Consider the following 109181-nt stretch of genomic DNA (forward strand, 5'->3'; position numbering starts at 1 on the left):
GAGATGGCGGCCGATTTCGGGCCCCTCGGCGTGCGGGTGAACGCGATCTCGCCCGGCGAGATCGACACCTCCATCCTCTCGCCGGGGACGGAGAAGATGGTGGAGCAGATCCCGCAGCGCCGCCTCGGCACCCCGGACGAGGTCGCCAAGGCGATCTACTTCCTGTGCACCGACGCCTCGTCCTACGTGAACGGCGCCGAGCTGCACATCAACGGCGGACAGCATGTCTGACGCGCCGGGGCGCGCCCGCCTCGCGATCCTGCTCGTCCTCCTCGCCGCCGGCCCGGCCCGCGCCGAGCCGAGCGTGCGCATCCTCGACCTGCCGTTCAAGGTTCGCGAGATGCGCGGGCCGCGCAGCGAGGTCGCCGTCGCGGTGGCGACCTCCGGTCTCCTGCCCATCGCCCGCGCCGGCAAGGAGCCGACCCCCCTCGTCCTCGTCTGGGGCGAGGAGGGCGGCGCCATCCTCACCGTGGAGAACGGCAGCATCGCCGCCAAGCCGGTCGGCCGGGAGGCGGTGGAGGATCTCGTCGCCTCCGAGACCCCGCGCGGCGCCCTGCCCGGCATCCGCCGCGCCCTCGACGGGCCGCTGAGCGCCTTCCTCACCGGCCGCACCCGCGGCCCCGACGGCGCCCCCGCCGCGACGACCCTCACCCTGCGCGAGCGCCAGCCCATGGCGGTGAGCACCGATCCGAAGCCCGTGCCGGTGGCCAGCACCGCCCTCCCGGCCGGGGACGGAGCGGTGTTCGCCCCGCGATCGCCCTGGATCGTCTCGCTTTCCGGGCGCCCAGCCGTGCTCGCCGCGACCCTGACGGGCGCGGAAGCCGGACGCCTCGTCCTCGCCACCCGCCCGGCTGCCAATTCCCCCACCTGGACCCTCGGCGCCCGCACGGAGCCCGGCCCCCGCCCCGCCATCGCGGCGGTCGGCGACTTCTCCGGCAAGGGCATGGGCGTCGCGACCGTCGATGCCACCGGGCGGCTGAAGCTCTGGAGCCTCGCCCCCGACCGGATCGAGCCCGGCCCCGAGGCCGCCGGCTACACCCTCGGCGACGGCGGGGCGGACCTCGCCGACGCGCTTCCCCGCGAGGGCGGAGCGGATCTCGCCGTGCCGGTGGCAGGCGTGCCGGCGCTCGCCATCGTCTCCGCCCGCCAGGGCCTGAGCGAGCGCGCCCGCGTGACGCTCCCCGCCCCGGCCGGCACGGGCGTCGCATTCCTCGGCGAGGGCGCGCTCGCGCGCCTCGTGGTGGGGCTCGGCGACGGGCGGGTGGCGGCCGTCGCCCTCGACGGGGGGCGCCCATGAGCGAGGGCGAATCCCGCACCTTTCCGGCCCGGCCCTTCGTCGGCGCCTCCATCGCGGTGATCCGGGACGGGCGCGTGCTCCTGGCCTCCCGCGCCAACGAGCCGATGCGCGGCGTCTGGACCCTGCCCGGCGGCCTCGTGGAGGCCGGCGAGACCCTGGCCGAGGCGGCGCTGCGCGAACTCACCGAGGAGGTCGGGATCACCGCCGAGGTGGTGGGCGTGCTCTCCCCCACCGAGATCATCGTCCGCGACGAGGCGGGCCGGGCGCGGCACCATTACGTCGTCCATCCCCACGCCGCCCTTTGGTGCGGCGGCGAGCCCGTTCCCGGGCCGGAGGCCCTGGGCGTGCGCTGGGCGAGCCTGCCGGAGATCGCAGGCCTCGAGACCACGCCGGGGCTGATCGGCACCCTGCGCGAGGCCTTCGCGCGGCTCGACGCCGGGGGAATGGCCTGATGCGTCCCGTCCCGTGGCATCGCGTCGCCGTCCTCGCACTGACCGTGGTGCTCGTCGCCCCGCCCGCCGAGGCCCAGCAACGGGCGAAACCGCCCGCGAAGGAGGCGCCCAAGGAGCAGCCCAAGGAACCCGCGAGCCCGGCGGACGCCCCCGCGCCCTACGACCGCGACCTGATGCGGATGGCCGAGGTGATCGGCTCCCTCGCCTTCCTGCGCGGCCTCTGCGCCACCCCCGATGCGGCGGAATGGCCGGCGCGGATGAAGGCGCTGATCGAGGCCGAGGGGATCACCCCCGTCCGGCGGGACAGGCTGGCCGGGGCCTACAACCGGGGGTATCGGAGCTACGCCCTCACCTACCGGGTCTGCACGGCGGCGGCGCACGAGGCCGCAGCCCGCTTCCTCACCGAGGGGGAACGCCTCTCCCATGCGCTGGCCGGGCGGTTCGGAGGGTGATGTGATGCAGGTCTGCCACAGGGTCTGGTGATCCCGAGAAAGGTCCGCATTCGAACGGTCGCGTTAACCGATTCGCAATTACCGGCTAGGCGTCCCGCTATGAGCCGCCTATCATCCATTGTGTCCGCCGGGCTGTCTCAGGCCGGCGCAATGGAAGTGTCGGACCATGCAGACCATCTCGCAAAGCGCCCCCATCGAGGCCGATGTCGAGGAGAAGCGTGCCGCCCTGAGCTATGTCTCGGAGGCGTTCGCCGAAGGTTGCCTGGACGGACTCGACGGGGATTGCATGGCGCAGGCGGCCCTGTTCGCCGCGTTCCAGGAACTCGTTACCACCTACGGTGAGGAAGCCACCGCGCGCTACGCCGAAGGTTTCCCGGACCGCATCCGTGGCGGCGCCTTCACCACGACGCTTCAGCACTGATCGATTCCGGCCCGCCGGTTGAGGCGGGCCGCTTTCCCCCTTACCTCCCGGCTGTACCCGCCGCGTGAGGATCTCCCGAATGCCCATCGCCCTGCTGCCGGACCGCGCCCTCGTCACCGTGACCGGGCCGGATGCCACGAGCCTCCTCCAGGGTGTCCTGACCTGCAATGTCGAGACAGTGGGCGAGGGCGAGGCACGCCTCGGCGCCCTGCTGACCCCGCAGGGCAAGATCCTGTTCGATTTCCTGATCTCGCGTCTGCCGGACGGGTTCCGTCTCGACGTGGCGACGGACAAGGCCGCCGACCTCGCCAAGAGGCTCGGCCTCTACAAGCTGCGCGCGCAGGCCGAGATCGCCGCCGATCCGACCGTGGCCGTGGCCGTCGCCTGGGGCGGAGCAACCACCGCCGCCGAGACCGCCACGGTCGCCGACAGCCGGCATCCCGACCTGGGCCAGCGGCTCTACGCCTCGGAGGGCGCGTTCTCGGCGGATGCATCGGAGGACGATTACCACGCCCACCGGATCAGCCTCGCCGTGCCGGAGGGCGGGCGCGACTACGCCTATGGCGACGCCTTCCCGCACGAGGCGCTGATGGACCAGCTCGGCGGGGTCGATTTCCGAAAGGGCTGCTATGTCGGCCAGGAGGTCGTCTCGCGGATGCAGCACCGGGGCACGGCCCGCACCCGCCTTCTGGCGGCGGAGTTTCCCGAGGGCGCCCCCGCGCCGGGCTCGGAGATCCAGGCCGGGCAGAAGGTGCTGGGGCGGACGGGCAGCGTCGCCGGATCGCGCGGGCTCGCCCTGGTGCGCCTCGACCGGCTGGGCGACGCCCTCGCGGCCGGGGAGATCCTGCGGGCGGACGGCCGGCGCCTCGCCGTGGGGCGGCCCGGCTACGCGACCTTCGCCATGCCGGACGCGGGCGGCGAGGCGGCGGGTTGAGCGTGGACGCGCCGCTGCCCGATGGGTTGATCCTCCACCCGGACGGATGCCCCCGCTGCTGGTGGGCCGGGCAGGACCCGCTCTACGTCGCCTATCACGACACCGAATGGGGCGTGCCGGAATACGAGTCCCGCGCCCTCTACGAGAAGCTGATCCTCGACGGGTTCCAGGCGGGCCTGTCGTGGATCACCATCCTGAAGCGCCGCGAGGGATTCCGCACGGCCTTCGACGGGTTCTCGCCGGAGATCGTCGCCCGCTACACCGACGCGGACATCGCGCGGCTGATGGCGGACACGGGCATCATCCGCAACCGGGCCAAGATCGTCGGCACGATCGCGGGGGCGCGGGCGTGGCTGCGCATCGAGGAGAGCGGGCCCGGCTTCTCGCGCTTCCTCTGGGATTTCTGCGATGGGCGGCCGATCCAGGCCAACCCCCACAGCCGCGCCGACATCGCCACCGAGACGGAGGTCTCCCGGCGCATCGCGAAGGCCCTGAAGGCGGAAGGGTTCTCCTTCTGCGGGCCGGTAATCATCCATGCCTTCATGCAGGCGGTGGGGATGGTGAACGACCACCTCACCGGCTGCCACCGCCACGGGGCCTGTGCCGCCCTCAGTGAGGCATGAGCGCCCCCCGGCCGAAGGAGCCGCCGAGGGCGTGGCAGCGCATGCTCTCCGGGCGGCGCCTCGATCTGCTCGATCCGTCCCCCCTCGACGTCGAGATCGCCGACATCGCCCACGGGCTTGCCCGCGTCGCCCGCTGGAACGGGCAGACGGCGGGGCCGCACGTCTTCTCGGTGGCGCAGCACAGCCTGCTGGTGGAGGGGATCGGGCGCCATCTCGACCCGGCCTGCGGCGCGGCCGAAGGCCTCGAATTCCTGCTGCACGATGCGCCGGAATACGTGGTGGGGGACATCATCTCGCCCCTCAAGGCGGCGATCGGCGATGCCTACCGGGGCGTGGAGAAGCGGCTGCTGGCGGCGGTGCGCCAACGCTTCGGGCTTCCGGCCCCCTCCCCCGTGCTCACGCGTCGGGTGAAGCGGGCGGACCGGATCGCGGCCCATCTCGAAGCGGTGCGGCTCGCGGGCTTTTCCCCCGAGGAAGCCGCCCGCTATTTCGGCCCCGCCCCGGCCCTGCCGGAGGCGGTGCTCACCCTCGCCGACCCCTGGCCGACGGCGGACGCCCAAGCCCGCTTCCTCACCCGCTTTGCGATACTGACGGCGGGCTGACAGGGATCCCAAAGGGCGAGCCCTTTGGCGGGTGCAGGGCAGCGCCCTGCTACGGCGCCTTGCCGAGCTGCGACTTCGCCCGCTCGATGGCGGCCTCGCAGGCCTTGGTGTCGCCCTTGGCCTCGGCGGCGCGGGCTTCGTCCAGGGCGACCTTCGCCTGCTGGGCGGCGTCGGCGCCCTTGCCGGCCTCGGCGGACTTCTCCGGCGGAGCCTGGGGCGACTCGTTCGCCCGCGCGCCCTCCGTGCCGGTGACGCCCTCGCCGCTCCGCTTGGCGGCGGTGCCCTGCCCGCTCGTGTTCGCGGAGATGGCGTCGCGCGTCTCGGCCGTCACCTTGCCCGACAGGGCATCGATCTGCTGTGCGCAGGGAGAGGCCTGAGCGGATGGGGCGACGAAAACGAGGCCACCGGCCGCGATGAGCACGGCAAGGGCGGAGGCGGAACGCAGCATCGTGAATCTGTCCTCGGTCGCTGATCCGGTGCGGAGAGCGCTTGTTGCGCCCAACGCACCGGATCGCGGCCGGGTTCAGGCGCCGGCGGCCTGATCGCGGATCGGCAGCTGCCGGACGCGGCGGCCGGTGGCGGCGAAGACCGCGTTGGCGATGGCCGGCGCCACGGGCGGGACGCCCGGCTCGCCGACGCCGCCGAGCGGACCGTCGTACGTGCCCGTCGGCACGAGGTGGACGCGAACGACCTTCGGGGCGGCGTCGATCCGGATGATCTCGTAGCCGTCGAAGTTGTTCTGCTGGGCACGGCCCTGCTTGAAGGTGATCTCGGAGGTGAGGGCGAGCCCCATCCCCATGACCACCGCGCCCTCCATCTGCGAGCGGATGCGCTCCGGGTTCACCTGCGGGCCGCAATCGACGGCGATGTCGATGGCCTGCACCTTCACCTGGCCCTTCTCATCGACCTCCACCTCGGCCGCGACCGCCGTGTAGGTGACGAAGCTGTAGTGCCCGGCGATGCCCAAGCCCCGGCCCTTCGGCATCTGGCGACCCCAGCCGGCGCCCTTGGCGGCGGCCTCGATCACCCCGCGCAGGCGCCCGGTGTCGATGGGATAGCGGGACGGATCCTCGCCGTAGTTCCACACGTCGCCGATGGCAGTCGGATCGATCTTCTTCGGCGGGCCGATGAGATCAAGCAGGTACTCCTTCGGATCCCGCCCCGCCTCGTGCGCCAGCTCCGAGACGAAGGACTGGATCGCGAAGGCGTGGGGGATGTTCGAGACCGAGCGGAACCAGCCGATCCGCACATGGGCGGCGGCTTCCGGGTTCTCCATCCGCATGTTCGGGATCGAGAACGGGGTGTTGACGAGGCCCATGCCGAGCTCGAACGGCAGCTCGTGCTTCGGGTCCGGCGCGAAGATCGAGCCGATGGTCGGCGCGCAGGAGCGGTGCAGCCACGCCACCGGCATGCCCTTCTCGTCCAGCCCCGCCTCGATCCGCTCGGCCGAGATGGTGTGGTAGTAGCCGTGGTGGATGTCGTCGTCGCGGGTCCAGGCCAGCTTGACCGGGGCGCCGCCGACCTCGCGGCTGCAGAGCGCCGCCTCGACCACGTAATCGGGCTTCGACTTGCGCCCGAACCCGCCGCCGAGCAGCGTCACGTTCACCGTGACCTTGTCGTCGGGCAGGTTGAGGGCCTTCATCAGCCGGTCGTTGGCCGCCTGCGGACCCTGGGTCGAGGCCCAGGCCTCGCAGACGCCGTCCTTCACCCGCGCGATGGCGGCCGGGGGCTCCATCGGCGCCTGGACGAGGTGGGGCACGAAGTACTCGGCCACCACCTTCTTCTTGGCCTTGGCCATGGCGGCGTCGACGTCACCCTGCGTGCGCACGACCTTGCCGGGCTTGCGCGCGGTCTCTTCCAGCTCCTTGCGGAAGACGTCGGTGTCGTAAGTGGCGTTCGGGCCGTCGTCCCAGGTGATCTTCAGGGCCTCGCGGGCCTTGAGCGCCGCCCAGGTGTTCTTGGCCACCACCGCGACGCCGCCGAGCGGCATGAACTCGGAGGGAATCGGGGCGCCGTCGATCTTGAAGATCTTCACGACCCCGGCGACCTTCTTGGCGTCGGAATCGTCGAAGGACTTCACCGTGCCGCCATAGACCGGCGGGCGGGCGATGGCCGCGTAGAGCATGCCGTCGAGCTTGGTGTCGGCGCCGTAGACCGCCTTGCCCGTGGTGATGTCGAAATTGTCGATCAGCCCGATCTTGCCGGTGCCGATGTAGCGGAAGTCCTTGGGGTCCTTCAGCGTGACGGTCGCCGGCACGGGCAGCTTGCCCGCCGCCTCGGCCACCGCGCCGTAGCCCAGCGTCCGGCCGGACTTGGCGTGGGTGAGCGTGTGGTTCTTCGCCGTCACCTCGGAGGCCGGCACGCCCCATTGCTTGGCGGCGGCCTCGACCAGCATCGCGCGCATCGCCGCGCCGGCATGGCGGAAGTGCTGGAAGAAGTGGCGCAGCGAACGCGAGCCGTCCGTGTCCTGGTTGCCGAAGCGGGCCTCGTCGCCATAGGCCTGGACGACCTTCACCTTCGGCCAATCGGCCTCCAGCTCGTCCGCAACGGTGAGCGCGATGGAGGTGCGCACGCCCTGGCCCATCTCGGAGCGATGGTTCGTCACCGTGACGGTACCGTCCGGGGCGATCGCGATGAACACCTTCGGGTCGTCGCGCCAGCCATGCGGCATGCCGTCGGCGCCGTACTTGTGCTCCTTCTGCTCCTGCGTCTGGGTCTCGTCGGCCCGGGCCGGAGCGCGCAGCGACAGGGCGAGCACGAGGGCGCCCGCGCCCCCGAGGATGCCCCGGCGGCTGACATTGGCGAGCGCCGGACGGGTCGCAGCTTCTTTGGCGGCCTGTTCGGCCATCAGCGTGAGATCGTGAATCACAGGCGCTCTCCCTTCGGGGCGGCAGTCTGGCCGGCGGCCTGGTGAATGGCGGCGCGGATGCGCGGATAGGTGCCGCAGCGGCAGATGTTGCCGCTCATGGCGTCGTCGATCTGCGCGTCGGTGGGCTTGGGCGTGTCCTTCAGCAGGGACGCGGCCTGCATGATCTGGCCGCCCTGGCAGTAGCCGCACTGGGCGACGTTCTGGTCGCGCCACGCGACCTGGACCGGGTGGTTGCCGTCCGGCGACAGACCCTCGATCGTGACGATCTCCTTGCCCTCGGCCTCCGAGACCGGGGTGACGCAGGAGCGCACGGCGGTGCCGCCGAGATGGATGGTGCAGGCACCGCACAAGGCCGCGCCGCAGCCGAACTTCGAACCGGTGAGGCCGACCTCGTCCCGCAGGTACCAGAGGAGCGGCATATCGGGGTCGCCGTCGAAGCTGCGGGCAGCCCCGTTCACGGTGAGCTTGATCATGTGAAGTCCTCGCGTGTCGACCGCTCGCGGAGCGGTCCAAGGGAGGGCGGCCGGAGGCACGCCGTCCGGAAGGCGTCATGCAGCGAATGCATTCAATTGGAACGGGTGTAAGGAGGCGGCGGTTCACTCGCAATGCGCGGCTATCGTGCATGTGCGGTGGCACACGTAGCTTGGCCTTTATGTCGTGATGGAAGCTGGAAGGGTGAGTTCCGTGTAGCGGTCCAGGAGCGGCATGAGGTGTTCGAGCTTCAATCTTTATTATTCTACGTCTCTGTGGCACCTCTCTTAGCAAGCTGATTGCTTTTTGAGAGAGGTGCTCGTCAATATATTATCATAGTTTATAATACGAATATTTTGAATATTATAGACGCACGAAACATATCAACCTTCGAATATTTTATCTTCTCCTACTAGGAGATCACGGCCGTTTTTTGGGATAGGAAAGCCATAGCCCTGTCCAGGTTTTTCCCAGCATAAAATACCGCTTTTATGATATGCGCTAGTGTAAATCTCTAATCCTATCTTTTGAAGAGCCAAGTGCAATGCTTGGACTAGGTCTACTCCCGCAGCATAGCTTTTTCGTTCACCTTCTGGCCACTCAATCATATATTCACATATGTTCATACCATCCGCGTTTCTGGGAGCATGGATACCGATGGTTACCTGCTTCGTGCCATCGGGAAGTTCCGCGTGAAGAACTCTCTCCGCAATAAACATGGCAAACCTCAAAAGTTAAGTGGACGAATAGGATGTCCTCTCTCGCAGGCTGTAAGTCTAACATACGCTTGCGCGTAACAGGCGCGCAGCCCTGTGAATTTTCATACTATTAAATCTCGTCGATGCATTTCATCGCATTCATCTGCGTTATCGAAGTCTGGTGAATAAGCTCGTTAAATTTAGCATAGAATATTGAATTTGAACCTTCAGATCGGCTAGCACTTGTCCAGCGTCCTCCGCCTGTTTGTTTGGCTGGTATACGAGGCTGGCTTGGGTTGTATTACTTAAATGATAATGATCTTCACATTTGGACTACGCGATGTTGTAATTTGTTTAGCTCTAGCCGCGTGAATCCGATAGCTAAGTCTAGATCTCGGTTGCTTCGCATGGCCACCTCCGTGGACATGTCGCAATATAGGATTTATATCTGAATTCAAAGGAAAAAATGTCTAAGAGACCTAGGATTTTCGGCTGCTTTCGTAGACGGTGGACGAAGCAAATCCACCCGCGCCTGCTCTACACCGTCACCTGGGTCCCGACCTCGACCACGCGGCCGGTCGGAATCTGGAAGAAGTCCGTCGCGTCGTTGGCGTTCTTCGCGAGGGTAATGAAGATGCGGTCCTGCCACAGCGGCATTCCGGAATGGGCGGCCGGGCGAATCGAGCGGCGGGACAGGAAGAACGACGTCGCCATGATGTCGAACTTGAAGCCCTGGCGGCGCAGCAGGGTCAGGGTCTTCGGGATGTTCGGCGTCTCCATGTAGCCGAACTTCATCACCACCCGGTAGAAATGCGGGCCCACGGGGTCGATGCGCACCTTGTCGGCCTCCCGCGAGCGGGGGGTGTCCACGGTTTCGACGGTGAGCACCACGTTCTTCTCGTGCAGCACCTTGTTGTGCTTGAGGTTGTGCAGGAGGGCCGCCGGGGCGATCTCGGGGTCGCTCGTCAGGAACACGGCGGTGCCGCGCACATGGTGCGGCGGGCTCTTCTCCAGCATGGCGACGAGCTCGGTGAGCGGCACGTCGGTCTTGCGGGTCTTGTTGAACAGGATCGTCACGCCCCGCACCCAGGTCCACATCAGAACGACGAGGGCTCCCGCGAGCAGCAGGGGCACGTAGCCGCCCTCGACCACCTTGATGAGGTTCGAGAGCAGGAACAGGAACTCCACCACGATGAAGGGCAGCATCGCCGCCGCCGCCGCGATGGGCGACCACCCCCACATCCGCCACATCACGAGGTAGGTCATGGAGGCGGTGAGCAGCATCGTGCCCGTGACGGCGATGCCGTAGGCCGAGGCCAGCGACGAGGAGGTCTTGAACAGGATCGCCAGCAGCACGACGCCGACCATCAGCAGCGTGTTGATCTGCGGCAGGTAGATCTGCCCCGCATGGGATTCGGAGGTGTGGCGGATCTCCAGGCGCGGCAGCAGGCCGAGCTGGATCGCCTGCCGCGACAGCGAGAAGGCGCCGGTGATCACCGCCTGGCTCGCCACCACGGTGGCGATGGTGGCGAGGATGACCATGGGGAGCAGGCCCCAGGACGGCACCATCTGGAAGAACGGGTCCGAGGTCTCGGGCTTCTCCAGCACCAGGGCGGCCTGCCCGAGATAGTTGAGGGCGAGCGCCGGGAAGACGAGGCAGACCCAGGCCACCTGGATCGGCTTGCGCCCGAAATGGCCGAGATCGGCGAACAAAGCCTCCGCGCCGGTCACGGCGAGGAACACGGCGCCCAGCGCCACCAGCGCCCCGGAGCCGTGGCCGAGGAGATAGTTCACCGCGTGCCAGGGGTTGGCGGCGCGGAACACCTCCGGGTGGACGAGGATGTGCGGCAGGGCCGCCGCCGCCATGGCGAGGAACCAGACGATGGTCATCGGGCCGAAGAAGGCCGCGACCTTGGCCGTGCCCCGGTTCTGCACGAGGAACAGGGCGACGATGATCGCCACCGTGATCGGCAGGACGTAATCGTCCAGCGTGGGGGTGACGAGCTTCAGCCCCTCCACCGCCGAGAGCACCGAGATGGCCGGGGTGATGACGGCGTCGCCGTAGAACAGCGAGGCGCCCATCAGCCCGAGCATGAAGACGATCCGCGAGCCGCCGAGCGCCTTCCGGGCCAAGGCCATGAGCGAGAGGATGCCGCCCTCGCCGTTGTTGTCCATGCGCAGCAGGATCATGACGTATTTCACGGTCACGATCAGGAACAGCGCCCAGAGGATGAGCGAGACGGTGCCCAGCACCTCCTCCGGCAGCAGGATGTTGTCGGCGCGGGAGGGAGCGAGGGCCTCGCGGAAGGCGTAGAGCGGGCTCGTGCCGATGTCGCCGTAGACGACGCCGACGGAGCCGACGAACAGCGTCCAGAACCCGGCATGGCCGTGGCGGGTCTCGGCCCGTTCGGGCGCATCCAGGGCACCGGACGGCGCGGGGCCGTCCGTGTCCGTGGGCGCTGCGTCAGGCTGGGCGGAGGCGCCCGATACGACGGTTTGGCTCATGTGGGATGTCGGGTGTGTCCGCTCGGCCGGCGGCTCGCATCGCGGCTCTTCGCGGTCCGGATCATGGGGCCATCGGGGCGCGAAGCAACCGCCGGGCTGGCCGGCATTCGGGTTCGTGGCGCCTGACTATCACGCCCTCGGGCGGGCGGGAACCATGTGCGGTTGCGATGGCGACGCAGACTCGCGACGATATCCCCTCCCCCCGCGCGAGGAGGAGGGGGAGGCCGGCTCACTCGGCGGCGCTGCGGGTGCCGCCCTGCGCGCCCTGGCCGAAGCGGCGCTCGATGTAGTCGATGACGATGGTCTCGAAATCCTTGGCGAGCGTCGCGCCGCGCAGCGTCATCGCCTTCTTGCCGTCGATGAAGACCGGGGCGGTCGGGGTCTCGCCCGTGCCCGGCAGCGAGATGCCGATGTCGGCGTGCTTCGATTCGCCCGGCCCGTTCACGATGCAGCCCATCACGGCCACGTTCAGCCCCTCGACGCCCGGATAGGTCTTCTTCCACTCCGGCATGGAGGTGGTGATCCAGTTCTGGATGTCGCGCGCCAGTTCCTGGAACGTGGTCGAGGTGGTGCGCCCGCAGCCGGGGCAGGCCGCGACCAGGGGCACGAAGGTGCGGAAGCCCATGGTCTGCAGCAGTTCCTGCGCGACCTTCACCTCCACCGTGCGGTCGCCGCCGGGCTCGGGGGTCAGCGAGTAGCGGATCGTGTCGCCGATGCCCTCCTGCAGCAGGACGCCGATGGCGGCGGAGGCCGCGACGATGCCCTTCGAGCCCATGCCCGCCTCGGTGAGGCCGAGATGGATGGCGTAATCCGAGCGGCGGGCGACCTCGCGGTAGACCGCGATCAGGTCCTGCACCGCCGAGACCTTGGCCGACAGAATTATTTTGTCTTTAGCCAGCCCGAGTTCCTCGGCGCGCTTGGCCGAGCCCAGCGCGGAGCGGACCATCGCCTCGCGCATGACGGCGCGGGCGTCGATCGGGCGGGCGGCCTTCGCGTTCTCGTCCATCAGGTGGGTAAGGAGTTCGCCGTCGAGCGAGCCCCAGTTGGCGCCGATGCGCACGGTCTTCCCGTACCGGATCGCCTGCTCGATGATGGTCGAGAACTGGGTGTCCTTCTTCTCCTTGAAGCCGACGTTGCCGGGGTTGATCCGGTACTTGGCCAGCGCCTCGGCGCAGGCCGGATGGTCGGACAGGAGCTTGTGGCCGATGTAGTGGAAGTCGCCGACGAGCGGGACGTGGACGCCGATCCGGTCCAGGCGCTCGCGGATCTTCGGCACGGCGGCGGCGGCCTCGTCGCGGTCGACGGTGATGCGCACCAGCTCCGAGCCCGCGCGGGCGAGCTGCGAGACCTGCGCCACGGTGCCGTCGATGTCGGCCGTGTCGGTGTTGGTCATGGACTGCACGACGATCGGCGCGCCGCCGCCCACCGTGACGGCGCCCTCGCCCTCGCCGACCGTGACGCCGACCGTGCGGTGGCGCGGGGCGGGGCCGGCGATCTCCGGGCCGAGACCGGCGAGGGAGCCACCGGTGAAGAGGTTCTCGCTGTCGCTGCCGGCTTCCATGATGTTCGCTTCCTTAGACTTCCACCTGCGCCCCGGGCCCGCCACGGGGGCAGGAGGGCGGCCGAGGGGATCGATTCGGACGATCCGGGGCCGCATGGCGCGAAGACTGATCTATCCAGCGTCTTAGCTGCGAACGGCGCGGCGCGGAATCAAGTCAACCCGGCGCGAGCCCGTTCAGCCTGCCTCATGTCCCATCCCTGCGGCGATGTCGAGCTTGGCGGGGCGATTTGACCGGCCTGTGACTTGCGCGCGACGGACTCACGCGCCCGCGAACAGGTCCCGCGCCGCCTCGACCTCGCTGGCGATGAAGGCCGCCACCGCCCGGATCGGCGCCGCCTGCCGGTGGTCCTCGTGGATGTGCATGTGGAAGGCGCGGGTCAGCGAGACCGCCCCCGGCAGCACCGCCCTCAGCCCCGGATGGGCGGCGGCGATGAAGGCCGGCAGGATGCACAGGCCCGCCCCGGCGAGCGTCGCGTGGACCTGGGCGAGGAGGTTCGTGGAGCGCAGCCGCGCCGAGACCGAAGGCCCGAGGACGCCGAGATAGTTCAGCTCGCGGGTGAACAGCATGTCTTCGATGTAGCCGACGAAGGGATGGGCTTCGAGGTCGGCGGTCGCGCGGATCGGCGGGGCCTGAGCCAGATAGGTCTCGGCGCCGTAGACGAAGAGCCGGTAATCGGTGAGGCGGCGCGCCACCAGCCGCGCCTGCTGCGGCGGCGACAGGCTCACCACGATGTCGGCCTCGCGCTTCGACAGGCTGAAGATCCGGGCGGTGGCCATGATCTCCACCTCCAGCCCCGGATGCCGGCCCGTGAGCCGGTGCATCCGCGGCGCCAGGAAGACGCTGCCGAATCCGTCCGGCGCGCCGATCCGCACCGTGCCGGAGACGGTGTGCGCGGCCTCGGCCGCCGCACTCGCGGAGAGGAAGGCACTCTCCATCCCCTCGGCGGCGGCGAGCAGGTTCTCGCCGGCCTCGGTCAGCGCGTAGCCGAGGTTGCTGCGGTGGAACAGGCGCGCGTCGAGCACGCCTTCGAGGGCGCGGATGCGCCGGCCGACCGTGGTGTGCTCCGTGCCGGTCTGCAGCGCGGCGGCGCTGAGCGTGCCCGTCCGCGCGACGGCGAGGAAGAAGCGCAGGTCGTCCCAGCTTCCCGCGATCTTCCGCGCGACCATGACCCGACCCGCCGCATGACAAACGCCGTGCATCGATGCACGACGGCTGCGAGCCGGTCCAGCTTTATCGTTCAGTCGAGGCTGCTACAGTCCCGGCAAAAGCCGGATTCGGCTGAAATCAGAGGGAGGTGCGTCATGCGCAACGTCGGACATTTCATCGGCGGCCGGATCGTGAACGGCGAAAGCGGCCGCACGGCGGACGTGTTCCACCCCTCGACCGGCGAGGTCCAGGGCAAGGTCGCCCTCGCCAGCAAGGCGGAGATGCGTGCGGCGGTGGAGAACGCCAAGGCGGCCCAGCCGGCCTGGGCGGCGACCAACCCGCAGAAGCGCGCCCGCGTGATGATGCGCTTCCTCGAACTGATGCGCGGCTACAACCAGGAACTGGCCGAGCTGCTGGCCTCCGAGCACGGCAAGACGGTGCCCGACGCCAAGGGCGACATCCAGCGCGGCGTCGAGGTGGTGGAGTTCGCCTGCGGCATCCCGCACCTGCTGAAGGGCGAGTTCACCGAATCGGCCGGCACCGGCATCGACGTCTATTCCCTGCGCCAGCCGCTCGGCGTGGTCGCCGGCATCACGCCGTTCAACTTCCCGGCGATGATCCCCCTGTGGAAGTGCGCCCCGGCCATCGCCTGCGGCAACGCCTTCATCCTGAAGCCCTCCGAGCGCGACCCCGGCGTGCCGCTCCGCATCGCCGAGATCTTCCTGGAGGCCGGCCTGCCGCCGGGCATCCTGAACGTCGTGAACGGCGACAAGGAAGCCGTGGACGCCATCCTCGATGACGAGGACATCGCGGCGGTGGGCTTCGTCGGCTCCTCCTCCATCGCGGAATACATCTACGTCCGCGCCGCGCAGACGGGGAAGCGCGCCCAGTGCTTCGGCGGCGCCAAGAACCACATGATCGTCATGCCCGACGCCAACATGGACCAAGCGGTCGATGCCCTGATCGGGGCAGGCTACGGCTCGGCGGGCGAGCGCTGCATGGCGATCTCGGTGGCCGTGCCGGTGGGCGAGAAGACCGCCGACCGCCTGATGGAGCGGCTGATCCCCCGCGTCGAGGCGCTGAAGATCGGCCCGTCCCACGACGAGGCGGCGGATTACGGCCCCCTCGTCACCCGCGACGCGGTGGAGAAGGTGCGCGGCTACATCGAGACGGGCGTGCGCGAGGGCGCGCAGCTCGCCGTCGACGGGCGCGGCTTCAAGCTCCAGGGCTACGAGAACGGCTTCTACCTCGGCGGCTCGCTGTTCGACCGCGTGACCCCGGACATGACGATCTACAAGGAAGAGATCTTCGGGCCGGTGCTCTCGGTGGTGCGGGCCAAGGATTACGAGGAGGCGCTGGCGCTCCCCTCGACGCACCAGTACGGCAACGGCGTCGCGATCTTCACCCAGGACGGCGATGCCGCCCGCGACTTCACCACCCGCGTGAACACCGGCATGGTCGGCGTGAACGTGCCGATCCCGGTTCCGATCGCCTACCACACCTTCGGCGGCTGGAAGCGCTCCGGCTTCGGCGACCTGAACCAGCACGGGCCGGACTCGATCCGCTTCTACACCAAGACCAAGACCGTGACGCAGCGCTGGCCCTCCGGCATCAAGAGCGGCGCGGAATTCTCGATCCCGACCATGCGGTAAGATCGCATGGCCCTCCCCCGCCACGCGGGGGAGGGGTATCGAGACCGGGGAGGATCACCCATGCAATTCGGCCTCGACGAGGACCAGACCGCGATCCGCGACATGGCCGCCGCCTTCGCGGCCGACCACATCGCCCCCCACGCCCTGGAATGGGACGAGACCAAGACGTTCCCCGTCGCGACCCTGCGCGAGGCGGCCGGGCTCGGCATGGCGGGCATCTATGTCCGCGAGGAATCCGGCGGCACCGGGATGGGGCGGATCGAGGCGGCGCTGATCTTCGAGGCGCTGGCGATAGGCTGCCCGACGGTCGCGGCCTTCCTGTCGATCCACAACATGTGCGCCTGGATGGTGGACGCCTACGGCTCGGACGCGCAGCGGGCGCGCTTCCTCCCCGGCCTCACCACGATGGACACCATCGCGAGCTACTGCCTCACCGAGCCGGGCTCCGGCTCCGACGCGGCGGCGCTGCGCACCCGCGCCGAGCGGGACGGCGACCATTACGTGCTCCACGGCGAGAAGCAGTTCATCTCGGGTGCCGGCGCCGCCGACCTCTACGTCTGCATGGTCCGCACCGGCGAGGCGGGGCCGAAGGGCGTCTCCACCGTGCTGGTCGAGGGCGACACGCCGGGCCTCTCCTTCGGCGCCAACGAGCGCAAGATGGGCTGGAACGCGCAGCCCACCCGCGCCGTACGCTTCGACGGCTGCCGCGTGCCCGTCGCCAACCGACTCGGCGCCGAGGGCGAGGGTTTTCGCATCGCCATGAGCGGGCTCGACGGGGGCCGGATCAACATCGCCGCCTGCTCGCTCGGCGGGGCGCAATCGGCGCTGGACAAGGCGCTCGCCTATATGGGCGACCGCCGAGCCTTCGGCGCGAAGCTCACCGATTTCCAGGCGCTGCAATTCCGGCTCGCCGACATGCAGACGGCCCTGACCGTCTCGCGGACCTTCCTGCACCACGCCGCACGGGCCCTCGACGCGAAATCCCCCGAGGCGACGCAGCTCTGCGCCATGGCCAAGCGCCACGTCACCGACGCCGCCTTCGAGGTCGCCAACCAAGCCCTGCAGCTGCATGGCGGCTACGGCTATCTCGCCGAGTACGGGATCGAGAAGATCGTCCGCGACCTGCGGGTGCACCAGATCCTGGAAGGCACGAACGAGATCATGCGGGTGATCGTCGCCCGCGCCCTGATCGGGGGCCGCTGATGGACGAGGTGATCGTCGAGACCGAGGGCAGCCTGGGGCGCATCCGCCTCAACCGGCCGAAGGCCCTGAACGCCCTGAACCATGAGATGGTCGGGCTGATCGACCGGGCGCTGGACCGGTTCGGTGCCGACGGGGCCGTGACGGCGGTGCTGCTGACCGGCGAGGGCGAGCGCGCCCTCTGCGCGGGGGGCGACCTGCGCTCCCTCTACGAGAACGAGACGGCCGTCGCCGAGGATTTCTGGCGGGACGAGTACCGCCTCGATTCGCGGATCAGCCGCTACGAGAAGCCGTTCGTGGCGGTGATGGACGGCGTCACCATGGGCGGCGGCGTCGGGCTCTCGGGCCATGCCGCGCACCGGATCGTCACCGAGCGCTCCCGCGTCGCCATGCCGGAGACGGGCATCGGCTACCTGCCCGATGTCGGCGGGACATGGCTCCTGCCGCGCGCGCCGGGCGAACTCGGCACCTATCTCGGCCTGACCGGCGCGCAGATCGGCGCCCCGGATGCCATCCTCTGCGGCATGGCCGATGCGTTCGTCCCCTCCGCCGCGCTGCCGGACCTGATCGCGGCGCTGGCCTCCGGCGAGGCGGTCGATGCGGTCCTCGCCCGACATGCGAAGGACCCCGGCCCGGCGCCGCTCGCCGCCCACCGGGCGGTGATCGACCGCTGCTTCGCCTTCGACATGGTGGACGAGATCCTCGCCGCCCTCGACGCGGACGGATCGGATTTCGCGGCCGAGACGAAGGCGGTGCTCCTCACCAAGGCCCCGTCGAGCCTCGTGCTGACGCTGTGCCTGCTGCGGCTGGGCCGGGCGGCGCCCAACCTCGAAGCTTGCCTGGAGCGGGAGTTCCACGCCTCCCTGGCGCTTCTGGACGAGGGCGATTTCCGCGAGGGCATCCGCGCGGCGGTGATCGACAAGGACAAGTCGCCCCGCTGGAACCCGCCGCGCCTCGATGAGGTCGATCCCGCCCGGATCGCCCGATGGCTGGAGACGCGGGCCGCGCCGGTCTTCGCGAAGGACCGGACTGGGCCGGTGTGAGGTCAGCATCCCCTCTCCCTGCTTGCGGGGAGAGGGCTGAGCCCCCCTCGCCGGGGGCGAAGCGAGGCGGCAGCCGGGGGTGAGCCCCCTCACCGCCGCTTCGGCTTCGCCTTCGCTTCCCGCTGACACGACGCGGTGTCAGCGGGCCTCTCCCCGTAGGCGGGGAGAGGGAAAGAACCGAAAGAAGAACGGGAGGACACCAGCATGGCACGCACGATCGGCTTCATCGGGCTCGGCAACATGGGCGGGCCGATGGCGGCCAACCTCGTGAAGGCGGGGCATACCGTGCGCGGCTTCGACCTCGTGCCCGCCTCCCTCGACCTCGCCCGCGAGGCGGGCGTCGCGGTGGCCGGGTCGGTGCTGGAGGCCGCCGAGGGGGCCGAGGTGGTGATCACCATGCTCCCCGCCGGCCGTCACGTCGTCGAGGTCTGGACGCAACTCGCGGACGCCGTCCCCGCCGGCACGCTGCTCATCGATTCCTCCACCGTCGACGTCGAGAGCGCCCGCAAGGCGCACGCCCTGGCGCAGGCGCGGGACTGCCTCTCCGTCGATGCGCCGGTCTCCGGCGGGACGGGCGGGGCCAAGGCCGGCACGCTCACCTTCATGGCTGGCGGCGAGGAAGCCGCCTTCGCCGGGGCCGAGCCCCTGCTGAAGGCCATGGGCAAGAACGTGTTCCATTGCGGGCAGGCCGGCGCCGGGCAGGCGGCCAAGATCTGCAACAACATGATCCTCGGCATCTCGATGATCGGCGTCTGCGAGGCCTTCGCGCTCGGCGAGAAGCTCGGCCTGTCGCACGAGGCGCTCTACGACGTCGCCTCGGTCTCCTCCGGCCAGTGCTGGTCGCTGACGAGCTACTGCCCGGTGCCGGGCCCCGTGCCGGCCTCCCCCGCCAACAACGGCTACAAGCCGGGCTTCGCCGCCGCGCTGATGCTGAAGGATCTACGGCTGGCCCAGGCCGCCGCCCTGGCGGCCGGCGCCGCGACGCCGCTGGGCGCCGAGGCTGCACAGATCTACGGGTTGTTCGACGGCCTCGGCCACGGGGGTGAGGACTTTTCCGCCATCATCCGTATGCTCCGTGGGGACGCAGGAGAGGCGTGATGGACCACGAGACGATTCTCACCGAGACCCGGGGGCGGGTGCTCCTCATCACCCTCAACCGGCCGAAGGCGCTGAACGCGATCAACGCGCAGCTCACCGCCGAGGTGATCGCTGCCGCCTCCGCCGCCGATGCCGATCCGGAGATCGGCTGCATCGTCCTCACCGGCTCGGAGCGGGCCTTCGCGGCCGGCGCCGACATCAAGGAGATGCAGCACCTCTCCTACGCCGAGGTCTACGGGAAGGACCGCTTCTCCGACTGGGACCGCTTCAACGCCGTGCGCACGCCGATCATCGCGGCGGTGGCGGGCTACGCGCTCGGCGGCGGCTGCGAGTTGGCGATGATGTGCGACTTCATCCTCGCCGCCGACACCGCCCAGTTCGGCCAGCCGGAGATCAAGCTCGGCGTGATGCCGGGCATGGGCGGCAGCCAGCGCCTCGCCCGCTACGTCGGCAAGGCCAAGGCGATGGAGATGTGCCTCACCGGCCGGATGATGGACGCCGCCGAGGCCGAGCGCTGCGGCCTCGTCTCGCGGATCGTGCCCGCCGCCGACCTCGTGGAGGAGGCGGTGAAGACCGGGCAGACCATCGCCGGCATGTCGAAGCCCGGTGCGATGATGACCAAGGAGGCGGTGAACCGCGCCTACGAGACCACCCTCACCGAGGGTTTGCGGTTCGAGCGCCGGGTGTTCCACGCCATGTTCGCCACGGACGACCAGAAGGAGGGCATGGCCGCCTTCGTGGAGAAGCGTCCGGCGACGTTTTCGCACCGCTAAGAACACGCTACCCCGCCAAGGGGGAGACGACGTCCCAAGGGGAGGACATCATGCCGAGCTTCCGGGAGGCCCGCGACCTGCTGCTGGCCCATCGCACGGATTACGCCGCCGCCGTCGCGCAGTTCAGGTGGCCGGAGGCGGTGCCGTTCAACTGGGCGCTCGACTGGTTCGATGCCGGGCTCGCCGCCGAGTATCCCGACCGGCCGGGCTTGCGCATCGTGGAGGCCGCGACGGGGGCCGAGCAGTCGCTCACCTTCGCTGAATTGAGCCGCCGCTCGAATCAGGTGGCGAACCACCTCGCCCGCCTCGGCCTGACGCGGGGCGACCACCTGCTCCTGCTGCTCGGCAACGTGCCGGCCCTGTGGGAGACGTTCCTCGCCGCGATGAAGCTCGGCGTGGTGGTGATCCCCGCCACCACCCTGCTCACCGCCGAGGAACTGGCCGACCGGCTGGAGCGCGGCCGGGCCAAGGCCATCGTCGCCGGGCCGGAGCAATTGCCCCGCTTCGCCACGCTCGACACGGCGAACGTCACCCGCATCGTCACCGGGCCGGCGACGGAGGGCTGGCGCGCCTATGACGAGGCGTTCGCGGAATCCGAACGCTTCTCGCCCGACCGGCCGACCGGGGCGGACGACCCGCTGATCCTCTATTTCACCTCCGGCACCACGGCGAAGCCGAAGCTGGTGCGCCACAGCCACCGCTCGTATCCCGTGGGCGCCCTCTCGACCATGTACTGGCTCGGGCTCCAGCCCGGCGACCAGCATTGCAACGTCTCCTCCCCCGGCTGGGCCAAGCACGCGTGGTCGTCGTTCTTCGCCCCCTGGAACGCGGGGGCGACGATCCTCGTGATCAACCAGGCGCCGTTCAACGCGCGCATCCTGCTGGACCAGTTGGAGAAGACCGGGGCCACCACCCTCTGCGCGCCGCCGACCGTCTGGCGCATGGTGATCCAGGAGACGCTCGACGGCCGCGACCTCCGCCTGCGCGAGGTCTGCGCGGCGGGCGAGCCCCTGAACCCGGAGGTGATCGAGCGGGTGAAGGAGGCCTGGGGCCTCACCATCCGCGACGGCTACGGCCAGACCGAGACCACGGCGCTGATGGCCAACACCCCCGGCCAGCCGGTGGTGCCCGGCGCCCTCGGGCGGCCGCTCCCCGGCTACCGGGTGCGGGTGCTCGATGCCGACGACGAGCCGGCGAGCGAGGGGGAGGTCTGCCTGGAACTCGGCGCCCACCGCCCCGCCGGGCTGATGCAGGGCTACGACGACGGGCGCGGGCGCCTGACCGGGGCCGAGGGCGAGGTCTACCGCACGGGCGACGTGGCCTTCGTCGATGGGCAGGGCTGCTACACCTTCGTCGGCCGGGCGGACGACGTGTTCAAATCCTCCGGCTACCGGATCAGCCCGTTCGAACTGGAGAGCGTGCTGATCGAGCACCCCCTCGTCGCCGAGGCGGCGGTGGTGCCGGTGCCCGACCCGCTCCGCTACACGATCCCCAAGGCCTATGTGCTGCTCACCGCCTCGGCCAAGGCCGGGCCGGAGGCGGCGCTCGACATCTTCCGCTTCACGAACGCCAAGCTCGCGAGCTTCAAGCGCCTGCGCGCCCTGGAATTCGTGGACGAGTTGCCGAAGACCATCTCCGGCAAGATCCGCCGGGTGCAGTTGCGCCGGCTCGAACACGACGGCGTCACCGACGACCCGTACCGGGGCACCGCCTTCACGCAAGCGGACTTCCCCGAGCTGAAGGGCGAGGCCGAGAAGAAGCCCGACCAGACGGCCGGGTGAGGGACGCCCTCACGGTTAACCGGCCCCTGCCGCGATCCGAAGCATTTAGCGGATCCGGCGAGGGTCGCATCGACCTTGCCCCACGCCGGCCGGGGCCGGGGGGCCGATGCGTAAAATTGTCGGCATTCGCTTCAGCGCGAAGGAGGCCGGTCGCTGCAATCCTAGGTCTATAGAGACACGGGATTGCACGCGATGCGCGCGGGATTGCTCAAGGCGGTGCGGGGGGCGGCGGTCGCCGCCCTGGCGCTCGCGGGGGTGGCCACGGCGGCCGAGGCGCAGGTGCTGGCGAACCTGCCGACCGAGCCCGGCCTCGTCCCCAAGGCCGAGGCGCGGCCGATCGCGGCCTGGGTGACGTTCTGCGAGGCCTATGCGGACGAATGCGCCGTGGACCGCAACGAGCCGGCGCGGATCGCCCTGACCCCGTCCATCTGGACCAGCATCGTCACCATCAACCGCCGCATCAACAAGGCGGTCGAGCCGATGACCGACATGGAGCACCTGCACGTCGCCGACCACTGGGACCTCGCGGAGGACGGGTACGGCGATTGCGAGGATTACCAATTGCTCAAGCGCCACCTGCTCGCCCTGGCCGGGCTGCCCCGCCGGGCCATGCGGATGACGGTGGTGATCGACGAGAAGGGCGAGGGCCACGCCGTGCTGACCCTGCTGACCGACCGGGGCGATCTGGTGCTCGACAACAAGACCGACACGGTCCTGCCGTGGCACCGCACCGGCTACGTGTTCATCAAGCGCGAGAGCCAGGACGCCGTGGCGTGGGTGTCGCTGGGGGGCGCCACCTCTCCGGCGACCACCGCCAACCGCTGATCAGGCCGCGCGCGGCAGGTCCGTGCGGGCGAGCCCGGCGACGTAGGTCTCGACCCGGCCGATGAAGGCGGCGAGATGGGGCGCGATTCCCCGCAGCGAGGCGAGATCGCGGGAGAGGATGTCGAGCGACAGGGCGCGGTCGCCGGCGGTGGGGGAGCCTTCGAGATAGGCGTTCACCGCGTGCTCCGCGATGCCGAGGGCCCCGGCCCGTCCATCCTCGGCGAGGGCGCGGATGACCTGCTGGATGGCGGGCTGCATGGAGTTGTCCTCGAATCCCAAGGGTCACGGTGCCGTTCCGTGGCCGCATTCTTGCGACGATGGTCGATGGATCACCGCAACCGGCCGTTGCGGAAGACGCCTTTCAAGCCGGCAAAGGGCGGGAAAAGCAAGGGTCCGAGAGGGTTACCGGGTCGTTCGCAGAACCGGTATGCTCTGAGCGCATGCGCTGAGCCGCAGCCCTGCGCGCAAAAACGTGATTCCGCGCGGAACCTCATTCGGACGTTGCGGGTTAATCCACCTTCATTTTTCGGTTGTGTGTGCAACCGCAGCGTGCCAGCCTCCCCTCATCACGCGACGCGGGATGAGCATGGGCGAAGGAGCGTCAGTTCCGGGCTTTCCCTTCGGCGACTGGGCTGCCGGGCGATGGCGCGCCGGCATCCTCCTCCGCCGGGTCCGCCAGGGTGCGAGCCTCGCCATCACCGGGCTCATCCTCACCCTCGGCAGCGCGACGACCCACGCTCATCGCGGCGTGGACCTCCCCGACAGCGCGACGGAGACCGGCGGGGGGCCGACCCGCAGCATCGCCGGCTGGGCGGATTTCTGCCGCCGGATGCCGGACGAATGCCACATCGACCCGACCCAGCCGAAGGTGATTCCCCTGACGCTCTCCGTCTGGCGGGCCCTGCGCAGCGTCAACGCGCGGGTGAACGCCCGCATCAAGCCGATGACGGACCAAGCCCATTGGGGCGTCACCGACCGCTGGGACTTCCCGGATGACGGGTTCGGCGATTGCGAGGATTACCAACTGCTCAAGCGGCGGATGCTGGCCGAGCGCGGCCTGCCCCGCCGGGCGCTGCTGATGACGGTGGTGATCGACGACATCAACGAGGGCCACGCGGTGCTGACGGTCCGCACCGACCGGGGCGACTTCATCCTCGACAACAAGACCGACGAGATCCGCCCGTGGAAGAGCGTGCCCTACGCCTTCATCAAGCGGGCGGGCCAGGAGAGCGCGGCCTGGGTGTCGCTGGAGGAGGATGCCGGCGGGGGACGCGCGGAGGCGCGGGTCGCGACCGCCGAGCCGTAGGGCATCGATCCAGACGAAGGCGTGAGTGCGTCACTGCCCTAGGGGCGATCAGACCCCGACGATCATCGCCGCGAGGTCGAGGGCGACCCGGCCGGAGACGAGGCCCCAGCCGCAGGCGATCATGGTCGCCAGCATCACGAAGGGGAAGGGGCGGCCCTCGATTCGCCGTCCGCGCACGGTGTTGCGCAGGATGATGAAGGGCGCCGAGAAGGCCAGGAGCGGCAGGGCCGCCACCGCCGGGAGGCCGCCCCGCTCCAGCAGGTTGAAGCTCGCCCGCTTCGCGGCGAAGAGTTCGAAGGCGCTGGCGAGCAGCCCCGACAAAGCGAGGCCGATGCACAGGGTGCGCAGGGAATCGACGGCGGCGGGGCTGAGGGTCATGGAGCGCGGTCCCAGAATGGCCCGCGCAATCTGACCCATCGTTTACCGAACGTTAAGCAGAGAGTTTACTTAGCGTTAACCGACGTACGGGCGGTTCAGACGTCCTCGAGGTCGATGTCGAGGATCGCCATGCGGAACACGAAGGAATCGTCGCCGTCCTCCTTGTCGTCCGCGACCACGCCGATCGACTCCTCGCCGATGAACACCTCGGCCGTGTCGCCGGTCTTCATGGCCTGGATGCGGATGTTGGTGTTCGCGAAGGTGCGGCGCATGTAGGCTTGCAGCTTCGCGATCTCGGATTTGGTCACGCTGTCTGTTCTCCGCTGGCGGCGTGGAGCGAGGCGCAGCGATTGCCACGCCCGATGCCCCACCGCAAGCGTGGCCGGACCCCCGCGCCCTAGATGCCCTCGCCCACATGGATGAAGGCGTCGAGGGCGACGAGCTGGTCCATCGCCCGGGCCGGGTCGTCGCAGCCCGCCGTGCCGACGACGCGGGCGGGCACGCCCACCACGGTCGTGTTCGCGGGCACGGGCCGCAGCACCACGGAGCCGGCGGCCACGCGGGCGCAGGCGCCGACCTCGATGTTGCCGAGGATCTTGGCGCCGGCCCCGATCATCACGCCCCGGCGGATCTTCGGATGGCGGTCGCCCCGCTGCTTGCCGGTGCCGCCCAGCGTCACCGCATGCAGGATCGACACGTCGTCCTCGATCACCGCCGTGGAGCCGACCACGAGGCCGGTGGCATGGTCGAGGAACACGCCCCGGCCGATCCGCGCGGCGGGGTGGATGTCGCACTGGAACACCTCCGAGACCCGGCTCTGGAGGTACAGGGCGAGGTCGCGCCGCCCCCGCGTCCACACATGGTGGGCGAGGCGGTGGGCCTGCAGGGCGTGGAAGCCCTTGAAGTACAGCACCGGCTCCAGGGCGCGCAGGGTCGCCGGGTCGCGGTCGATCACCGCCCCGATATCCGCACGGAACGCCGCCCCGATGGAGGGGTCGGTCTGGATCGCCTCGTGGAAGGCATGGGCGATCAACTCCGCCGGCAGGGACGGATGCCCGAGGCGGGCGGCGACGCGATGCGCGACGGCCCCCTCCAGGGTCGGATGGTTGAGGATGGTCGCCACCATCAGGGAGGCGAGCTGCGGCTCGGTGCGCAGCACCTCCTCGGCCTCGTCCCGCACCCGCGACCAGACGGGATCGCAGACGGCGAGGTCCGTCTTGGTGAAGGCTGGACTTGCGCTCATGCTCCGCGCCCGTGCTGGATGGTCTCTCGGTGAATCAGGGTTTCGAAAGGGCGAGCCCTTTCGCGGGTGCAGGGCAGCGCCCTGCCCTGTCCCCCCGCCTACAGCGTGGTGCCCCACCCCGCCCCGATCAAGACCGGGACCGCTTCAGGTCTGGTCCGCGCCGGGCGCCTGTCACCCGGCGCGGACGAGGCCGAACCGGGTCTCGATGGCCGCCGTCAGCCGGTCGAGCATCACCGGCACGGGGATGTCCGAGGTGTCGACCTGGGCGGCGGCCCGCGCGTAGAGCGGCTCGCGGCTCGCGAGAACGGCCCGCAATTCCTGCATCGCCGAGGCGTGGTCCCCGGTGGTCGGCAGGTGCCCCTGCTCGCGCACGCGGTTCATGTGCTCCTCCGGCCGGGCGCGCAGCCAGACCGTGTAGAACGCCTGCAGCAGCAGATCGTAGGTCAGTGGCTCGGCGACGATGCCGCCGCTGGTCGCGAGGATGAGCGGGCCGGGATGCTCGGTGAGCCGCCGCAGGGCGGCCTGTTCCAGGCGGCGATAGCCCTCCTGGCCGTAGATCGCGAAGATCTCCCGCACCGAGAGGGCGTTCTCGCGCTCGATCTCGGCGTTCAGCTCCACGAAGGTCCAGCCGAGCCGGTCGGCGACGAGCTTGCCGAGGGTCGATTTGCCCGCGCCGCGCAGGCCGATCAGCGCCACCCGCGCCGCGCCGGAGGCCTCGTTGCGATTGCCGCCGGACAGGATGTCCTTGGCCGCCGCGATCTGGCTGGGATTCGCGTGGGAGAGGAGATCGCGGATGACGGGCCAGTCGGGGCTGCTGTCGTCCCCGGTGATCAGGTCGTCGAGGCGCACGCCCATGGCGTTGGCGACCCGCCGCAGCAGGATGATGGAGACGTTGCCCTGCCCGCCCTCGAGCTGGGCGATGTAGCGCTCGGACAGGCCCGAGAGCTGGGACAGCACTTTTCGCGACAGGCCCCGCACCGTGCGCGCATGACGCACCCGGCGGCCGAGATCCGCGAGAAAGAGTGTCTCCTGTTCGATCACGCCGGCCATGGCGCCGTTCGCTTTCCTGCCGTTTCGGGACGCCGTTCCGCCCGGACACCCGCGGCAGCCAAGCCTCCCGACAGGGGTGGGCAGGCCCGCCACGGCGCATCCGTGCGAAGACCAGCGTACCCTACCCCGATGAATCTGATATTGACGCCGACGCCTCTCACGGGCGCAAGGGCACCTGTCCGGCGCCGAGCACAGCGTGTTGCGTATGTGTTGCGGAACGTCCCGATGGTCAAGCCTCGCGACCGATGCCGTCTGGGCAACGGTGCGTATCCTTATTGCGATGGCAGGGCCGCCGCTTCCTGCTGTACGGGCGCCGGGGCGGCCGGACGCGGCGCGGCGAACGCCAGGAGCTTCGGCGAGGGGCGGCGGGGCGGCAGCGGCACGGCCACGGCCTCCGCGACGGCGGCCATCGTCGCGGTAGCGGCCTCGGCCGGGGCGGCGGGCGACAGGCGAAGCTCGGTGAGGGCGGCGGGCGTCGCGGCGGCGACCTGCACCGTGCCGGCGAGCGCGTCCGGGCGCCGGGGCGGCAGGGGCACGTCCACCGTCGCGACCACGGCCTGCGGCGCTTCGGTGGTCAGGCTGGCGTACTGCACGGACGCGTCGCCGGCGAGGGCGGCGGGCCGGCGCGGCGGCAGCGGCACCTCCACGGCCTGGACCGGCGCCGGCTCGGCGGCGGCATAGGCCATGGCGACGGAGGCCGGGGCCATCTCGGCGGGCGGGCGGCCGGTGAAGAGGCTCGCCAGGGCGCTGGCGGTGGCGGCGACGGGGGCCACGGTCGAGGCGACGACGGTGGGGATGCCCTGGCGCTTGGCGGCGTAATAATAGCCGCGGTTATAATACTGGTAGGCCTGGTGGATGTTGCCCTGCGCGGTGCGATAGGCCCCCGCGAGGTAGGCCACGCCGTAGCGGAGGTTCGTCTCGGGATCGTAGAGGCCGGACGGGTCGCCCGTGTAGCCCAGGGAGCGCGCCGTGGCGTGCTTGATCTGCATGAGGCCGAGCGCGCTGCCGCCCTTGGCGTTGGGATTGTAGTTGCTCTCGCGCTTGACGACGGCATGCACGAAGCTCGCCGGCACTCCGTTGGCCTTTGCCTGCTGCTCGATCAGCGCGTCGATGTTGTCGCGCGCCGTCTGTGCGATGGCGGCCGCTGGCGCGACCGCGATGGCGGCAGCAAGGAAGAGGCGATGCATTCCGAGACCCGGGTGCTGCTTGTTCTATGGTCAAGCTAGGTCACCGGGAAATGAGGCCGGAAAACGGCCCGGAGCCGGCGGAGTGACGGCGGAAGGGGGACGGGCCGGGCGCTCTCCCGCCTTATCGCCCGGCCGCCCGGCCCTGTGTTCGGCCTGCCACAGGTTTGTGCCCGCCCGCCCCTTATCGGGTGGGGACAACGCGGCCGCACCCCGCCCCGGCGCGGAACCGCGGCCCCGCCGGGACGTTGGCCAGAACATTCCATGAACGGGTAAATGACATGGCCAAGTCGACCACCAAGGACAACGCCCAGGCGGAGAACCCGAAGACCGATCCGAAGGACGTGTCGAACCAGATCAAGGATCCGGACCAGTGGACCACCGGCGGCGAGCCGATGACCGGCGCGCAGGCCTCCTACCTCAAGACCCTCTCGGAGGAGGCCAAGGAGCCGGACGCTTTCGACGATTCGATCGACAAGGCCGAGGCCTCGAAGCGCATCGACTCCCTGCGGCACAAGGCCGGCCACGCCTGAGCGTGGACGATCGCGTTAAGCCGGCGGCAAGTCGCGGTCTGTATGTCTGAGGTCCGCCCCCCGTCCCCGATCGACCGGAGGACGGGGGTGCTGACGGTTTCGGAACGATGAGCGAGCGGACAGGACAGGCGAACCCATCCTCCCTCTACGGCCGCTTCCTGCGCGACGCGAGCGGGGCGACGGCCATCGAGTACGGGATGATCGGCGGCTTGATCTTCGCCGTCATCGCCGGGACCCTGAAGCTGTACGGCGCGAAGCTCGACACCGTGTACATGCAGATCGGCACCACCATCGGGCAGGCGAACTGAGAGTCTCGTCCTCCTGGGCCCTCTGGATACCGGGGGTTGCGAGGATGAAACGGCCGCCCGGCCCGTGCGAGCGCCAGTGTGGCCGCTCCGCTACGGACTCGCCGCTGCCCATGGGGTAGGCACGATACCGGCCAGACCCATGGACATCGTCCGGATGCGTACAACCCCGATCCTTCTGCTCGCCACGCTGGCGATGTCGGGCTGCACGCTGCTGCCCGCGGCGGGGCCGACGGCCACGGCGATCCAGGCCGGCGCCGAGGTGCCCGAGTCCGGGGGCGGCCTGCTCGCCCGCTACGAAATCATCGACATCAACCCCGCCACCATCGAGGCCCTGCGCGGACGGCCCCTCGACAGCCTGCTCGCCTCCTTCGGCGATCACCGCCCCTCCGCCGAACCCCTCATCGGCATCGGCGACATGGTCGCCGTCTCCGTCTGGGAGGCCGGGTCCGGCGGCCTGTTCTCCGGGCCCCTCGTCGCCGACCGCTTCTCCGCCGGCTCGAAATCCGCCCTCATCCCCGAGCAGCCGGTCGGGCGCGACGGCGCCATCTCCGTCCCCTATGCCGGCCGCATCGCCGTCGCCGGCCGCCGCCCGCAGGACGTGCAGGCGCTCATCGAGAACGAACTCGCCGGCAAGGCCATCCAGCCGCAGGTGCTCGTCTCCGTCACCAAGCCGATCTCGCAGACCGTCACCGTGACCGGCGAGGCCGTGGCCGGCGCCCGCCTGCCGCTGACCGGCCACGGCGACCGCCTGCTCGACGTCATCGCCACGGCCGGCGGCGTGCGCTCGCCGGTCTCCGAGACCTTCGTGCGGCTGTCGCGCGGGCCCGTCACGGCGACGGTGCCGCTGACCACGGTGGTGTCGAACCCGAAGGAGAACATCTACCTGCGGCCCAACGACGTGCTGACGCTGGTGCGCGATCCGCAGACCTTCCTGGCGGTGGGGGCGCTGGGCAACTCCACGGAACTGCCGTTCTCGGCGGACGGGATCACCCTGGCGCAGGCCCTGGCCAAGGCGCGGGGCCTGTCGGACTTCCAGGCCGACCCGGCCGGCACGTTCATCTTCCGGTTCGAGCCGGCGGCGATCGTGCGGCGTCTTTCGCCGGGCTCGAAGCTGACGGGCACGCCGCTGGTGCCGGTGGTGTACCGGATCGACATGCGCGACCCCAACAGCCTGTTCACGGCGCAGGCGTTCCGGATGCGCAACCGCGACCTGATCTACGTCTCGAACGCGCCGTTCACCGAGATCCAGAAGGTGCTGGGCGTCTTCTCCAGCGTCACCGGCCCCGTCGCCTCGGCCGCGGCCGTGTACACCTACGCGAAGTAGCCGAGGGATACGGAAAAGAAATCGCGTTCTGGCAAGACCTCGCGTAAGGGCTGCGGCTCGTGGGCCGAAGGCCCCGCCCGCAACCTGCGAAGAGGGTGCTGAGCAGAGCCCGATGAAAGCCGGACGTGTCGTCCCCGCCCGCGGGCTCCTCGCCGCCGCGTTGCTCGTCTCCAGCCTGTGCCTCGCCCGGCCAGCCTGCGCCGACGTGACCGTCGGCGTCGCCGTGCCGCGCTCGGGCCCCTACGTCGCCGTGGGCGAGCAGGTGTTGCGCGGCGTCGAGGCGGCGGCCCGGGAGGCCAACGCCATGGGCGGGCTCGACGGGCAGCCGGTCGTGCTCGACGTGCAGGACGACGCCTGCGATTCGAATTCCGCGACGGCGGTGGCCAACCACTTCATCCGCTCGAACGTGCGGCTCGTGGTGGGCCATGTCTGCTCGAACGCCTCCATCGCCGCCTCGGACCTCTACGCGGCCAACGGCATCGTGATGATCACGGCGGCCTCGGTGGCGGCCAAGCTGACGGACCGGGGCTTGCCGACGATCTTCCGCGTGTGCGGGCGCGACGACGACCAGGCCCGGCTCTCGGCGGCGGTGCTGGCCGAACGGTTCCGCGACCGCAAGATCGCGCTGCTGCAGGACCAGGGCGCCCCCGCGCGGCTGCTGGCCGCCGCGACGAAGGACAACCTGAACCGGATCGGCGTCAACGAGGCGCTGTTCCTGTCCTTCCAGCCCTCCGAGAAGGACGACGAGGCCCTGGCCGACCGGCTGAAGGCGGCGGGGATCGAGGTGGTCTATTACGGGGGCGACGCCGCCGAGATGGGCCGGCTCGTGAAGATCGCCGCCGACCGGGGCTACCGGCCGCAATGGTTCGGCACCTCGGCCATCGCGACGCCGGACTTCGCCAAGGTGGCGGGGCCGGCGAGCAACGGCGTACTGATGACCTTCTACCTCGACCCGAGCCGCCAGCCGGCCGCCGCCGGGGTGGTGAAGGCGTTCAAGGCGCAGGGCATCGACCCCACGGGCTCCACGATCTACGGCTACGCCGCGCTGCAGGCGCTGGTGGCGGCGGGCAACTTCGCCCATTCGACGGAGCCGCGCCCGATCACCCAGGCGCTGCACACCGAGCGGTTCGACCTCGTGCTCGGCACGGTGGGGTTCGATTCCAAGGGCGACGTCACCGCCCAGGGCTACGTCCTGTACGTCTGGAAGGACGGCAGCTTCACCCCCGCCGGCAAATAGGGATCCCAAAGGGCAAGCCCTTTGGCGGGTGCAGGGCGGAGCCCTGCGGTCAGCGAAGCGCCGCCTCGACCTCCGGCCCCCGCCCGAGCCCGCGCAACAGGTCCGCCAGATGCGGCCGCACGGTCAGTTGCAAGGCGTGCAGCCGGCGCACCGCCTCGCTGAGTTCCCCTCCCCGTCCCAGCGCCGCGTCGGCGAAGGCGATCATCCGCGCGTTGGGCCAAGCGGGCTCGCGCAGGGCGTGCAGGCGCGCGACCAGCGCCCCGGCCTCCGTGTCGGGCTCGCCTTGCGCGAACAGCATCAGCAGGGCCGCCGTCGAGCGCGACAGGCCGTAATGGCAATGGACGAGGACATGGGAGGCGTCCCCGAGGTCGCCGCCGAAGGCGAGGATCGCCGCGACGTCCTCCCGCTCCGGGGGCACGAGGGTCGTGCCGTGCTTGTCGGTGCCGGGGCCGAGGCAATCGTGGAAGCGCAGGGTCGTGCGCCGATGCACGCCGTAGCCCTCGAAGGCGACCGGCTCGGGCGTGCCGGGATCGAGGAGCGAGAGCACGTGGCTGATCCCGGTCTCGCCGTGCCCCGACAATTCCTCCAGGCCGCAGACGGTGTGGAGGGTGAGGGCGGGATCAGGGGACGTGGCCATGGGCCCTCTCTTCAGGAAGCGGCGGCCATAGGCGAGCCGTATGGATCAGAACCAGGATCCACACGGTCTCGTCCACGACCTCGTAGACGATGCGGTAGCTGCGATGGGGGTTCACTTCGCGGGTCCCCGCGACCTGCCCCTCGTGCCCGAGCAGGGGAAACTCCGCGAGCCGCGCGACGGCCTCACCGAACAGACGGTCGATCTTCAGGGCGGCGGCCGGATCGCGGGCGGCGAGGTAATCCCAGATCGCCGCGCGGTCCCGCTCGGCCTCCGGGGTCCAGACGATCCTCACGTGCGGTCGGCGATCCGGGCGCGACGGGCGGCGAACTCGGCCTCGACCTCCTCGTGGGAGCGCCCCCGACCCTCCCGCACCGAGGCGCGGGCCACCGCGACCTTGCGTTCGAGGAAGGCGGCGTGCTCGCGCTCCTCACGCTGGCGGCGGACGAAGTCGCGCATCAGCTCGCGCACCACCTGCGACGCCGGGCGATGGCTCGCCTCGGCCTCGGCCATGAAGGCGTCGCGCAGCTCGGCTTCGAGCTTCATGGTGAAGACGGCGGCTTTCGGCATGGCGCCCTCATGCGGTGATGACGAAGTGTATACGCCCCCTGCGACCGCGCAAAGTTCCGGCCGGGGCTGAACCGTCCTGGCCGGTGATCCGTTTCGGGACGGGTGTCGGCCATGCTACCGACCCCGGCCCATTCCCTGCGGCCACTTTCCTGCGGCACGGACGACCAACCCCCGGACGAGATGCCTTCGGACGATACGCACGCCCCAACCCGCCCCGCCTCCCCGGCCCGGCGGGGCCTCCTTTCGGCCGGTCTCGGCGCGGCGCTGACCGCGCCGCTCGCGGCGCCCGCCCTGGCGCAGGCCGCGCCGGAACTGCGCTGGCGATTGTCGTCGGCCTATTCGAAGACCCTCGACATCCTGTTCGGCGCCCCCGAATCCCTGAGCCGGATCGTCGCCGAGGCCAGCGACGGGCGCTTCCAGATCCAGGTCCAGGGGCCGGGCGAGCCGGTGCCCGCCGAGGGGTTGCTCGATGCGGTCGCCGCCGGCACGGTGGAGATGGGGCACGGCCCCGCCTCCCTCGCGGCGGGCAAGGACCCGACCTTCGCGCTGGCCACCGCCATCCCCTTCGGGCTCAACGCCCGCGGTCAGGCGGCGTGGTGGCAGGCGGGCGGCGCGGCTGAGCTGTTCGCCGAGATCTTCGCCAAGGCGGGCCTCGTCGGCCTGCCCGCCGGCAATACCGGCGCGCAGATGGGCGGCTGGTTCCGCAAGGAGATCAAGAGCCTCGCCGACCTTCAGGGCCTGAAGCTGCGCATCGGCGGCCTCGGCGGGCAGGTGCTGACGAAGTTCGGCGTGCAGCCCCAGGCGGTGCCCGGCCCCGACCTCTACGCCGCCCTCGAATCGAAGAAGATCGACGCGGCCGAATGGATCGGCCCCTACGACGACGAGCGCCTCGGCCTGCAGAAGGTCGCCCCCGTCTATCACTATCCCGGCTTCTGGGAGGGTGGGGCGATGCTCCATGTCTGGATCAACGCCGAGAAGTGGAAGAGCCTGCCCAAATCCTATCAGGCGATCCTGCGGGCGGCCTGCGCCCAGGTCGGCGGGGAGGTTCAGGCGAAGTACGATGCGCGCAACCCGCGCGCCCTGCGCCGCCTCGTGGCGGGCGGCGCCCAGCTCCGCCCCTTCCCGCAGGAGGTGATGGAGGCCGCGCTCAAGAACGCCAACGAGGTCTATGCCGACCTCGCCGCCAAGAACCCGGATTTCCGCCGGGTCTACGAAGCCCTGCGGGTGTTCCGGAACGAGGAGTACCTGTGGTTCCAGGTGGCGGAGTACACCTTCGACAACTTCATGATCCGTGCCCGCGCGCGGGGCTGAGGCGTCACGGGTCGGTCACGGGGCGGGCCTAGGCAGTGGGTCATCCGAGCGGAGCGTTAGCATGAGACATCTCCCCGCCCTCACGCTCGCGGCCCTGTGCCTCACGGTGTCGGGTCCGGCGCTGGCGCAGAGCCAGGCCAACCTCAGCGCCCTGCGCGGCCTTGCCGCCGTGGCGCGGCTGCCGCAGAGCCCGGCGGGCCAGGCGGCCCTCGCCGCGAACCTGACGGTGACGGGCGACATCCAGAGCGGAGCCGCGAAGCAGCCGACGCTGCTGCCCCTGCCCGAGCAGCGCCTGCTGGCCCTGAAGGATTGCTTCATCACCGACGGCAACGCGACGCAGCTCGCGGACGGCCTCGGCACGCGGATCGGCGAGGCCTATCAGGCCAAGGCGCGCTACGCCGACCACAAGACCTTCACCAGCGTCTCGCCGGCCCTCGCCAAGCTGATCGGCTACACCAACAACGTCACGAAATCCGATTCGAACGCCGGCAAGTACTTCTTCGCCAACGGGACCCAGGACGGGAAGACGCCCGTCTCTGAGGAGGCGACGGCGATCCTGGCGAACGGGGCCGTGACGGACGTGTTCGGCCGCGCCTATGGCCGCCCCGCCGGCACGCCGGGCTCGGACGCCTTCGGCAACGCCCGCCCGGTGCAGACCCTGCCCGTCCTCACCGCCTACCGGGGCGAGGATTACTTCGGCCACCCCTCGCACAGCCTCGACTGGCTGCGCGGGCCGAACCAGAACCTCACCGACAGCCCGTCCTTCCCGAGCGGGCACACGACCTACGGCACCACGCAGTCCATGCTGCTCGCGATCCTCGTGCCGAGCCGCTACCGGCAGATGGTGGTCCGCGCCGCCGAGTACGGCAACGACCGTATCGTCGTCGGGGCGCATTACGCCATGGACGTGATCGGCGGCCGGGCGACCTCGCTCCACGCCCTGGCGCACCTGCTCGCCAACGATCCCGCCTATGTCGGGCAGATCCGCGTGAACCCGGCCGTGCTCGACCCCGCCAGCGCCGACACGGCCAAGACGGTCTCGCTCGGCGACTACCCGGCGGTGGTGAAGGCCGCCCGCGCCGAACTCGACGCCTTCGTGGCGCAGACCTGCGGCGCCGACATCGCCGCCTGCGCCGCGCAGGACCAGAGCCGGTTCAAGGACGAGGCCGCCAACGCCGCCTTCTACGCCTCGACGCAGACCTACGGCCTGCCGGTGGTCCACCCGGAGACGGCGGGCAAGACGGAGGACGTCGCGGCGCTCGCCCCCGAGGCCGGGCACCTGCTGACGGCCGCCTTCCCGGAGCTGTCGCTCGCGGACGCGAACCGCATCCTCACCGAGACTCAGGGGCCCGGCGGCGGCTTCCTCGACGACGGCTCGGAATTTGGCGTCTATTCCCGGCTGAACCTCTACGAGGCGGCCGGCCAAGCGGCCGCCCTCGTCGCAAGCCGGCGGAACGGCACGGCGCTTTCGCGCTGATCGCCCAAGAAAGCTGGTCGCCCAAGAAAAAAGGCCACCCCCGAAGGAGCGGCCCGAAGTCTAGGGAGGAAACGCCCAAGGAGGGCAGCGAGAGAACGACGCCATCGCGCTCTCGCAATGCAAAACTGAGCGCAGAAACCCCGGATGACAAGGGCTTTTGGCGCAAGATTTTACGCCTGGACTGGCACAAGCCTTGATTCAGGATCGACCGTGCTGAAAATGTCGCAGCGCAATCGCCGATCGCGAATGCTGCCTCCGCACTTCGCGAAAGCGCTGAATCCGGCGGAACGACACGCCTCATCGCCTTGAGACAGCTTAGGATAGTTCACCTTAGCTCCCGCAAACGCTATTTCATGCGTCCAACCCCTGCGACGTCGTGTCGAATCGGTCCTGCGGCCCCGTCGTCTCGCCCTGTTCCGCCTCCCCTTCTCCCCGCGCCGCCCTAGCTCGGTCGAGGCGAATCGTGGTGGGGGTCGGTGTGGCGATACAGGGCGAGCGGGTTCGGGTGCTCAATGATGTGGAGCCGGACGGCGAGGGCCGCTACGTCCTCTACCTGCTGCAACAGGCCAACCGCGCCCGGTTCAACCCGGCCCTCGAACTCGCGATCGAGGAGGCGAACCGGCTGAAGCTGCCGGTGGTCGCCTGTTTCGGCCTGCTCGACGGCAAGAGCGGCTTCCCGGAAGCCAATGCCCGGCACTACGCCTTCCTGCTCCAGGGCCTCGCGGAGGCGAAGGCGGGGCTGGAGAAGCGCGGCATCGCCTTCGTGATGCGCAAGGCCTCCCCCGCGAAGGTCGCCATCGACCTCGCCGACGAGGCGGCGCTCCTCGTCCTCGACCGGGGTTATCTCGCGATCCAGAAGGGGTGGTACGCCGAGATCGCCAAGCATGTCCGCCGCCGCATCGTGCAGGTCGAGGGCGACGTGGTGGTGCCGGTCGAGACCGCCTCGAACAAGCACGAATTCGCCGCCCGGACCCTGCGGCCGAAGCTCAACCAGCTCTGGGACACGTTCATCGAGGACCTGAAGCCCCGCCCCGTGAAGCACAAGGCGGACACGCTCGGCCTCAAGAGCGAGATCGATGTCTCCGACCCGGACTCGGTGCTGGCGGAGATGAGCCTCGACCGGGAGGTCGGGCCGGTGAAACGCTTCGCGGGGGGCGAGGGCGAGGCGCGCAAGCGGCTGAAGGCGTTCCTGAAGGACGGGTTCGAGGGCTACGGCGCCGGGCGCAACAAGCCCGAGGCGGCGGCGGCCTCGCACATGAGCCCCTACCTGCATTTCGGGCAGATCTCCCCCGTCGAGATCGCGCTCGCCATCCGCGAGGCCAAGGGGGGGGACGACGATGACCGAGGCGCGTACCTGGAGGAGCTGATCGTCCGGCGTGAGCTCGCCATGAACCACGTGTTCTACACGAAGGGCTACGACGAGTACGACAAGGCCGTGCCCGACTGGGCGCGCAAGACGCTGGCCGACCACGCCAAGGACGAGCGCCCGCACGCCTACACGGAAAAGCAGCTCGCGGCCGGCGAGACCCACGACCATTACTGGAACGTGGCCATGCGCGAGATGCGCGAGACCGGCTACATGCACAACCAGTTGCGGATGTACTGGGGCAAGAAGATCCTCGAATGGTCCCCCTCGCCCAAGGAGGGCTTCGCCCGCACCCTGCGGCTGAACAACCGCTACTTCCTCGACGGGCGGGACGCGAACTCCTTCACCAACGTCGCCTGGGTCTACGGCCTGCACGACCGCCCCTGGCAGCAGCGCAAGGTGTTCGGCACCGTCCGCTACCAGAGCGAGAACTCGCTGAAGAAGTTCGACGCGAAATCCTATGCGAAGGCCGTGGAGAAGCTCTGCGCGGCGGAGGACTGAACGCCCTCGCGCTCCGTCCCCCGGCCCGCTAAGCCTTCTGCGACGCGGGATACGAAGGACGGCGATGGCGGCGCAGCGGGAGTCGGAGACGGACGAGGCACCGAGAGTCCGGTCCCGCACCGGTCGCTCCATCGCCCGGCTCCGGTCCGCCTCCATGGACGCCTACCCCCTGTGGCGCTCGCGGCTATTGTTCCTCGTGGGAGGCATCTGCGTCGGCCTCGCGGCGGTGGTGATGGCCAAGGGCGCTGACCTCGCGCAGGAGGGGTTCAAGGCGCTCACCGCCCCTTCCCCGCTCATCGCCCTGGTGCTGACGCCGGCCGGCTTCGCCCTGGCGGCGCTCCTCGCCAAGACCGTGTTCCCGAACTCGCAAGGCTCGGGCATCCCCCAGGTCATCGCCGCGCGCCACGCCCGCGACGCCCGGTTCCGCCATGGGCTGATCTCCCTGCGGGTCGGGTTCGGCAAGGTGATGGTGCTGTTCCTCGGCCTGCTCTGCGGCGCCTCGGCGGGGCGCGAGGGGCCGACGGTGCAGGTCGGCGCGGTGATCATGGCCGCCTTCGGCCGGCTGACGCCGGACCGGCTGCCCGGCCTGCTGCTGGCGGGCGGCGCGGCCGGGGTGGCGGCGGCCTTCAACACGCCGCTCGCCGGCATCGTGTTCGGCATCGAGGAGCTGGGCCGGGCCTACGAGGCGCGCTCCTCCGGGCTGATCGTGGCCGGCATCGTCGCCGCCGGCCTGACCTCCCTGTGGCTCATGGGCAATTACACCTATTTCGGCACGACCCCGGCCGTCCTGCCCCTTTCGGCGAGCTGGATCGTCCCGGTGCTCGCCGTGCTCGGCGGGCTGGCGGGCGGGGTGTTCAGCCGCCTCGTGATCCTGTTCGCCCGGGGCCTGCCGGGGCGGGCGGGCCGGTTCGTCAGCCGGCGGCCGATCCTGTTCGCCGCCGCCTGCGGCCTCGCGGTGGCCCTGTGCGGGCTCGCCACGCACGGGGCGGCCCACGGCACGGGCTACGAGGAGGCGCGGAACATCCTGCACGGCGACGCCCCGGCGAGCCTCCTCTACGCGCCGCTGAAATTCCTCGCGACGGTGCTGAGTTCGGTGAGCGGCATCCCCGGCGGGCTGTTCGCGCCCTCGCTGGCGGTCGGGGCGGGGCTCGGGGGGATGCTGCACCCGTTCGTGCCGGATGTGCCGGTGGGCGCGGTCGTGCTGGTCGGGATGGTGGCCTATCTGACGGGGGTGCTGCAGGCGCCGATCACCAGCTTCGTCATCGTCACCGAGATGACCCAGAACCACGCCCTGATGATCCCGCTCATGGTGGCGGCGCTGATCGCGGACGCGGCCTCGAAGGCGGTCTGCCGCACCGGGCTCTATCACACCCTGGCCGAGATCATGCTGGAACGCGCCGACGTGCCGGCCGAGCCCGTCACCCGCACCGCCTGAGAATAAAGGCTCCTTTCGGGGCCCGCGCGACGGAACAGTCGCGCTTGCACGCCGGTTGAGCTTGAGAGCGTGACTCGCCCGGCTGTCCCGCCGGGCCAAGGGAGGTTGCCTGATGACCCTTCTGAAATGGGCCCTGATCTGCTTCGTGATTTCGCTGATCGCGGGTGGCCTCGGCTTCACCGGCATCGCGTCGGGCGCGGGCTCGCTCGCGCGGATCCTGTTCGGCCTGTTCCTGATCGTGGCGATCGTGATCGTGGTCATCGCCTTCGCCGTCGGGCAGGTGGTGTTCTAGCCCCATGCGTGGGCGCGTCTGCCTCGTCACGGGCGCGACGGGCGGCATCGGCTACGAGACGGCCCTCGGGCTCGCGCGCCGCGGCGCGCGGGTCGGCCTCGTCGGGCGTGATGCGAACAAGCTCGCCGGCTGCGCGGACAGGATCCGCGCGGCGGCGCCCGAGGCGCGGGTGGACACCTACCGCGCCGACCTGTCCTCGCAGGCGGAGATCCGCCGCCTCGCGGGCGAGGTGCGCGCGGCCTGCCCGCAGCTCCATGTGCTCGTGAACAACGCGGGCGCCATCTTCGACCGCCGCGAGACGACCGTCGACGGCATCGAGCGCACCTGGGCCCTCGACCATCTCGGCTACGTGCTGCTGACCCTCGAGCTCCTCGACACGATGGCGGCGACGGCGGGGTCCGGCGGCAAGCCCCGGATCGTCAACGTCGCTTCCGCAGCGCATTACCGAGGGCATATCGACTTCGCCGACCTCGGCGGGGTGAAGTCCTTCGGCCCGATGCGGGCCTATTCGCAGGCCAAGCTCGGCAACGTGCTGTTCACCTACGCCCTGGCCCGGCGCCTCGCCGGACGGGGCATCACCGTGAACTGCCTGCATCCGGGCGTGGTCGATACGGGCTTCGCCAAGAACACGGGCGGCCTGTTCGGCATGGCCTGGAACCTCGTCCGCCCCTTCCTCATCAACCCGGAGAAGGGCGCGCGCACCTCGCTGCACGTCGCCACCGCGCCGGACCTCGACGGGGTGACGGGGCGCTACTTCTCCCACGCCAAGCCCAAGACCTCGTCCTCGGAAAGCCGGGACGAGGCGGTGCAGGAGCGGCTCTGGCGGCTGAGCCTCGATCAGGTCGGCCGGGACGCCTGAGGCAAAAGCCTCAGGCGGCGACCGCCCGTGCGGCCTCGGGCTTGGCCTGGATCTCGATGAACACCCGCTTCACGTCCGGGTCGCGGGCCTTCAGCGCCTTGTCGAGCCGCGAGACCGTCGCCTCCACCGCTCCGGCGGTGAGGTCGTCGGCCATGTCGAGGCTGAGATTCACGAGGATGTCGCTCGGCCCGAGATGCTGGGTCAGCACCTCGTTCACATGCATCACCCCCGGCTCGTCGCGCACGATCTCGTCGATGGCCTTCACCAAGGCGGGGTCGGCGGCCTCGCCGATGAGGAGGCCGTGGGTCTCCACCATCAGGAACACCGCCATCCCCACGAGGACGAGGCCGATGCCGATGGAGGCCGCCCCGTCGAGGGCCGGGTTCTCCAGAAAATGCGCCAGCAGCACGCCCGCCAGCGCGATGAGCAGGCCCGCCAGGGCCGCTGTGTCCTCCGCGAGGATGGTGAACAGGCTCGGATCCTTGCTGCGCCGGATCGCGTGGATCGCCGAGTGCTTGCCCTTCTCGGCCCAGAACTGCTTCATCGCCACCGTCCACGAATAGCCCTCCGCCACGATGGAGAAGCCGAGGATGGCGAGGTTCACGGTGAGGCCGGGGATGGTGTAGCCGAAGAGGTGGGCGTCCCTGTCCGGCTCGGGATGCAGCATCCGCTCGACACCCTCGTAGATGGCGAACAGGCCGCCGCCGAGGAAGATCATCAGCGCCACGACGAAGGCGTAGAAATACACCTCGCGCCCGTAGCCGAAGGGGTGGCGGGCGTCGGCGGGCTTCACGGACCGCTTGAGGCCGATGAGGAGGAGGATCTGGTTGAGGGTGTCCACCACCGAGTGGACGCCCTCGGCGATCATCGCCGTCGAGCCGGTGAGGAAGCCGCCCACGAACTTCGCCGCCGCGATGGCGAGGTTGGCCCCCGCCGCGGCGTAGATCGCCCCCGTGCTCTCGTGTGCCACCCGTCGCGCCCTCCCGCGCCCGGTCGGCGCCGGGAGAGAAGGAGCTTGGCCTCGCCGCGGTTCCCATCCAGTGGACGCCCGCCCCCGCGCCGTGCATCGTGCCGGCCTGACTGGGAGGCAGCATGGCGGACACGGCCTACGACCCGAACAACATCTTCGGGAAGATCCTGCGGGGCGAGATGCCCGCGCACAAGGTCTACGAGGACGAGCACACGCTGGCCTTCATGGACGTGATGCCCCAGGGCGAGGGCCACACCCTCGTCATCCCGAAGGCGCCCTCGCGGGGTCTCCTCGATGCCACGCCGGAGACGCTCGCCGCGCTGATGCGCAGCGTCCAGACCGTCGCCCGCGCGGTGAAGGCGGCCTTCGCCGCCGACGGGCTGACGGTCTTCCAGTTCAACGAGGCGGCGGGCGGACAGACGGTGTTCCACCTGCACGTCCACATCATCCCCCGTCGAGAGGGCGTGCCCCTGAAGCGCCACGAGGGCGGCATGGCCGATCCGGCGCTGCTCGCCGCCCATGCGGAGAAGATCCGCGCGGCGCTCGCCGGCTGAGCGCGCCTCCGCCCGTCAGATCGCGGGCGCGGCGGCCTCCATCATCTGCGCGAGGCGGCGGCGGAGGGCGGCGTTCTCCGCCTCCAGTTCGCCGACCCGGCGCAGCAGGGCGGTCATGGTCAGGTCGGGGGCGGTCTCGGGGCTCTCCGCGGCGTTGTCGAAGGTCACGCCGATCCCGTCCTCCCGGCGCCAGCGCAACTGCGCGCGGAAGGTGCGCTCCTTCTGCGGGATGAAGAGATCGAACTTCTCCGGCAGCGTCGCGGTCTCGCTGAGCAGCAGGCGCGCCCCGGTGCTCGACATGTCGCGCACCAGACAATCGATGCTCGACGAACCGTTGTTGAAGTGGATTCGTCCCTTCAAAAACACCCGGAGGCGGGGCTGCCTTCGTTGTTCAATGGACATGCGACGAGTTCCAATATGCGCGAACACGGCCACTGTGCCGAATGCGAGTTAAGGAATATTCGCCATGATCCCCGACCGCGCTACGCGATGAAGCGCCGGTCGACCGTCTGAAACAGGTAGAAGCCGTTGAAGCGCACGGCGGTGTCGGCGGCGCGGCCGTCGAAATCGAGGGGCGGACGACAGCCGTCATCGAGCTTGCCGCCGAAGGTCCAACGGCCGGACCCGATGAAGGGCGGCACCGCGCTCGATTCGGGGACGGCGCAGCACAGGCCCTCCACCTCGGTCAGCCGGAAGAGGTTGTAGTTTCGCATCGGAAACCCTCCGCTAGGCCGCCCTCGGAGGCCGATCTTCGCTGCGTTGCGAAGAATCAGCTTGACCGTGTTCATAATGGCACAATGGGCCACGTTTGTGACGGTCAGGTTTCAGGGATGTTACGCGCCCACTCCTCCAGCCAGATGCGGGCCGATCCGTCGGACGGGGCGCGCCAATCGCCCCGGGGCGAGAGGGCCCCGCCCGCCACCACCTTCGGCCCGTTGGGGATGGCCGAGCGCTTGAACTGGCTGAAGGCGAAGAAGCGCTTCAGGAACACGCCGAGCCAGAGCCGGATCTCCGGCAGGCCGTAGGCGATGCGCTTGTCGGCGGGGAAGTCCGGCGGCCACGCGCCGCGCTCCGCGTCGGCCCAGGCATGGAGGGCGAGGAAGGCGATCTTCGACGGGCGGAACCCGTAGCGCAGAGTGTAGAAGAGGGTGAAGTCCTGCAGGGCGTAGGGGCCGATGGCGGCCTCCGTGCTCTGGGGCGCCTCGTCGGCCTCAGCAGGCACCAATTCCGGCGAGATCTCGGTGTCGAGGACGGCCCGGAGCACCCGGCCTTCCTCGGTGCTGAAGGCGTCCGTCGCAATGACCCAGCGGATCAGGTGCTGGATCAGCGTCTTGGGCACGCCGGCGTTGACGGCGTAGTGGCTCATCTGGTCCCCGACGCCGTAGGTGCACCAGCCGAGCGCCAGTTCCGACAGATCACCCGTGCCGATCACGAGGCCCCCCGCGTGGTTGGCGAGGCGGAACAGGTAATCGGTGCGCAGGCCCGCCTGCACGTTCTCGAAGGTGATGTCGTAGACCTTCTGCCCCGCCGCGTAGGGATGGCCCATGTCGGCGAGCATCCGCTCGGCGGCGGGGCGGATGTCGATCTCGGCGGCCGTGGTGCCGAGCCCCTTCATCAGCGCGTGGGCGTTGGTCTTGGTGCCCGCCGAGGTGGCGAAGCCCGGCATCGTGTAGGCGAGGATGTCCGAGCGCGGATAGCCCAGCCGGTCGAAGGCCTTGGCGGCGACGATCAGGGCATGGGTCGAATCGAGGCCGCCGGAGATGCCGATCACGACCTTCTTGGTGCCGGTGGCCTCTAGCCGCTGCGCGAGGCCGGCGACCTGGATGTTGTAGGCCTCGTAGCAATCCTGCGCGAGGCGGGCCGCCTCGTTCGGTACGAAGGGGAAGCGCTCCACCTTCCGCATCAGGCCGAGATCCCCGTCCGGGGGATCGACCCGGAACGGCACCCGGCGCCAGGGGCCGGGGGGCGCGGCGCGGGCGTCGTCATCGAAGCTGCCCGCCTGCAGGCGCTCCTGCGCGATCCGGTCGAGGTCGATGTCGGCCAGCGTCGCCACCGGCTTCCAGGCGAAGCGCTCGCCCTCGGCGAGGCGCTCGCCGCATTCGTCGATGCTGGTCTGCCCGTCCCAGGCGAGGTCGGTGGTCGATTCGCCGTGGCCGGCGGCGGCGTAGAGGTAGGCGCAGGCCCCGCGCATCGAGGCCGACCGCGACAGCAATTCCCGCGCATCCGCCCGGCCGACGGTGATCGGGCTGCCGGAGGGGTTGGCCAGCACCGTCGCCCCGGCGAGGGCCGCGTCCATGCCCGGCGCCCGGGGCACCCACAGATCCTCGCAGATCTCGATGCCGACCACGAGGCCCGGCACATCCTGCGCCTCGAACAGGAGGTCCGTGCCGAAGGGAATCGCTTGGCCCCCGACCGTGATCGTCTCGCCCGTGATCCCGCTGCCGGAGGCGAAATGGCGCTTCTCGTAGAACTCGCGGTAGTTCGGCAGGAAGGACTTGGGCACGGCGCCGAGGAGCCGCCCGCCCTGGATCGCGAGGGCGCAATTATAAAGACGGTGGCGCCAGCGCAGCGGCGCCCCGACGATCAGCAGCGGCCGCAGGGAGGCCGTGCGCGCGGCAAGGTCTCCGGCCGCCGCCGCGACGGCGTCGAGGAGCGTCTGCTGCAACAGCAGGTCCTCGATGGCATAGGCCGAGAGCGCCAGTTCCGGGAACACGGCCAGGGCCGCGCCCTCCCCATGGCAGGTCTCGGCCAGGGCGAGGATCTGCTGGGCGTTGCGCGCCGGATCCCCCGGATGGCTGCGCCCGGTGCAGGCGGCGACGCGGGCGAAGCCGTGCCGGTACAACGACCGGAAGGCCCTCTGGGACTCGCTTGGGTTCGACACGTACCGGCCCGCCTCCGAAACTCCGCGCATCCTTAATATGGGGCGCCGGTTCGCTCCAGCGAACGCCCGCGCCGAAAGCCCCCGTTAACGCTGACGCTTCTAACTCTAACGAGCCGCCGACGGCCGGTGGCCCTGTATTCAGCGTCTCATTGGAAACCCATGCGCGCATCGGGACGACCCCCGCACTCCCACCGTGACCCTGCCCGCCCGGTGCGGGGCGGTGACCGTTCCGGGCTGTCGCTCGGGGCGCTCGCCCACCGCCTGATGGCGTTGCGCGCCAGCCTCACCCGCCGCCTCGCAGGCAGCGCCGCCGGCCCGTCGCGGGTCGGCTACGGCACGCCCGGCCGCCGGGCCGAGCCGAGCTGGCTGACGCCCCCCACCGCCATGGTCGGCCGCGAGGGTCTTGAGCGCGCCCCGCGCCCCGAATGGGCGGACGAGATGGCCCCGGCCGCCCCGTCCTGGCCGTCGGACGTGTTCGATGACCGGGCGATGCCGCCCCTGCCCCGCGCCGAGAGCCGCATCGACCGTCAGGCCTCCACCCCCGGCGTGCTGGTGCGCCAGCCCCGCCGGCCCGACGCCATCGCGCCGGAGGAGCCCTTCGTCGTCACCTCTTCGGCCGCCCCTTCGCCTGCCCCCTTCGCCGCCCCCGCCGCCCCGGGGCAAGCCTCCTCCGTGCGCTACGTCCGCACGCCCGATTCGGTGCTGCAGGAGCGCCGCCAGCGGGCCCTGGAGGCCGAGCGCGTCGCCCTGGAGCGCGCCCGCGCCGAGGCGCAGGCCGCCGCCCTGGCGGTCGAGGCCGAGCGCCGCGCCCGCGAGGACGCCTCCGCCGCCGAGCCCGCCCGCGCCGAATCCCTCCTGGCCGAGGCCGGTGTGCCGCGCTGGCAGCAGCCCTTCGTCGCCAATCCCGGCGTCCGCTACTTCCGCACCCCGGACCGCCGCCCGGTCGCCGTGGCCCCCGCGCCCGTTCCGGCCCCGGTCGCCCCGCCCGAGCCGCGCGACTGGTCCGACCTGTCCGACTGGTCGCAGGCGCAGCCCTGGTTCGGCGGGGACGAATGGTCCTCCGTCGATGTCTGGGCCTCCCTCGACGCTCCGGCTCCCGCGCTGGAGCCCGCGTCGCCGGCCCCCGAGACCGTGGTCGCCGTGCCCCTCGACATCTCGCTGCTGCGCGCCCTGCCGCCCAAGCCGGCCTACGTCCTCGACCGCCTCGTGCGCTTCGACCAGCCGCCCCGCCCCGCCGACGCGCAGGACAACGGGCGCGAGCCCGAGCCGGCGGCGGCCGAAAAGCCCGGCCTGTCCCTGGTCTTCGGCCCGCATCAGGCCGCCGCGTCCACTCCCGCCCCTGCCCCGGCCCCGCGCAAGCCGGCGATGCCCTGCGCCATGGCGGCGCGGGCCGCGATCCGCGCGGGCTTCCAGCCCGCCCCGGTCGTCCCGGCGGCGCCCGCTCCCGTTGCGGTCTCCATGCCGGCCCCTCTGCCGGCACAAGCCGAGGAGCGGGTGGTGATCCCGCTCGCCCCCCGGCCCGTGCTCCTGCGCGGCCGTGCCGCCCCGGCGCCCGAGCCCACCCCCGAGCCGGAGGTGGTCGAGGTCCAGGCCGCGCCCGTCGAGGAGATCGCGATCCCGGCGCCCGTCGCCGCCGCGCCGGAGGCCGCCCCGGCGAACCTGCCCCTCGTGGCCGCCCGTCCGCGCATGATCGCGGCGCCGCGCCACCTGGAGATCGCCTCCTTCGACAACGCCGATTACGAGCTGCCCTCCCTCGACCTCCTCGCCCTGCCGGCCCCCAATGCCAGCGAGGAAGTCGATGCCGACGTGCTGGAGCAGAACGCCCTCAACTTGCAGCAGACGGTGCAGGATTTCGGCGTGCGCGGTGACATCCTCGCCGTGCGCCCCGGCCCGGTCGTGACCCTGTACGAGTTGGAGCCGGCGCCCGGCACCAAGTCGAGCCGCGTCATCGCCCTCTCGGACGACATCGCCCGCTCCATGTCGGCGGTCTCGGCCCGCGTCGCCGTGGTGCCCGGCCGCAACGTCATCGGCATCGAACTGCCGAACGAGGTGCGCGAGACCGTGTACCTGCGCGAACTCCTCGCCTCCGAGGATTTCGTGGACTCGAAGCACAAGCTCGCCCTGTGCCTCGGTAAGAACATCGGCGGCGAGCCGATCATCGCCGACCTCGCCCGGATGCCTCACCTGCTGGTGGCCGGCACCACCGGCTCGGGCAAGTCGGTCGCCATCAACACCATGATCCTGAGCTTGCTCTACCGGCTGAAGCCGGAGGAGTGCCGCCTCATCATGGTCGACCCCAAGATGCTGGAACTGTCGGTCTACGACGGCATCCCGCACCTGCTCTCCCCCGTCGTCATCGACCCGAAGAAGGCGGTCATCGCCCTTAAGTGGGCCGTGCGCGAGATGGAGGAGCGCTACAAGAAGATGTCGAAGATCGCCGTGCGCAACATCGACGGCTACAACGCGCGGATGAAGGAGGCCCGCGACAGGGGCGAGACCATCACCCGCACGGTGCAGACCGGCGTGAACCGCGAGACCGGCGAGGTGATCTACGAGCAGGAGGAGATGGACCTGTCGGCCCTCCCCTACATCGTCATCGTGGTCGATGAGATGGCCGACCTGATGATGGTGGCGGGCAAGGACATCGAAGGCGCCATCCAGCGCCTCGCGCAGATGGCCCGCGCGGCCGGCATCCACCTGATCATGGCGACGCAGCGTCCGTCGGTCGATGTCATCACCGGCACGATCAAGGCGAACTTCCCGACCCGGATCTCCTTCCAGGTGACGAGCAAGATCGACAGCCGCACGATCCTCGGCGAGATGGGCGCGGAGCAGCTGCTCGGCCAGGGCGACATGCTGTTCATGGCCGGCGGCGGGCGCACGACCCGCGTCCACGGGCCGTTCTGCTCGGACAACGAGGTCGAGAGCGTCGTGGCGCACCTGAAGCGCCAGGGCCGCCCGAGCTACCTCGACGCCGTGACCGCCGACGACACGCCGGAGGACGCCCCGAAGGAGACCGGCCGTCGCGGCAAGGCGGCGGAGAAGGCCGAGCGCGCCGAGGAGCCGGAAGAGGACGCCCCCGTCTTCGACATCAGCGCCTTCGCGGCGGCGACGGGCGGCGATTCGGACGACCTGTACAAGCAGGCGATCGAGGTGGTGCTGCGCGACCAGAAGGCGTCGACCAGCTACATCCAGCGCCGGCTGCAGATCGGCTACAACCGCGCCGCCTCGATCATGGAGCGGATGGAGATCGAGGGGATCGTCGGCCCGGCCAACCATGCCGGCAAGCGCGAGATCCTCGTGAACGGCGGCACCCACGGGGCCGGAATCGCCTACGACGACGACTGAAACCGGTCGTATCTTCGCCACAGGGCGGGGCTCTAAGCGGGCTCCGCCCCCGCAATCCCGCCCGAGCCGGCACCGCACGCGGTGCAAGGAGTCCCTGGATGATCGGCCGCCGCACCCGCCAAGCCGGCACCCTGTTCGCCGCGAGCTTGTGGCTCGCGCCGCTTCCGGCGCAGGCGCAGGTTCAGTCGTTCCTCGACGGCTTGTTCGGCGGCCGCAAGGAGCAGCCGGCGCCCGAGCCCGAGGCGGCGCCCCAGGCCGCCCCCGAGGCCGCGCCCAAGAAGGCGGCGCCCAAGGACCCCGCCAAGGCCGCATCGGCCAAGGACAAGCCCACCGACAAGACCGGCAGCATCAAGCCGGGCGCCCCCAAGGCGGCGGAGCGGGCGGCCGAGAAGCCCGCCCACGCGCCCGACTCCAAGGTCGCGACCGTGGCGACGCCCGCCCCCGTCTCGGCCGAGCCCGCCGACCCGGCGACCGTGCTCGCCCAGGCCAACGCCTATTTCAACGGCATCTCGACGCTGACCGGCTCGTTCATGCAGATCGGCCCGGACGGGCGGCGGATCGGGGGCAAGCTGACGCTCGCCAAGCCCGGCCGCCTGCGCTTCGATTACGATGCCCCCTCCCCCCTGGAAGTGGTGGCGGACGGCACCTCCGTGGCGGTGCGCGACAAGAAGCTCGCCACCCAGGACCTCTACTTCATCGCCCAGACGCCCCTGAAATTCCTGCTGCGCGAGAAGATCGACCTCGCCCGCGACCTGTCGGTGACGGACGTGTCGAACGATCCGGCCGGCGTGCGCATCAGCCTGGAGGACCGGGCGACCTTCGGCGGCACCTCGCGGATCCAATTGCTGTTCGACCCCGAGGTGAAGACCCTGTCGCAATGGCGGATCACCGATCCGCAGGGCTACATCACCACCGTGCAGCTCTCGAACCTGCAGAAGGGCAAGCCGGTCGAGGCCGGGCTGTTCTTCATCAATTACGGCCGGGCCGAGGACAAGGCGGCGCAGCAGGCGATCCAGTCCTCGCAGCGCCAGTAGACCGGACCTCCGTGCGCCTCTCCGTCACCACCTGGAACATCAACTCGGTGCGCCTGCGCATCGACCTCGTCCTGCGCTTCCTCGCCGAGCACAAGCCGGACGTCCTGTGCCTGCAGGAGACCAAGTGCCCGGACGACGCCTTCCCCCTGAAGGCGCTCCGGGGCTCCGGCTACGAGCACGTCGTGTTCGCCGGGCAGAAGGGCTACAACGGCGTCGCCTTCCTCTCGCGCCTGCCGCTCCACACCCGCGACGTGATGGGCTTCTGCGGCAAGCCCGATGCCCGCCACATCTCGGCGGTGCTGGGGCCGGAGGCGGGACAGGCGGCGGGCCTCGTCCTGCACAATTTCTACGTCCCGGCCGGCGGCGACGTGCCCGACCGCGACCTCAACCCGAAATTCGCGCACAAGCTCGACTTCTTGCAGGAGTTGCGCGCCTGGGGCGGCAGGCGTCCCTCCGGCCCGGCGATCCTCGTGGGCGACCTCAACGTCGCGCCCCTCGAACACGATGTGTGGTCGCACAAGCAACTGCTCGACGTGGTGAGCCACACCCCCGGCGAGACCGAGGCGCTGGAGACCCTGCGGGGCGAGGCCGGCTGGATCGACGCGGCGCGCCACCTCACGCCCGAGCCCGAGAAGATCTACACATGGTGGAGCTACCGCTCCCCCGACTGGAACGCCGCCGACAAGGGGCGGCGCCTCGACCATGCCTGGGTCTCCCCCGATCTCGCGGGCACGGTGCGGGCCGTCGACGTACTGCGCGAGGCCCGCGGCTGGGAGCGCCCGTCCGACCACGCCCCCGTGACGTTGACCCTCGAACTCTGAACGGAACTCCGGCGAGTCTCGCGCGCTACCCGCTCACATATTCGTGACGCGAGGTTTACCATGCGCAAGATCCTGATGGCGTTCCTGCTGCCCAAGATCATCGAGGTCATCCGCCGCCGCTACAGCCGGCCGCACGCCACCCGCACCCGGTCGTTCTGAGCGCGACGGGGACCGGCGACACCATGACCAACGATCCGCGCGAAGCCGGTCCCCGGCCGCCCTACCCGGGCGACCAGCAACAGCCCCGGCCGGGGCTCACGTCCAAGATGACGCCCCGGCCCGACCACGGCGAGGAGAGCTATGTCGGCAAGGGCCTGCTGACGGGCCAGGCCGCCCTCATCACCGGCGGCGATTCCGGTATCGGCCGGGCGGTGGCCATCGCCTATGCCCGCGAGGGCGCCGACGTGGCGATCTCCTATCTCGAGTCCGAGCAATCGGATGCCGAGGATACGAAGACCTGGATCGAGAAGGCGGGCCGGCGCTGCCTGCTTCTGCCGGGCGACATCCGCGACGAGGCCCATTGCCGGTCCCTGGTGGCGCGCACCGTGGAGGCGTTCGGTCGCCTCGACGTGCTCGTCAACAACGCCGCCGCGCAGGTGGTGAACGAGGGCTTGGACGACCTGAAGGCCAGCGACATCGAAGGCTCGTTCCGCGCGAACGTCTTCGCCATGTACTACCTCGCCCAGGCGGCGGTGCCGCACATGAAGCCGGGCGGGGCGATCGTGAACTCCACGAGCGAGCAGGCCAAGATCGCCGACCCCACCATGCTGATCTACGCCGCCACCAAGGGCGCCATCGCCAGTCTGACCATCGGCCTGTCGAACCTCCTCGCGCCCAAGGGCATCCGCGTGAACTGCGTCGCGCCGGGGCCGGTCTGGACGCCGATCCAGCCGATCGTGAAGAGCCCCGAGCAACTGGAGAAGCTCGGCACCGACACCCCGCTCGGCCGGGCCGGGCAGCCGGCCGAACTGGCCCCGGCCTATGTGCTCCTCGCCTCCCGCGAGGGCAGCTACATGTCCGGCGCCCTGATCCCCGTCACGGGCGGCGTGCCGATGCTGTGACGCGCGGGGTTCGAAACGGCGACAACTCGCCTTGAAATACGTTCGGACCCGCGATACACCCCCCGCCAGTGCCGCCGTAGCTCAGTTGGTTAGAGCACCAGATTGTGGATCTGGGGGTCCCCCGTTCGAGCCGGGGCGGTGGTACCATCCTTCAAGTCGGCGTCCCGATCCGTTCCGCACGCGGCCCTCGCGGGCGCCGCCCGGCGAGAGGCGGGACGAGACCGACCATGAACATGCCCGTCAAGCCCGTTCGCATCCTGTACGACGAGGATGCCATCGCGCGGCGTAATGCCGAGTTGGCGAAGGACATCCTCGCGACGCAACCTCAGGACCTCCTCGTGGTGGCGGTCCTGAAGGGCAGTTTCATGTTCGCCGCCGACCTGCTGCGGGCGATGCACCGGGTCGGGCTCGCGCCGCAGGTCGAGTTCGTGCACCTGTCGAGCTACCGCACCGGCACCGTCTCCACCGGGCAGGTCGAGATCCTGCGCGACGTGCAGAGCGAGGTGCGCGGCCGCGACGTGCTCCTCGTGGACGATATCCTTGAATCCGGCCGCACGGTGGTCTTCGCCAAGGACCTGCTGATGGCGCGGGGCGCCAAGCGGGTGCTGACGGCGGTGCTGCTGGAGAAGCCCGGCAAGCGCGCGGTCTCCATCGATGCCGAGTTCGTCGGCTTCACCTGCCCCGACGTGTTCGTCGTCGGCTACGGGATGGACGCCGCCCACGCCTACCGGCAGCTGCCCTTCGTCGGTGTGGTAGACTACGGAAACACCGACCCCGATTTGTTCGGCGGAACCTGAGATCGCGACATTTTGGCGTTTTGCTGCGCTGCGAAGCAGCTTTTGCGGGCCCTCTGTCTTGACAGGGAAAGGGTTCCTCCCGCGTTCTAAATGCGGGAACAGCCTACCTCCTTGTCGCAGCGGGACGAATCCGGTTCATCATGGCGCGCATCCTTCTGGTGGATGACGAAGAGACAGTCCGCGGCTTCCTGAAGCGGGGGCTGGAGATCGACGGCCATGCCGTCGTGACCGCCACCGACGGCAGCGACGGGCTCGACCGCCTGAACGAGGCCGGCGGCGCCTTCGACCTGATGCTCACCGACATCCGCATGCCGCTGATGGACGGGATCGCCCTGGCGCTGGCCGCCAAGCGCGACTTCCCGGACCTCACCATCCTGCTGATGACCGGCTTCGCCGACCAGCGCGAGCGTGCGCGGGGTCTCGACGCCATCGTCACCGACGTGCTGACGAAGCCCTTCTCCCTCGCCGACCTGCGCTCCACCGTGCGCCGCGCTCTGGCGGCCTGAGAACCCGGCCTTAACCATTCAGCTTAGTCCCGCCTTCACGCGGGGATGACAACTTGTGCGTGTGAATCGCCGAGGGTCAGGGCATGCGCGGGTACGAGCGCGACGAGGATGCGGAGGGGGAGTGGGACGAGCGCCCGCGCCGTCGGCCGCGCCGCCGCAGGGGCGGCGTCCGGCGGACCTTCACCCTGGTGAAGCTCGCCCTGTTCCTCATGCCCCTCGGCCTGTTCCTGTTCGGCAGCTATTTCGCCGATTGCCGGGCGCGCCCGTCCTTCACGGATTGGGCCTCGATGATCGGCGCCAGCGCCTGCGCACGGCACACCATGATCGGCAACGCCACCACCGCCCAGGACGGCTTCGCGGCGCTGCGGCGGATCATCGACTGACCGGATCGGATCATGGCCGCGCCCCTCTCCTCCGAATCGGACAAGCTCGACGAGGCCCGCTTCCGCGCCCGCATGGCGCGGGTGAGCGAGAGCGGCGCCTATCCCGGCCGCCCTCGCCCGCGGGAGGACGAGGGGGAGGTGGCCACCGGCCGTTTCCGGCTGGGCTGGTTCGGCTGGCTCCTGGTCGACGGCTTCGTGGTGATCGGCACCGTCGCCGCCGTGGTGGCGTGGCCCCCGGTCGATGCCTGCCGCACGCAGGGCAGGACGGTGGGCTTCATGACCGGCGAGACGGTGGAGAAGTGCATCCGCCGGGGCATCGGCGAGCGTTTGAGCAACGCCGACCAGCGCGTGAAGATGCTCCTGCGCGGCTCGGGGCACTGAGGCCCCGCCGGCCCTATCCCTCGAAGGACAGGCAGGCCCGCGTGCCCCTCGCGGCGGGGGCGTAGACCAGGGCGCTGCGCAGGTTCGTCGCCATCGCCTTGACGATGCGCGAGCCGAGGCCGGTGCCGCGCGGCTTGCCCTCGCCGGTCCAGCCGACGCCGTCGTCCTCCACCGCCAGTTCGAGCCGGTCGGCGATGCGCCGCAGGGCGACGCGGATCTCGCCCGGCTCCTCCGGCGGGTAGGCGTACTTGTAGGCGTTGGTGACGAGTTCGGTGACGACGACCCCCACCGAGACCGCCTTGTCGGTGGCGAGCCGCACGGAATCGGCGCTGAGGCGGATCGCATGGTCGCGGCCGGCGGCCTTCATCGCCGCCTGCAACTCCTCCACGAGGCTGCCGAGATAGGCGTCGAGTTCCACCGCCTCCACGTCCTCGGAGGTGTAGAGCCGGCGATGGATGCCCGCGATGGCCGAGATGCGCGCCTGCATCTCCTCCAGGGCGGCCTTGGCGGCGGGGTCGGCGACGGCGGTGGTCTGCATCCGCGCCAGCGCCGCGACCAGGGCCAGCGAATTCGCCACCCGGTGGTTCACCTCGCGCAGGAGCAGTTCGGCCCGGTCGCGGGCGGCCCGCACCTCGGCCTCGGCCCGCTCCTTGTCCCGGCGCATCGCCTCAGCGCCCAGCGCCGTGGCGACCGCCTCCCCGAGCAATTCGCGGAACTGCCCCTGGAGGTCCTTCCACACGTAGTCGGCCGCCCCCGCCTTCAGGGCGGCGACGGCGACGCGGCTGTCCTCCGAGCCGGTGACGTAGACCACGGGGGGCGCGTCCGGCAGGGCGCGGATCTCGGGCAGGAGATCGAGCCCAGTCTGGCCGGGCATGTGATGGTCGAGGGCGACGAGGTCGATGCCCCCCTGGCGCAGGCGGGCGAGGCCCGCCCCCCCGTCGGCGGCGTGCTCCACCGCGTAGCCGCGCGCGGCGAGGCTGCGCTGCACGAGGCGCGCGAGGCCCGCATCGTCGTCGATGTAGAGGATGCGGGTGGCGGGCTGGGCCGGGCCGCCTGGACCTGTCGTCATGGGGTCTCTGGGATCTGCATGACGGAGAAGAACAGGCCGAGCTGGCGGATGGCGTTGGCGAAGCCTTCGTAGTTCACCGGCTTCGTCACGTAGACGTTGGCGCCGAGATCGTAGCAGCGCTGGATCTCGCGGGCGTCGTCGGTGGTGGTCAGCACGATCACGGGCGAGCGCCGCGTGTGCGGGTTGGCCTTCACCTTCTCCAGGATGTCGATGCCGGTCATGTCCGGCAGGTTGAGATCGAGGAGGATCAGCAGGTGGCGCCGCTGGCTCACCTCGCCCGAGCCGTCCGGCCCGAACAGGTAGGTGAGCGCGGAGGTGCCGTCGCGGAACGGCACGATCTCGTTGTTCACCCCCGCCCGGCGGATGTTCCGTTCGATGAGGCGGGCGTGACCCTCGTCGTCCTCGATCATCACGATGCAGACGGGATGCATGTCCGGCTCTCGATTCATTCGGCGGCGATCGACAGGGGCGCCGCCGCCCCGCGCTCCATAGCCGCACCGCGCGGCAGCGTCACCGTGAAGGTGGAGCCCCGGCCCGGCTCGGAGTCGAGATCGATGCGCCCGCCGAGCGCCCGCACCAGCGCCTTGACGTGGGCGAGGCCGATCCCCTCCCCCGGCCTGTCCTGCGGGCCGGAGCGGCGGAACAGCTCGAAGACCCGGTCATGGTCGTTGCGGGCGATGCCCCGGCCGTTGTCGGCCACGGCGAAGCGCACCCGCTCCGTGCCCAGGGCCTCCGCCGTGACGGTGACGCGGCCGGGGCGGGCGGGATCGAGATACTTGAGGGCGTTGTCGAGGAGGTTCCCGAAGATCTGCTCCACGGCGAGCCGGTCCGCCACGATCGACGGCAGGCCGGGGGCGACGCTCACCACCGCGTTCTGCGAGCCGGCCTGATGGTGCGTCGCGTCCGCGAGACGCCGGATCACCGCCGACATGTCGAGGTGCTCCGGTTCGAACCGCCGCCGTCCCTCCCGCGAGAGTTTCAGGATCGCCGCGATCAGCCGCTCCATCCGGGTGACGGCGGCGCCGATGAAGCCCAGCGCCTCCCCGAGATCGGCATCGATCCGCTCCGCCTGCGGGTGGCCGGCGAGGACGGTCTGGAGTTCGGCGCGGGTCTCGGCCAATTCGCTCGTGAAGCCCATGATGTTGACGAGCGGCGCCCGCAGGTCGTGGCTCACGATGTAGGCGTAGCGCTGGATCTCCTCGTTCGATTCGCGCAACTCCGACTCGGCCTCGCGCTGGGCAGTGATGTCGGTGTGGACGCCGACCCATTCGCGGATCGAGCCGTCGCGGTTCAGCACCGGCACGGCGCGGATCGCGTAATGGCGGTAGCTCCCGTCCTTCGCCCGCACCCGGTGCTCGAACACGAAGGTCCTGCGGGCGGCGACGGTCTCGTTCCAGGCGGCGATGCTGGGGGCGGCGTCGTCCGGGTGGACGGCCTCCGCCCAGCCGAAGCCGCTGTACTCCTCCTGCGTCTGGCCGGTGATGGCGGCCCAGCCCGGCTGCGGCCCGACCATCCGGCCCTGCGCGTCGTTGGTCCAGAGCACGCCCCGCACCGCCGCGATGGCCGCGCGGAACCGGGCCTCGCTGGCGGCGAGTTCGCCCTGGATGCGGTGCTGGTCCACGGCGATGGCGAGCATGCCGACGAACAGGATCAGGAAGGTCGCCCCGGCCACGGCGAAGGCCAGCGTCTGGGGCGCGGCGGCGAGGCCGTGCGCGCCCGCGTGGCCGCCGTGATCCCCGGAAAAGGTGGCGGCCGCCATGCCGGTGTAGTGCATGCCCGCGACGGCGAGCCCCATGACAATGGCGGCGATCACCTTCTCGCCCACGCTGTTGTGGCGGAAGGCGAGCCAGAGGGCGACGGTGGAGGCGAGGATCGCGATGGCGACCGAGGCGGCGACGAGCGCCGGATCGTAGGCGACATGGCCGGGCATCCGCATCGCGGCCATGCCGGTGTAGTGCATCAGCGCGATGCCGAGCCCCATCAGCGGCCCGGCGACCAGCACGGTGCGGGGGCCGGCGCCCTTGCGCCCGGCGAAGGCGAAGGCCGCGCCGGTGACGCCCACCGCGATGAGGAAGGACAGGATCGTCAGCCCGAGGTCGTAGGCCGTCGGCATGCCCATCTCGAAGGCGAGCATGCCGATGAAGTGCATCGACCAGATGCCGCCGCCCATCGTGACGGCGGCCCCGGCGATCCAGAGCCCCCGGGAACCCGAGCGGACGGTGCCGTCCGCCACGCCGCGCGCCCGCGCGCCGAGATCGAGGGCCGTGTAGGCGGCGAACATCGCGATCGCCACCGACAGGGCCACGAGGGCAGGATTAAAGCCGGGGGTGGGCATCGAAGTCTCGGACGGCGGCGGTTGGAACTCGCGCGGGCCATTCTCTCACCGCGACACTGTGTCGGGGTATAAGGAACTTTCCAGCGAATTCGCGGCGGAAAGCCGCTTCAACCGTGGGTAAGTGCCGTCCGAGACCTTCTCATGGTTATTACGGGTGGAACACCACCTTCACGCAGCCGTCCTGCTTGTCGCGGAACGCCTTGTAGAGGTCCGGCCCGTCCGCGAGGTCCGTGGAGCGGTGGGTGATGAGCGACCCGGTGTCGATCTTGCCCTCCTGGATCAGCTTCAGCAGCGGTTCGAGGTAGCGCTTCACGTGGGTCTGACCGCTCTTCATGGTCAGGCCCTTCTGGACGATGGAGCCCATGTTGATCGGCACCGGCCCGCCATAGACGCCGGGCACCGAGACGATCCCGCAGGGCCGCACCGACTTGATCGCATCCGCCAGGGCCAGGGGCCGCTCGGTGGTGGTGAGCTTCTCCTGCACCGAGGTGATGAAGCCGGCGAGGCCGTGGCCGCCGCTGGCTTCCATGCCGACACAGTCGATCACCGCATCCGGGCCCTGGCCCTTGGTGATCTCCTTGATGCGCTCGAACACGTCCTCGTTCGCGAAGTCGATGATGTCGGTGGCGCCGGCCTTCCTGGCGAGCGCGATGCGCTCGGGCACCGTCTCGATGACGATGATCCGCTCGGCGCCCATGATCCTGGCCGACTGGATGGCGAAGAAGCCGACCGGACCCGCGCCCCAGATGGCGATGGTCTCGCCGCCCTGGATCTCGCAATGCTCCGCGCCCTGCCAGCCGGTGGGCAGGATGTCCGTGAGGAACAGGGCCGCCTCGTCGTCCATGCCGTCCGGCACCTTCATCGGCGCCACGTCGGCCATCGGCACGCGGACGTATTCGGCCTGGCCGCCGGCATAGCCGCCCGTGAGGTGCGAGTACCCGAACAGGCCGGCGGTGGTGTAGCCGAACTGGGCGGCGGCCATCTGCGCGTTGCGGTTCGACCGCTCGCAGACCGACCAGTTGCCGAGCTTGCATTGGCGGCACTCGCCGCAATTGATGTTGAAGGGCACGACGATGCGGTCGCCCTTGCGGAACTTGGAATGGCCGCTGCCGGTCTCGACCACCTCGCCCATGAACTCGTGGCCGAGGATGTCCCCCGATTCCATCGTGGGCATCAGCCCATCCATCAGGTGGAGGTCCGAGCCGCAGATGGCGCAGGACGAGACCTTGATGATGACGTCGCGCGGATCCTCGATTCTCGGGTCGGGAACGGTGTCGCAGCGGATATCGCCCTTACCGTGCCAGCAGAGTGCCTTCATGGTCGTGGTGTCCTCGCGCCGGGGCCGGCCTGAAACAGGCCGTCTCCTGAACAAGCAGGGGCGGCCACGGCCAAGTTCCGCGAAAAGGCCGGGCAAGGCTCCGCGCTGCGGTGTTGCGTTGGCTAACGATGGGAGGCTTCGCCCAGCCGCGCAAATACCGGTTGTCTCAAGGCGCAAGGCGTCGTCTTCTGTTTGGCGCACGGCGCGAAAAGCCCTGGCGTTATTTAGCCGACATGCGAAGGATCGCGGATGGCCACCCGCCCGCGCGAACGCTACACGACCTTCCTCGTCGCCCTCGGCACGGCGCGTGGATCCGGCGCGCCCGTCTACGCGGTGCGGATGTCCAGCGCCGCCGAGGCGCTGGCCGCCGTGGCGGACAAGACGACGAACGGCGAGGCCCCGGTGATCGTCGGCAGCCTCTCGACCCGCACCGCCAAGGCCCTCGCCCTCAAGCCCGGCGAGACCCGGCGCGTCTGACCGCCCTCAGCCGATGCGCAGGAGCGTGCGCGGCCCGAGCCGCCGCAGCAGGCGGATCAGATCGGGCTTGGCGAGGGCGACGCAGCCCTCCGTCGGCCGGTAGCCCTCGCGGGCGACGTGCATGAAGATCGCCGAGCCCTTCCCCCGGCGGATCGGGCCGCGGTTGTAGTCGATGTCGAGCACCACGTCGTAGAGCCCGTCCTCCCGCCACATCGCCTCGGCGCTGACGCCCGGCGCCGGCAGGCGGATCGGCCTGTTGTAACGGCGGTCCCTGCGGTCGTCGCACCAGCCGTCGTCCTGGCGGATCGGGTGCAGGGGCAGCGCCGTGCGCGGGCGCGTCGCGAGGTGGTCGGGCCGGTAGGCGCCGCCGCGCAGGCGGAACCGGCCCCGCGGCGAGCCGCCGTCGCCCTCGCGCTTGCGCCCAACGATGCCGCAGGCGCCCAGCGCGCAGGGAATCACCGAGGAGCCCACGAGGAGGTGCCCCTTGCGCCGGTCCCCGACAGTGGGGCGTACGCGGATCTCCGCGAGGGTGGTTCTCACCACGAAAACTTGTCTCCGGTTATGCAACTTCGCGAAGAAATCCGAATGCGAATTGCGCGCAAGCCTCTTTCCGGTCACAAAGCTCGTCCTTTGCAAGTCCGCTCCACCCGGATCGGCGATATCTCGGTGTACAAGGATGGCCTCGACAGTCGGCCGGCGCACCATCCTTCATCGGGGGGATTTCGCGGGCTAGTGCTTTTACGCTAGGGCTTCGTGACGATGTCGAATGCCTACCGTCTGCTGATCTGCGACGACGACGAGATCCTGCGCGATACGTTGATTGAGCAGCTCGCCCTGTCCGAGGAATTTCACGTCGTGGGCGAAGCCTGCGGCGCCGACGCCATGCGCCGGGTCGCGGACGAGCGCATCGACCTCGCCGTGATGGATGTCGGGCTGCCCGACATGGACGGGCGAGAGGCCGTGCGCCGGATGCGGCAGGCGGGCTTCCGCAGCCCGGTCATCATGCTGACCGCGCAGGATTCCGAGGCCGACCACGTCGAGGGGCTGGAGGCGGGTGCGAACGACTACGTCACCAAGCCGTTCAAGTTCGGCATCCTCCTGGCGCGGATCCGCGCCCACCTGCGCAGCCACGAGGCGTCCGAGGACGCGGTGTTCCAGATCGGCCCGTACACGTTCCGGCCGAGCGCCAAGCTGCTGATCGGCGAGCGGGGCTCCAAGCTCAAGCTCACCGAGAAGGAGACCGCGATCCTGCGCTTCCTCTACCGGGCCGGGCGCGCCGTGGTGAACCGCGACACGCTGCTCGCCGAGGTGTGGGGCTACAACGCCCACGTCACCACCCACACCCTGGAAACGCACATCTACCGGCTGCGCCAGAAGATCGAGCCGAACCCGGCGGTGGCGGCGATCCTCGTGACCGAGGGCGGTGGTTACAAGCTCCTTCCCTGATTTATTAGGCTTTTTCGTATAGGCCAGTCTGCCGGGGACGCGGGGAGCGGAGCGGCAGGGGCAGGGGCAGCGTGGGGCTCGACGACGACATAGCGATCCTCGCGGCGGCGCCCGTCTTCGGTTTTCTGGACCGGGACGCCCTGCGCCTGCTCAGCTTCGCCGCCGAACGCCGGGAATTGCGCGCGGGCGACCGCCTGTTCGGCCGGGGCGACCCCGCCGATGGCGGCTTCGTGGTGATGTCCGGCACCATCCGCCTGGAGCCCAAGGGGTCCGAGCCCGTCAGGGCGTCCCGCTCGGCGCTGATCGGCCATCTCGCCCTGTTCGTGCGCGGTGAGCGCCCCTGCGACGCCGTCGCGGAAGGCTCCTGCGAACTCGTCCGCATCACCCCCACCCTGATGCGCCGCGTGCTGGAGGAGTTCCCCTCCGCCGCCCAGGCGATCCACGACGCCATGGCCCTCGACCTCGTGACCTTCACGAACGACCTCGACCGCGTCCGCGCCAAGTTCGGGGACGCCTGACCGGCGGGGCGCGGGCGGCACCCCCCTCCCCGTCGACAGCCCTGGCGGGCGCCTGTAAGCACGGTCTCCCATTCTCAAGAAGACCGCTGCACCCATGTCCCACGCCGACCTTGCCCGGACCATCGAGACCGCCTGGGAGGAGCGCGCCGGCATCTCGTCCGCCACCACGGGCGCCGTGCGGGAGGCCGTGGACGAGGCCCTGAACCTCCTCGATTCGGGCCAGGCCCGCGTCGCCGAGAAGTCGGGCAACGAATGGACGGTCAACCAGTGGCTGAAGAAGGCGGTGCTGCTCTCCTTCCGCCTCAACGACATGACGGCGATCCCCGGCGGCCCCGGCGGCGCCCCTTGGTGGGACAAGGTGCCCTCCAAGTTCGAGGGCTGGGACGCCGCGCGCTTCCAGGAGGCCGGCTTCCGCGCGGTGCCCGGCTGCTTCGTGCGCCGGGGCTCCTACGTGGCCCCCAACGCCATCCTGATGCCGAGCTTCGTGAACCTCGGCGCCCATGTCGGCGAAGGCACGATGGTCGACACCTGGGTGACGGTCGGCTCCTGCGCGCAGATCGGCAAGAACGTCCACCTCTCGGGCGGCGTCGGCATCGGCGGCGTGCTGGAGCCGCTGCAGGCCAACCCGGTCATCATCGAGGACGATTGCTTCATCGGCGCCCGCTCCGAGGTGGTGGAGGGCGTGATCGTCGGCCAGGGCTCGGTGCTGTCGATGGGCGTCTATCTCGGCGCCTCGACCAAGATCGTGGACCGCGCCACCGGCGAAGTCACCTACGGCTACGTGCCGCCCTACTCGGTGGTGGTCTCGGGCTCCCTGCCCGGCAAGGCCTTGCCGGACGGCTCCCCCGGCCCGAGCCTCTACTGCGCCGTCATCGTCAAGCGCGTCGATGCGGGCACCCGCGCCAAGACCGCGATCAACGACCTGCTTCGCACCTGAGGAGCCGGCGGGCATGGAGACGGGCGGCACCTTCGACCTGAAGCTCGGCGGCCAGCGCGTCTCCGTGCCCTACGACCTCTACGGACACGGGCCGGGCGCGCTTATTTTGCCGGCTCTCTCGACCATCTCGTCCCGCCGCGAGGCGACCGGGCTGGCGCGTGAACTCGCCTGGGACCATCACTGCCTCGTGCCGGACTGGCCGGGGTTCGGCGCGCAGCCGCGCCCCCGCGTGCCCCTGGAGCCCGCCACCTTCCACGCCTTCCTCGACGCCCTGCTGGCGGCGGCCCCCGGCCCCTACGCGGTCGGCATCGCCGCCGGCCATGCGGCGGGCTACCTCGTGGCGGCGGCGCGGCGGCACAGGAACGCCTTCGCCCGGCTCGTCCTCGTGGCGCCGACCTGGCGCGGCCCGCTGCCGACCGCGATGCCCGACAGGAAGGCGTGGTTCCCCCGCATCCGCGCCGCCGTGGAGGCGCCGCTGATCGGCGAGGCGCTCTACCGCATCAACATCAGCCCGCCGATCATCGGCCGGATGATGCGCGCCCATGTCTACGGCGACCGCGAGGCGGTGACGCCGGAGCTCGTGCGGGCGAAGCACGCCATCACCCGCCAGCGCAACGGCCGCTTCGGCACGGCGGCCTTCGTGACCGGCGGGCTCGATCCCGTCGCGAGCCGGGAGGATTTCCTCGCCCTGTTCGGGCCGGACCTGCCGCCCGTGCTGCTGCTGCGCCCGGACGACGCCCCCCGCCGCTCCGGCGGGGAAATGGACGCCCTCGCGGAGAGCGGTCTCGTCACCGCCCGGCGTGTCCCGGGCGCCCTGAGTGCGCACGAGGAACACCCCGCCGCGATCGCCGCCGCGATTCGTGCCGCCTGAAACCGGGCGGCCTGGACTCGGGGCCGCACCGAAGGCAGGGATGGTCACGCCGCCGCGATCCGTCTGCCTCGTGTGACGTCCACCCGATGCCGATCGCCAAGCGAGGATACGAGATGCGCCGCCTTTCGCTCACGACGGCCCTGTCACTCGCCGCATTCTTCACCGTCACGCCTTCGTTCGCCGCCCCCGACCAGGGGGCGCCACCCGCCGCCGCCCCCTCCCTACAGGCGGACCCGCTGAAGCCCGGCAAGCCGGCCGTGAAGCCATATCTCGCCGAGGGCGCCCTGCCAGATCCCCTGCGGATCCTCCCGCCGCCGCCGGCCCACCTTTCCCCCCTCGACAATGCCGACCATGCGGCCTTCGCCAACACCCGCGCCCTGAAGGGCTCCGCCCGCTGGAACCTCGCCGCCAACGACGTGGCTGAGGGCGCGGCGGCGGTGCTGGAGAACTTCGCCTGTGTGCTCGGCGTGCACATCGACCAGGGGAAGGTGCCCGCCACCCTCAACCTGCTGGAACGGGCACGGCTCGACCTCGCCCACATGACGCGCATCCCGAAGGTGCATTACCGCCGCCTCCGACCCTTCGTCGGCAACGAATCACCGATCTGCGTGCAGCGGACCCAGGCCCTGGCCGACAGCTTCAGCTATCCCTCCGGCCATGCGACGCAGGGCTGGGCCTACGCCCTCATCATGGCCGCCCTGGTGCCGGAGAAATCCACAGCCATCCTCGCCCGGGGCCGGGCCTACGGCGAGAGCCGCGTGGTGTGCGGTGTGCACTGGCTGAGCGACGTCGCGGCGGGGCGCACCAACGGCTCCTCGACCTTCGCCGCGCTGATGGGCGATGCGGGCTTCCGCGCCGACCTCGACAAGGCGCGGGCCGAGATGCGCGCGGCGCTTGCCGCAGGCGGCACCGCGCCGGACGCTGGCCTGTGCACCCGCGAGGCGGAGGCCCTGCGGGAGCCGCCCTTCGAGTTTTGAACTGGAATGACTTCAGATTTGAAGCGTTTTAACTGTGTGATTTACAACACGTTTTCGTCTTGATCGCGGGCGCGTGATCAGGAAAGCCCGGCTTGGACGCCACCCTTCGCGTCCGGCCGGAAGTTCCCATGTTCGTACGCACGCGCCTCCCCGCCCTGCTCCTCGCCGCGACCGCCCTGTCCGCGCCGGCCCTGGCCCAGGAACCGCAGGTCCATCTGGACGAGATCTCGGTCGAAGCGGTGCGCGCGGCGCTCGGCAACGTCGCGACCTCGCAGGACAGCGCGGCCACGAGCGGCGGCGGCGGCGGCCCGTCGGGCGTCACCGGCTACACGGCCCGCGTGTCGCCCACGGCGACCAAGACCAACACGCCCCTGATCGAGACGCCGCAATCGGTTTCCGTGGTGACGCGGGAGCAATTGAACGACCGCAACGTGCAGAACGTGAACGAGGCCCTGGCCTACGTGCCCGGCACCTCGACCAACGTGTTCGGCTTCGATCCGCGCTTCGACGCGATCTACATCCGCGGCTTCTCCACCACCTATGACGGCATCTTCCGCGACGGCCTCCGGCAATCGGCGGTGGGCCTCACCGTCCCCCGCGTCGAGCCCTACGGCACGGAGGCGCTGACGATCCTGCGCGGCCCAGCCTCCGGCCTCTACGGCCTCGGCTCGCCCGGCGGCATCGTGGACATCACCACCAAGCGGCCGGTCTTCGTGCCCTTCGGCGAGGTCTGGTTCCAGGCCGGCAACTTCAACCGCTTCCAGGGCAACTTCGATTTCGGCGGCCCGGTGGAGGGCTCGGACGGGACCATGGCCTACCGGCTCACCGGCATCGTCCGCCAATCCGACACGTTCCTGCCCGGCGCCACGGACGACCGGGTCAATATCGCCCCGGCCTTCACCTGGAAGCCCTCGGCCGACACGACCTTCACCCTGCTCACAGAGTTCCAGTCCGGCCGCCTGCCCGGCACGGCGGCCTTCTACAACCAGCGCGGCATCGGGGCGACGCGGCTGTATATCGGCGATCCGGGCTTCAACGCCTTCACGCAGGAGCAGCACCGGATCGGCTACGCCTTCGAGCACCGCTTCTCGCCGGACCTGATCTTCCGCCAGAACTTCCGTTATTACGGCGTGAACGGCGATTTCCCCTACACGGACGTCCTCGGCATCACCGGCCTCTCGGCGCAGCGCTATGCGGGGCTCTACAAGGAAAACCTCAGCTCGGTCGCCCTCGACAACCAGATCGAGGGGCACTTCCTCACCGGCCCGGTCAGCCACACCCTGGTCGGCGGCGTCGATTACAATCACTACGACTGGACGCGCCGGTTCGGCTTCAACTTCGACGTCCCGGATCTCGACCTGACGGGCGTGACCGACTTCACCCGCTTCCGCTACCGCACCTTCATCCCCCGCCCTGCCCTCACCTCGGGCAACACGCAGTCACAGGACCAGATCGGCGTCTACCTGCAGGAGCAGGCCAAGTGGGACCGCTTCGTCCTGACCCTAACCGGGCGGCACGATTGGGTCTCGCAGAACACGACGAGCTACAGCGCCTTCGTGCCGGGCGCCCCGCAGAAGCAGGACGACACCGCCTTCACCTACCGGCTCGGCCTGAACTACCTGCTGACGCCGAGCTTCGTGCCCTATGCCAGCTACGCGACGACCTTCACGCCCCAGCTCGGTGCCGACGCGAGCGGACGTGCCTTCAAGCCCGCCACGGGCGACCAGATCGAGGCCGGCGTGAAGTTCGCCGTGCCCAACACCAACATCACCGGCTCGGTGGCGGGCTTCGACATCGTGCAATCGAGCATCCTGCGGCAGGACCCGACCAACGTGGCGAATTCCGTAGCCACCGGCTCCGTCGAATCGAAGGGGTTCGAGGCAGAACTCACGGCGAATTTCGGGCCGGGCACGAACCTGACGCTCGCCTTCACCCATCTCGATTTCCGCTTCCTGCGGCAGACCTCGCTGATCACGGGCGGCCCGATCGACGGCAACGCCCTCTCCGGCATCCCCGGCAACACCTTCACCGCCTTCGGGACCTATGCCTTCCCGCCGGGCTCGCTGCTGGCGGGGCTGCAGATCGGCGGCGGCATCCGCTACGCCGGCACGAGCTTCGGCGACGACGAGAACACCTTCCGCAACCCGACCGTGACGCTGTTCGACGCCCTGATCGCCTACGACTTCGCGGCCCTCGATCCGAAGTACAAGGGCTTCCGCGCGCAGATCAACGCGTACAATATCTTCGACCGGGATTATGCGGTCTGTCAGGCCGGCTATTGCTACCGCGGCGCCCCCGCCACGGTGATCGGCAGCCTGATCTACCGGTGGTGAGTTATCCCCGAAACACGCCGACCATCCTCTCGCCGTAGAGGAATCGTAAGGCCCTGCCCTAAGAGTCGTGGCGCGGCCCCCCCGGTCCGCGCTAGAACCGGAGCGGAACGGGGCGGACAGCGTGATGCGGCTTGACGTGGGATCGGTGGCGGTGCGGGCCGGACGGCTCGGCCTGGTGGCGGCCATGAGCCTCAGCCTCTCGGCCTGTTTCCGCCCACTCTACGGGCCAACGGCCTCGGGTGAGTCGATCCAGGCGCTGCTGGCCTCTGTGCAGGTCGATGAGATCGTGATGGCCCAGGGCCAGGAGCGGCTCGGCCATTACCTACGCAGCGAATTGGTGTTCGACCTCGACGGGTCGGGCCAGCCGGCCAAGAAGCAATACCGCCTGAAGCTCGCAGGCTCCGAGACGGTGCAGACGCCCATCGTCTCCTCCACCACCGGCCGCGCCGAGGCCGGCACGGTGATCGGCAACATCCGCTACAGCCTGGAAGACCTCAGCGGCACCAAGGTGATCGCGGAGGGCGTCGCCACCTCCACCGCGACCTACGACCGCTCGATCCAGCGCTTCGCCAGCCAGCGCGCCGCCCGCGACGCGGAGATCCGCCTCGCGGACACCCTGGCCGACCAGATCAAGACCCGGATCGCCTCGGTGCTGGCGGCCAAGCCGTGAGCGACCGGTGACGGCTGTCCGGCCGGGGGATATCGAGGACCTGATCCGGCGGGGGCCCGACCCGCGCATCCCCGTGATCCTCGTCTACGGACCCGATACCGGCCTCGTCACCGAGCGGGCCAAGGCGCTCGCCGAATCCTTCCTGCCCGACGCCACGGACCCCTTCGCCCTGGTGCGGATCGACGGCGACCTCCTCGCCTCCGATCCCGGCCGGCTCTGCGACGAGGCGGGGACGGTCGGCCTGTTCGGCGGAAAGCGGTCGATCTGGGTGCGGTCCAGCAGCCGCAACTTCGCCCCCGCCATCGAGGCCGTGCTCTCCATCCCCGTCACCGATACGCGGATCGTGCTGGAAGGGGGCGATTTCGCCAAGGGCAACCCCGTCCGCGCCCTCTGCGAGAAGTCGCAGCGGGCGCTGGCCATTCCCTGCTACCCGGATGACGAGCGGGCCCTCGGCGACCTCATCGACCGGACCCTGCGGGCGCGTGACCTGCGCATCGACCGCGAGGCGCGGGAGGTGCTGGTGCGCAGCCTCGGCGGCGACCGCCGGGCGAGCCTGATGGAGATCGAGAAGCTCGCCCTCTACGCCTCGGGCCAGGGCAGCGTGACCTTGGACGACGTGGAGGCGGTGGTGAGCGATGTCGCCGCCAGCGTCCTCAACACCCTGGTGGATGCGGCCTTCGACGGGCGGATCGAGGTGGTGGAGCGCGATTCCCGCCGCTTCCGGCTGGAGGGGCTGGACCCTGCGCAGGTGCTCGGCTCGGCCCTGCGCCACGCCACGGCGATGCTCGCGCTCCGCCTCGACAATCCGGAAAAGTCATCGAGCGCCATGGCGGCCGCGTGGCGCGGCCTGCACTTCAAGCGCAAGGCGAGCGTCGAGCGGCAACTCGGCCTCTGGGGTCCTGCCCGCCTGCGGCAGGCCATCGACATCCTCGCCCAGGCGGTCCTCGCCAGCCGCCGCGCCGAGCCGGCTCTGGCTGAGGCCATCGCGTCGGCGGCCCTGCTCCGCATCGCGGAAGCCGGCCGCCGCCGCTGAGGCGTCACGTTTGAATTGCCCTACCCCCTCCCCTCATCCTGAGGTGCTGCGTAAGCGGCCTCGAAGGAGGGTTCCAGGGATCACGGAGCCTTCTGGAGCTTCCTTCGAGGCCCGCAGATGCGGGCACCTCAGGATGAGGGGGGCGGAAGGGGCGGTCCTTCTGCCCTTCAGTCGTCCGCCGGGACCTTCAGCCGGTCGAGCAGGCTCTGCAACTCGTCGCGGCTGGCATAGCGCAGGCGGATCTCGCCCGTCTCCTCGTCCTTCGGCTTGTAGGTGACGGCGACGCCGAGCGCCTTGTGCAGGCGCAATTCCAGCGAACGGACCGGCGCCGGGCGCTCGGCCGCGAGACGCGGGCGGCCGGGGCGCGGGGTCTCGGACGGTTCGGCCTCGGCGGCGGCCAGGGCCTCGACCTCGCGCACGGACAGGCCCTCGGCCACGATCCGCCGGGCGACGCCCTCGGGATCGCGGAGCGCGAGGAGCGCGCGGGCATGGCCGGCGGTGATCTCGCCCGCGCTCAGCCGGTCCTGCACCGGCTGCGGCAGGTTGAGGAGGCGCAGCGTGTTGGCGAGATGGCTGCGGCTCTTGCCCAGGATCTCGGCCAGTTCGCGCTGCGTGTAGGAGAAGTCGCTCATCAGGCGCTCGTAGCCCGAGGCTTCCTCGATCGGGTTGAGGTCCGCCCGCTGGACGTTCTCCAGGATCGCGAATTCCAGCGAGGCGCGGTCGTCGATCTCGACGACGACCACCGGCACCTCATCGAGCCCGGCCCGCTGCGCCGCGCGCCAGCGGCGCTCGCCGGCCACGATCTCGAAGGCGCCCGGCACGTCGGCCAGGGGCCGCACGACGATGGGCTGGATGAGGCCCCGCGCCTTGATGGAGCCGGCGAGTTCGGACAATTCCTCCTCGCCGAAATGCCGGCGGGGGTTGCGCGGGTTCGGCCGCAGGAACTCCACGGCGACCTTGCGCTGGCCCTCGTGCTTGGGCGGTGGCTGCGCCGGATCCCCGAAATCGCCGATCAGGGCCGCGAGCCCGCGCCCCAGCCGGGGCCTTGCGACCTCTTCAGCCATCGTCTCACCTGTCCTCGAAACTTACGCCGCCGCCGGCACGCGGCCTTCGCGCTGGATCACCTCGGAGGCGAGGCGCAGATAGGCTTGGCTGCCGGCGCATTTCAGATCGTACAGCAAAGCTGGCTTGCCGTGCGAGGGCGCTTCGGACACACGCACGTTGCGGGGGATCATGGTCTCGTAGACCTTGTCGCCCATGAAGCTGCGCACATCCGCCACGACCTGCGCCGAGAGGTTGTTGCGCGGATCGAACATCGTCAGCACGACGCCCTGGATCGTCAGGCGCGGGTTCAGCGCGCCTCGCACCTGCTCCACGGTGCGCAGCAACTGGCTCAAGCCCTCCAGGGCGAAGAACTCGCATTGCAGCGGCACCAGCACCGCATCCGCCGCCGCCAGGGCGTTGATCGTCAGCAGGTTCAGGGAGGGCGGGCAATCGATCAGCACGTAGCTGATGCGCTTCAGGCTCTCGGACTGCGCCATGCTCTTCAGCGCATTGCGCAGGCGGTGCGCCCGGTCCTGCGCGGTCGCCATCTCCATCTCGAGACCCAGCAGGTCCATAGTGGAGGGGGCGATGGACAGGCGCGGCACGGCCGTCGGGATGATGGTCTGCGCGAGGCTCGCCTCGCCGGCCATGAGATCGTAGGTCGAAATCCGGCGGCGGGCCTTCTCGATGCCGAGCCCGGTCGAGGCGTTGCCCTGGGGATCGAGGTCGATCACCAGAACTTCCTCGCCGATGGCGGCGAGCGCCGTGCCCAGATTGATGGCGGTCGTCGTCTTGCCGACGCCGCCCTTCTGGTTCGCCAGGGCCAGGACCCGCAGGGGCTTGGCCGGATGGCTCATGTCGGGGCGCTCGGAGGCGTCGACCATCGTCGCGTCGCTCATCGGGGGCTCGTTTCGGTGAGGGCGGTGACCCGCACGATCCGGGCGTCGGCATCGGTCCGACTCGGCACGAGATCGTAGGTGAATGTCCACCGCGCGGAGGCCTGGGTCAATTCCGCCTGCACATCCCGCCCCTTCGGAAACAGGCCGATGGTGCCCGAATTCAACAGTGGCGCCGACCAATCGAGCAACTGATCGAGAGCGGCAAGCGCCCGCGCGCAGACGATCTCAGTCCCCACGGCGTCGCCGATCACTGCCTCGATCCGTCCGTTGCGGATCGTCGCCGGAGCGCCGGTCAGGCGGGCGGCCTCGGTGAGGAAGGCGCATTTGCGCGCGTTGCTCTCCACCAGCGTCACCCGGATGCCCCTCTCCTTCCCGGCGATGGCCAGGATCAGACCGGGGATGCCGGCGCCGGAGCCGAGATCGATCCAGGTGCGGGCGTCGGGTGCGAGGGTCAGGAGCTGCAGCGCGTCGGCGACATGGCGGCTCCAGACCTCGGAAAGGGTGGAGGGGCCGACGAGGTTCTTCACCGTCTGCCAGCGATGAAGCTGGGCGACATAGGCGTCCAGCGCCTGCGTTGTTTCACGTGAAACATCGTAGGTCCTCAGGACCTGTTCGCGGCCGCGGTCGCTCATGCCGGCTGCCGCGCGGCGCGCTGGCCCCGCTTGGCATGAGCGGCCAGCAGGGTCAGGGCCGCCGGGGTGACGCCCTCGATCCGCGCCGCCTGCCCGAGGGTACCGGGGCGGACGCTTTCGAGCTTCAGGCGCATCTCGTTCGACAGGCCGCTGATCCCGGCATAGTCCAGCCCCTCCGGCAGGCGCACCGCCTCGTCCCGGCGGAAGGCGGCGATGTCGGCGCTCTGGCGGTCGAGATAGACGGCATAGGTCGCGTCCGTCCGCAGGCGATCGGCGATGCGCGGCGGCACCTCGGCGAGGTCCGGCCAGACTGCGGCGAGGCGGGCCCAGTCGATCTCCGGGTAGGAGAGAAGCTGGAAGGCGCTGCGGCGGATGCCGTCCTGGTTCAGGGCGATGCCCTGGGCGGCGGCTTGGCTCGGCGTGAGGCTCAGGGCATCGAGCTGGGCGCGGGCGGCGGCGAGGGCAGCGCGTGACTGCGCGAAATGCGCCGCGCGCTGCGGGCCGACGAGGCCGAGGGTGAGGCCGCGCGGGGTCAGCCGTTCGTCGGCATTGTCCACGCGCAGGCTCAGGCGATACTCAGAGCGCGAGGTGAACATACGGTAGGGCTCGCTCACCCCGTGGGTGATGAGGTCATCGATCATCACGCCGAGATAGGATTCGGCGCGGTCGAAGGCGGCAAGCGGCTGGTTGCCGGCCAGCCGCGCGGCGTTGAGCCCGGCGACGAGCCCCTGCCCCGCCGCCTCCTCGTAGCCGGTGGTGCCGTTGATCTGCCCGGCCAGGAACAGGCCCGGCTGCCTCTTCACCTGAAGCCCGGCATCGAGTTCGCGCGGATCGACGTAATCGTATTCGATGGCGTAGCCCGGCCGCAGGATCTCCGCCCGCTCCAGGCCGGGGATCGCCTGGACGATGGCGCGCTGCACCTCCTCCGGCAGGGCGGTCGAGATGCCGTTCGGGTACACGACCGGATCGTCCAGCCCCTCCGGTTCGAGGAAGATCTGGTGCCCCTCCCGGTCGCCGAAGCGCACGACCTTGTCCTCGATGGACGGGCAGTAGCGCGGCCCCCGGCTGGCGATGCCGCCGGAATACATCGGCGAGCGGTGCAGGTTGGCGCGGATGATGTCGTGGACGGCCTGCGTCGTCCGTGTGATGCCGCAGGCGATCTGCGGCGTGGTGATCCGCTCAGTGAGGGTCGAGAACGGGACGGGGTCCTCATCCGCCTCCTGCCGTTCGAGCTGGTCCCAGCCGATGCTGTCGCGGGCTAGGCGAGGCGGCGTGCCGGTCTTCAGCCGGCCGAGGCGCAGGCCGAGCCCGTCGAGGCTCCGCGCGAGGCCCACCGAAGGCGCCTCCCCCACCCGCCCGGCGGGGATCTGGACCTCGCCGATATGGATCAGGCCGCGCAGGAAGGTGCCCGTGGTGAGCACCACCGCCCCTGCCCCGAGCGTCGTGCCGTCCGCCAGGGTGATCCCAGCAATATGCCCGGCCGCATCGCGAAGAAGGTCCTCGCAGGCGCCCGGCACGACGTGGAGGTTCGCCGTCTCGGCCACCGCCTGCTGCATCGCCGCCGCGTAGAGCTTGCGGTCGGCCTGGGTGCGGGGACCGCGCACCGCCGGACCCTTGCGCCGGTTGAGCAGGCGGAACTGGATGCCCGCCGCATCGGCCACCCGGCCCATCAGCCCGTCGAGGGCATCGACCTCGCGGACGAGGTGTCCCTTGCCGAGGCCGCCGATGGCCGGATTGCAGGACATCGCCCCGATCGTCGCCGGATCGTGCGTGACGAGGGCCGTCAGGGCGCCACAGCGGGCGGCGGCCGCGGCGGCTTCAACGCCGGCATGGCCACCGCCGACGACGATCACGTCGAAGCGGGTGGGGCGGGAAATGGGCATGCCCGTGCTTACGCGCGCGGGCGGGGGCGGGTCAACGCGACAGGGCCGATTCGCGCAACCTCGTGTCGCTATTGCCGCCTTTCGCGGCAGCGTCCGTGGGGGACGTGATCATCGGGATATCACCGCAGCGCCGAATTGATGAGAAATCCAGCGTATTCGGCCTCCGTCGAAGCGTGCAAATTTAGGCTGTGGGCAGAACTTGAAGCCGGCTCAATGCTCTGTAATCATGGTTAGACGGTATTGGCGATGTGAGTGGTCTTACGACGCTTGCGGGAGGCTCCGATGTCATCCTTGTCGATCGGGTTGGGTGCGGCGTGCTGTGCGGCCGGGGCGGCCGCCCATTTCCTCGATGAGACCCACCGCAAGGAGGGGGCCTTTGGATTGGCCGGCTTCGGCTTCCTGCTGGTGGGAATGTACCTCACTCGCGCCTGAGTGTTTCACGTGAAACAGCGCTCCGGGACACAGAGGGCAAAAATCGGTTGCGTGCCGGCTCGCTGGGCTTGCCCCCGTTCGCACGCTCGGCAACACTTTCGAAGCGTCGGTTTCCGGTAATCATAGGCTTGCCGGACGCCTTGTCTCGTGACGGATGATGGTGAGCATGGCCCGGGTCTTCGGCCGGAACGTTGGGCTGTGGACCGCCGGATCGCTCGGCCTCGTCACGATTGGGCCGTTGGCCGTCTTCTCACCGAGCGCTGCCGCGCTGTGTCTGGCCGCCGCCGGAAGCCTCGGCGCCGGTACCGCATGGGCGCGGATCTCGAAACTGAACGCCCGATGCGAGAAGCTGTCCCAGGAAGTCGATGTGCTCTCGCAGCGGCTTCTCAAGGCGGAAGCCGCGCCGCCGCGTCCCGCCGCCGACGCTGCACCGCCGGATACCTTGCGCTCCGAGGTGCATGAACTCACGGTGGAGATCGGCCTGTTGAGCGGGATCGTGCGCGATCTCAGCGCGGTGATCCGCAGCCAGGACGACGAGATCGCCGCCCTCAAGACCCGCGAGGTTCCGGTGGCGAAGGAGCCGCCGTCTCCGCCGGAGCCGAAGCCGCAGCCCGCCCCGCCTCCCCCGCCGGCCCCGGCGCCGGTCGAGACATCCTGGACGCCGCCCGTCATCGCCCGCCTGCCGGAACTGCCGGCCGTCATCGCACCACCGGTTCCGAGGCCGATCCCGCCGCGTCCACCCGAAAGGCCGCGCGGCCCCGACGAATCCGCGATCCTCGCCGCCTTCGATCGCGACCTGTTGGAGGTCTATCTCCAGCCCATCGTCACCCTGCCCCAGCGCAAGGTCGTGGCCTACGAGGCGCTGGCGCGGCTGCGCGTGGAAGACCAGCCGCTCGACACCACGCAGTACCTGCCGGCCCTCGAACGGAACGGGCGCACCACGGAACTCGACCGGCGGATGCTGGCCCGCACCGGCACCATCGTCCGCCACCTCGGCAAGCGCGGCAGCGATGCGCGGGTGACTTACGGCCTGTCGCCCCTATCGCTGTTCGAGCTGGGTTTCCTGAAGGAGATCGGGCGCATGGCCCACGACGAGCAGGCCTTGGCCGGGCTGGACATCGCCCTGCCCCAGGCCAGTTGGCGCGGCCTCGACAGCGGGCAGCTTGGCGCCCTATCGGCCCTGCGCGGGCGGGTCGGCTTCTGCCTCGACCGGCCGACGGATCTGCGCTTCGATGCCCGCGAGTTCATGGAGTACGGCATCGGGCAGGTGAAGGTCCCGGCGGACCTGCTGCTGCGGCCGGGTGTGGCGCGGGGCGTGCTGAGCGACATCGCGGTGGAGGATCTTGCGCCGGCCCTGGCCCGCGCCCGAATCCGCCTCGTGGTCAACGAGGTCGGCGCCGAGGCGGACGTGCCGGACCTCATCGACCTCAACGTGCCCTATGCGCAGGGCGCGGCCTTCGCGCCGGCCCGGCCGGTGCGCGGCGACATCCTCGCCGCGCTTCCCCCGGAGCCGCCGCCCCCGCCGCAGGACGATCCCGGCTCCGAGCGCCGCTCGTTCCGGTCGCTCCTGCGCCGGGCTGGGTGAGGGCGGTCTCAGACCGGTACGTTGTCGATGAGCCGTGTCCGCCCGAGATAGGCCGCCGCGAGCACGCGGGCCGGGCCGGTGACGCGCTCGACCGGCGCGAGGCTCGCGGCATCGCAGACGGACAGGTATTGGACGGTGAAGCCCGCCGCGGCGAGGGCGGCCACGCCCTCACTCACCGGCCCCGCGACCGATCCGCCGTCGCGGGCCTTGGCGGCGATGCCGGCGAGCACGGCGTGCAGCGTCGGCGCGCGGCCGCGCTCCTCGGCCGAGAGGTAGCGGTTGCGCGAGGAGAGGGCGAGGCCGTCCGCCTCGCGGATGGTGGGCACGCCCCGGATCTCGGGTACCATGTCGAGATCGGCCACGACCCGCTTGATCACCTGCAACTGCTGGAAATCCTTCTCGCCGAACAGGGCGATATCCGGCCGCACTTGGTTCAGCAGCTTGGTGACGACGGTGGCGACGCCGGAGAAATGGCCCGGCCGGAGGGGCCCGCAGAGGCCGTCCGTCAGCCCCGCCATCTCGATCCGGGTGGCGAAACCCGGCGGGTACATGGTCGCCACATCGGGCGTCCAGGCGGCATCGGCCCCCGCGCCCGCCATCGCCGCGAGGTCGGCGGCGACGTCGCGGGGGTAGCGGGAGAAATCCTCCGTGGGGCCGAACTGGGTCGGGTTCACGAAGATGCTCACCACGGCTCGCGAGGCCACGCGCTTGGCTTCCGCGATGAGGGTCAGATGGCCCTCATGCAGGGCGCCCATGGTCGGCACCAGGGCCACGGTCTCGCCCGCGGCCCGCCAGCTGGAGACGGCGGCGCGCAGGGCAGGGAGGTCGGAGAGATGGAGTGGTGAAGAGGCAGTCACGGCCGGACCCTGGTTTCGTTCGGGCCGGGTCTAGCCGATTCTCGGGGGCTATGGGCAGTAGGGCAGCACGGACCGGCCGTAGGGATCGTCGATGCCGAGCGGCGGCGTGAAACCGTAATAGCTCGGCTTGCCGAGGCCGTAGGGCGAGCCGACATAGCTCGGATCGTCGGGGGCGTTGGTCGGCGTCGGGACGCGGCGCGGCGTGCAGACGATCTTCGTCCGGCGGCGGGGCAGGGGGAGGGGGCCCTGCACGTCGAGCCCGTCGCCGCGGGGGAAGTAGCGCGGCAGCGGCGGCCCGCCGGGATCGCCGACGTAAGGCTCCCCGAGGTCGGCGGCGAAAGCCGGGCCGGCGAGCAGAACCAGCGCCAGCGCCATCGATCCGCCGAGCCGCACGTCGTCCTCCCACCCATCCGCAGAGCCTTCGACACTGGTGGGCGTGAGGTAAACGATCCGTTAGCGCGGCTCGGTCAGGGGCACGACCGTGGGCTTCAGGGCCGCCACGAGGTCGCCCTCCCGCAGGCGGATCTGCAAGCCCCGGCCGCCGCCGTTGATGTGGATGGCGGCCTCGGGATCGGTCAGGGCGTGGGCGTCGACGGCGGTCGGGAAAGGGCGCTTCTGCCCCAGCGGGCTGATGCCGCCGACATGGTAACCCGTCAGCCGCTCGGCGTCGGCGGGCTTCATCATCGCGGCGGATTTGCCCCCGAAGGCGGCGGCGACGCGCTTCATCGCGGCCTCCCGGTCGGAGGCGACGAGCAGGCACACGGTGCGCCCATCGACACTGGCCATCAGCGTCTTCAGCACGCGGGAGGGCGGCACGCCGAGGGCCTCGGCGGCCTGCAGGCCGATGCGCGGGGCGTCCGGGTCGTAATCGTAGGCATGGAGGGTGAAGCGGATGCCGGCTTTGTCGAGGGCCTGCGTCGCGCGGGTCGTCTTCGGGGCCATACGGGCTCAGGCTCCCACATGCCGGGCGATCAGCCGGCCGAGTTCGGCATGGGCGGCGTCGCAGGTGGCGGCCGGCGCGGTCGCTTCGGTCAGGTAGCTCGTGGCGATCAGCGGCGGATGGCCCGGCGGGCGGAGGATCGCCACCACGTTGAAGGTGCCGTTGTCGCCGCTGCCGGTCTTGTCGCCCACGATCCAGTTCGGCGGCAAGCCCGCCCGCAGGCGCTTGAAGCCGGTCTGTGCGCCCACCATCCAGCTTTCCAGCTGCGTCCGCGCTTCCGGTGAAAGAACCCCGCCGAGGAGGATCTTCGCGAGGGTCTCGCGCATCGCGGCAGGGGAGGTGGTGTCCCGTGGGTCTTCGGGAAGGGCGGTGTTGAGGGTCGGTTCGTCCCGGTCGAGGCGGGTGATCGTGTCGCCCGTGCCCCGCACCCATCGGGTGAGCGCGGCAGGCCCGCCGAGCCGGGCGAGTTGTAGGTTCGCGGCGGTGTTGTCGCTCCATACGAGGGAGGCCGCGCAGGCTTCCGAGAGCGTCATCCGCCCGCCCCGCTCGGTGAAGACCTTGCGGGAGACGGGGGCGTAGCTCAGCAGGTCGGATTCGCGAACGGTCAGTTCCCGGTCGAGCGGTTCGCCGCTGGCCAACACCGCCGCCGTCGCCAGGACCTTGAAGGTGCTGCACAGGGGAAAGCGCTCGTCGGCGCGCCAGGACAGGGGAGCGAGTCCCTCCCCCGCGACGCTGACGCCCAGGCGGCCTCCGGTCCCGGCTTCGATGGCGCGCAGGCGATCCTCCGCGAAGGCGGGCAGGACAGCGGCCAGAAGGCCCGTGCAGGCGGCGCGGCGGGTGATGAGGCCCATGGGAATCATCTCTCCGGGAAGGATCGGGCGCAGCGGTGGTCCCGGTTTGCGGCTGTTCCGTGGCACCGACCATGATAGGGAGCCGGCGAGGACGCGGCGGAGAATCGACCCGGATGGCAGAGACGCTTTTCGCCCCGGCGAGCGGGTTCGGCCGCGCGGCGGTGGCGGTCTTGCGCATCAGCGGGCCTCAGGCGGGCTCGACGCTCGATGCCCTCTGCGGGCCGCGCCCCGCGCCGCGCCGGCTGTCCCTGCGCACCTTGCGCGATCCGGAGGACGGCACGGTGCTCGACCGCGCCCTCATCGCCTTCTTTCCCGGCCCCGAGACCTATAGCGGAGAGGACATGGCCGAGCTTCACCTGCATGGCGGGCTCGCCGTGCGGGCGCGGGTGCTCGCCGCCCTGTCGCGCGCCCCCGGCTGCCGGGCGGCGGGACCGGGCGAGTTCACCCGCCGGGCGGTGCTCAACGGCCGCATGGACCTCGCCGAGGCCGAGGGCGTCGCGGATCTGATCGATGCCGAAACCGAGGGGCAGCGGCGGCAGGCGCTGCGGCAGCTCGACGGCGTACTCAGCCGGCAGGTCGCAGCGTGGCGGGACGAGGCGATCGATCTGCTCGCGGGGGCGGAGGCCGCCCTGGATTTCTCCGACGAGGGCGACGTGGACGAGGCTGGTCTGGATGCCGCTCTGATCGGCCGTGCCATGGCTCTGCGGGATGCCATCGCGGCTTCCCTGGCGGATGGGCGGCGCGGGGAGCGTCTGCGCGATGGGTTCTGGGTGGTGCTGGCGGGTGAGCCCAATGCCGGCAAGTCGACCCTGCTCAACGCCCTCGCGCGGCGAGACGCGGCCATCGTGTCGGAAATTCCCGGCACGACGCGGGACGCCATCGAGGTGCGGCTCGATCTCGACGGGTTGCCGGTCGTGCTGGTCGATACGGCGGGCCTGCGCGAGACGGAGGAAGCGGTGGAGGCGGAAGGCATCCGCCGCAGCCGCACGCGGATCGCGCAGGCCGATCTCGTCCTCGCCCTCGTGCCGCCGGGCGGCGTCGTGCCCGATCTCGGCGGGGCTTCGGCCCTCGTGGTGCACACCAAGGCCGATCTGCCGGACGCCGCGCCGGCCAGTCTCGCGGTCTCGGCCCATACGGGGGAGGGGATGCCGGCGCTCCTCGGCGCCCTGCGGGATCGCGCCGAGGCGGGGATGGGCGAGGGCGATGCCCTCATCACCCGCGCCCGCCACCGGGAGGCCCTGGAACGCTGCCTCGGCCATCTTAACCGGCTCTGCGCGGGGATGGGGGGCGGATTGCCGGAACTGGCGGCGGAGGATCTGCGCCTCGCCGTGCGGGCCCTCGGCGAGGTCGGCGGCCATGTCGGCGTCGAGGATGTGCTGGACCGATTGTTTGCCGGCTTCTGTATCGGCAAATGACGCGGGTCAGGTGTCAAGGGCGAGGAGCGCGAAGCTCGCCAGCCAATGCTCGCCCATGTAATCGCCCGCGAGATGGGGCATCGCGATCTCGATATGCCGATCGGCGGCTTCCCGCATCGGAGGCAGGCGGGGATCGCCCGGCGGCAGGGCGTCGGCGAGGGCGCGCAGGCACCATGCCCGGCTGAGATTCAGCCCGTCGAGATGGGCGATCTTGCCGTCGCTGCGGTCGGTGGCGATGGCCGGCATGAACAGGGTCGCGGGGTGGCCCTCAGACAGGCGCGGCAGGAACCGGTCGAACCACGCCGCGAAGGCGTCCGCCGGGAGCAGCCGGCGCAGGGCCTCCGCCTCGATCAGGGTGGAGGACAGGAAGTCGTCGCCGCCGGGCTCCCCCCAGGCGGGGCAATCGACGTCCTCGCCGTACCATGCCAGCGCTGTCTTCCGCAGCAGCGCGAAGAGGTCGGCGTCGGCATAGTCGGCGACAAGGCGCAGGGCGAAAGCGGTGTTGAAATGCGTGCCCACGCGGACGGGGTAGGGGGCGATGGGCAGGAAGGCCGCGAAGCGCCGGGCGATCCGCTCCGCGAGGGGGGCCAGGGCCTCACCCCAGCGGGACGCATCGGCCTCGCGCAATTCCGCCGCGAGTTTCAGGAGCCATGCCCAGCCATAGGGACGCTCGAAACCCCGGGCGCTAGGGGCGTCGAAGGTCGAACATTCGCCGGCTATCTTTACCGGAACGAGCTGCCGGTCGAACAGGGCGCGGATGTCTCCCGCTTGGTCGAGATCGGGATAAAGCCGCAGCAGGCGGGCGAGCAGCCAGTAGCCGTGGACGCAGGAATGCCAGTCGAAGCTGCCGTGAAACACAGGGTGCATCGCGACGGGCGGGCGCACGTCCTCCGGCCCGCCGAAGACGAGGCCGGTCTTGTGGGGATACTCGCGGGTGACGTGCCCCAGGGCGATGGACGCGAAGCGCTCCGCGATCTCCCGCGTCAGGCGATGGCCCATCCCTACTCCCTCAGCTGCGCAGGCCCGGCGCCTCCCGGCCGGTGCTGGCGACGTACTCGGTGTAGCCGCCGCCATATTGGTGGGCGCCGTCGGGGGTGATTTCCAGCACCCGGTTCGACAGGGCGGCGAGGAAGTGCCGGTCGTGCGAGACGAACAGCATCGTCCCCTCGAAGGCGGCGAGCGCCTCCACCAGCATCTCCTTGGTGCCGATATCGAGATGGTTCGTCGGCTCATCGAGCACGAGGAAGTTCGGCGGATCGTAGAGCATCAGCGCGAGCACCAGCCTCGCCTTCTCGCCGCCGGAGAGCACCCGGCAGCGCTTCTCGATGTCGTCGCCCGAGAAGCCGAAGCAGCCGGCGAGCGTGCGCAGCGACCCCTGGCCCGCCTGCGGGAAGGCCTCCTCCAGGGTCTCGAACACGGTGCGCTCGCCGTCGAGCACGTCCATGGCGTGCTGGGCGAAGTAGCCGAGCTTCACGCTGCCGCCGACCGTGACCGTGCCGGCATCCGGCGTCGTGGTGCCGGTGACGAGCTTGAGCAGCGTTGACTTGCCGGCGCCGTTCACGCCCATCACGCACCAGCGCTCCTTGCGGCGGATGGAGAAGTCGAGCCCGTCGTAGATGGCGCGGCTGCCGTAGCGCTTCCCCACGTTCTTCAGCATCACCACGTCGTCGCCGGAGCGGGGCGGCGCCTGGAACTCGAAGGCCACGGATTGGCGGCGGCGGGGCGGCTCGACGCGCTCGATCTTGTCGAGCTTCTTTACCCGGCTCTGCACCTGCGCGGCGTGCGAGGCGCGGGCCTTGAACCGCTCGATGAACTGGATCTCCTTGGCGAGCATCGCCTGCTGGCGCTCGTATTGCGCCTGCCGCTGTGCCTCGTTCTGCAAGCGCTGCTGCGCGTAGAAGGCGTAATCGCCCGAGTAGGTGGTGAGGGTGCCGCCGTCGATCTCGATGATCTTGTTGACGATGCGGTTCATGAACTCCCTGTCGTGGGAGGTCATCAGCAGGGCGCCGTCGTAGCCGCGCAGGAAGTTTTCGAGCCAGATCAGGCTCTCGATGTCGAGGTGGTTCGAGGGCTCGTCGAGGAGCATCGCGTCGGGGCGCATGAGCAGGATGCGGGCGAGCGCCACGCGCATCTTCCAGCCGCCGGAGAGGGCGCCGACATCGCCCTCCATCATCTCCTGGCTGAAGCCGAGACCGTCGAGGGTTTCCCGCGCCCGGCCTTCCAGGGCGTAGCCATCGAGCTCCTCGAACCGGGCCTGCACCTCGCCGTAGCGCTCGATCAGCGCCTCCATCTCGTCGGCGCGATCGGGGTCGGCCAGCGCCGCGCCGAGTTCGGCGAGTTCGGTGGCGATGGCGCTCACCGGCCCGGCCCCGTCCATCGTCTCCGCGACGACGCTGCGGCCCGTCATCTCGCCGACATCCTGGCTGAAATAGCCGATCGTCACCCCGCGCTCGGATTGGACCTGCCCCTCGTCGGGCTGCTCCTCGCCGGTGATCATGCGGAACAGGGTGGTCTTGCCGGCGCCGTTCGGGCCGACGAGCCCGACCTTCTCGCCCCGCTGCAAGGCGGCGCTGGCCTCAATGAAGACCAGCTGTTTGCCGTTCTGCTTTGTTATGCGGTCAAGGCGTATCATGGGTCGGGGTCGAGTCTCGGAAGAGGGGCCCGAGGCGATTACGGCATGGGCCGCGCCCACGCAAAGCATGGCAGCGCAGCGCCGCACCCGGGAAACGGCGACGGTGTCGCGAGTTGCCAAACGCAACATGAGGACGACGATGCTGTTCGGCTGGTGGAAGATGGGCATGGACATGTCCATGCTCGCGATGGAAGCGCAGGGGGTGATCCTTCAGCGCATGACGATGCTGTCGATGGGCGGCCCCGCCGCGCAGGTCGAGGCGCAGCGCATGGTGACGGAGAAGGTCTACGCGGCCGGCGAGGCGATGATGATGATGGCCTCCGGCGCGTCGAACCAGAAGGTGATTCACAGCTACCGCCGGAAGGTGCAGGCGAACGCGAAGCGGCTCAGCCGGCGTACCTAAGGCTTACGCCCCCTCCCCGCAGAGGGGAGGGAGCGCAGACGCTCAATTGTTGGCGGTGCGGAACGTGTCGCAGGACTTGGTCTGGCCGCTCTTGTAGCCGGCCGAGAACCAGCGCTGGCGCTGGGCCGAGGAGCCGTGTGTGAAGGAATCCGGCACCACGTAGCCGCGCGAGCGCTGCTGCAGCGCGTCATCGCCGATCTGCGCGGCGGCGTTCAGGGCCTCGTCGATGTCGCCCTGCTCCAATTCGGCGTATTTGTCGTTCGAGTTCTTCGCCCAGACGCCCGCGAGGCAATCGGCCATCAGCTCGATGCGGACCGAGAGGGCGTTCGACTCGCTCTTGCTCGACGCCTGCTGCTGGCGGGCCTGCACCTTGCCGAGGATGCCGAGCACGTCCTGCACGTGGTGGCCGACCTCGTGGGCGATGACGTAGGCGTAGGCGAAATCACCCTTCACGCCGAACTTCGTCGACATCTCCTTGAAGAAGCCGGTGTCGAGGTAAACCTTCTTGTCGAGGGGGCAGTAGAACGGCCCCATCGCCGCCTGCGCCGAGCCGCAGCCCGAGCGGGTGCCGCCCGTGTAGAGCACCAGCGTCGTCGGGGTGTATTGCTTGCCGGTCTGCTGCGGCAGGATCGTGTTCCACACGTCCTCGGTGTTGCCGAGGATCTTGGAGGCGAAGCGCCCGCTCTCGTCGGTCGGGGCCTGGCGCCGCTTGGCCTGGGTCTGCGGGTCCGCCTGCTCCTGGCGCTGGCCGCCGCCACCCCGGGTGATCGACTCGGCGCCGCCCATCAAAATCGCCGGGTTGATGCCCGTGAAGTAGCTGATGATGAGCACCACCACGATGGCACCGATGCCGAGCCCGCCGGCGCCGCCGCCGGGGAAGCCCATGCCGCCGCCACCGCCGCCGCCTTCACCACGCCGGTCCTCGACGTTGTCGGAGCTCCGTAGATCTTCCCAGCGCATGATCCCGCCATCCGTGCCGCACCGGCCGCATCCGGCTTGGTCTAATGGCGGGAGGGGAGACCCGGTTCCGCCCGCACCGTCAAGCTTTCCCGTCGAGGGCCGCCCGCACGGCGCGGAAATCCCGCCACGCGAGGCGCTTCTGCAGGGGCTGGCGCAGGAGGAAGGCCGGGTGCAGCGTCGCGAGGAGCTTCGCCTCGCGGGAGGGCAGGGCGTAGGGGAAGACCCGCCCGCGGGTCTTCAGGATGCCGTCCTTAGTGCCGGTGAGCGTCTGCGTCGCCGGGGCGCCGAGGCAAACGATCAGCTCGGGATCGACCAGTTCGATCTGCCGCTCCACGAAGGGCTTGCAGGTCGCGACCTCCTGCGGGGTCGGGTTGCGGTTGCCCGGCGGGCGCCACGGCACGACATTGGCGATGTAGGCCGAACTCCGGTCGAGGCCGATCGCCGCCATCATCTTGTCGAGGAGCTGGCCCGAGCGGCCCATGAACGGCTTGCCGATCCGGTCCTCGTCGGCGCCCGGCGCCTCGCCCAGAAACATCACCCGCGCCTGCGGGTTGCCGTCCCCGAACACGAGGTTCTTGGCGGTGAAGCGCAGGGGGCAGGCGTCGAACTCGGTGAGGATCGCCTCCAGTTCCTCCAGGCTCGCGGCGTTGCGGGCCCGGGCGCGGGCATCGCCCGCCGCCGCCTCGGGCTCGGCGGAGGCGGCGCGGCCGAAGGTGGCGCGGGGCGCGGGGCGCGGCGCCTCCTGCGGGGGAGGGGAGGGGGCCGGAGCGGGCGCCGCCGCCCGGCGCGGCGCGGGCCGGGCGCGGACGGGCTCCGGCGCGTCGGCTTCGGTGAAGCGGTCGTGCGGCGTTTCGTCGAGCGCGACATCGACCCCGGCCTCCGTCTGGAAGTCGAGGATGGCGATGAGGTCGGCCTGCGCGTCGGCGGGGTTCGGCATCGTCTCTAAGTGGGGGCGGCCGGGCCTGTGGACAACGTTCCGGCCATGGCCTCGGCGCGGTGCTGCCTTAAGTGCGCTTGCGTTTCTAGCTTGGAATCGGTTCAGACGGCAGACAAAGCTGACAGAAGAAGATCAGGAGTGGTGAGGATGGCGCTGCCCGAACGGGAGAGCATGGATTTCGACGTGGTGGTGGTCGGTGCCGGGCCTGCGGGTCTTTCGGCCGCCATCCGCCTGAAGCAGCGCGCCGCCGAGATCGGTGAGGAGATCAGCGTCGTCGTGGTGGAGAAGGGCTCCGAGGTCGGCGCCCACATCCTGTCCGGCGCGGTGATCGACCCGATCGGCCTCGATGCCCTGCTCCCCGAGTGGCGCACGGACCCCGAGCGCCCGCTCAAGACCGCCGTCGAGCGGGACGAGTTCATGATGCTCACCAAGAACAGCGGCATCACCCTGCCGAACCTGTTCTTCCCCAAGCTGATGTCGAACCACGGGAATTTCGTCGGTTCGCTGTCGAACGTGTGCAAGTACCTGGGCGCCCAGGCGGAGGCGCTCGGCGTCGAGATCTATCCCGGCTTCCCGGCCTCCGAGGTACTTTTCGACGAGGCCGGCGCGGTGGTCGGCATCGCCACGGGCGACCTCGGCATCGGCAAGGCGGGCGAGCCGCGCGACGATTACACCCGCGGCATGGAGCTGCGCGGCAAGTACACGGTGTTCGGCGAAGGCGCGCGGGGCAACCTCACCAAGGCGCTCATCGCCCGCTACGGACTGAACGCCCACAGCGACCACTTCAAGTACGGGCTCGGGGTGAAGGAGCTGTGGCAGCTGGCGCCCGGCAAGTTCGAGCCCGGCCTCGTCCAGCACACGATGGGCTGGCCCCTGCCGAACAAGGCCGGCGGCGGAAGCTGGCTCTACCATTTCGACGACCACCTGCTCTCGGTGGGGTTCGTCACGCACCTGAACTACGAGAACCCGACCCTGTCGCCGTTCGAGGAGTTCCAGCGCTTCAAGACTCACCCGATGATCGCGGAGACCTTCGAGGGCGCCAAGCGCATCGGCTACGGTGCCCGGGCGATCATGGAGGGCGGCTGGCAATCGGTGCCGAAGCTCGTCTTCCCCGGCGGCTGCCTCGTCGGCTGCTCGGCGGGCTTCGTGAACGTGCCGCGGATCAAGGGCTCGCACAACGCGGTGCTCTCCGGGATGCAGGCGGCCGACGCCATCGCCGACGCCCTCAAGACCGGTCGCCAGGGCGACGAGCTGACCGCCTACGACCGGGGCTGGCGCGATAGCCCCATCGGGCAGGACCTGAAGCCGGTGCGCAACGTGAAGCCGCTCTGGTCCAAGTACGGCACGCTGGTCGGCATCGGGCTGGGCGGCATCGACATGTGGGCGACGAGCATCCTCGGCACCTCGCCCTTCGGCACGCTCTCCCACGGCAAGCCGGACCATGCCTGCCTCAAGCCTCTCTCGGAGGTGACGCCGATCACCTACCCGAAGCCGGACGGCAAGCTGACCTTCGACCGGCTCTCCTCGGTGTACCTGTCGAACACCAACCACGAGGAGGACCAGCCGCCCCACCTCAAGGTCCGGGACATGGAGTTGCAGAAGCGATCCGAGCACGACGTGTTCGGCGGCCCGTCCAACCGCTACTGCCCGGCCGGCGTCTACGAGTGGGTGGAGGATGCCTCCGCCTCGGACGGGGTGCGCTACCAGATCAACGCGCAGAACTGCGTCCACTGCAAGACTTGCGATATCAAGGACCCGAACCAGAACATCGACTGGGTGACGCCGGAGGGGCCGGGCGGGCCGAACTACCCGAACATGTGAGGCGATCCCTCGAATGCGACGGATTCGGTGCGCGCGATCTTCACGTCTCGCACCGATCCTCGCGGGCACGAGGTGACGATGTCCGATGCCCTGACGATCGCGACCGGCGGGATGAATACGGCGAGCCAACGGCTCGACGCCGTGGCCGGTCGCGTCGCTGCGCTGGGAACCGGATCGGTGCCGGACGAGGGCGGCGGCACGCTGCCGCCGGCCGCGACCCTCGACCTCTCGGCGACGGCCCTGAACCTGATCGAGGCCAGGACGAGCTTCGCCCTGAACGCCGCCGTGGCGCGCACCGCCGACACGATGACCAAACGGACCCTCGACATCCTGGCCTGACGGACCCGTGAGCCCCGCGCCATCCTTTCGCCTTGCGGCGGTGGCGGGATGAGTCCAGTCTCCCGGCGCTTTTCGCCCGGGCGATGTGCCCCGCATGTTTTCAGGCGTCGGCCCTTTCCAGGCCCGGCGTCTCAGGAGCCGGAACGGTTCATGACCCATCTTCGCGCCCGCCGCACCGTCTCGGCGCTCGCCCTCCTGCTGGCCACCGGCTTGCCGCACGGCGCGAACGCCGCCCAGCCGAAGGAGACCGCCTCGGTCCCGTCGGGCGATTACGAGCCGGCGGAATCCCTCGAAGGCAACTTCCTCTCCGCCTACATCGCGGGCGCGGCCCGCGACACGACGGCGGCGGCCACCTTCTACCGCGAGGCCGTCCGTGCCGACCCGCGCAACGCCGAGCTGGTGGAGCGGGCCTTCATCTCCCTGCTCGCCGACGGCGCCCTGCCGGATGCCTTCCGCACGGCGGAGAAGCTCGTCGCCCGCGACCCGACCAACGGGCTCGCGAACCTCTCCCTCGGCGTCCGCCAGATCAAGGCGAGCCAATGGGCCGCCGCCCGCCAGAACTTCTCGCGCAGCGGCCGGGGCGCGGCCACCGACCTCACCGCCACCCTGCTGACCGCGTGGTCCTATGCCGGTGCGGGCGACAGCAAGCGGGCCCTCGACACCGTCGCCAAGCTCCGGGGCGAGCGCTACTACAACACGTTCCGCGACTATCACGCGGGCCTGATCGCCGCCGTGACCGGCGACGACAAGGAGGCCGAGGCGCGCCTCAAGGCCGCCTATGACGGCGACCGCAACACCCTGCGCATCGTGGACGCCTATGCCCGGCAGGAGGCCAGCATGGGCCACACCGACGTGGCGATCCAGGCCTATACCGATTTCGACCGGCTCTCGCCCCGCCACCCGCTGGTGCGCGACGCCCTCGACAAGCTGAAGGCCGGCAAGCCGCTGGGCAAGCTCGTCACCACCGCTCAGGATGGCGCCGCCGAGGTGCTCTACGGCCTCGGCTCGGCCGGCTCGACCCAGGGCGACGAGTTGCCCGCCGTGATCTACCTGCGGCTCGCCCTCTACCTGTCGCCGGACCACGCGCTGGCCCGCCTGACGCTCGCCGACACCCTCGACCGGATGAAGCAGCCCGAGCGCGCGAACGAGGCCTATGCGCAGATCCCGGCGGCCTCGCCCCTGAAGCTCAATTCCGACATCCAGATCGGCCTCAACCTGGAGCAGATGGGCAAGAGCGACGAGGCGGTGGCGCAGCTCGCCGCCGCGATGAAGGCCCATCCCGACGACATCGACGTCATCACCGCGCTCGGCAACGTGCAGCGGGCGCGCAAGCAATACGACGAGGCCGCCGCCAGCTACACCCGCGCCATCGACCTGATCGGCGACCGGCCGCTCTCGAACTACTGGACGACCTTCTACTTCCGCGGCGTCGCCTACGAGCGCGCCAAGCAATGGCCCAAGGCCGAGGCCGACCTGAAGAAGGCGCTCTCCCTGGTGCCGGACAGCCAGCCCGCCGCCAAGGCGCAGGTGCTGAACTACCTGGGCTATTCCTGGGTCGACCAGAACATGAACATCGACGAGGCGTTCAAGCTGCTGCAGCAGGCCGCCGATTCCGCCCCCCGGGACGGCATGATCGTCGACAGCCTGGGCTGGGCCTATTTCCGCCTCGGCCGCTGGGACGACGCGGTGCGCGAACTGGAGAAGGCCGTCGAGTTGAAGCCCGGCGACCCGACCATCAACGACCACCTCGGCGATGCCTATTGGCGCGCCGGCCGCCGCCTCGAGGGCAAGTTCCAGTGGCAGCACGCCAAGGACCTGAACCCCGAGCCGGACGATCTCGCCAAGATCAACGACAAGCTGAAGGACGGCCTGCCGGAGACGGGCAAGCCCACCGCCACCGCCGAGAACCCGCCGGCCCCCGTGGCGGCGCCGCATTCGCCCGACAATCCGGAATTGCCGAAGGGCGCCCCCCAGCCCCACGAGGCGCCGGGCTCGGCCGACAAGCCGAAGAAGACGGGCGGCTGATCCCCTCGCCGCCGCCTCCCCGCGCGGGGAGGCGGCGGGACATGCGGGGACAAGTCCTTTTTGTCCACCGCTTGAGAAAAATCGGCGCGCATTTCCCGGCGCTTCGGTCCACATTACCGGCCACGATCGCACCCTGCCGCCCCATGCGCGGCAAACCCCGCGCGGGCCTGTCCGCCGGGGACCACCGTGCGGCTGACAGGGAGGGAACGCCATGCCGTCCGATATCGAGATCGCCCGCGCGGCGACCCTGAGGCCGATCGCCCAGGTCGCCGAGAAGCTCGGCATCCCGGACGAGGCCCTGCACAATTACGGCAAGCACATCGCCAAGCTCGACCACGGCTTCATCCAGTCCCTCGAAGGGCGGCCGGAGGGCAAGCTGGTCCTCGTCACCGCCATTTCCCCGACCCCGGCCGGCGAGGGCAAGACCACCACGACGGTGGGCCTCGGCGACGCCCTGAACCGGATCGGCGAGAAGACGATGATCTGCCTGCGCGAGCCGTCGCTGGGGCCGTGCTTCGGCATGAAGGGCGGCGCGGCCGGCGGCGGCAAGGCGCAGGTCGTGCCGATGGAGCAGATCAACCTGCACTTCACCGGCGATTTCCACGCCATCACCTCGGCGCACAGCCTCGCGGCGGCACTGATCGACAACCACGTCTACTGGGCGAACGAGCTCAACATCGACGTGCGCCGCATCTTCTGGCGCCGGGTCGTCGACATGAACGACCGGGCGCTGCGGTCCATCACCCAGTCGCTGGGCGGCGTCGCCAACGGCTTCCCCCGCGAGGACGGGTTCGACATCACCGTCGCCTCCGAGGTGATGGCGGTGTTCTGCCTCGCCAAGAACCTCGAGGACCTGGAAGAGCGCCTGGGCCGGATCGTGATCGCCGAGACCCGCGACCGCAAGCTCGTGACCCTCAAGGACGTGAAGGCCACGGGCGCCATGACGGTGCTCCTGAAGGACGCGCTGCAGCCGAACCTCGTGCAGACGCTGGAGGGCAACCCGGCGCTCATCCACGGCGGCCCCTTCGCCAACATCGCCCACGGCTGCAACTCGGTGATCGCCACCCGCGCCGGCCTGCGGCTCGCCGACTACACGGTGACGGAGGCCGGCTTCGGCGCCGACCTCGGGGCGGAGAAGTTCCTCGACATCAAGTGCCGGCAGGCGGGCATCAGCCCCTCGGCGGTGGTGATCGTGGCGACCGTCCGCGCCCTCAAGATGCATGGCGGCGTGAACAAGAAGGACCTCGGCTCCGAGAACGTGGACGCCCTGGAGAAGGGCTTCGCCAACCTCGCCCGCCACGTCACCAACGTGCGCAATTTCGGCCTGCCGGTGGTGGTGGCGGTGAATCACTTCTACGCCGACACCGATGCCGAGCACGCCAAGCTCAAGGCGCTGTGCAGCGAGAAGCTCGGCGTCGAGGCCATCACCTGCAAGCACTGGGCGGATGGCGGCGCGGGCGCCGAGGAACTGGCCCGCGCGGTGGTGAAGCTCTCGGAGGGCGGCGCGCAAGCCATCCGCTACACCTACGAGACCGAGACGAAGCTCACCGACAAGATCCGCGCCATCGCGACGAAGCTCTACGGCGCGGGGGACGTGCAGATCGAATCGAAGGCCGCGCAGAAGCTCGCCGGCTTCGAGAAGGAGGGCTACGGCAGCCTGCCGATCTGCATGGCCAAGACGCAGTACTCGTTCTCGACCGACCCGACGCTGATGGGCGCCCCCGAGGGCCATGTGGTGGCGGTGCGCGACGTCCGCCTGTCGGCGGGCGCGGGCTTCATCGTGGCGATCTGCGGTGAGATCATGACCATGCCGGGCCTGCCCAAGGTCCCAGCGGCCGACACGATCCGCCTCGACGCCGAGGGCCAGATCGACGGGCTCTTCTAGGGCCTCAAGGCTCCCAGGGATTGACGAGGGGCACCCCCGTCGCCGCGAAGTCGGCGACGTTCCGGGTGATCACCGTCAGTCCGTGGACGAGGGCGGTGGCGGCGATCAGCCCTTCCCGAAAGGGGATCGGGTCGGGGATGTGCAGGCGCGCGCTGGCGCGGGCGACCAGCCCATCGACCGCGAGGCAGCGCCCCGCGAAGGTCGGCAGCACATGCCCGTCGAGCCATGTCCGCAGGAGCGCGCCCTGTACCGGGTCTCGCCGCTCCAGAAGGCCGACACCGACCTCCAGTTCTTGGACGGTGATCACGGAGAGGAACAGGCTCGACGGCGAGACCGTGCGAGACCATGCGGCGACATTCGGATGCGCCTTGCCCGTCCGAACCTTCCGCAGTTCCGAGACGACATTGGTGTCGAGGAGGACCATCAGGAGAAGTCGGCCCCGCCGGCCAGGTCCCGTGAGCGGGGAAAGACGATCTCGACATCTTCGACCCCTGCGGGCCAACCGAGGGCGTCCGCGACGTCCTGGCCCTGTCCCGTCAGGCGCCGATACTCCTCGATGCTCAGCAGGACGTGCGCGGGGCGCCCGCGATCGGTGATGAAGACCGGTCCCTCGGCGGCGGCCTTCTTCGCCCGCCCGGTATCCTGGTTGAATTCGCGGCTGGACAGGATGGTGCTCGGCATGGCCGCGCTCCCCGCAGATCAGCATGTGTAGGAACGTTACTACCTCTGCCGGGGCGGAGACAAGAGCCGCATCGTGACCCGACCCCGCCCCCCGGCTAGGGTTGACGGGCCGCGCGTGCGCTGTGAAACGTCATAGGCACTGACCTATCGCCCGTTCGGGGAGCGGCCGCGCCGTGACACCGATAGCCCCGCGCGAGGAGCATTCCGTCTCGAAATCCGTCGTCGGCACCGTGCGGCACGAGCCCGCCGGCGACGACCTGATCGAGCTCCTGTTCTTCGCCTATCGCGACTTCGTCGGCGATCCCGACCGGATCCTCACGGCCTACGGCTTCGGGCGCGCGCATCACCGGGTGCTCCACTTCGTGGACCGCTATCCCGGCCTGACCATCGCCGAACTCCTCGACATCCTGCGCATCACCAAGCAAAGCCTCAACCGGGTGCTGAAGGACCTGATCGGGCAGGGCTACGTCGTCCAGCGCCCCGGCGAGACCGACCGGCGCCAGCGGCTCCTCACCTGCACCGAATCGGGGGCGGCGCTCGCTGCCGACCTCACCCGCGTCCAGGCCCGGCGGCTGGCGCGGGCCCTCGCCTCGCCGGACGCGACCGCCTCACCGGAGGATTTCCTGATGGCGATGATCGAGCCGGAGGACAGGCCGGCGGTGCGCCGCCTGATGGCCCGCAGGACCGTGCGCGGCGGAGGGGGGGCCTGATGTCGTCCCCCGCCCGTCTCGACCCGGCCGACCTGCCCGACGAGGCCCCCCACATCCTCGTGGTGGACGACGACCGACGCCTGCGCGAACTGCTCGCCCGCTATCTCGCGGATCAGGGCTTCCGGGTGACGGCGGCGGCGAGCGCCGAGGAGGCGCGGGCGCGCGCCCAGGCCCTGGTCTTCGACGCCATGGTGCTCGACGTGATGATGCCCGGCGAGAACGGATTCGATTACGCCCGCAGCGTCCGCGAGACCTCGAAGGTGCCGATCCTGATGCTCACCGCCCGCTCGAACCCGAACGACCGGGTGATGGGGCTGGAGATCGGCGCCGACGACTACCTGCCCAAGCCCTTCGACCCGCGCGAGCTGACGCTTCGGCTCAACAACATCATCAACCGGGGGCCCGTCCGCCCGCGCGACGCGGATGCGGCGCCGGTCTCCTTCGGCCCCTTCGTGTTCCGCCCCGACAAGGGCGAGTTGCGCCGCGACGGCGAGACCCTGCGCATCACCGAGCGGGAACGCGAGATCCTGGCGGTCCTCGCCCACGCCGCCGGGGCGGGCGTCGAGCGCGAGCATCTGGCCGGGGCCGGCGGCGCGGCGGCCGAGCGGGCGATCGACGTACAGATCAACCGCCTGCGCCGGAAGATCGAGGTGGACCCGGCCAACCCCTCCTTCCTGCAGACGGTGCGCGGCGTCGGCTACCGCCTCGTCATCGATTGAGCCGCCGCCCGAAGATGGCGGTGCCGACCCGGACATGGGTGGCGCCCACCTGGATCGCCGCCGGGTAATCGCCGCTCATGCCCATGGACAGGATCGGCAGGTCGCGCTCGCGGGCGAGCTTCGCCAGCAGGGCGAAATGCGCCGAGGGCGGATCCTCCACGGGGGGGATGCACATCAGGCCCTGGATCGCGAGCCCGTGGGTGTCCCGGCACCCGGTGAGCAGCGTGTCGAGCTGATCGACGGGGATGCCGGACTTCTGCGCCTCGTCGCCGGTGTTCACCTGGATGAGCAGCTTCGGCGTACGCCCCTGGCGGGCGATCTCCTTGGCGAGGGCGGCGGCCAGCGAGAGCCGGTCGAGGGAATGGATCACGTCGAACAGGGCCACCGCCTCGCGCGCCTTGTTCGATTGCAGCGGCCCGACGAGGTGCAGCTCCACGTCCGGGAAGCGCTCCTTCAGCGCCGGCCATTTCGCGGCCGATTCCTGCACGTAGTTCTCGCCGAACAGGCGCTGCCCGGCTTCCAGCGCGGGCAGGATGCCCTCCGCCGGCACCGTCTTCGAGATGGCGATGAGATGGACGTCGGCCGGGTCGCGGTCGCTGTCGCGGGCCGCGCGGGCGACGCCCTCGCGCACCTCCGCGAGGCCGGCGGCGACGTCGGCCTCGCCCACCGGGGGCATGTGGCCGGTCTCGGCGCGGGCGGGCGGTCCGGGCAGGGGGGCGGGCATGGAAGGCTCCTCGGTCTCGCCGATGGGGGCAAGCACGGACGCAGCCGCCATGCAAGGGCCGTTGACCCGTCGCCTCCCGGATATGCTACTGCGCCGCAAGACGCCCGTTCCCGCGACAAACCCTGCCCGATGACCGACGCACCCGCTCCGATCGAACGCTACAACGCCAAGGATGCCGAGCCGCGCTGGCAGGCGGCGTGGTCGCAAGCCAAGATCTTCGAGACGGACAACGGGGACCAGCGCCAGAAATACTACGTGCTGGAGATGTTCCCCTACCCGTCCGGGCGCATCCACATGGGCCACGTCCGCAACTACGCGATGGGCGACGTGGTGGCCCGCTACAAGCGCGCCAAGGGCTTCAACGTGCTGCACCCGATGGGCTGGGACGCCTTCGGCCTGCCGGCCGAGAACGCCGCCATGGAACGCAAGGTCAACCCGCGCACCTGGACCTACGAGAACATCGCCACCATGCGCGGGCAGTTGCAGTCGATGGGGCTGTCCCTCGACTGGAGCCGGGAGATCGCCACCTGCGACCCCGATTATTACAAGCACCAGCAGCGCATGTTCCTCGACTTCCTGGAGAAGGGGCTCGTCGCGCGCCGCACGGCGAAGGTGAACTGGGACCCCGTGGACCACACCGTGCTCGCCAACGAGCAGGTGATCGACGGGCGCGGCTGGCGCTCGGGCGCCCTGGTGGAGCAGCGGGAGCTGACCCAATGGTTCTTCCGCATCACCCATTTCGCGGAGGACCTCCTCACCGCCCTCGACGGCCTCGACCGCTGGCCGGAGAAGGTCCGGCTGATGCAGAAGAACTGGATCGGCCGCTCCGAGGGGCTGGAGGTCCGCTTCGGCCTGACGCAGAGCGTTGCCGGCTACGGAGATAGCGTCACCGTCTACACGACGCGGCCCGACACGCTGTTCGGCGCGAAGTTCCTGGCGATCGCCGCCGACCATCCGATCGCGGCCTCCCTGGCGGAGGGCAACCCGGCGCTGCAGGGCTTCATTGCCGAATGCCAGCGCATCGGCACGGCGCAGGCGGCCATCGACACGGCGGAAAAGCTCGGCTTCGACACCGGCCTGCGGGTCCGCCACCCCCTGGACCCGTCCTGGGACCTGCCGGTCTATGTCGCGAACTTCGTGCTGATGGAGTACGGCACCGGCGCCGTGTTCGGCTGCCCGGCGCATGACCAGCGCGACCTCGACTTCGCCAACAAGTACGGGCTCGGCAACACGCCGGTCGTCTGCCCCGAGGGCCAGGACCCGGAGAGCTTCGTCATCACCGGCACCGCCTATGACGGCGACGGGCGGATGATCCATTCGCGCTTCCTCGACGGCATGACCACGGACGAGGCCTTCGCGGCGGTGGCGAACCGTCTGGAGGGGGAGGGGGTCGCGACCCGCAAGGTGCAGTTCCGCCTGCGCGACTGGGGCGTCTCGCGCCAGCGCTACTGGGGCTGCCCGATCCCGATCATCCATTGCGACTCGTGTGGCCCGGTGCCGGTGCCGGTTTCGGACCTGCCGGTGAAGCTGCCGGAGGAGGTCTCCTTCGACCAGCCGGGCAACCCGCTGGAGCGGGACGCGGCATGGCGGCAGGTGCCCTGTCCGCAATGCGGCGGCGCCGCCCGGCGCGAGACGGACACGATGGACACCTTCGTGGACTCGTCGTGGTACTTCGCCCGCTTCACCGCGCCGTGGCTGAAGGACCAACCCACCGACGCCGGGACGGTGAACCGCTGGCTGCCGGTGGACCAGTATATCGGCGGCATCGAGCACGCGATCCTGCACCTGCTCTACGCCCGCTTCTTCACGCGGGCGATGCGCGAGACCGGATGGTCCGGCGTGTCCGAGCCCTTCGCCGGCCTGTTCACGCAGGGCATGGTCGTCCACGAGACCTACAAGGACGCGGCCGGCGCCTGGGTGCCCCCGGCCGACATCCGCCTCGCCAGCGAGGGTGGGGAGCGGCAGGCGTTTCACGTGAAAACTAACGGCCCGGTAACCATCGGGCCCATCGAGAAGATGTCGAAGTCCAAGAAGAACGTCGTGGACCCGGACGACATCATCGCGAGCTACGGCGCCGACACCGCCCGCTGGTTCATGCTCTCGGATTCACCGCCGGAGCGCGACGTGATCTGGACGGAAGAGGGCGTGCAGGGCGCCGCCCGCTTCGTCCAACGGGTGTGGCGCCTCGTGAACACCGCCTGTGCAGCCTCGGGCGACGGCACGTCCGATCTGGCGCTCCGCAAGGCGGCCCACCGGGCGCTGGCCTCCGTGGGCGAGGATGTGGAGCGCCTGCGCTTCAACCGCTGCGTCGCGCATATCTACACCCTGGCCAACGCCCTCGACGAAGGCTTGCGGGGGGCCGCGTCCCAGGCTGCTGCAAAGGAGGCCGCGAGCATCCTCGTGCAGCTCATCGCGCCGATGATGCCCCACCTCGCGGAGGAGTGCTGGACGGCGCTGGGCCGGGACGGTCTCGTGGCGGCAGCGCCCTGGCCGGAGGCCGAGGCCGGTCTGCTGGTCGAGGACGAGATCACCCTGCCGGTGCAGATCAACGGCAAGAAGCGGGCGGACGTCACCGTCCCGCGCGATGCCGACGCCAAGGCCGTCGAGGCGGCGACGCTGGCCCTCGACGCCGTCCAGAAGGTCCTGGAGGGCAAGGCCCCGCGCAAGGTGATCGTCGTGCCGGGGCGGATCGTGAATCTGGTGGTGTGAGGCTCGGCTCGTTCCACACCAACCCCTCATCCGTCGAGGCGGCTTCGCCGCACCTCGGGATGAGGTGCGCGAGGGGGAGACGCGTTCGGCCGGTATCAACGCCCTCTTAAGATGAGCGTGGGTAATTTGCACACGGACCCGCTGCCGGGCGTGCCGGCGTTTCCGTGCCGAGTTTGAACCCCGTGACGAGCATCTCCAGTACGAGTCAGGCCTATACGGCCCTGGCGACGAGTCAAACCCATTCGGGCAAGAACCGGATGGCCGACGCCATCCAGAAGCAGGAGGCGAGCGGTGCCCTCAGCAGCACCGACGCCGACGCGCTGACGAGCGCGCTGTCCTCGATCGATTCGAGCCTGTCGAGCTCGTCCTCGTCGAGCACGTCCACCAGCCGCCTCGATCCATCCTCCATGAAGGAACGGGTCGACAGCCTCATCTCCGATCAGGTGAGCAGCGGCACCCTGACCAGCGATCAGGCGAGCGAGCTGAAGAACCTCTTCGCCAGCCACGGGAAGAGCGTCACCGGCAGCAGCAGCGACTCGGGCAGCGACACCGACGGCCCGCAGGGTCCGCGCCCGCCCGGCCCGCCCCCCGGTGCGGATGCCAGTTCGGCGTCGTCGTCGTCGTCCGGCAGCACGTCGAGCACGAGCGATCTCCTGAGCGCGTTCATGCAGCAGCTTCAGGCGGCGCAATCGAGCGGCTCGGGCTACGCGGCGAGCGGGCAGAGCAGCACCGCGCAATCCTCCTCGGCCCTGCTGTTCGACTTCCAGAGCTGAGACGCGGGTCCTTTCGGCTCCTCTCTTGCACTCCCCCTTCGGCGGGCGCATCGCAGGCCCGTCGGAGAGGGAGTGAGGATCAGGATGGAAGGTCAGCCGAAAGTCGCGTTCATCGGCACGGGTGGGACGATCTCGTCGCTCGGACGCGATTCGCTCGATATCCTCGATTACACCGCCACCGACCGGCGGCTCGATGCCGGGGGCATCGTCGCGGCGGTGCCGGAGCTGGCGCGGGTCGCGGAGATCGTGTCGGTGCCGTTCCGGGCGGTGACGAGCCCGGCCATCGGCTTCGCGGAATGGCGCGATCTCGTCCTGCTCTGCGAGCGCGTCGCGGGCGAGCATCCCGACCTCGCCGGCATCGTCATCGGCCACGGCACGGCGACGCTGGAAGAGACGGCCTATGCCCTGAGCCTCACGCTCACGGTCGACCTGCCGGTGGTGCTCGTCGGCTCGCAGCGGCCCATGAGCGCCCTGTCCACCGATGCCGGCCTCAACCTCGTGGCGGCCGTGCGGACCGCTGCTTCGCCAGCCTCGCGCGGGCGCGGGGTGCTGGTCGTCCTGAACGACGAGATCCAGGCGGCGCGGGAGGTCACCAAGACCTCCGTCACCCGGCTGCAGACCTTCCGCACGCCGGATTTCGGGGTGCTCGGCCATGTCGATGGCGACAGCGTGCGCTACTACCGCCGCACCGAGCGGGCGCACGCCCCCGGCACGCCCTTCGACATCCGCGCGCTGCCGGCCCTGCCGCGCGTGGACATCGCCTACGCCTATGCCGATGCGGACGGGACGGCGGTGCGCGCCTTCCGCGCGGCGGGGGCGCGGGGGCTCGTGGCGGCGGGTCTCGCCCCCGGCATGGTGCCCCCCGCCGAGGCCGACGCCCTCGAAGAGGCGGCAGGGGCGGGGCTGATCGTGGTGATGTCGACGCGGGCGGGCAGCGGCATCGTCCCCCTGAGCACGCGGCTGCGGGAGCGCGGCATCCTCACCGCCGACAACCTCACGCCGCAGAAGGCGCGCATCCTGTTGTCCCTGGCGCTCACCGTGACGCAGGATCGGGCGAGCGTCGCCGATTTCTTCGCCACCTACTGAAGGCCCTCCATGCCGCTGCCGCCCATCGATGCCGCACGCTCGCTCCTCGTCCTCGTCGACATCCAGACCCGTCTGGTGCCGGCCATCGCGGAGGCCGAGGCGATGGTCGCCAACGCGCGGCGCCTGAAGGACGCGGCGGGGCTCCTCGGCGTGCCGGTGCTGCTCACCGAGCAGAACCCCGACGCCCTGGGCGCCACGGTGCGGGAACTGTCCGGCGGCGAGACCATCGCCAAGATGGAGTTCGACGTGACCCGCAAGGAGGGCTTCCTCGCCCATGTCCCGGACGGGACGGAGGTGATCCTCGCCGGCTGCGAGGCGCATATCTGCGTGCTGCAGACGGCGCTCGGCCTGATGGCGGCGGGGCATCCGGTGCGGATCGTGCGCGACGCGGTGGGCTCCCGGCGCAACGAGAACCGCGAGGCGGCGCTCGCCCGCCTCGCGGCCCATGGCGCGGACATCGTCACCACCGAGATGGTGGTGTTCGAATGGATCGGCACGGCCGCCCATCCCCGCTTCCGCGAGGTGGTGCGGCTCATCAAGTAGCGCCGGTCAGCGGTCTTCGAGCGCGGCCCGCGTGGCGCCGTCGGCGCCGATGTCGTCCGTGCCCTGCATGCCGAGATTCTCGATCAGCCGCACGCGGGCGCGGCTGACCCGGCTCTTGATGGTGCCCACCGCCACGCCGCAGATCTCGGCGGCTTCCTCGTAGGTGAAGCTCTGCGCACCCACGAGGATCAGCGCCTCGCGCTGGGCATGCGGCAGCAGGTTCAGGGCATCCTGAAACTGCGCCATCTCCATCCGCACCTCCTGCTCCGGCAGGGCGGCGAGGCGCGCGGCATGGACGCCGTCGGCATCCTCCACCTCGCGCTTGCGCTTGCGCTGCTCCGAGTAGAACAGGTTGCGCAGGATGGTGAACAGCCACGCCGTGAGGTTGGTCCCCCGGCGAAAGCTCTCGGCCCGCGTCCAGGCCCGCACCAGCGTGTCCTGCACGAGGTCGTCCGACCGGTCGAGGTCGTAGGTCAGCGAGAAGGCGAAGGCGCGCAGGGCCGGGATCGCGCCGAGCAGAAGCTCGCGCATCTCCGCGTCGGCACCCGGAGGCGTCCCCACCGGCGGGGGGCACGGAGCAAGGGATTGCATCATCGCGAAGGCTCCCGTTCGGCACGCTCGGAGACCCCGCCGGATTCGGCGAGGCCGTCCACGAGGGCGCGCAAGTGGTCGGGGATCGGCAGGGCCAGAACCTGCGCGTAGTGCCGCTGCAACTCGAGCCCGATCCGGACGCGGGCCCCGGCATCGACCGAAGCCCGGCGGGGCTCGGCCCTTCGCGGACCGGCCCTGATCGCGGCCGGTCCTGCCTCCTCATCGTGGTCGTGAGCCATCGTCTCGTCCTGCGGACGGGCGAATTCGGCCTGCCGCCATACACGCGGGTACGGCGGCGTTGCAGCGCATCGCCCTGATGGCGGCGCTGATATGAGGTGGGGATTTAATCGGCTCTGAACTCTGTATTCAGCAAATATTAAGTGCCGATACGAGTTAGTGTTATCAATTGTTTCGACAATGTAACAAGTAACAAACCAGAAACATACCAAAGCTTGGCAATGACTATGGCCCGCTCAGGCTGAACATCACCTGAGCGACAAGCGTGGCCGTATTGCGGCGCCCACCGTGATGCCGAACCACGAGGCCGCGCCGCGCGGACCCTCTACTGCATGAAGGCCCAGGCGAGGCGCAGGGCGTCGAACTCCGACTCGTCCAGCGGGTCGAGCCAGTCGAGGTCGACGGTGCGCCGCTCGTCATGGTCCGGCTGCGGCGCCCAGGGCGTCGGCTCCGGGGCGCCGGGATAGGCCGCCGCGCGCTCCTGCGCCTTCCGGCAGGTCGCCTCTTGGCCGCAGGTGCAGGTCCGGGGCGGAGAGATGGTGTCCATGGCGGGCTTCCTCGCGGGCATGTCGGGGCTCTTCCGAGGCCGCCGAGACTGATCCCGCGCCGAGACTGATCCCGAGCCGAGGCCTGGGCCTTGATCCAGCGCAAACCGGGATCGCGGCTAACGCCCCGCAGGGCGGTGCCGCCGATGCTTGCAATCACGGGTAGATTGAGAAGTCATACTGCTACGCAAGCATGCATTCTGGGTGAATTTGCGCAGTTTATAATGCAAGCGACCCGGCGCTGTTTCGGTTCTAAGTAATTTTAAAACCTGTATGTATTTGGAACCGTTCGATATCGGTGGCGTTTGGGTGAGACAAAATCTCAAGTTGTTACCAACGAACACTGTTATGTGATCGACGCCGGCCGGTTCGCGGGGCATAGACCGGCGCGAACGGAAGATGGGAAGCAGCGATGGGCCAGGCACAGGATCCGGCACCCGCCTTGGCCACCGCGCGGGCGGCATGAGCGTGTTCCGTCCCCAGACGGTCGGCGAGTGGCTGAAGACCGGCCATCGCGGCCTGCGCATTCCCCGTTGCCCGACCTGCCGCGCCACCACCTGGGCGAGCTGGGGCCAGCTCGACGCCAAGGACGACGAGGATATCGTCGCCGTGGCCCAGCGCCTGCGCTGCATCGCGTGCGGCGAGGCTCCGGCGGGGCTTCCCATCGTGGCGAGCACCCACCCGTCCGTGCAGTAGCGCGGCGGCGATCCGGCCTTTGCGCTGGATCAAGGCGTGCCTCGCCCGGCGCGCCACACTGGGGCCCTCTCTGAGAAGGGTCCCCCGATGACGACGCAGTCCATTCCCCTGCCTACCCCGGTCGTGCGGATGCCCCGCGGCACCGCCGTCTCGGCGCGGACCCTCCCCGAGCCGGCGCGGAACGGCACCGGCCATCTGAACGGTCGCCTCGGTACCGCCGCCGCCTTCGCCCTCGCGGCGCTGGGCTCGCTCGCCGTCACCGCGCTGATGCGCCTCGCCCTCTGAACGGCGCCGCCCGCCCCGAGGGGCCGGCGGCGCGATCCGTGGAGGTCATCATGTCCTATGCGAAGATCCTGGTCTCGGTGGACCTGTCGGCCGGCGCGCCCGGCCGCATCAGGTTGGCCGCCGGCCTCACGCAGCGGTTCGAGGCGATCCTGTGCGGCGCGGCCGCCCGGACGGTGCCGGCGCCGGTGCTCGTCAGCGACATCTACGACGCGCAGCGGCAGGAGGAGCGCAACCGCGAGGCGGTGCTCGCCGAACTCGGCCGCGCCCGCGAGGTGTTCGCGCGCAACGCCGAGGGGGCCTTCGACACCGAATGGCGGCCCGCCTATGAGGGGCCCATCACCCATCTCGTCGGCCTCGCCCGGGCGGCCGACCTCGTGGTGGTCGGGCAGGATGGGGAGGACGGCCCGGCGCCGCTCGGCGTGCCGACCGGGCCGGTGCTGATGGAGGCCGGGCGCCCCGTCCTCGTGGTGCCGCCGGAGACCGACACCCTGAAGGCCTCGCGCATCGTCGTCGCCTGGAAGGACACGGTGGAAGCGCGCCGCGCCGTGTCGGGCGCCCTCGGCTTCATCCGCCATGCCGATCAGGTCTTCGTCGCCACGGTGGGCGACGCGGCGGGCGCGGAGCAGGCGGAGGAGGTGGCGGCCTACCTCGCCCGGCACGGGGCGGCGGTGACGACCCACTTGCTGCACGACCGCCGGGGCGCGGGGGAGGAGATCCTCGATTTCGCCCGCCGCCAGGAGGCCGACCTCGTGGTGATGGGGGCCTACGGCCATTCCCGCCTGCGCGAATGGACCTTCGGCGGCGTCACCCGCGATCTCATCCGGCGCAGCCCCGTCTGCTGCCTGATGAGCCATTGAGGCCGGTTCAGCCGGCGGCGAGGCGGTCCAGGCGGGCCGGATCGAGCAGGCGCACGCCGCCGGGGACGATCAGGATGATCCGCTCGCGGTCGAAGCGGGTGAGCATCCGGCTCACCGTCTCGATGGTGAGGCCGAGATGGTCGGCGATGTCCTGCCGCCCCATCGGCAGTTCGAGGGTGATCGAATCGTGGCCGATGCGCAGGTAGCGCTGCCGCAGGCCCACGAGGAAGAGGGCGACCTTCTCCTCGGCGGTGCGGCGGCCGAGCAGCATCATCTGGTCCTGGGCCAGGGTGAGCTCGTAGCCGGCGCGCTCGTGCAGGCGCTGCAGCAGGTGGGGCTTGTCCGCCACCAGCGCCTTGAAGGCGCCGCGCTCGAACCGGCACAGGGTGGCCTGTCCGAGGGCCTCGGCGGTCACGGCGAACCGCTCCGGCAGGGCGAGGCCGAGGAAATCGCCGGTCAGGGCGAAGCCCATCACGTGCCGCCGCCCATCCGGCAGCAGGCGGGACAGGCGGATCGCCCCGTCCGTCACGTTGTAGACCGCCGTCGCCTCGTCGTCCTGCGCGAACAGCGCCTGCCGGGGGGCGAGGCCGATCGGCCGGCTGAGGGCTTCGAGCTCGTCGAGCTCGTCGGTGGTGAGGGCCGCGCAAACGCTGAACAGCCGCGCCTTGCAATCCTGGCACCCTTCGTCCTGCCGCCCATGGTGGCAGGTGTGTGAGGGCGCAGACGTCATTTCGGTGGCGATCATGCGCCTGCACCCCGTCCCGCGCCCTCAAACTGCGCACCCATGGGACGCTACCGCAAACAACCGTTCAGGCCAATCGGCCGTTATGCAGCGCCGGCTTGGCCAATGGTGCAGTCATGTCTCCCCGGGTGACGGAAAAGCGTCCATATCGCGGACGCATTTCCCGTATTCGGGCAAGTTTTCGCTAGTGGCTCATCAAGCAGCAGAGCGGGCACGTCCGCATCAGATCGCGGGTGACGCCGCCGAAGGCCCATTCGCTGAGGCGGGAATGGCCGTAGGCCCCGGCCACGAGCAGGCCGGCGGCGTGTTCGCAGGCGAGGTCCACCAGCGCCTCGGCGGTGGCCGCGCCGTCGCCCTCCGTCCGGGCGGCGCTGGCCTCGATGCCCCTGGCCTCCAGCACGCGGACGAGGTCGTCCGCCTCGTCGGGGCCGCTTCCGTCCGCGACGTGGCAGACCACGACCCGTGAGGCCCGGCGCAGGAGCGGCATCGCATCGGCCACGGCGCGCCGCCCCTCGCGGGTGTTCTTCCAGCCGATGGCGATGCGGGTCGTGTCGCAATAGGAAAGGCCCGGCGGCGCGATGAGGACCGGGCGCCCGCTCTGCATCACCGCGTCGGCGGGGGCGATGGCGAAGCGTTCGGCCGGGTTGTCCCGCGCCTGCCGGCCGATCACCACGAGGTCGGCGGCCATGGACTGCGTCAGGAGGAACAGCAGCGGGTCGGCGAGGTCGGAGCGCCAGGCCAGCCGGCTGCGCCCGGCGGCGGCCTCCGCGAACAGGGCCTCCGCCCGCCGCATCCGCTCCAGGCAGTTCTCGTGCAGCACCGGCATGACGTAGGGGCCGCCCGCGCCGGGATCCGTGGTGAAGAGCCCGTAATCCGGCCGCTCGGCCGCGACGCCGATGAGCCGGGCGGCGAACAGGTCGGCGAGGTGGCCCGCCATCCTCACCCGGTCGCGCGATCCCTCCTCCGCATCGACCGCCACCATGATGCTCGCATAGCCCATGACCGCCTCCCGCAGCGCAGGCCGTATCCTGGACCTTGCGGCGCCGGGGGCCTTGATCCAGCGCAAGTTGCAGAAGGACTCGACCCGCCGCGTGCGATGCGGCATGAGATGCGCGGAATCCCGCCGGGCCGTTCCCCCTGGCCCGGTTATTGCCGGCGTGAAGTGGGCTGGGATGCCATCGTTAAGTCCAAGTTGGCTTTTTTACCGGGCAATTCTGCTTTCTGATACAGAGCCCAGAATTCAGTGCGCCGACATGACAGTCCTCATGCGGTCCGGTGCAGATCCAATGTGACGGCAGGAGCGAGCCGATGTCGGGTGACAATGCAGACTTCATCCATCCGGTCATCCTGTGCGGCGGCTCCGGCACGCGCCTGTGGCCGGCCTCGCGCGAAAGCTTCCCGAAGCAGTTCATCCCCCTGGCCGAGGCGCATCGCTCGTCCTTCCAGGCGACCGCCGCCCGCGTGACCGACGCGACCGTATTCGCGCGGCCCGCGATCATCACCGCCAACGATGCCCGGTTCATCGTGGCGGAGCAGCTGGCGCAGGCCAATCTTGCGGCGGACATCCTCCTCGAACCCGCCCGGCGCGACTCGGCGGCGGCGGTGACGGTCGCCGCGCTCCACGCCGCCGCCCGCCAGCCCGACGCACTGGTGCTGATCCTGGCGGCGGACCACGTCGTGGGCGACGATGCCGCCTTCCTCGACGCCGTGCGCGCCGCGAGCCTCGGCGCGAAGGCCGGGCGCATCATGACGCTGGGCATCGTCCCGACCTCGCCCTCGACCGCCTATGGCTACATCCAGCCCGGCGAGCCCCTGCACGGCGCCGCCGGCGAGGCGGGCGCGCGGGTGGTGGAGCGCTTCCTCGAAAAGCCGAACGCCTCCCGCGCCGAGCGCCTGATCGGGGAAAGCGCCCTGTGGAACAGCGGCTACTTCCTGTTCCGGGCCGACGTGATGCTCGAGGAACTGCGCACCCATGCCCCCGAGGTGCTCGCGGCGGCGGAGGCCTCCCTCGAGAAGGCCACCCGCGACCTTGACTTCCTGCGCCTCGACACGACGGCGTTCCTGACCTCGCCGCAGATCTCGATCGACTACGCGGTGATGGAGCGGACCTCCCGCGCGGCGGTGCTGCCGGTCTCGTTCCCGTGGTCCGACATCGGCACCTGGGGTGCCCTGTGGGAGGTCTCGCCGCAGGATGCCAGCGGCAACGCCACGCGCGGCCGCGTCGCCCTGCACGGCACCCGCAACAGCCTCGTGCACAGCGAGGGCGAGTTGCTGACCACGGTGGTCGGCCTCGACGACGTGGTGGTGGTCGCCACCTCCGATGCAGTGCTCGTCACGAGCCGCGAGCGGGGCGGCGAGGTGAAAAGCCTCGTGGAGCAGCTGCGTGCCCGGCGCGAGCCCGAGGCCGACGCCCACCGCCTGATGTACCGCCCCTGGGGCAGCTACCAGCGCATCGACATCGGCGCGCGCTTCCAGGTGAAGCGGATCACCGTGAAGCCCGGCGCCCGGCTCTCGCTGCAGAAGCATTTCCACCGGGCCGAGCATTGGGTGGTGGTCCACGGCACCGCCGAGGTGACGGTGGACGACCACGTCACCCTCGTCCACGAGAACGAGGCGATCTACCTGCCGATCGGCTGCGTCCACCGCCTGTCCAACCCGGGCAAGATCCCCCTCGAACTGATCGAGGTGCAGGTCGGCTCCTATACCGGCGAGGACGACATCATCCGCATCGAGGACGTCTACGGCCGCTGAGGCCGGCGCGTCCGGCCCCTCGCCGCGCGCGCGGCGAGGATGGTGCCGGCGGAGGGGATCGAACCCCCGACCTTCGGTTTACAAAACCGCTGCACTACCGCTGTGCTACGCCGGCCCGGCTGCTCGTGAGCCCTCGCTTGCTAGCAGCCGCGGGGCGGCGGCTCAACCCGGCGCGAGGGCGGCGGCGCGGTTGCTGCCGGGGCGCAGGGTGCCGGTCAGGAGATCGACCTGGGCCGAGAGCCGCGCCAGGGAGGGACCCTGCGCGGCGTCCGGTCGCCCGGGCAGGGCCGGGGCGTCGGTGCCGAGCGCCTTCAGCGTCTCCACGATCCAGTCTTTCCAGGCCGGGGCGACCGGCCCCGCCGCATCCGGCGCGTGGCGCAGCACGGAGAGCCGGGCACTGATTCGGCGCAGGGTCGCGTCGGCGACCATCGCCGATTCGACCTCCGGATGGTGCCCCGCACGGGGCTGCTGCAGGGCGCGGGAGAGGGCGGCTTCCAGATCGTTGAGGGCGAGGCCCGCCTCGCGGGCGGCCGCCTCGATCGCCGCCTCCCGGTCGTCGCCCGCCGCGAGCACGGCCCGGGCGAAGGCGGCATGGGTGGTGAGGGCGCGGCGCAGTTCCCGCCGCACCTGATCGGGCTCCCAGATCGGCCAGATCACGAGGCAGCTCGCCACGGCGATCAGCCCGCCGAGCACCGTGAACCCCGCCCGCTCGGCCACGATCTCCCAGGAGGAATGGCCGGGCTCCAGCACCTCCACCAGCAGCACCACGAGGGGTGTGAGGCAGGTGACGAAGAAGCCGTAGGAGATCTGGCGCGCGGCGAAGCCGACGATGCTGAGCGCCAGGATCAGCCCCGCCTGCCACAGGGGCGTCGCCGCGAAATAGGCGAGCACGGCCCCCACCAGCCCGCCGAGCACCGTCCCGCCGATCCGCTCCAGCGCCCGCTGCCACGTGGCGGCGTAATAGGGCTGCATGGTCAGCACCAGGGTGATGACGAGCCAATGGGCAAAGGTGCCGCCGTAGCTGAGCGTGCCCGCCAGGGCCGGCGCCGCCACGGCGGTGGCCCGCACCGCGTGGCGCAGGTTCGGCGAGGAGGTCGTGAAGTTCTGCACGAGGGGATCGAGGGTGCGCGCCCGCCAGCCGAGCCGTCCGCCCTCGTCGAGGCCGCCGGGGCGGTAGCCCTCCGGCGTCGAGAGCTTGGCGCCGATCCGCACCCGGCCGACGATCCGCTCCGCGAGGCGCGCGAGGGTCGGCTCGGCGGCGAGCCCTTCCGTGGCCCGCCCCAGGGCCGGTTCGAGCCGTGCGAGGTCGAGGCTGGCGTCGTCGCGGATCGCGCGGGCGATCACCACGAGGAGGGGGCGCAGGCGCCGCAGGAAGCGCTGGGCCGCCGCGCGCTGCTCCGGCGAGGGCCGGCTGTCGAGCAGTTCGGTGACGGCGATGAGGTTGGAGAAGATCTGCTCGGCGCTCTCCAGCCGCAGCAGCGCCTGAGCGGTGCGCTCGGAGACGCGCTCCCGGCTGCGGGCGAGGTCGAGGATCATCGTGCGCGCGGTCTCGATCCCCGTGCGCACGCCCCTGCGGTGGGCGCGGGAATGGCCGTCGAACGCCTCGGTCTCCGGCTCCGGCAGGGCCGCCAGCCGTTCGAGGTCGCCCACCAGCCGGGCGAGGCCGCGCCAGACGTCGGCGACCGCCCGGTGCGCCGGCCGGTAGGGGTGCAGCCGCCAGATCACCAGGGCGAGGAAGGTCGCCCACAGGCCGCCGGCCGCGAACATCACGGCGGTGAGCCCAGCCTGCTCCGGGGTGAGCGCCCGGTCGAGGGCGATGCACACCACCACGACGAGCACGTTGCCCGCCGCCTGCGCCTGGATGCTCCAGACGCGGATGTAGGTGCAGGCGAAGATCACCGCGCAGGCGACGGGCACCACGACGGGCAGGCCCACCGGCCGCAGCAGGCCGAGCCCGCCCCAGACGAGGCCGCCGACCAGGGAGAAGGCGGTGAGCGCCCGCAGGCGCACCCGCATCGGCCCGCCCGTGTCGCAGAAGCAGGCGAGGTTGGCCGCGAAGGCCATGGAGAGCAGCGGCGGCCACTCCACCAGGGCATGGAGCAGGAACACCACGCCGAAGGCGAAGCCTGCCCGGATGCCCTCCGACACCTGGACGCTGCGCAGGTCGAGGGCGATCGGCAGGCGGGCGAGGTCGGCCCCCGGCTGTCCGAGGCTGCCGCGCCCGTCGCTCCTCCGGGGCCGGACGCGGCGGGGGGAGGGGGCCTGCGGGGAGGGGGCGGACAAGGGGACGTTCCTGGGGGGCGCTTGGCCGGTGACTTGGCCCGTGAGGTGTCGAAAACCGGCGCCGCGCGCAAGCCGTTCGGCCGCAGGGCGGGCGCCACGCCTTGACCGAAGGGCTCCCCCGTGGCTTTTCGGGGGCGGCCGGCACCAGACTCCGTAGCTCAGCTGGATAGAGCAGCCGCCTTCTAAGCGGCAGGTCGTAGGTTCGAGCCCTACCGGGGTCGCCAGCCGCAGCCCGCCTCAGGAGGCGGAGAGCCGCTCCTTCGCCCGCGCGAGGCGCGTCGCCCGGTAGATCTGCCCCAGATGCTGGCGGGCCGCACGCACCGGAGGCGCCTGCCGCTCGGCTTGCGCCGCGTGGATGATCCGCAGGACGGAGGCCACCGAGCGCTGCAGCCGCCGCTCGGCATCGACATGGTCCTGTCCGTTGCGCTCCTGCATGGGTCTCGTCCCTGTGCCGTGCCGGTCTCCCGGGTGGCCCAGTGTCGGGACGAGGCTTGGCGGGAAAAGGGCAGCTTGGCCGTAAGGCAACCCGCCGCCCCGTTCCGTCCCCTATTTTAAACCCGCAGCTCCTCGTGCCAGGTGCGGCCGTCGCGCTCGATCAGGGCGATGGCGGCGGTCGGCCCCCAGGAGCCCGCCGCGTAGGGGCGCGGGGCCTCCGGCCGCTCGGCCCAGGCGTTCAGGATGCTGCCGGCCCAGGCCCAGGCCGCCTCCACCTCGTCCCGGCGCATGAACAGGGTGGCGTTGCCGCGCACCACATCCATCAGCAGGCGCTCGTAGGCGTCGGGATAGCGCTGCTTGAACGTCTCCTCGAAGGAGATGTCGAGGTCGGTCGGCCGTAGGCGAAGCCCGCCGGGGCCGGGATCCTTGGTCATCACCTCCAGCTTCATGCCCTCCTGCGGCTGCAGGCGGATCACCAGCCGGTTCGGCTCGCGGCCGAAGGCCTCCACGGGGAAGATCGAGAAGGGCGAGGCGCGGAACTGCACCACGATCTCGGAGAGCTTCTGGGGCAGGCGCTTGCCGGTGCGCAGGTAGAACGGCACCCCCGCCCAGCGGCCGGACTGCACCTCCACCTTCAACGCCACGAAGGTCTCGGTGCGGCTCTCGTGCCCGAGTTCATCCAGATAGCCGGCAACAGGTTGCCCGCCCACCGCCCCGGCGACGTACTGGCCGCGCACCGTCACCGACTGGATGTCGTGTCCGGTGATCGGCTTCAGGGCGCGCAGCACCTTCAGCTTCTCGTCTCGGACGGAATTGGCTTCGAGGTTGAGGGGGCTCTCCATCGCCGTGAGGCAGAGGAGCTGCAGGATGTGGTTCTGCAGCATGTCGCGCAGGGCGCCCGACGTGTCGTAATAGCCCGCGCGGCCCTCGACGCCGACGGTCTCGGCGACGGTGATCTGGACGTGGTCGATCACGTCCGCCGTCCAGAGCCGCTCGAAGATGGTGTTGGCGAAGCGGAGCGAGAGCAGGTTCTGCACCGTCTCCTTGCCGAGATAGTGGTCGATCCGGAAGATCTGCGATTCGGGGAAGACCTCGCCCACCGCGTCGTTGATCGCCTGGGCCGACTTGAGGTCCTTGCCGATCGGCTTCTCCAGCACGACGCGGGACTTCTCGCCGATCAGCCCATGGTCGGCAAGGTTCCGGCAGATCGCGCCGTAGAGGTCGGGGGAGGTGGCGAGGTAGTAGGGCCGCACCTGATCGGGGCGCTCGGCGAGCTTGGCCACCAGATCGTCCCAGCCGTCGTCGCCCGTGCCGTCCACGGCGACGTAGTCGAGATGGGCGAGGAAATCGGTCAGCGCACCGTCGGGCAGGTCGTGGCCCGGCACGAATCGCTTCAGGGCGTCGCGGGCATGCTCGCGGAAGGCATCGACCGAGAGGTCCGAGCGGGAGGCGCCGATGATCCGGCTGGTGCCGGGGATCTGGCCGTCGCGGAACCGATAATACAGGGCCGGCAGGAGCTTGCGCGCGGTCAGGTCTCCGGTCGCGCCGAAGACGACGCAATCGAACGAGGCGACGGGAATGATCGTCGTGGCCAAGGGCGGCTCCCGGTCTATGGCGGCATACCCCGCGGGGCGGCTCCCGAACGAGCCTGGGACGGGGCGGGCTTACTCCGCTGCAGGAGCCGCGCCAAGGGCGGCTCCCCGGGGCGAGGGTCTACCCCTCCATGGACCGCTTGAACGCCTCGGCATGATCGGGATGCCAGCGGGACAGGGCGGGGCGGTTCTCGATGATGTCGCCCATCGCCCAGGCCATGCGTTTCTCGTCCTGTTCGCGCGTGGTCTCGTTGTCGGGGCAGAGGATGTAGAAGTCGCCCTGCTCCATGCGCTCCAGCATGAAGGTGATCGTCTCCTCCGGCGTCCAGGCGCCGGCCGGCTTCTCGGCGACGCCCCGGGCCTTGGCGAGGCCGGTATAGACGAAGCCGGGGATCAGCAGGTGGGCGCTGGTCCGGCAGCCCTCGCGGCTGCGCAGCTCGTGGGCCAACGCCTCGGTGACGGCCTTCACCCCCGCCTTCGAGACGTTGTAGGGTGCGTTGCCCGGCGGCGTGGTGATGCCCTGCTTCGAGCCGGTGACGATCACCGCGCCGGGCCGCCCCGACTCCGCCATGGCCGGCGCGAAGGCGCGGATGCCGTTGACCACGCCCCAGAGGTTCGTGCCGATGATCCGCTCCCAGGTGGCGGCGTCGGAGAACAGCTTGCCCCCCGCCTCGACCCCGGCATTCAGCATCACGAGGGCCGGCGGGCCGCCGCGCAGCACGGCCGCCGCCAGCGCTTCCATGGCGCTTCGGTCGGAGACGTCGGTCGGCACGGCGCGCACGTCCACCGCCGCCAGGGCGCCCACCTCGGCGCGGGCGGCGTCCAGCGCCTCCCCCGGCAGGTCGGCGAGCCAGACGTTCATGCCGGCGCGGGCGAAGGCCTTCGCGGCGGCGAGGCCGATGCCGCTCGCGGCGCCCGTCACCACCGCGCTGTGGCCGGGGCTGATCGCGGGGTGTCGGGACATCGCTTCCTGCTCCATCTTCATGCGAAGGCGTGAGATGGGGCAGGCTGGCGGGAAGGCCATCGCCCCGCAAGGCCGGCGGTCGCAAGGAAGCGCATGTCGATCCCCCTGAACCGCCGAAACCTGCTTGCGGGGGTTGCGGCGACCGGCTTAGTCCAGCCTGCGGTCGCGGCCGCGCCGGATTTCGGGCCGCTGGCCAAGCCGTCATGGTCGCCGGAGGGGCCGCAGGGCGCGGCCGCGCGCAAGGGCCTCGGCTTCGGCGCGGCGGTGCCCTCCAACCTCCTGAACCGCAGCGCGGAATTCCGCGCCCTCCTCGCGCGGGAGTGCGGGCTGCTCCTCGGCAACAACGAAATGAAGATGGCCGTGGTGCTGCCGGAGCCCGGCCGCACCGATTTCGCCCCGGCCGATTCCGTGGTGCGCTTCGCCCGCGCCCACGGGCAGCGCCTGCGCGGGCACGCCCTGGTCTGGCACGAGGCCCTGCCGGGCTGGGTCGCGCCGCTCCTCGCCGGGGCGGGGCCGGCGAAGGCCGAGGATTTCCTGCGCCGCTGGGCCGGGACGGTGATGGGGCGCTACCGGGGGATGATCGCCTCGTGGGACGTGGTCAACGAGGTCATGGCCGGCTACGGCCCCGTCACCCGCGCGGATGGGCTGCGCGATTCGCCCTGGCTCGCCGCGCTCGGACCGGATTACATCGACCTCGCCTTCCGCATCGCCCACGAGGCCGATTCCCAGGCGGCCCTCGCCTGGAACGAGGATTCCCTCGAACACGACTTCCCCTGGGCGGAGGCCAAGCGTGCCCGCGTCCTCAAGCGGCTGGAGGCGATGCGCGCCAAGGGCGTGCCGATCCGGCGCTTCGGCATCCAGGCGCATCTCGTCAGCGACCAGCCGTTCGACGCGGAGACGTTCCGGCGTTTCCTGCGTGAGATCGGCCAGATGGGGCTCGGCATCGAGATCACCGAGCTCGACATCGACGACAAGGCCTATCCCGGTGACCCGAAGGCGCGCGACCGCGCGGTGGCGGATTTCGCCCGGCGCTTCCTCGACGTCGCCCTCGACGAGCCGGCGCTGCTCGATGTCGTCACCTGGGGCCTGTTTGACGGCGATACGTGGCTCAACGACCACCCGGACCACCGCCGCCGGGACGGGCTCCGCCAGCGCCCGCTGCCCTTCGACGAGGCGATGCGGCCGAAGCCGTTCCGCGAGGCGCTGATCGCGGCCTTCCGTCACGCGCCGGACCACTCCGCGTTGCGGGCGCGCCTGCGCGGTACAGCGTGAGCGGGTGTGCCGGAGGGGATTGGTAACCATCGGCCCCCCATTCTCCCGAGCGACCGCGCCGTCCCCGGCGCCGTCGGGAGTTTTGCGTATGGTCCCGACCCAGAGCCGCCCCCGTGCCGCCCTCGCGGCCGGCCTCTGCCTGTCCGCCCTGCTGACCGGAGCCGGTCCCCTCGGCGCACAGGATCTGGCGGCCGCCCCGCCGAAGGAGCAGCCCGCTCCCGAGGCGCCGAAAGTAGAGCCGGCAAAAGATATCGCGATCAAGCCGGTCGACATCGCCCCCGTCGCGGCCCAGCCCGCCGCCGAGGCGGCGCGCA

General features: G+C 70.4%; 113 protein-coding genes and 3 tRNA genes (2 of these 116 running past the window's edge). 66 read left to right on the forward strand and 50 right to left on the reverse strand.

Going from position 1 to position 109181, the window contains the following annotated elements:
* The 8 genes from ACXJ1Y_RS16950 to ACXJ1Y_RS16985 all read left to right on the forward strand — a co-directional run.
* Positions 1-231, forward strand: the 3' end of a protein-coding gene (locus ACXJ1Y_RS16950; protein ID WP_463847339.1) for an SDR family NAD(P)-dependent oxidoreductase. It extends 492 nt beyond the left edge of the window; the window shows 231 of its 723 coding nt (coding positions 493-723); its start codon lies beyond the left edge, outside the window; the stop codon is at positions 229-231.
* Positions 224-1297, forward strand: coding sequence for a hypothetical protein (locus tag ACXJ1Y_RS16955; RefSeq protein WP_463847340.1), 1074 nt, complete (start codon positions 224-226; stop codon positions 1295-1297). The genes ACXJ1Y_RS16950 and ACXJ1Y_RS16955 overlap by 8 nt, the downstream gene beginning before the upstream one ends.
* A complete protein-coding gene (locus tag ACXJ1Y_RS16960; protein ID WP_463847341.1) occupies positions 1294-1749 on the forward strand; it encodes an NUDIX hydrolase in 456 nt (151 codons plus the stop codon). Before ACXJ1Y_RS16955 ends, ACXJ1Y_RS16960 begins: the two co-directional genes overlap by 4 nt.
* Positions 1749-2201 carry a TIGR02301 family protein gene (locus ACXJ1Y_RS16965; protein WP_463847342.1) on the forward strand — a complete coding sequence of 151 codons (453 nt, stop codon included), beginning with the start codon at positions 1749-1751 and terminating at the stop codon, positions 2199-2201. The genes ACXJ1Y_RS16960 and ACXJ1Y_RS16965 overlap by 1 nt, the downstream gene beginning before the upstream one ends.
* Before the next feature lie 166 nt (positions 2202-2367).
* Positions 2368-2622 carry a hypothetical protein gene (locus tag ACXJ1Y_RS16970; RefSeq protein ID WP_463847343.1) on the forward strand — a complete coding sequence of 85 codons (255 nt, stop codon included), beginning with the start codon at positions 2368-2370 and terminating at the stop codon, positions 2620-2622.
* 79 nt (positions 2623-2701) lie between these two features.
* The gene (gene ygfZ / locus ACXJ1Y_RS16975; RefSeq protein WP_463847344.1) at positions 2702-3556 is read left to right on the forward strand and encodes a CAF17-like 4Fe-4S cluster assembly/insertion protein YgfZ; all 855 of its coding nucleotides are present in this window, start codon (positions 2702-2704) and stop codon (positions 3554-3556) included.
* Positions 3553-4179, forward strand: a complete 627-nt coding sequence (locus ACXJ1Y_RS16980) for a DNA-3-methyladenine glycosylase I (RefSeq protein WP_463847345.1) — start codon at positions 3553-3555, stop codon at positions 4177-4179. The genes ygfZ and ACXJ1Y_RS16980 overlap by 4 nt, the downstream gene beginning before the upstream one ends.
* On the forward strand, positions 4176-4781 hold the full coding sequence (locus ACXJ1Y_RS16985) for an HD domain-containing protein (protein WP_463847346.1): 606 nt from the start codon (positions 4176-4178) through the stop codon (positions 4779-4781). Before ACXJ1Y_RS16980 ends, ACXJ1Y_RS16985 begins: the two co-directional genes overlap by 4 nt.
* Positions 4782-4830: 49 nt before the next feature.
* Here ACXJ1Y_RS16985 and ACXJ1Y_RS16990 read toward each other — a convergent pair whose 3' ends face one another.
* The 7 genes from ACXJ1Y_RS16990 to ACXJ1Y_RS17020 all read right to left on the reverse strand — a co-directional run bounded on the left by ACXJ1Y_RS16990 (position 4831) and on the right by ACXJ1Y_RS17020 (position 14052).
* Entirely contained in the window at positions 4831-5229 is a 399-nt protein-coding gene (locus ACXJ1Y_RS16990) for a hypothetical protein (RefSeq protein ID WP_463847347.1), read from the reverse strand.
* 75 nt (positions 5230-5304) lie between these two features.
* Positions 5305-7650 carry a xanthine dehydrogenase family protein molybdopterin-binding subunit gene (locus ACXJ1Y_RS16995; RefSeq protein WP_463847348.1) on the reverse strand — a complete coding sequence of 782 codons (2346 nt, stop codon included), beginning with the start codon at positions 7648-7650 and terminating at the stop codon, positions 5305-5307.
* On the reverse strand, positions 7647-8123 hold the full coding sequence (locus ACXJ1Y_RS17000) for a (2Fe-2S)-binding protein (protein ID WP_463847349.1): 477 nt from the start codon (positions 8121-8123) through the stop codon (positions 7647-7649). The genes ACXJ1Y_RS16995 and ACXJ1Y_RS17000 overlap by 4 nt, the downstream gene beginning before the upstream one ends.
* Before the next feature lie 381 nt (positions 8124-8504).
* Positions 8505-8840 (reverse strand): DUF6968 family protein, encoded by a 336-nt coding sequence (locus ACXJ1Y_RS17005; RefSeq protein WP_463847350.1) that lies wholly within the window; start codon positions 8838-8840, stop codon positions 8505-8507.
* Positions 8841-9356: 516 nt separating this feature from the next.
* Positions 9357-11324 carry a potassium transporter Kup gene (locus ACXJ1Y_RS17010; RefSeq protein WP_463847351.1) on the reverse strand — a complete coding sequence of 656 codons (1968 nt, stop codon included), beginning with the start codon at positions 11322-11324 and terminating at the stop codon, positions 9357-9359.
* A gap of 229 nt (positions 11325-11553) precedes the next feature.
* Positions 11554-12885 (reverse strand): flavodoxin-dependent (E)-4-hydroxy-3-methylbut-2-enyl-diphosphate synthase, encoded by a 1332-nt coding sequence (ispG, locus tag ACXJ1Y_RS17015; RefSeq protein WP_463847352.1) that lies wholly within the window; start codon positions 12883-12885, stop codon positions 11554-11556.
* Between the two features lie 258 nt (positions 12886-13143).
* Complete coding sequence (locus ACXJ1Y_RS17020) at positions 13144-14052, reverse strand: LysR family transcriptional regulator (protein WP_463847353.1); 909 nt, start codon at positions 14050-14052, stop codon at positions 13144-13146.
* Positions 14053-14187: 135 nt separating this feature from the next.
* Here ACXJ1Y_RS17020 and ACXJ1Y_RS17025 point away from each other — a divergent pair, with 135 nt between their 5' ends.
* From ACXJ1Y_RS17025 to ACXJ1Y_RS17055, 7 genes are all read left to right on the forward strand, one after another.
* Positions 14188-15684 (forward strand): CoA-acylating methylmalonate-semialdehyde dehydrogenase, encoded by a 1497-nt coding sequence (locus tag ACXJ1Y_RS17025; protein ID WP_463847354.1) that lies wholly within the window; start codon positions 14188-14190, stop codon positions 15682-15684.
* Positions 15685-15744: 60 nt separating this feature from the next.
* Positions 15745-16887 carry an acyl-CoA dehydrogenase family protein gene (locus ACXJ1Y_RS17030; protein WP_463847355.1) on the forward strand — a complete coding sequence of 381 codons (1143 nt, stop codon included), beginning with the start codon at positions 15745-15747 and terminating at the stop codon, positions 16885-16887.
* Complete coding sequence (locus tag ACXJ1Y_RS17035) at positions 16887-17927, forward strand: enoyl-CoA hydratase/isomerase family protein (RefSeq protein WP_463847356.1); 1041 nt, start codon at positions 16887-16889, stop codon at positions 17925-17927. The genes ACXJ1Y_RS17030 and ACXJ1Y_RS17035 overlap by 1 nt, the downstream gene beginning before the upstream one ends.
* Before the next feature lie 204 nt (positions 17928-18131).
* Positions 18132-19025: a 3-hydroxyisobutyrate dehydrogenase gene (gene mmsB, locus ACXJ1Y_RS17040; protein WP_463847357.1), complete on the forward strand. Its 894-nt coding sequence runs from the start codon at positions 18132-18134 to the stop codon at positions 19023-19025.
* Entirely contained in the window at positions 19025-19798 is a 774-nt protein-coding gene (locus ACXJ1Y_RS17045) for an enoyl-CoA hydratase (RefSeq protein WP_463847358.1), read from the forward strand. Before mmsB ends, ACXJ1Y_RS17045 begins: the two co-directional genes overlap by 1 nt.
* Positions 19799-19848: 50 nt before the next feature.
* Positions 19849-21579 (forward strand): AMP-binding protein, encoded by a 1731-nt coding sequence (locus ACXJ1Y_RS17050; protein ID WP_463847359.1) that lies wholly within the window; start codon positions 19849-19851, stop codon positions 21577-21579.
* A 192-nt stretch (positions 21580-21771) separates the two neighbouring features.
* The gene (locus ACXJ1Y_RS17055; RefSeq protein WP_463847360.1) at positions 21772-22404 is read left to right on the forward strand and encodes a transglutaminase-like cysteine peptidase; all 633 of its coding nucleotides are present in this window, start codon (positions 21772-21774) and stop codon (positions 22402-22404) included.
* Here ACXJ1Y_RS17055 and ACXJ1Y_RS17060 read toward each other — a convergent pair whose 3' ends face one another.
* Entirely contained in the window at positions 22405-22662 is a 258-nt protein-coding gene (locus ACXJ1Y_RS17060; protein ID WP_463847361.1) for a hypothetical protein, read from the reverse strand.
* 328 nt (positions 22663-22990) lie between these two features.
* Between ACXJ1Y_RS17060 and ACXJ1Y_RS17065 the strand changes: the two genes are divergently transcribed.
* Entirely contained in the window at positions 22991-23710 is a 720-nt protein-coding gene (locus tag ACXJ1Y_RS17065; protein WP_463847362.1) for a transglutaminase-like cysteine peptidase, read from the forward strand.
* A 48-nt stretch (positions 23711-23758) separates the two neighbouring features.
* Here the strand turns inward: ACXJ1Y_RS17065 and ACXJ1Y_RS17070 are convergent, their stop codons facing one another.
* The 5 genes from ACXJ1Y_RS17070 to ACXJ1Y_RS17090 form a co-directional block, all read right to left on the reverse strand.
* Positions 23759-24088 carry a DUF6949 family protein gene (locus ACXJ1Y_RS17070; RefSeq protein WP_463847363.1) on the reverse strand — a complete coding sequence of 110 codons (330 nt, stop codon included), beginning with the start codon at positions 24086-24088 and terminating at the stop codon, positions 23759-23761.
* 95 nt (positions 24089-24183) lie between these two features.
* Positions 24184-24396, reverse strand: a complete 213-nt coding sequence (locus ACXJ1Y_RS17075) for a DUF3126 family protein (RefSeq protein ID WP_243957216.1) — start codon at positions 24394-24396, stop codon at positions 24184-24186.
* Positions 24397-24485: 89 nt separating this feature from the next.
* Complete coding sequence (gene cysE, locus ACXJ1Y_RS17080; protein WP_463847364.1) at positions 24486-25331, reverse strand: serine O-acetyltransferase; 846 nt, start codon at positions 25329-25331, stop codon at positions 24486-24488.
* Positions 25332-25502: 171 nt separating this feature from the next.
* Positions 25503-26381: a helix-turn-helix transcriptional regulator gene (locus ACXJ1Y_RS17085; RefSeq protein ID WP_243957221.1), complete on the reverse strand. Its 879-nt coding sequence runs from the start codon at positions 26379-26381 to the stop codon at positions 25503-25505.
* 272 nt (positions 26382-26653) lie between these two features.
* Entirely contained in the window at positions 26654-27568 is a 915-nt protein-coding gene (locus ACXJ1Y_RS17090; RefSeq protein WP_463847365.1) for a lytic transglycosylase domain-containing protein, read from the reverse strand.
* Positions 27569-27846: 278 nt separating this feature from the next.
* On the opposite strand from ACXJ1Y_RS17090, the gene ACXJ1Y_RS17095 reads away from it, so the two are divergent.
* The 4 genes from ACXJ1Y_RS17095 (at position 27847) to ACXJ1Y_RS17110 (ending at position 30967) form a co-directional block, all read left to right on the forward strand.
* A complete protein-coding gene (locus ACXJ1Y_RS17095) occupies positions 27847-28098 on the forward strand; it encodes a DUF3072 domain-containing protein (RefSeq protein ID WP_463847366.1) in 252 nt (83 codons plus the stop codon).
* Positions 28099-28205: 107 nt separating this feature from the next.
* On the forward strand, positions 28206-28406 hold the full coding sequence (locus ACXJ1Y_RS17100; RefSeq protein WP_463847367.1) for a Flp family type IVb pilin: 201 nt from the start codon (positions 28206-28208) through the stop codon (positions 28404-28406).
* Between the two features lie 154 nt (positions 28407-28560).
* Entirely contained in the window at positions 28561-29730 is a 1170-nt protein-coding gene (locus ACXJ1Y_RS17105) for a polysaccharide biosynthesis/export family protein (RefSeq protein WP_463847368.1), read from the forward strand.
* A 112-nt stretch (positions 29731-29842) separates the two neighbouring features.
* Positions 29843-30967, forward strand: a complete 1125-nt coding sequence (locus tag ACXJ1Y_RS17110; protein ID WP_463847369.1) for a branched-chain amino acid ABC transporter substrate-binding protein — start codon at positions 29843-29845, stop codon at positions 30965-30967.
* A 49-nt stretch (positions 30968-31016) separates the two neighbouring features.
* Here the strand turns inward: ACXJ1Y_RS17110 and ACXJ1Y_RS17115 are convergent, their stop codons facing one another.
* From ACXJ1Y_RS17115 to ACXJ1Y_RS17125, 3 genes are read right to left on the reverse strand one after another with little or no spacing between them, the layout of a single operon-like run.
* A complete protein-coding gene (locus ACXJ1Y_RS17115) occupies positions 31017-31604 on the reverse strand; it encodes a tyrosine phosphatase family protein (RefSeq protein ID WP_463847370.1) in 588 nt (195 codons plus the stop codon).
* A complete protein-coding gene (locus tag ACXJ1Y_RS17120; RefSeq protein WP_463847371.1) occupies positions 31588-31896 on the reverse strand; it encodes a type II toxin-antitoxin system RelE/ParE family toxin in 309 nt (102 codons plus the stop codon). The genes ACXJ1Y_RS17115 and ACXJ1Y_RS17120 overlap by 17 nt, the downstream gene beginning before the upstream one ends.
* Positions 31893-32171: a hypothetical protein gene (locus ACXJ1Y_RS17125; RefSeq protein ID WP_463847372.1), complete on the reverse strand. Its 279-nt coding sequence runs from the start codon at positions 32169-32171 to the stop codon at positions 31893-31895. The genes ACXJ1Y_RS17120 and ACXJ1Y_RS17125 overlap by 4 nt, the downstream gene beginning before the upstream one ends.
* A 180-nt stretch (positions 32172-32351) precedes the next feature.
* On the opposite strand from ACXJ1Y_RS17125, the gene ACXJ1Y_RS17130 reads away from it, so the two are divergent.
* From ACXJ1Y_RS17130 to ACXJ1Y_RS17155, 6 genes are all read left to right on the forward strand, one after another.
* On the forward strand, positions 32352-33482 hold the full coding sequence (locus ACXJ1Y_RS17130; RefSeq protein WP_463850143.1) for a TRAP transporter substrate-binding protein: 1131 nt from the start codon (positions 32352-32354) through the stop codon (positions 33480-33482).
* 61 nt (positions 33483-33543) lie between these two features.
* Entirely contained in the window at positions 33544-34959 is a 1416-nt protein-coding gene (locus tag ACXJ1Y_RS17135; RefSeq protein WP_463847373.1) for a phosphatase PAP2 family protein, read from the forward strand.
* Between the two features lie 478 nt (positions 34960-35437).
* On the forward strand, positions 35438-36826 hold the full coding sequence (locus tag ACXJ1Y_RS17140; protein ID WP_463850144.1) for a deoxyribodipyrimidine photo-lyase: 1389 nt from the start codon (positions 35438-35440) through the stop codon (positions 36824-36826).
* Between the two features lie 154 nt (positions 36827-36980).
* Positions 36981-38261, forward strand: coding sequence for a chloride channel protein (locus tag ACXJ1Y_RS17145; protein ID WP_463847374.1), 1281 nt, complete (start codon positions 36981-36983; stop codon positions 38259-38261).
* A 112-nt stretch (positions 38262-38373) separates the two neighbouring features.
* Positions 38374-38553, forward strand: a complete 180-nt coding sequence (locus tag ACXJ1Y_RS17150) for a DUF1328 domain-containing protein (protein ID WP_238247486.1) — start codon at positions 38374-38376, stop codon at positions 38551-38553.
* A 4-nt stretch (positions 38554-38557) separates the two neighbouring features.
* Positions 38558-39412: an SDR family oxidoreductase gene (locus tag ACXJ1Y_RS17155; RefSeq protein WP_463847375.1), complete on the forward strand. Its 855-nt coding sequence runs from the start codon at positions 38558-38560 to the stop codon at positions 39410-39412.
* Between the two features lie 10 nt (positions 39413-39422).
* Here the strand turns inward: ACXJ1Y_RS17155 and ACXJ1Y_RS17160 are convergent, their stop codons facing one another.
* Entirely contained in the window at positions 39423-40382 is a 960-nt protein-coding gene (locus ACXJ1Y_RS17160) for a cation diffusion facilitator family transporter (RefSeq protein ID WP_463847376.1), read from the reverse strand.
* A gap of 122 nt (positions 40383-40504) precedes the next feature.
* Here ACXJ1Y_RS17160 and ACXJ1Y_RS17165 point away from each other — a divergent pair, with 122 nt between their 5' ends.
* Positions 40505-40936, forward strand: a complete 432-nt coding sequence (locus tag ACXJ1Y_RS17165) for an HIT family protein (RefSeq protein ID WP_463847377.1) — start codon at positions 40505-40507, stop codon at positions 40934-40936.
* A gap of 15 nt (positions 40937-40951) precedes the next feature.
* Here ACXJ1Y_RS17165 and ACXJ1Y_RS17170 read toward each other — a convergent pair whose 3' ends face one another.
* From ACXJ1Y_RS17170 to ACXJ1Y_RS17180, 3 genes are all read right to left on the reverse strand, one after another.
* The gene (locus tag ACXJ1Y_RS17170) at positions 40952-41338 is read right to left on the reverse strand and encodes a PilZ domain-containing protein (protein ID WP_463847378.1); all 387 of its coding nucleotides are present in this window, start codon (positions 41336-41338) and stop codon (positions 40952-40954) included.
* An 80-nt stretch (positions 41339-41418) separates the two neighbouring features.
* The gene (locus ACXJ1Y_RS17175; protein WP_243959693.1) at positions 41419-41649 is read right to left on the reverse strand and encodes a hypothetical protein; all 231 of its coding nucleotides are present in this window, start codon (positions 41647-41649) and stop codon (positions 41419-41421) included.
* A gap of 104 nt (positions 41650-41753) precedes the next feature.
* Positions 41754-43817 carry an NAD(+) synthase gene (locus ACXJ1Y_RS17180; RefSeq protein ID WP_463847379.1) on the reverse strand — a complete coding sequence of 688 codons (2064 nt, stop codon included), beginning with the start codon at positions 43815-43817 and terminating at the stop codon, positions 41754-41756.
* A gap of 264 nt (positions 43818-44081) precedes the next feature.
* Between ACXJ1Y_RS17180 and ACXJ1Y_RS17185 the strand changes: the two genes are divergently transcribed.
* The 9 genes from ACXJ1Y_RS17185 (at position 44082) to ACXJ1Y_RS17225 (ending at position 52148) form a co-directional block, all read left to right on the forward strand.
* A complete protein-coding gene (locus tag ACXJ1Y_RS17185) occupies positions 44082-47165 on the forward strand; it encodes a DNA translocase FtsK (protein ID WP_463850145.1) in 3084 nt (1027 codons plus the stop codon).
* Positions 47166-47263: 98 nt separating this feature from the next.
* Positions 47264-48199 (forward strand): LolA family protein, encoded by a 936-nt coding sequence (locus ACXJ1Y_RS17190; protein ID WP_463847380.1) that lies wholly within the window; start codon positions 47264-47266, stop codon positions 48197-48199.
* Between the two features lie 11 nt (positions 48200-48210).
* Positions 48211-49020: an exodeoxyribonuclease III gene (xth, locus tag ACXJ1Y_RS17195; RefSeq protein ID WP_243959687.1), complete on the forward strand. Its 810-nt coding sequence runs from the start codon at positions 48211-48213 to the stop codon at positions 49018-49020.
* 182 nt (positions 49021-49202) lie between these two features.
* Positions 49203-50081, forward strand: coding sequence for an SDR family oxidoreductase (locus tag ACXJ1Y_RS17200; RefSeq protein ID WP_463847381.1), 879 nt, complete (start codon positions 49203-49205; stop codon positions 50079-50081).
* A 70-nt stretch (positions 50082-50151) separates the two neighbouring features.
* A tRNA-His gene (locus ACXJ1Y_RS17205) sits at positions 50152-50228 on the forward strand.
* Between the two features lie 80 nt (positions 50229-50308).
* Complete coding sequence (gene hpt / locus ACXJ1Y_RS17210; protein ID WP_463847382.1) at positions 50309-50878, forward strand: hypoxanthine phosphoribosyltransferase; 570 nt, start codon at positions 50309-50311, stop codon at positions 50876-50878.
* Positions 50879-51018: 140 nt separating this feature from the next.
* The gene (locus ACXJ1Y_RS17215; protein WP_243928550.1) at positions 51019-51384 is read left to right on the forward strand and encodes a response regulator; all 366 of its coding nucleotides are present in this window, start codon (positions 51019-51021) and stop codon (positions 51382-51384) included.
* Between the two features lie 83 nt (positions 51385-51467).
* Positions 51468-51767 carry a hypothetical protein gene (locus ACXJ1Y_RS17220; protein WP_463847383.1) on the forward strand — a complete coding sequence of 100 codons (300 nt, stop codon included), beginning with the start codon at positions 51468-51470 and terminating at the stop codon, positions 51765-51767.
* Positions 51768-51779: 12 nt separating this feature from the next.
* Positions 51780-52148 carry a hypothetical protein gene (locus ACXJ1Y_RS17225; protein ID WP_463847384.1) on the forward strand — a complete coding sequence of 123 codons (369 nt, stop codon included), beginning with the start codon at positions 51780-51782 and terminating at the stop codon, positions 52146-52148.
* A 13-nt stretch (positions 52149-52161) separates the two neighbouring features.
* Here ACXJ1Y_RS17225 and ACXJ1Y_RS17230 read toward each other — a convergent pair whose 3' ends face one another.
* The 4 genes from ACXJ1Y_RS17230 to ACXJ1Y_RS17245 all read right to left on the reverse strand — a co-directional run bounded on the left by ACXJ1Y_RS17230 (position 52162) and on the right by ACXJ1Y_RS17245 (position 56870).
* On the reverse strand, positions 52162-53217 hold the full coding sequence (locus tag ACXJ1Y_RS17230; protein ID WP_463847385.1) for a sensor histidine kinase: 1056 nt from the start codon (positions 53215-53217) through the stop codon (positions 52162-52164).
* Positions 53214-53648, reverse strand: coding sequence for a response regulator (locus tag ACXJ1Y_RS17235; protein WP_342162280.1), 435 nt, complete (start codon positions 53646-53648; stop codon positions 53214-53216). The genes ACXJ1Y_RS17230 and ACXJ1Y_RS17235 overlap by 4 nt, the downstream gene beginning before the upstream one ends.
* A 14-nt stretch (positions 53649-53662) precedes the next feature.
* Positions 53663-55552, reverse strand: a complete 1890-nt coding sequence (locus ACXJ1Y_RS17240) for a sensor histidine kinase (protein WP_463847386.1) — start codon at positions 55550-55552, stop codon at positions 53663-53665.
* Between the two features lie 148 nt (positions 55553-55700).
* Positions 55701-56870, reverse strand: coding sequence for a zinc-dependent alcohol dehydrogenase (locus tag ACXJ1Y_RS17245; RefSeq protein WP_463847387.1), 1170 nt, complete (start codon positions 56868-56870; stop codon positions 55701-55703).
* A 249-nt stretch (positions 56871-57119) separates the two neighbouring features.
* On the opposite strand from ACXJ1Y_RS17245, the gene ACXJ1Y_RS17250 reads away from it, so the two are divergent.
* Positions 57120-57347: a hypothetical protein gene (locus ACXJ1Y_RS17250; RefSeq protein WP_463847388.1), complete on the forward strand. Its 228-nt coding sequence runs from the start codon at positions 57120-57122 to the stop codon at positions 57345-57347.
* Positions 57348-57353: 6 nt separating this feature from the next.
* On the opposite strand, the gene ACXJ1Y_RS17255 is transcribed toward ACXJ1Y_RS17250, so the two are convergent.
* Complete coding sequence (locus ACXJ1Y_RS17255; RefSeq protein WP_463847389.1) at positions 57354-57890, reverse strand: L,D-transpeptidase family protein; 537 nt, start codon at positions 57888-57890, stop codon at positions 57354-57356.
* A gap of 216 nt (positions 57891-58106) precedes the next feature.
* On the opposite strand from ACXJ1Y_RS17255, the gene ACXJ1Y_RS17260 reads away from it, so the two are divergent.
* The 8 genes from ACXJ1Y_RS17260 to holA all read left to right on the forward strand — a co-directional run bounded on the left by ACXJ1Y_RS17260 (position 58107) and on the right by holA (position 66132).
* Complete coding sequence (locus ACXJ1Y_RS17260; protein WP_243959664.1) at positions 58107-58793, forward strand: response regulator transcription factor; 687 nt, start codon at positions 58107-58109, stop codon at positions 58791-58793.
* A 71-nt stretch (positions 58794-58864) separates the two neighbouring features.
* Positions 58865-59311 (forward strand): cyclic nucleotide-binding domain-containing protein, encoded by a 447-nt coding sequence (locus ACXJ1Y_RS17265; protein ID WP_463847390.1) that lies wholly within the window; start codon positions 58865-58867, stop codon positions 59309-59311.
* A 94-nt stretch (positions 59312-59405) separates the two neighbouring features.
* Positions 59406-60248: a 2,3,4,5-tetrahydropyridine-2,6-dicarboxylate N-succinyltransferase gene (gene dapD / locus ACXJ1Y_RS17270; RefSeq protein ID WP_463847391.1), complete on the forward strand. Its 843-nt coding sequence runs from the start codon at positions 59406-59408 to the stop codon at positions 60246-60248.
* A 13-nt stretch (positions 60249-60261) separates the two neighbouring features.
* Positions 60262-61119: an alpha/beta hydrolase gene (locus ACXJ1Y_RS17275; RefSeq protein WP_463847392.1), complete on the forward strand. Its 858-nt coding sequence runs from the start codon at positions 60262-60264 to the stop codon at positions 61117-61119.
* 113 nt (positions 61120-61232) lie between these two features.
* A complete protein-coding gene (locus ACXJ1Y_RS17280) occupies positions 61233-62096 on the forward strand; it encodes an acid phosphatase (RefSeq protein ID WP_463847393.1) in 864 nt (287 codons plus the stop codon).
* Positions 62097-62224: 128 nt separating this feature from the next.
* Positions 62225-64429 carry a TonB-dependent siderophore receptor gene (locus tag ACXJ1Y_RS17285; RefSeq protein WP_463847394.1) on the forward strand — a complete coding sequence of 735 codons (2205 nt, stop codon included), beginning with the start codon at positions 62225-62227 and terminating at the stop codon, positions 64427-64429.
* Between the two features lie 124 nt (positions 64430-64553).
* On the forward strand, positions 64554-65099 hold the full coding sequence (lptE, locus tag ACXJ1Y_RS17290) for an LPS assembly lipoprotein LptE (protein WP_342162290.1): 546 nt from the start codon (positions 64554-64556) through the stop codon (positions 65097-65099).
* A gap of 7 nt (positions 65100-65106) precedes the next feature.
* Positions 65107-66132: a DNA polymerase III subunit delta gene (gene holA / locus ACXJ1Y_RS17295; RefSeq protein WP_463847395.1), complete on the forward strand. Its 1026-nt coding sequence runs from the start codon at positions 65107-65109 to the stop codon at positions 66130-66132.
* Between the two features lie 167 nt (positions 66133-66299).
* Here holA and ACXJ1Y_RS17300 read toward each other — a convergent pair whose 3' ends face one another.
* From ACXJ1Y_RS17300 to mnmG, 4 genes are read right to left on the reverse strand one after another with little or no spacing between them, the layout of a single operon-like run.
* Positions 66300-67196, reverse strand: coding sequence for a ParB/RepB/Spo0J family partition protein (locus ACXJ1Y_RS17300; RefSeq protein WP_463847396.1), 897 nt, complete (start codon positions 67194-67196; stop codon positions 66300-66302).
* A gap of 21 nt (positions 67197-67217) precedes the next feature.
* A complete protein-coding gene (locus ACXJ1Y_RS17305) occupies positions 67218-68075 on the reverse strand; it encodes a ParA family protein (protein ID WP_279598028.1) in 858 nt (285 codons plus the stop codon).
* On the reverse strand, positions 68072-68707 hold the full coding sequence (gene rsmG / locus ACXJ1Y_RS17310; RefSeq protein WP_463847397.1) for a 16S rRNA (guanine(527)-N(7))-methyltransferase RsmG: 636 nt from the start codon (positions 68705-68707) through the stop codon (positions 68072-68074). Before rsmG ends, ACXJ1Y_RS17305 begins: the two co-directional genes overlap by 4 nt.
* Positions 68704-70590 carry a tRNA uridine-5-carboxymethylaminomethyl(34) synthesis enzyme MnmG gene (gene mnmG, locus ACXJ1Y_RS17315; protein WP_463847398.1) on the reverse strand — a complete coding sequence of 629 codons (1887 nt, stop codon included), beginning with the start codon at positions 70588-70590 and terminating at the stop codon, positions 68704-68706. The genes rsmG and mnmG overlap by 4 nt, the downstream gene beginning before the upstream one ends.
* Positions 70591-70872: 282 nt before the next feature.
* Between mnmG and ACXJ1Y_RS17320 the strand changes: the two genes are divergently transcribed.
* Both ACXJ1Y_RS17320 and ACXJ1Y_RS17325 read left to right on the forward strand, forming a co-directional pair.
* Positions 70873-71022, forward strand: a complete 150-nt coding sequence (locus ACXJ1Y_RS17320) for a hypothetical protein (protein WP_342162296.1) — start codon at positions 70873-70875, stop codon at positions 71020-71022.
* Between the two features lie 166 nt (positions 71023-71188).
* The gene (locus tag ACXJ1Y_RS17325) at positions 71189-72607 is read left to right on the forward strand and encodes an EAL domain-containing protein (protein ID WP_463847399.1); all 1419 of its coding nucleotides are present in this window, start codon (positions 71189-71191) and stop codon (positions 72605-72607) included.
* An 8-nt stretch (positions 72608-72615) separates the two neighbouring features.
* On the opposite strand, the gene panC is transcribed toward ACXJ1Y_RS17325, so the two are convergent.
* The 4 genes from panC to bla all read right to left on the reverse strand — a co-directional run bounded on the left by panC (position 72616) and on the right by bla (position 75255).
* Positions 72616-73464, reverse strand: a complete 849-nt coding sequence (gene panC, locus ACXJ1Y_RS17330; protein ID WP_463847400.1) for a pantoate--beta-alanine ligase — start codon at positions 73462-73464, stop codon at positions 72616-72618.
* Between the two features lie 48 nt (positions 73465-73512).
* Positions 73513-73839 carry a hypothetical protein gene (locus ACXJ1Y_RS17335; RefSeq protein ID WP_463850146.1) on the reverse strand — a complete coding sequence of 109 codons (327 nt, stop codon included), beginning with the start codon at positions 73837-73839 and terminating at the stop codon, positions 73513-73515.
* Positions 73840-73917: 78 nt separating this feature from the next.
* On the reverse strand, positions 73918-74406 hold the full coding sequence (gene ybaK, locus ACXJ1Y_RS17340) for a Cys-tRNA(Pro) deacylase (RefSeq protein ID WP_463847401.1): 489 nt from the start codon (positions 74404-74406) through the stop codon (positions 73918-73920).
* A 6-nt stretch (positions 74407-74412) separates the two neighbouring features.
* A complete protein-coding gene (bla, locus tag ACXJ1Y_RS17345) occupies positions 74413-75255 on the reverse strand; it encodes a class A beta-lactamase (RefSeq protein ID WP_463847402.1) in 843 nt (280 codons plus the stop codon).
* A gap of 113 nt (positions 75256-75368) precedes the next feature.
* On the opposite strand from bla, the gene mnmE reads away from it, so the two are divergent.
* On the forward strand, positions 75369-76670 hold the full coding sequence (gene mnmE / locus ACXJ1Y_RS17350) for a tRNA uridine-5-carboxymethylaminomethyl(34) synthesis GTPase MnmE (RefSeq protein ID WP_463847403.1): 1302 nt from the start codon (positions 75369-75371) through the stop codon (positions 76668-76670).
* A gap of 6 nt (positions 76671-76676) precedes the next feature.
* Here the strand turns inward: mnmE and ACXJ1Y_RS17355 are convergent, their stop codons facing one another.
* Entirely contained in the window at positions 76677-77669 is a 993-nt protein-coding gene (locus ACXJ1Y_RS17355; RefSeq protein WP_463847404.1) for a DUF2891 domain-containing protein, read from the reverse strand.
* A gap of 10 nt (positions 77670-77679) precedes the next feature.
* The gene (locus tag ACXJ1Y_RS17360; RefSeq protein ID WP_463847405.1) at positions 77680-79302 is read right to left on the reverse strand and encodes an ABC-F family ATP-binding cassette domain-containing protein; all 1623 of its coding nucleotides are present in this window, start codon (positions 79300-79302) and stop codon (positions 77680-77682) included.
* Positions 79303-79441: 139 nt separating this feature from the next.
* Between ACXJ1Y_RS17360 and ACXJ1Y_RS17365 the strand changes: the two genes are divergently transcribed.
* Positions 79442-79705, forward strand: a complete 264-nt coding sequence (locus ACXJ1Y_RS17365; RefSeq protein ID WP_463850147.1) for a hypothetical protein — start codon at positions 79442-79444, stop codon at positions 79703-79705.
* Positions 79706-79747: 42 nt separating this feature from the next.
* Here the strand turns inward: ACXJ1Y_RS17365 and ypfJ are convergent, their stop codons facing one another.
* On the reverse strand, positions 79748-80665 hold the full coding sequence (gene ypfJ / locus ACXJ1Y_RS17370; RefSeq protein ID WP_463847406.1) for a KPN_02809 family neutral zinc metallopeptidase: 918 nt from the start codon (positions 80663-80665) through the stop codon (positions 79748-79750).
* A 79-nt stretch (positions 80666-80744) separates the two neighbouring features.
* Positions 80745-81602, reverse strand: coding sequence for a uracil-DNA glycosylase (locus ACXJ1Y_RS17375; protein WP_463847407.1), 858 nt, complete (start codon positions 81600-81602; stop codon positions 80745-80747).
* A 147-nt stretch (positions 81603-81749) separates the two neighbouring features.
* On the opposite strand from ACXJ1Y_RS17375, the gene ACXJ1Y_RS17380 reads away from it, so the two are divergent.
* The 4 genes from ACXJ1Y_RS17380 to ACXJ1Y_RS17395 all read left to right on the forward strand — a co-directional run bounded on the left by ACXJ1Y_RS17380 (position 81750) and on the right by ACXJ1Y_RS17395 (position 87672).
* A complete protein-coding gene (locus ACXJ1Y_RS17380) occupies positions 81750-83423 on the forward strand; it encodes an electron transfer flavoprotein-ubiquinone oxidoreductase (protein ID WP_463847408.1) in 1674 nt (557 codons plus the stop codon).
* Between the two features lie 78 nt (positions 83424-83501).
* Positions 83502-83762: a flagellar protein gene (locus tag ACXJ1Y_RS17385; protein ID WP_463847409.1), complete on the forward strand. Its 261-nt coding sequence runs from the start codon at positions 83502-83504 to the stop codon at positions 83760-83762.
* A 150-nt stretch (positions 83763-83912) separates the two neighbouring features.
* On the forward strand, positions 83913-85787 hold the full coding sequence (locus ACXJ1Y_RS17390) for a tetratricopeptide repeat protein (protein ID WP_463847410.1): 1875 nt from the start codon (positions 83913-83915) through the stop codon (positions 85785-85787).
* A 211-nt stretch (positions 85788-85998) separates the two neighbouring features.
* Positions 85999-87672: a formate--tetrahydrofolate ligase gene (locus tag ACXJ1Y_RS17395; protein WP_463847411.1), complete on the forward strand. Its 1674-nt coding sequence runs from the start codon at positions 85999-86001 to the stop codon at positions 87670-87672.
* A 4-nt stretch (positions 87673-87676) separates the two neighbouring features.
* Here the strand turns inward: ACXJ1Y_RS17395 and ACXJ1Y_RS17400 are convergent, their stop codons facing one another.
* A complete protein-coding gene (locus ACXJ1Y_RS17400; RefSeq protein WP_463847412.1) occupies positions 87677-88096 on the reverse strand; it encodes a type II toxin-antitoxin system VapC family toxin in 420 nt (139 codons plus the stop codon).
* Positions 88096-88353, reverse strand: coding sequence for a type II toxin-antitoxin system Phd/YefM family antitoxin (locus ACXJ1Y_RS17405; RefSeq protein ID WP_463847413.1), 258 nt, complete (start codon positions 88351-88353; stop codon positions 88096-88098). Before ACXJ1Y_RS17405 ends, ACXJ1Y_RS17400 begins: the two co-directional genes overlap by 1 nt.
* Before the next feature lie 230 nt (positions 88354-88583).
* On the opposite strand from ACXJ1Y_RS17405, the gene ACXJ1Y_RS17410 reads away from it, so the two are divergent.
* Both ACXJ1Y_RS17410 and ACXJ1Y_RS17415 read left to right on the forward strand, forming a co-directional pair.
* Positions 88584-89063, forward strand: coding sequence for a MarR family winged helix-turn-helix transcriptional regulator (locus ACXJ1Y_RS17410; RefSeq protein WP_342162848.1), 480 nt, complete (start codon positions 88584-88586; stop codon positions 89061-89063).
* On the forward strand, positions 89063-89782 hold the full coding sequence (locus tag ACXJ1Y_RS17415; RefSeq protein WP_463847414.1) for a response regulator: 720 nt from the start codon (positions 89063-89065) through the stop codon (positions 89780-89782). Before ACXJ1Y_RS17410 ends, ACXJ1Y_RS17415 begins: the two co-directional genes overlap by 1 nt.
* Here ACXJ1Y_RS17415 and ACXJ1Y_RS17420 read toward each other — a convergent pair.
* The gene (locus ACXJ1Y_RS17420) at positions 89772-90506 is read right to left on the reverse strand and encodes a YggS family pyridoxal phosphate-dependent enzyme (protein ID WP_463847415.1); all 735 of its coding nucleotides are present in this window, start codon (positions 90504-90506) and stop codon (positions 89772-89774) included. The genes ACXJ1Y_RS17415 and ACXJ1Y_RS17420 overlap by 11 nt on opposite strands.
* Before the next feature lie 129 nt (positions 90507-90635).
* Here ACXJ1Y_RS17420 and leuS point away from each other — a divergent pair, with 129 nt between their 5' ends.
* The 4 genes from leuS (at position 90636) to ACXJ1Y_RS17440 (ending at position 95617) form a co-directional block, all read left to right on the forward strand.
* The gene (leuS, locus tag ACXJ1Y_RS17425) at positions 90636-93215 is read left to right on the forward strand and encodes a leucine--tRNA ligase (protein ID WP_463847416.1); all 2580 of its coding nucleotides are present in this window, start codon (positions 90636-90638) and stop codon (positions 93213-93215) included.
* A 182-nt stretch (positions 93216-93397) separates the two neighbouring features.
* Positions 93398-93988 (forward strand): hypothetical protein, encoded by a 591-nt coding sequence (locus tag ACXJ1Y_RS17430; protein ID WP_463847417.1) that lies wholly within the window; start codon positions 93398-93400, stop codon positions 93986-93988.
* An 84-nt stretch (positions 93989-94072) separates the two neighbouring features.
* Positions 94073-95074, forward strand: coding sequence for an asparaginase (locus ACXJ1Y_RS17435; protein ID WP_463847418.1), 1002 nt, complete (start codon positions 94073-94075; stop codon positions 95072-95074).
* 9 nt (positions 95075-95083) lie between these two features.
* Positions 95084-95617, forward strand: coding sequence for an isochorismatase family protein (locus ACXJ1Y_RS17440; protein ID WP_463847419.1), 534 nt, complete (start codon positions 95084-95086; stop codon positions 95615-95617).
* 6 nt (positions 95618-95623) lie between these two features.
* On the opposite strand, the gene ACXJ1Y_RS17445 is transcribed toward ACXJ1Y_RS17440, so the two are convergent.
* From ACXJ1Y_RS17445 to ACXJ1Y_RS17455, 3 genes are all read right to left on the reverse strand, one after another.
* Entirely contained in the window at positions 95624-96148 is a 525-nt protein-coding gene (locus ACXJ1Y_RS17445; RefSeq protein ID WP_463847420.1) for a sigma-70 family RNA polymerase sigma factor, read from the reverse strand.
* Between the two features lie 59 nt (positions 96149-96207).
* Positions 96208-96447, reverse strand: coding sequence for a hypothetical protein (locus ACXJ1Y_RS17450; protein ID WP_463847421.1), 240 nt, complete (start codon positions 96445-96447; stop codon positions 96208-96210).
* Between the two features lie 323 nt (positions 96448-96770).
* Entirely contained in the window at positions 96771-96992 is a 222-nt protein-coding gene (locus tag ACXJ1Y_RS17455; protein WP_463847422.1) for a hypothetical protein, read from the reverse strand.
* Between the two features lie 460 nt (positions 96993-97452).
* On the opposite strand from ACXJ1Y_RS17455, the gene ACXJ1Y_RS17460 reads away from it, so the two are divergent.
* The 3 genes from ACXJ1Y_RS17460 (at position 97453) to ACXJ1Y_RS17470 (ending at position 98828) form a co-directional block, all read left to right on the forward strand.
* A complete protein-coding gene (locus ACXJ1Y_RS17460) occupies positions 97453-97686 on the forward strand; it encodes a hypothetical protein (protein WP_463847423.1) in 234 nt (77 codons plus the stop codon).
* An 87-nt stretch (positions 97687-97773) separates the two neighbouring features.
* Positions 97774-97971, forward strand: coding sequence for a hypothetical protein (locus ACXJ1Y_RS17465; protein WP_463847424.1), 198 nt, complete (start codon positions 97774-97776; stop codon positions 97969-97971).
* Positions 97972-98021: 50 nt separating this feature from the next.
* A complete protein-coding gene (locus ACXJ1Y_RS17470; protein ID WP_463847425.1) occupies positions 98022-98828 on the forward strand; it encodes a universal stress protein in 807 nt (268 codons plus the stop codon).
* 7 nt (positions 98829-98835) lie between these two features.
* Here ACXJ1Y_RS17470 and ACXJ1Y_RS17475 read toward each other — a convergent pair whose 3' ends face one another.
* Positions 98836-99558 (reverse strand): Crp/Fnr family transcriptional regulator, encoded by a 723-nt coding sequence (locus ACXJ1Y_RS17475; protein ID WP_463850148.1) that lies wholly within the window; start codon positions 99556-99558, stop codon positions 98836-98838.
* Positions 99559-99754: 196 nt separating this feature from the next.
* Positions 99755-100570 (reverse strand): universal stress protein, encoded by an 816-nt coding sequence (locus ACXJ1Y_RS17480; protein ID WP_463847426.1) that lies wholly within the window; start codon positions 100568-100570, stop codon positions 99755-99757.
* Between the two features lie 308 nt (positions 100571-100878).
* On the opposite strand from ACXJ1Y_RS17480, the gene ACXJ1Y_RS17485 reads away from it, so the two are divergent.
* A complete protein-coding gene (locus tag ACXJ1Y_RS17485) occupies positions 100879-102321 on the forward strand; it encodes a mannose-1-phosphate guanylyltransferase/mannose-6-phosphate isomerase (RefSeq protein WP_463847427.1) in 1443 nt (480 codons plus the stop codon).
* A gap of 40 nt (positions 102322-102361) precedes the next feature.
* Here the strand turns inward: ACXJ1Y_RS17485 and ACXJ1Y_RS17490 are convergent.
* Together ACXJ1Y_RS17490 and ACXJ1Y_RS17495 are read right to left on the reverse strand one after the other, a co-directional pair.
* Positions 102362-102436 (reverse strand) — tRNA-Thr (locus ACXJ1Y_RS17490).
* 47 nt (positions 102437-102483) lie between these two features.
* Positions 102484-104604: an FUSC family protein gene (locus ACXJ1Y_RS17495; RefSeq protein WP_463847428.1), complete on the reverse strand. Its 2121-nt coding sequence runs from the start codon at positions 104602-104604 to the stop codon at positions 102484-102486.
* Positions 104605-104751: 147 nt separating this feature from the next.
* Here ACXJ1Y_RS17495 and ACXJ1Y_RS17500 point away from each other — a divergent pair.
* A tRNA-Arg gene (locus ACXJ1Y_RS17500) sits at positions 104752-104828 on the forward strand.
* A 13-nt stretch (positions 104829-104841) separates the two neighbouring features.
* On the opposite strand, the gene ACXJ1Y_RS17505 is transcribed toward ACXJ1Y_RS17500, so the two are convergent.
* The 3 genes from ACXJ1Y_RS17505 to ACXJ1Y_RS17515 all read right to left on the reverse strand — a co-directional run bounded on the left by ACXJ1Y_RS17505 (position 104842) and on the right by ACXJ1Y_RS17515 (position 107595).
* Positions 104842-105039 (reverse strand): hypothetical protein, encoded by a 198-nt coding sequence (locus tag ACXJ1Y_RS17505; protein WP_463847429.1) that lies wholly within the window; start codon positions 105037-105039, stop codon positions 104842-104844.
* A 116-nt stretch (positions 105040-105155) separates the two neighbouring features.
* Positions 105156-106634: a glucose-6-phosphate dehydrogenase gene (zwf, locus tag ACXJ1Y_RS17510; protein WP_463847430.1), complete on the reverse strand. Its 1479-nt coding sequence runs from the start codon at positions 106632-106634 to the stop codon at positions 105156-105158.
* Between the two features lie 118 nt (positions 106635-106752).
* Complete coding sequence (locus ACXJ1Y_RS17515) at positions 106753-107595, reverse strand: SDR family NAD(P)-dependent oxidoreductase (protein ID WP_463847431.1); 843 nt, start codon at positions 107593-107595, stop codon at positions 106753-106755.
* Positions 107596-107688: 93 nt separating this feature from the next.
* On the opposite strand from ACXJ1Y_RS17515, the gene ACXJ1Y_RS17520 reads away from it, so the two are divergent.
* Entirely contained in the window at positions 107689-108867 is a 1179-nt protein-coding gene (locus ACXJ1Y_RS17520) for an endo-1,4-beta-xylanase (RefSeq protein ID WP_463847432.1), read from the forward strand.
* A gap of 88 nt (positions 108868-108955) precedes the next feature.
* Positions 108956-109181 carry the start of a L,D-transpeptidase family protein gene (locus ACXJ1Y_RS17525; RefSeq protein WP_463847433.1) on the forward strand. The gene runs 1280 nt beyond the window's last position, so the window shows 226 of its 1506 coding nt (coding positions 1-226); its start codon is at positions 108956-108958; its stop codon lies beyond the right edge, outside the window.

It is taken from the genome of Methylobacterium sp. TK26, from assembly GCF_055361565.1.

Excerpts from the sequence above, each read along its gene's own strand:
- ACXJ1Y_RS17005 (WP_463847350.1), bottom strand. The coding sequence starts at position 8,840 with ATGTTTATTGCGGAGAGAGTTCTTCACGCGGAACTTCCCGATGGCACG.
- ACXJ1Y_RS17260 (WP_243959664.1), top strand. The coding sequence starts at position 58,107 with ATGTCGAATGCCTACCGTCTGCTGATCTGCGACGACGACGAGATCCTG.
- ACXJ1Y_RS17170 (WP_463847378.1), bottom strand. The coding sequence starts at position 41,338 with ATGTCCATTGAACAACGAAGGCAGCCCCGCCTCCGGGTGTTTTTGAAG.
- ACXJ1Y_RS17520 (WP_463847432.1), top strand. The coding sequence starts at position 107,689 with ATGTCGATCCCCCTGAACCGCCGAAACCTGCTTGCGGGGGTTGCGGCG.
- leuS (WP_463847416.1), top strand. The coding sequence starts at position 90,636 with ATGACCGACGCACCCGCTCCGATCGAACGCTACAACGCCAAGGATGCC.
- ACXJ1Y_RS17465 (WP_463847424.1), top strand. The coding sequence starts at position 97,774 with ATGACGACGCAGTCCATTCCCCTGCCTACCCCGGTCGTGCGGATGCCC.
- hpt (WP_463847382.1), top strand. The coding sequence starts at position 50,309 with ATGAACATGCCCGTCAAGCCCGTTCGCATCCTGTACGACGAGGATGCC.
- ACXJ1Y_RS17325 (WP_463847399.1), top strand. The coding sequence starts at position 71,189 with ATGGCCCGGGTCTTCGGCCGGAACGTTGGGCTGTGGACCGCCGGATCG.
- mmsB (WP_463847357.1), top strand. The coding sequence starts at position 18,132 with ATGGCACGCACGATCGGCTTCATCGGGCTCGGCAACATGGGCGGGCCG.
- ACXJ1Y_RS17415 (WP_463847414.1), top strand. The coding sequence starts at position 89,063 with ATGTCGTCCCCCGCCCGTCTCGACCCGGCCGACCTGCCCGACGAGGCC.
- ACXJ1Y_RS17220 (WP_463847383.1), top strand. The coding sequence starts at position 51,468 with ATGCGCGGGTACGAGCGCGACGAGGATGCGGAGGGGGAGTGGGACGAG.
- ACXJ1Y_RS17375 (WP_463847407.1), bottom strand. The coding sequence starts at position 81,602 with ATGCCGAACCCCGCCGACGCGCAGGCCGACCTCATCGCCATCCTCGAC.
- ACXJ1Y_RS17405 (WP_463847413.1), bottom strand. The coding sequence starts at position 88,353 with ATGCCGAGCACCATCCTGTCCAGCCGCGAATTCAACCAGGATACCGGG.
- ACXJ1Y_RS17060 (WP_463847361.1), bottom strand. The coding sequence starts at position 22,662 with ATGCAGCCCGCCATCCAGCAGGTCATCCGCGCCCTCGCCGAGGATGGA.
- lptE (WP_342162290.1), top strand. The coding sequence starts at position 64,554 with ATGCGGCTTGACGTGGGATCGGTGGCGGTGCGGGCCGGACGGCTCGGC.
- ACXJ1Y_RS17245 (WP_463847387.1), bottom strand. The coding sequence starts at position 56,870 with ATGAAGGCACTCTGCTGGCACGGTAAGGGCGATATCCGCTGCGACACC.
- ACXJ1Y_RS17105 (WP_463847368.1), top strand. The coding sequence starts at position 28,561 with ATGCGTACAACCCCGATCCTTCTGCTCGCCACGCTGGCGATGTCGGGC.
- ACXJ1Y_RS17085 (WP_243957221.1), bottom strand. The coding sequence starts at position 26,381 with ATGGCCGGCGTGATCGAACAGGAGACACTCTTTCTCGCGGATCTCGGC.
- ACXJ1Y_RS17215 (WP_243928550.1), top strand. The coding sequence starts at position 51,019 with ATGGCGCGCATCCTTCTGGTGGATGACGAAGAGACAGTCCGCGGCTTC.
- ACXJ1Y_RS17115 (WP_463847370.1), bottom strand. The coding sequence starts at position 31,604 with ATGGCCACGTCCCCTGATCCCGCCCTCACCCTCCACACCGTCTGCGGC.
- ACXJ1Y_RS17125 (WP_463847372.1), bottom strand. The coding sequence starts at position 32,171 with ATGCCGAAAGCCGCCGTCTTCACCATGAAGCTCGAAGCCGAGCTGCGC.
- ACXJ1Y_RS17380 (WP_463847408.1), top strand. The coding sequence starts at position 81,750 with ATGGCGCTGCCCGAACGGGAGAGCATGGATTTCGACGTGGTGGTGGTC.
- ACXJ1Y_RS17030 (WP_463847355.1), top strand. The coding sequence starts at position 15,745 with ATGCAATTCGGCCTCGACGAGGACCAGACCGCGATCCGCGACATGGCC.
- ACXJ1Y_RS17000 (WP_463847349.1), bottom strand. The coding sequence starts at position 8,123 with ATGATCAAGCTCACCGTGAACGGGGCTGCCCGCAGCTTCGACGGCGAC.
- ACXJ1Y_RS17155 (WP_463847375.1), top strand. The coding sequence starts at position 38,558 with ATGCGTGGGCGCGTCTGCCTCGTCACGGGCGCGACGGGCGGCATCGGC.
- ACXJ1Y_RS17445 (WP_463847420.1), bottom strand. The coding sequence starts at position 96,148 with ATGCGCGAGCTTCTGCTCGGCGCGATCCCGGCCCTGCGCGCCTTCGCC.
- ACXJ1Y_RS17110 (WP_463847369.1), top strand. The coding sequence starts at position 29,843 with ATGAAAGCCGGACGTGTCGTCCCCGCCCGCGGGCTCCTCGCCGCCGCG.
- dapD (WP_463847391.1), top strand. The coding sequence starts at position 59,406 with ATGTCCCACGCCGACCTTGCCCGGACCATCGAGACCGCCTGGGAGGAG.
- ACXJ1Y_RS17135 (WP_463847373.1), top strand. The coding sequence starts at position 33,544 with ATGAGACATCTCCCCGCCCTCACGCTCGCGGCCCTGTGCCTCACGGTG.
- ACXJ1Y_RS17275 (WP_463847392.1), top strand. The coding sequence starts at position 60,262 with ATGGAGACGGGCGGCACCTTCGACCTGAAGCTCGGCGGCCAGCGCGTC.
- ACXJ1Y_RS17475 (WP_463850148.1), bottom strand. The coding sequence starts at position 99,558 with ATGACGTCTGCGCCCTCACACACCTGCCACCATGGGCGGCAGGACGAA.
- ACXJ1Y_RS17280 (WP_463847393.1), top strand. The coding sequence starts at position 61,233 with ATGCGCCGCCTTTCGCTCACGACGGCCCTGTCACTCGCCGCATTCTTC.
- ACXJ1Y_RS17145 (WP_463847374.1), top strand. The coding sequence starts at position 36,981 with ATGGACGCCTACCCCCTGTGGCGCTCGCGGCTATTGTTCCTCGTGGGA.
- ACXJ1Y_RS17385 (WP_463847409.1), top strand. The coding sequence starts at position 83,502 with ATGTCCGATGCCCTGACGATCGCGACCGGCGGGATGAATACGGCGAGC.
- ACXJ1Y_RS17050 (WP_463847359.1), top strand. The coding sequence starts at position 19,849 with ATGCCGAGCTTCCGGGAGGCCCGCGACCTGCTGCTGGCCCATCGCACG.
- ACXJ1Y_RS17100 (WP_463847367.1), top strand. The coding sequence starts at position 28,206 with ATGAGCGAGCGGACAGGACAGGCGAACCCATCCTCCCTCTACGGCCGC.
- ACXJ1Y_RS17470 (WP_463847425.1), top strand. The coding sequence starts at position 98,022 with ATGTCCTATGCGAAGATCCTGGTCTCGGTGGACCTGTCGGCCGGCGCG.
- ACXJ1Y_RS17390 (WP_463847410.1), top strand. The coding sequence starts at position 83,913 with ATGACCCATCTTCGCGCCCGCCGCACCGTCTCGGCGCTCGCCCTCCTG.
- ACXJ1Y_RS17175 (WP_243959693.1), bottom strand. The coding sequence starts at position 41,649 with ATGCGAAACTACAACCTCTTCCGGCTGACCGAGGTGGAGGGCCTGTGC.
- ACXJ1Y_RS17185 (WP_463850145.1), top strand. The coding sequence starts at position 44,082 with ATGGCGTTGCGCGCCAGCCTCACCCGCCGCCTCGCAGGCAGCGCCGCC.
- ACXJ1Y_RS17035 (WP_463847356.1), top strand. The coding sequence starts at position 16,887 with ATGGACGAGGTGATCGTCGAGACCGAGGGCAGCCTGGGGCGCATCCGC.
- ispG (WP_463847352.1), bottom strand. The coding sequence starts at position 12,885 with ATGGAAGCCGGCAGCGACAGCGAGAACCTCTTCACCGGTGGCTCCCTC.
- ACXJ1Y_RS17225 (WP_463847384.1), top strand. The coding sequence starts at position 51,780 with ATGGCCGCGCCCCTCTCCTCCGAATCGGACAAGCTCGACGAGGCCCGC.
- ACXJ1Y_RS17450 (WP_463847421.1), bottom strand. The coding sequence starts at position 96,447 with ATGGCTCACGACCACGATGAGGAGGCAGGACCGGCCGCGATCAGGGCC.
- cysE (WP_463847364.1), bottom strand. The coding sequence starts at position 25,331 with ATGAGCGCAAGTCCAGCCTTCACCAAGACGGACCTCGCCGTCTGCGAT.
- ACXJ1Y_RS16990 (WP_463847347.1), bottom strand. The coding sequence starts at position 5,229 with ATGCTGCGTTCCGCCTCCGCCCTTGCCGTGCTCATCGCGGCCGGTGGC.
- ACXJ1Y_RS17360 (WP_463847405.1), bottom strand. The coding sequence starts at position 79,302 with ATGATACGCCTTGACCGCATAACAAAGCAGAACGGCAAACAGCTGGTC.
- ACXJ1Y_RS17455 (WP_463847422.1), bottom strand. The coding sequence starts at position 96,992 with ATGGACACCATCTCTCCGCCCCGGACCTGCACCTGCGGCCAAGAGGCG.
- mnmE (WP_463847403.1), top strand. The coding sequence starts at position 75,369 with ATGGCAGAGACGCTTTTCGCCCCGGCGAGCGGGTTCGGCCGCGCGGCG.
- ybaK (WP_463847401.1), bottom strand. The coding sequence starts at position 74,406 with ATGGCCCCGAAGACGACCCGCGCGACGCAGGCCCTCGACAAAGCCGGC.
- mnmG (WP_463847398.1), bottom strand. The coding sequence starts at position 70,590 with ATGCCCATTTCCCGCCCCACCCGCTTCGACGTGATCGTCGTCGGCGGT.
- ACXJ1Y_RS17285 (WP_463847394.1), top strand. The coding sequence starts at position 62,225 with ATGTTCGTACGCACGCGCCTCCCCGCCCTGCTCCTCGCCGCGACCGCC.
- ACXJ1Y_RS16960 (WP_463847341.1), top strand. The coding sequence starts at position 1,294 with ATGAGCGAGGGCGAATCCCGCACCTTTCCGGCCCGGCCCTTCGTCGGC.
- ACXJ1Y_RS17305 (WP_279598028.1), bottom strand. The coding sequence starts at position 68,075 with ATGAGCGACGCGACGATGGTCGACGCCTCCGAGCGCCCCGACATGAGC.
- ACXJ1Y_RS17400 (WP_463847412.1), bottom strand. The coding sequence starts at position 88,096 with ATGGTCCTCCTCGACACCAATGTCGTCTCGGAACTGCGGAAGGTTCGG.
- ACXJ1Y_RS17440 (WP_463847419.1), top strand. The coding sequence starts at position 95,084 with ATGCCGCTGCCGCCCATCGATGCCGCACGCTCGCTCCTCGTCCTCGTC.
- ACXJ1Y_RS16955 (WP_463847340.1), top strand. The coding sequence starts at position 224 with ATGTCTGACGCGCCGGGGCGCGCCCGCCTCGCGATCCTGCTCGTCCTC.
- ACXJ1Y_RS17480 (WP_463847426.1), bottom strand. The coding sequence starts at position 100,570 with ATGGGCTATGCGAGCATCATGGTGGCGGTCGATGCGGAGGAGGGATCG.
- ACXJ1Y_RS17070 (WP_463847363.1), bottom strand. The coding sequence starts at position 24,088 with ATGACCCTCAGCCCCGCCGCCGTCGATTCCCTGCGCACCCTGTGCATC.
- ACXJ1Y_RS17020 (WP_463847353.1), bottom strand. The coding sequence starts at position 14,052 with ATGGTCGCGCGGAAGATCGCGGGAAGCTGGGACGACCTGCGCTTCTTC.
- ACXJ1Y_RS17230 (WP_463847385.1), bottom strand. The coding sequence starts at position 53,217 with ATGACGACAGGTCCAGGCGGCCCGGCCCAGCCCGCCACCCGCATCCTC.
- ACXJ1Y_RS17200 (WP_463847381.1), top strand. The coding sequence starts at position 49,203 with ATGACCAACGATCCGCGCGAAGCCGGTCCCCGGCCGCCCTACCCGGGC.
- ACXJ1Y_RS17240 (WP_463847386.1), bottom strand. The coding sequence starts at position 55,552 with ATGCCCACCCCCGGCTTTAATCCTGCCCTCGTGGCCCTGTCGGTGGCG.
- ACXJ1Y_RS17395 (WP_463847411.1), top strand. The coding sequence starts at position 85,999 with ATGCCGTCCGATATCGAGATCGCCCGCGCGGCGACCCTGAGGCCGATC.
- ACXJ1Y_RS17250 (WP_463847388.1), top strand. The coding sequence starts at position 57,120 with ATGGCCACCCGCCCGCGCGAACGCTACACGACCTTCCTCGTCGCCCTC.
- ypfJ (WP_463847406.1), bottom strand. The coding sequence starts at position 80,665 with ATGCGCTGGGAAGATCTACGGAGCTCCGACAACGTCGAGGACCGGCGT.
- ACXJ1Y_RS17355 (WP_463847404.1), bottom strand. The coding sequence starts at position 77,669 with ATGGGCCATCGCCTGACGCGGGAGATCGCGGAGCGCTTCGCGTCCATC.
- ACXJ1Y_RS17045 (WP_463847358.1), top strand. The coding sequence starts at position 19,025 with ATGGACCACGAGACGATTCTCACCGAGACCCGGGGGCGGGTGCTCCTC.
- ACXJ1Y_RS17010 (WP_463847351.1), bottom strand. The coding sequence starts at position 11,324 with ATGAGCCAAACCGTCGTATCGGGCGCCTCCGCCCAGCCTGACGCAGCG.
- ACXJ1Y_RS17365 (WP_463850147.1), top strand. The coding sequence starts at position 79,442 with ATGCTGTTCGGCTGGTGGAAGATGGGCATGGACATGTCCATGCTCGCG.
- ACXJ1Y_RS16985 (WP_463847346.1), top strand. The coding sequence starts at position 4,176 with ATGAGCGCCCCCCGGCCGAAGGAGCCGCCGAGGGCGTGGCAGCGCATG.
- ACXJ1Y_RS17435 (WP_463847418.1), top strand. The coding sequence starts at position 94,073 with ATGGAAGGTCAGCCGAAAGTCGCGTTCATCGGCACGGGTGGGACGATC.
- ACXJ1Y_RS17320 (WP_342162296.1), top strand. The coding sequence starts at position 70,873 with ATGTCATCCTTGTCGATCGGGTTGGGTGCGGCGTGCTGTGCGGCCGGG.
- ygfZ (WP_463847344.1), top strand. The coding sequence starts at position 2,702 with ATGCCCATCGCCCTGCTGCCGGACCGCGCCCTCGTCACCGTGACCGGG.
- ACXJ1Y_RS17090 (WP_463847365.1), bottom strand. The coding sequence starts at position 27,568 with ATGCATCGCCTCTTCCTTGCTGCCGCCATCGCGGTCGCGCCAGCGGCC.
- ACXJ1Y_RS17065 (WP_463847362.1), top strand. The coding sequence starts at position 22,991 with ATGGGCGAAGGAGCGTCAGTTCCGGGCTTTCCCTTCGGCGACTGGGCT.
- ACXJ1Y_RS17130 (WP_463850143.1), top strand. The coding sequence starts at position 32,352 with ATGCCTTCGGACGATACGCACGCCCCAACCCGCCCCGCCTCCCCGGCC.
- ACXJ1Y_RS17300 (WP_463847396.1), bottom strand. The coding sequence starts at position 67,196 with ATGGCTGAAGAGGTCGCAAGGCCCCGGCTGGGGCGCGGGCTCGCGGCC.
- ACXJ1Y_RS17515 (WP_463847431.1), bottom strand. The coding sequence starts at position 107,595 with ATGTCCCGACACCCCGCGATCAGCCCCGGCCACAGCGCGGTGGTGACG.
- ACXJ1Y_RS17055 (WP_463847360.1), top strand. The coding sequence starts at position 21,772 with ATGCGCGCGGGATTGCTCAAGGCGGTGCGGGGGGCGGCGGTCGCCGCC.
- ACXJ1Y_RS17095 (WP_463847366.1), top strand. The coding sequence starts at position 27,847 with ATGGCCAAGTCGACCACCAAGGACAACGCCCAGGCGGAGAACCCGAAG.
- ACXJ1Y_RS17190 (WP_463847380.1), top strand. The coding sequence starts at position 47,264 with ATGATCGGCCGCCGCACCCGCCAAGCCGGCACCCTGTTCGCCGCGAGC.
- rsmG (WP_463847397.1), bottom strand. The coding sequence starts at position 68,707 with ATGAGCGACCGCGGCCGCGAACAGGTCCTGAGGACCTACGATGTTTCA.
- ACXJ1Y_RS16970 (WP_463847343.1), top strand. The coding sequence starts at position 2,368 with ATGCAGACCATCTCGCAAAGCGCCCCCATCGAGGCCGATGTCGAGGAG.
- ACXJ1Y_RS17025 (WP_463847354.1), top strand. The coding sequence starts at position 14,188 with ATGCGCAACGTCGGACATTTCATCGGCGGCCGGATCGTGAACGGCGAA.
- ACXJ1Y_RS17505 (WP_463847429.1), bottom strand. The coding sequence starts at position 105,039 with ATGCAGGAGCGCAACGGACAGGACCATGTCGATGCCGAGCGGCGGCTG.
- ACXJ1Y_RS17420 (WP_463847415.1), bottom strand. The coding sequence starts at position 90,506 with ATGCCCGCCCCCCTGCCCGGACCGCCCGCCCGCGCCGAGACCGGCCAC.
- ACXJ1Y_RS17335 (WP_463850146.1), bottom strand. The coding sequence starts at position 73,839 with ATGGCGCTGGCGCTGGTTCTGCTCGCCGGCCCGGCTTTCGCCGCCGAC.
- ACXJ1Y_RS17165 (WP_463847377.1), top strand. The coding sequence starts at position 40,505 with ATGGCGGACACGGCCTACGACCCGAACAACATCTTCGGGAAGATCCTG.
- ACXJ1Y_RS17485 (WP_463847427.1), top strand. The coding sequence starts at position 100,879 with ATGTCGGGTGACAATGCAGACTTCATCCATCCGGTCATCCTGTGCGGC.
- ACXJ1Y_RS17235 (WP_342162280.1), bottom strand. The coding sequence starts at position 53,648 with ATGCATCCCGTCTGCATCGTGATGATCGAGGACGACGAGGGTCACGCC.
- bla (WP_463847402.1), bottom strand. The coding sequence starts at position 75,255 with ATGGGCCTCATCACCCGCCGCGCCGCCTGCACGGGCCTTCTGGCCGCT.
- ACXJ1Y_RS17150 (WP_238247486.1), top strand. The coding sequence starts at position 38,374 with ATGACCCTTCTGAAATGGGCCCTGATCTGCTTCGTGATTTCGCTGATC.
- ACXJ1Y_RS16965 (WP_463847342.1), top strand. The coding sequence starts at position 1,749 with ATGCGTCCCGTCCCGTGGCATCGCGTCGCCGTCCTCGCACTGACCGTG.
- ACXJ1Y_RS17460 (WP_463847423.1), top strand. The coding sequence starts at position 97,453 with ATGAGCGTGTTCCGTCCCCAGACGGTCGGCGAGTGGCTGAAGACCGGC.